Annotated in this window: 93 protein-coding genes, 2 tRNA genes and 1 pseudogene; 45 read left to right on the top strand and 51 right to left on the bottom strand. The window is 42.9% G+C overall.

The window, feature by feature from the left end; translation table 11 throughout:
• Positions 1-469 precede the first annotated feature (469 nt).
• Positions 470-3,709, top strand: a complete 3,240-nt coding sequence (locus H6F42_RS09470) for a PAS domain S-box protein (protein ID WP_190399104.1) — start codon at positions 470-472, stop codon at positions 3,707-3,709.
• A gap of 202 nt (positions 3,710-3,911) precedes the next feature.
• On the opposite strand, the gene H6F42_RS09465 is transcribed toward H6F42_RS09470, so the two are convergent.
• The 3 genes from H6F42_RS09465 to H6F42_RS09455 all read right to left on the bottom strand — a co-directional run bounded on the left by H6F42_RS09465 (position 3,912) and on the right by H6F42_RS09455 (position 6,763).
• Positions 3,912-4,778: a DUF350 domain-containing protein gene (locus H6F42_RS09465; RefSeq protein ID WP_190399103.1), complete on the bottom strand. Its 867-nt coding sequence runs from the start codon at positions 4,776-4,778 to the stop codon at positions 3,912-3,914.
• A 115-nt stretch (positions 4,779-4,893) separates the two neighbouring features.
• Positions 4,894-6,186, bottom strand: a complete 1,293-nt coding sequence (locus tag H6F42_RS09460) for a phycobilisome rod-core linker polypeptide (RefSeq protein WP_190399102.1) — start codon at positions 6,184-6,186, stop codon at positions 4,894-4,896.
• 106 nt (positions 6,187-6,292) lie between these two features.
• A complete protein-coding gene (locus tag H6F42_RS09455) occupies positions 6,293-6,763 on the bottom strand; it encodes a phycocyanin (RefSeq protein ID WP_190399101.1) in 471 nt (156 codons plus the stop codon).
• Positions 6,764-7,333: 570 nt separating this feature from the next.
• On the opposite strand from H6F42_RS09455, the gene H6F42_RS09450 reads away from it, so the two are divergent.
• Together H6F42_RS09450 and H6F42_RS09445 are read left to right on the top strand one after the other, a co-directional pair.
• Positions 7,334-8,338 carry an ATP-binding cassette domain-containing protein gene (locus H6F42_RS09450; protein ID WP_190399100.1) on the top strand — a complete coding sequence of 335 codons (1,005 nt, stop codon included), beginning with the start codon at positions 7,334-7,336 and terminating at the stop codon, positions 8,336-8,338.
• Between the two features lie 294 nt (positions 8,339-8,632).
• Positions 8,633-10,225: a mechanosensitive ion channel gene (locus tag H6F42_RS09445; protein WP_190399099.1), complete on the top strand. Its 1,593-nt coding sequence runs from the start codon at positions 8,633-8,635 to the stop codon at positions 10,223-10,225.
• Between the two features lie 279 nt (positions 10,226-10,504).
• On the opposite strand, the gene H6F42_RS09440 is transcribed toward H6F42_RS09445, so the two are convergent.
• From H6F42_RS09440 to H6F42_RS09410, 7 genes are all read right to left on the bottom strand, one after another.
• Complete coding sequence (locus H6F42_RS09440) at positions 10,505-10,750, bottom strand: type II toxin-antitoxin system HicA family toxin (protein ID WP_190399098.1); 246 nt, start codon at positions 10,748-10,750, stop codon at positions 10,505-10,507.
• On the bottom strand, positions 10,747-10,953 hold the full coding sequence (locus H6F42_RS09435) for a 2-oxoisovalerate dehydrogenase (protein ID WP_190399097.1): 207 nt from the start codon (positions 10,951-10,953) through the stop codon (positions 10,747-10,749). The genes H6F42_RS09440 and H6F42_RS09435 overlap by 4 nt, the downstream gene beginning before the upstream one ends.
• A gap of 59 nt (positions 10,954-11,012) precedes the next feature.
• Positions 11,013-12,089 (bottom strand): AAA family ATPase, encoded by a 1,077-nt coding sequence (locus H6F42_RS09430; RefSeq protein ID WP_347272298.1) that lies wholly within the window; start codon positions 12,087-12,089, stop codon positions 11,013-11,015.
• Between the two features lie 244 nt (positions 12,090-12,333).
• Positions 12,334-13,056 (bottom strand): hypothetical protein, encoded by a 723-nt coding sequence (locus tag H6F42_RS09425; protein WP_190399096.1) that lies wholly within the window; start codon positions 13,054-13,056, stop codon positions 12,334-12,336.
• Positions 13,053-14,234, bottom strand: coding sequence for an AAA family ATPase (locus H6F42_RS09420; protein WP_190399095.1), 1,182 nt, complete (start codon positions 14,232-14,234; stop codon positions 13,053-13,055). The genes H6F42_RS09425 and H6F42_RS09420 overlap by 4 nt, the downstream gene beginning before the upstream one ends.
• A gap of 258 nt (positions 14,235-14,492) precedes the next feature.
• Positions 14,493-15,194, bottom strand: coding sequence for a serine protease (locus H6F42_RS09415; protein WP_190399094.1), 702 nt, complete (start codon positions 15,192-15,194; stop codon positions 14,493-14,495).
• Between the two features lie 31 nt (positions 15,195-15,225).
• Positions 15,226-15,561, bottom strand: coding sequence for a CU044_2847 family protein (locus H6F42_RS09410; protein ID WP_190399093.1), 336 nt, complete (start codon positions 15,559-15,561; stop codon positions 15,226-15,228).
• 220 nt (positions 15,562-15,781) lie between these two features.
• Here H6F42_RS09410 and H6F42_RS09405 point away from each other — a divergent pair, with 220 nt between their 5' ends.
• On the top strand, positions 15,782-16,765 hold the full coding sequence (locus H6F42_RS09405) for a saccharopine dehydrogenase-like oxidoreductase (protein WP_190399092.1): 984 nt from the start codon (positions 15,782-15,784) through the stop codon (positions 16,763-16,765).
• Positions 16,766-16,922: 157 nt separating this feature from the next.
• Here the strand turns inward: H6F42_RS09405 and secA are convergent, their stop codons facing one another.
• From secA to gyrA, 11 genes are all read right to left on the bottom strand, one after another.
• Complete coding sequence (secA, locus tag H6F42_RS09400; RefSeq protein WP_190399091.1) at positions 16,923-19,733, bottom strand: preprotein translocase subunit SecA; 2,811 nt, start codon at positions 19,731-19,733, stop codon at positions 16,923-16,925.
• 403 nt (positions 19,734-20,136) lie between these two features.
• On the bottom strand, positions 20,137-20,574 hold the full coding sequence (locus H6F42_RS09395; RefSeq protein WP_190399090.1) for a PIN domain-containing protein: 438 nt from the start codon (positions 20,572-20,574) through the stop codon (positions 20,137-20,139).
• Positions 20,567-20,941: a hypothetical protein gene (locus H6F42_RS09390; RefSeq protein WP_190399089.1), complete on the bottom strand. Its 375-nt coding sequence runs from the start codon at positions 20,939-20,941 to the stop codon at positions 20,567-20,569. The genes H6F42_RS09395 and H6F42_RS09390 overlap by 8 nt, the downstream gene beginning before the upstream one ends.
• 9 nt (positions 20,942-20,950) lie before the next feature.
• Positions 20,951-21,337, bottom strand: a complete 387-nt coding sequence (locus H6F42_RS09385) for a type II toxin-antitoxin system VapC family toxin (RefSeq protein WP_190399088.1) — start codon at positions 21,335-21,337, stop codon at positions 20,951-20,953.
• Positions 21,334-21,579 (bottom strand): DUF2281 domain-containing protein, encoded by a 246-nt coding sequence (locus tag H6F42_RS09380; protein WP_190399087.1) that lies wholly within the window; start codon positions 21,577-21,579, stop codon positions 21,334-21,336. The genes H6F42_RS09385 and H6F42_RS09380 overlap by 4 nt, the downstream gene beginning before the upstream one ends.
• 28 nt (positions 21,580-21,607) lie before the next feature.
• The gene (locus tag H6F42_RS09375) at positions 21,608-21,940 is read right to left on the bottom strand and encodes a hypothetical protein (protein ID WP_190399086.1); all 333 of its coding nucleotides are present in this window, start codon (positions 21,938-21,940) and stop codon (positions 21,608-21,610) included.
• 90 nt (positions 21,941-22,030) lie between these two features.
• A complete protein-coding gene (locus H6F42_RS09370; protein ID WP_190399085.1) occupies positions 22,031-23,779 on the bottom strand; it encodes a DUF2326 domain-containing protein in 1,749 nt (582 codons plus the stop codon).
• Positions 23,779-24,003, bottom strand: coding sequence for an ABC-three component system middle component 6 (locus tag H6F42_RS22300; RefSeq protein ID WP_347272297.1), 225 nt, complete (start codon positions 24,001-24,003; stop codon positions 23,779-23,781). Before H6F42_RS22300 ends, H6F42_RS09370 begins: the two co-directional genes overlap by 1 nt.
• Positions 24,000-24,914, bottom strand: coding sequence for an ABC-three component system protein (locus H6F42_RS09365; protein WP_190399084.1), 915 nt, complete (start codon positions 24,912-24,914; stop codon positions 24,000-24,002). Before H6F42_RS09365 ends, H6F42_RS22300 begins: the two co-directional genes overlap by 4 nt.
• Before the next feature lie 158 nt (positions 24,915-25,072).
• The gene (locus H6F42_RS09360; protein WP_190399083.1) at positions 25,073-25,336 is read right to left on the bottom strand and encodes a hypothetical protein; all 264 of its coding nucleotides are present in this window, start codon (positions 25,334-25,336) and stop codon (positions 25,073-25,075) included.
• Positions 25,337-25,604: 268 nt separating this feature from the next.
• On the bottom strand, positions 25,605-28,283 hold the full coding sequence (gene gyrA / locus H6F42_RS09355; RefSeq protein ID WP_190399082.1) for a DNA gyrase subunit A: 2,679 nt from the start codon (positions 28,281-28,283) through the stop codon (positions 25,605-25,607).
• 308 nt (positions 28,284-28,591) lie between these two features.
• On the opposite strand from gyrA, the gene H6F42_RS09350 reads away from it, so the two are divergent.
• The gene (locus H6F42_RS09350) at positions 28,592-28,822 is read left to right on the top strand and encodes a hypothetical protein (RefSeq protein ID WP_190399081.1); all 231 of its coding nucleotides are present in this window, start codon (positions 28,592-28,594) and stop codon (positions 28,820-28,822) included.
• 95 nt (positions 28,823-28,917) lie between these two features.
• Here the strand turns inward: H6F42_RS09350 and H6F42_RS09345 are convergent, their stop codons facing one another.
• The 3 genes from H6F42_RS09345 to H6F42_RS09335 are packed head-to-tail and all read right to left on the bottom strand — an operon-like array spanning position 28,918 to position 30,174.
• Positions 28,918-29,607, bottom strand: a complete 690-nt coding sequence (locus H6F42_RS09345) for a phospholipase D-like domain-containing protein (protein WP_190399080.1) — start codon at positions 29,605-29,607, stop codon at positions 28,918-28,920.
• 4 nt (positions 29,608-29,611) lie between these two features.
• Positions 29,612-29,968, bottom strand: a complete 357-nt coding sequence (locus H6F42_RS09340) for a hypothetical protein (protein ID WP_190399079.1) — start codon at positions 29,966-29,968, stop codon at positions 29,612-29,614.
• Between the two features lie 56 nt (positions 29,969-30,024).
• Entirely contained in the window at positions 30,025-30,174 is a 150-nt protein-coding gene (locus tag H6F42_RS09335) for a hypothetical protein (protein ID WP_190399078.1), read from the bottom strand.
• Positions 30,175-30,340: 166 nt separating this feature from the next.
• On the opposite strand from H6F42_RS09335, the gene H6F42_RS09330 reads away from it, so the two are divergent.
• The 7 genes from H6F42_RS09330 to H6F42_RS09300 all read left to right on the top strand — a co-directional run bounded on the left by H6F42_RS09330 (position 30,341) and on the right by H6F42_RS09300 (position 36,743).
• Entirely contained in the window at positions 30,341-33,817 is a 3,477-nt protein-coding gene (locus tag H6F42_RS09330) for an NACHT domain-containing protein (protein WP_190399077.1), read from the top strand.
• A 12-nt stretch (positions 33,818-33,829) separates the two neighbouring features.
• A complete protein-coding gene (gene vapB / locus H6F42_RS09325; RefSeq protein WP_190399076.1) occupies positions 33,830-34,063 on the top strand; it encodes a type II toxin-antitoxin system VapB family antitoxin in 234 nt (77 codons plus the stop codon).
• Positions 34,060-34,464: a type II toxin-antitoxin system VapC family toxin gene (locus H6F42_RS09320; protein WP_190399075.1), complete on the top strand. Its 405-nt coding sequence runs from the start codon at positions 34,060-34,062 to the stop codon at positions 34,462-34,464. Before vapB ends, H6F42_RS09320 begins: the two co-directional genes overlap by 4 nt.
• 21 nt (positions 34,465-34,485) lie before the next feature.
• Positions 34,486-34,788 (top strand): hypothetical protein, encoded by a 303-nt coding sequence (locus H6F42_RS09315; protein WP_190399074.1) that lies wholly within the window; start codon positions 34,486-34,488, stop codon positions 34,786-34,788.
• Positions 34,778-35,215, top strand: coding sequence for an HNH endonuclease signature motif containing protein (locus H6F42_RS09310; protein ID WP_190399073.1), 438 nt, complete (start codon positions 34,778-34,780; stop codon positions 35,213-35,215). Before H6F42_RS09315 ends, H6F42_RS09310 begins: the two co-directional genes overlap by 11 nt.
• Positions 35,216-35,225: 10 nt before the next feature.
• Complete coding sequence (locus H6F42_RS09305) at positions 35,226-35,435, top strand: type II toxin-antitoxin system HicB family antitoxin (RefSeq protein ID WP_190399072.1); 210 nt, start codon at positions 35,226-35,228, stop codon at positions 35,433-35,435.
• Between the two features lie 105 nt (positions 35,436-35,540).
• The gene (locus H6F42_RS09300) at positions 35,541-36,743 is read left to right on the top strand and encodes a phosphoglycerate kinase (protein ID WP_190399071.1); all 1,203 of its coding nucleotides are present in this window, start codon (positions 35,541-35,543) and stop codon (positions 36,741-36,743) included.
• Positions 36,744-36,779: 36 nt separating this feature from the next.
• Here H6F42_RS09300 and H6F42_RS09295 read toward each other — a convergent pair whose 3' ends face one another.
• Together H6F42_RS09295 and H6F42_RS09290 are read right to left on the bottom strand one after the other, a co-directional pair.
• Positions 36,780-37,637, bottom strand: a complete 858-nt coding sequence (locus H6F42_RS09295; RefSeq protein WP_242018386.1) for a COP23 domain-containing protein — start codon at positions 37,635-37,637, stop codon at positions 36,780-36,782.
• Between the two features lie 149 nt (positions 37,638-37,786).
• Positions 37,787-38,629, bottom strand: a complete 843-nt coding sequence (locus H6F42_RS09290; RefSeq protein ID WP_190399070.1) for a fumarylacetoacetate hydrolase family protein — start codon at positions 38,627-38,629, stop codon at positions 37,787-37,789.
• A gap of 322 nt (positions 38,630-38,951) precedes the next feature.
• On the opposite strand from H6F42_RS09290, the gene H6F42_RS09285 reads away from it, so the two are divergent.
• Positions 38,952-40,184 carry a dicarboxylate/amino acid:cation symporter gene (locus tag H6F42_RS09285; protein WP_190399069.1) on the top strand — a complete coding sequence of 411 codons (1,233 nt, stop codon included), beginning with the start codon at positions 38,952-38,954 and terminating at the stop codon, positions 40,182-40,184.
• An 80-nt stretch (positions 40,185-40,264) separates the two neighbouring features.
• Here the strand turns inward: H6F42_RS09285 and H6F42_RS09280 are convergent, their stop codons facing one another.
• Together H6F42_RS09280 and H6F42_RS09275 are read right to left on the bottom strand one after the other, a co-directional pair.
• Complete coding sequence (locus H6F42_RS09280; RefSeq protein ID WP_190399068.1) at positions 40,265-41,599, bottom strand: PrsW family glutamic-type intramembrane protease; 1,335 nt, start codon at positions 41,597-41,599, stop codon at positions 40,265-40,267.
• An 18-nt stretch (positions 41,600-41,617) separates the two neighbouring features.
• The gene (locus H6F42_RS09275; RefSeq protein ID WP_190399067.1) at positions 41,618-43,315 is read right to left on the bottom strand and encodes a DUF4189 domain-containing protein; all 1,698 of its coding nucleotides are present in this window, start codon (positions 43,313-43,315) and stop codon (positions 41,618-41,620) included.
• Positions 43,316-43,483: 168 nt separating this feature from the next.
• On the opposite strand from H6F42_RS09275, the gene H6F42_RS09270 reads away from it, so the two are divergent.
• From H6F42_RS09270 to H6F42_RS09260, 3 genes are all read left to right on the top strand, one after another.
• Positions 43,484-44,122, top strand: a complete 639-nt coding sequence (locus H6F42_RS09270; RefSeq protein WP_190399066.1) for a flavin prenyltransferase UbiX — start codon at positions 43,484-43,486, stop codon at positions 44,120-44,122.
• Positions 44,106-44,729 carry a LapA family protein gene (locus H6F42_RS09265; protein WP_190399065.1) on the top strand — a complete coding sequence of 208 codons (624 nt, stop codon included), beginning with the start codon at positions 44,106-44,108 and terminating at the stop codon, positions 44,727-44,729. The genes H6F42_RS09270 and H6F42_RS09265 overlap by 17 nt, the downstream gene beginning before the upstream one ends.
• Before the next feature lie 265 nt (positions 44,730-44,994).
• Positions 44,995-45,068, top strand: a tRNA-Arg gene (locus H6F42_RS09260).
• Positions 45,069-45,121: 53 nt separating this feature from the next.
• On the opposite strand, the gene H6F42_RS09255 is transcribed toward H6F42_RS09260, so the two are convergent.
• A complete protein-coding gene (locus H6F42_RS09255; RefSeq protein ID WP_347272296.1) occupies positions 45,122-46,207 on the bottom strand; it encodes an LCP family protein in 1,086 nt (361 codons plus the stop codon).
• 60 nt (positions 46,208-46,267) lie between these two features.
• Between H6F42_RS09255 and H6F42_RS09250 the strand changes: the two genes are divergently transcribed.
• The 3 genes from H6F42_RS09250 (at position 46,268) to H6F42_RS09240 (ending at position 49,904) form a co-directional block, all read left to right on the top strand.
• On the top strand, positions 46,268-47,224 hold the full coding sequence (locus tag H6F42_RS09250) for an NDP-sugar synthase (RefSeq protein ID WP_190399063.1): 957 nt from the start codon (positions 46,268-46,270) through the stop codon (positions 47,222-47,224).
• Positions 47,225-47,557: 333 nt separating this feature from the next.
• Positions 47,558-48,070, top strand: a complete 513-nt coding sequence (locus H6F42_RS09245; protein WP_190399062.1) for a hypothetical protein — start codon at positions 47,558-47,560, stop codon at positions 48,068-48,070.
• A gap of 133 nt (positions 48,071-48,203) precedes the next feature.
• Complete coding sequence (locus H6F42_RS09240; RefSeq protein WP_190399061.1) at positions 48,204-49,904, top strand: NAD-binding protein; 1,701 nt, start codon at positions 48,204-48,206, stop codon at positions 49,902-49,904.
• A 7-nt stretch (positions 49,905-49,911) separates the two neighbouring features.
• Here the strand turns inward: H6F42_RS09240 and H6F42_RS09235 are convergent, their stop codons facing one another.
• Positions 49,912-50,805: an alpha/beta fold hydrolase gene (locus H6F42_RS09235; RefSeq protein ID WP_190399060.1), complete on the bottom strand. Its 894-nt coding sequence runs from the start codon at positions 50,803-50,805 to the stop codon at positions 49,912-49,914.
• Positions 50,806-51,289: 484 nt separating this feature from the next.
• Here H6F42_RS09235 and H6F42_RS09230 point away from each other — a divergent pair, with 484 nt between their 5' ends.
• The 8 genes from H6F42_RS09230 (at position 51,290) to H6F42_RS09195 (ending at position 58,834) form a co-directional block, all read left to right on the top strand.
• A complete protein-coding gene (locus tag H6F42_RS09230) occupies positions 51,290-52,042 on the top strand; it encodes a phycobilisome rod-core linker polypeptide (RefSeq protein ID WP_190399059.1) in 753 nt (250 codons plus the stop codon).
• Positions 52,043-52,264: 222 nt separating this feature from the next.
• Positions 52,265-52,792, top strand: a complete 528-nt coding sequence (locus H6F42_RS09225) for a phycobiliprotein lyase (RefSeq protein WP_190399058.1) — start codon at positions 52,265-52,267, stop codon at positions 52,790-52,792.
• 753 nt (positions 52,793-53,545) lie between these two features.
• Entirely contained in the window at positions 53,546-54,640 is a 1,095-nt protein-coding gene (locus H6F42_RS09220; RefSeq protein WP_190399057.1) for a hypothetical protein, read from the top strand.
• Between the two features lie 43 nt (positions 54,641-54,683).
• Complete coding sequence (locus H6F42_RS09215) at positions 54,684-55,577, top strand: ABC transporter permease (RefSeq protein WP_190399056.1); 894 nt, start codon at positions 54,684-54,686, stop codon at positions 55,575-55,577.
• Positions 55,570-56,370 carry an ABC transporter permease gene (locus tag H6F42_RS09210; protein WP_190399055.1) on the top strand — a complete coding sequence of 267 codons (801 nt, stop codon included), beginning with the start codon at positions 55,570-55,572 and terminating at the stop codon, positions 56,368-56,370. The genes H6F42_RS09215 and H6F42_RS09210 overlap by 8 nt, the downstream gene beginning before the upstream one ends.
• Before the next feature lie 213 nt (positions 56,371-56,583).
• The gene (locus tag H6F42_RS09205; RefSeq protein WP_190399054.1) at positions 56,584-57,027 is read left to right on the top strand and encodes an ATP-binding protein; all 444 of its coding nucleotides are present in this window, start codon (positions 56,584-56,586) and stop codon (positions 57,025-57,027) included.
• Complete coding sequence (locus tag H6F42_RS09200) at positions 57,024-57,374, top strand: STAS domain-containing protein (RefSeq protein WP_009626015.1); 351 nt, start codon at positions 57,024-57,026, stop codon at positions 57,372-57,374. Before H6F42_RS09205 ends, H6F42_RS09200 begins: the two co-directional genes overlap by 4 nt.
• A gap of 92 nt (positions 57,375-57,466) precedes the next feature.
• Complete coding sequence (locus tag H6F42_RS09195) at positions 57,467-58,834, top strand: OB-fold nucleic acid binding domain-containing protein (RefSeq protein ID WP_190399053.1); 1,368 nt, start codon at positions 57,467-57,469, stop codon at positions 58,832-58,834.
• 21 nt (positions 58,835-58,855) lie between these two features.
• Here the strand turns inward: H6F42_RS09195 and H6F42_RS09190 are convergent, their stop codons facing one another.
• Both H6F42_RS09190 and H6F42_RS09185 read right to left on the bottom strand, forming a co-directional pair.
• Positions 58,856-59,302: a tRNA (cytidine(34)-2'-O)-methyltransferase gene (locus H6F42_RS09190; protein ID WP_190399052.1), complete on the bottom strand. Its 447-nt coding sequence runs from the start codon at positions 59,300-59,302 to the stop codon at positions 58,856-58,858.
• 68 nt (positions 59,303-59,370) lie between these two features.
• Positions 59,371-59,766 carry a hypothetical protein gene (locus H6F42_RS09185; RefSeq protein WP_190399051.1) on the bottom strand — a complete coding sequence of 132 codons (396 nt, stop codon included), beginning with the start codon at positions 59,764-59,766 and terminating at the stop codon, positions 59,371-59,373.
• 166 nt (positions 59,767-59,932) lie between these two features.
• Here H6F42_RS09185 and H6F42_RS09180 point away from each other — a divergent pair.
• Positions 59,933-60,016: transfer RNA gene (locus tag H6F42_RS09180), tRNA-Leu, on the top strand.
• Positions 60,017-60,057: 41 nt separating this feature from the next.
• On the opposite strand, the gene H6F42_RS09175 is transcribed toward H6F42_RS09180, so the two are convergent.
• The 6 genes from H6F42_RS09175 to pyk all read right to left on the bottom strand — a co-directional run bounded on the left by H6F42_RS09175 (position 60,058) and on the right by pyk (position 66,339).
• The gene (locus tag H6F42_RS09175; protein ID WP_190399050.1) at positions 60,058-60,909 is read right to left on the bottom strand and encodes a Uma2 family endonuclease; all 852 of its coding nucleotides are present in this window, start codon (positions 60,907-60,909) and stop codon (positions 60,058-60,060) included.
• Between the two features lie 106 nt (positions 60,910-61,015).
• The gene (locus H6F42_RS09170; RefSeq protein WP_190399049.1) at positions 61,016-61,912 is read right to left on the bottom strand and encodes a CoB--CoM heterodisulfide reductase iron-sulfur subunit B family protein; all 897 of its coding nucleotides are present in this window, start codon (positions 61,910-61,912) and stop codon (positions 61,016-61,018) included.
• A gap of 85 nt (positions 61,913-61,997) precedes the next feature.
• Positions 61,998-62,660 carry a class I SAM-dependent methyltransferase gene (locus H6F42_RS09165; RefSeq protein ID WP_190399048.1) on the bottom strand — a complete coding sequence of 221 codons (663 nt, stop codon included), beginning with the start codon at positions 62,658-62,660 and terminating at the stop codon, positions 61,998-62,000.
• A 140-nt stretch (positions 62,661-62,800) separates the two neighbouring features.
• On the bottom strand, positions 62,801-63,265 hold the full coding sequence (locus H6F42_RS09160) for a low molecular weight protein-tyrosine-phosphatase (protein ID WP_190399047.1): 465 nt from the start codon (positions 63,263-63,265) through the stop codon (positions 62,801-62,803).
• Between the two features lie 91 nt (positions 63,266-63,356).
• The gene (locus H6F42_RS09155; protein WP_190399046.1) at positions 63,357-64,511 is read right to left on the bottom strand and encodes an iron-containing alcohol dehydrogenase; all 1,155 of its coding nucleotides are present in this window, start codon (positions 64,509-64,511) and stop codon (positions 63,357-63,359) included.
• 55 nt (positions 64,512-64,566) lie between these two features.
• On the bottom strand, positions 64,567-66,339 hold the full coding sequence (gene pyk / locus H6F42_RS09150; RefSeq protein WP_190399045.1) for a pyruvate kinase: 1,773 nt from the start codon (positions 66,337-66,339) through the stop codon (positions 64,567-64,569).
• A 322-nt stretch (positions 66,340-66,661) separates the two neighbouring features.
• On the opposite strand from pyk, the gene H6F42_RS09145 reads away from it, so the two are divergent.
• Positions 66,662-67,603, top strand: coding sequence for a bifunctional riboflavin kinase/FAD synthetase (locus tag H6F42_RS09145; protein WP_190399044.1), 942 nt, complete (start codon positions 66,662-66,664; stop codon positions 67,601-67,603).
• Positions 67,604-67,774: 171 nt separating this feature from the next.
• Here the strand turns inward: H6F42_RS09145 and H6F42_RS09140 are convergent, their stop codons facing one another.
• Complete coding sequence (locus H6F42_RS09140; protein WP_190399043.1) at positions 67,775-68,065, bottom strand: hypothetical protein; 291 nt, start codon at positions 68,063-68,065, stop codon at positions 67,775-67,777.
• 389 nt (positions 68,066-68,454) lie between these two features.
• Here H6F42_RS09140 and H6F42_RS09135 point away from each other — a divergent pair.
• Positions 68,455-68,658, top strand: a pseudogene (locus H6F42_RS09135) (Uma2 family endonuclease); the annotation flags it as partial.
• Positions 68,659-68,679: 21 nt separating this feature from the next.
• Here the strand turns inward: H6F42_RS09135 and H6F42_RS09130 are convergent.
• The 3 genes from H6F42_RS09130 to H6F42_RS09120 are packed head-to-tail and all read right to left on the bottom strand — an operon-like array spanning position 68,680 to position 70,622.
• Positions 68,680-69,282 (bottom strand): class I SAM-dependent methyltransferase, encoded by a 603-nt coding sequence (locus tag H6F42_RS09130; RefSeq protein ID WP_190399042.1) that lies wholly within the window; start codon positions 69,280-69,282, stop codon positions 68,680-68,682.
• Between the two features lie 27 nt (positions 69,283-69,309).
• A complete protein-coding gene (locus tag H6F42_RS09125; RefSeq protein ID WP_190399041.1) occupies positions 69,310-69,891 on the bottom strand; it encodes a GNAT family N-acetyltransferase in 582 nt (193 codons plus the stop codon).
• Positions 69,892-69,947: 56 nt separating this feature from the next.
• Positions 69,948-70,622, bottom strand: coding sequence for a M23 family metallopeptidase (locus H6F42_RS09120; protein WP_190399040.1), 675 nt, complete (start codon positions 70,620-70,622; stop codon positions 69,948-69,950).
• Between the two features lie 156 nt (positions 70,623-70,778).
• Here H6F42_RS09120 and petB point away from each other — a divergent pair, with 156 nt between their 5' ends.
• From petB to nadA, 3 genes are all read left to right on the top strand, one after another.
• Entirely contained in the window at positions 70,779-71,426 is a 648-nt protein-coding gene (gene petB, locus H6F42_RS09115) for a cytochrome b6 (RefSeq protein ID WP_190399039.1), read from the top strand.
• Between the two features lie 84 nt (positions 71,427-71,510).
• A complete protein-coding gene (petD, locus tag H6F42_RS09110) occupies positions 71,511-71,996 on the top strand; it encodes a cytochrome b6-f complex subunit IV (protein ID WP_190399038.1) in 486 nt (161 codons plus the stop codon).
• Positions 71,997-72,201: 205 nt separating this feature from the next.
• On the top strand, positions 72,202-73,188 hold the full coding sequence (nadA, locus tag H6F42_RS09105; RefSeq protein ID WP_190399037.1) for a quinolinate synthase NadA: 987 nt from the start codon (positions 72,202-72,204) through the stop codon (positions 73,186-73,188).
• A gap of 67 nt (positions 73,189-73,255) precedes the next feature.
• On the opposite strand, the gene H6F42_RS09100 is transcribed toward nadA, so the two are convergent.
• On the bottom strand, positions 73,256-73,450 hold the full coding sequence (locus H6F42_RS09100) for a hypothetical protein (RefSeq protein WP_190399036.1): 195 nt from the start codon (positions 73,448-73,450) through the stop codon (positions 73,256-73,258).
• Between the two features lie 503 nt (positions 73,451-73,953).
• Between H6F42_RS09100 and H6F42_RS09095 the strand changes: the two genes are divergently transcribed.
• Positions 73,954-74,211, top strand: coding sequence for a DUF3107 family protein (locus H6F42_RS09095; protein WP_190399107.1), 258 nt, complete (start codon positions 73,954-73,956; stop codon positions 74,209-74,211).
• 93 nt (positions 74,212-74,304) lie between these two features.
• A complete protein-coding gene (locus H6F42_RS09090; RefSeq protein WP_190399035.1) occupies positions 74,305-74,985 on the top strand; it encodes an ABC transporter ATP-binding protein in 681 nt (226 codons plus the stop codon).
• Between the two features lie 132 nt (positions 74,986-75,117).
• Here the strand turns inward: H6F42_RS09090 and H6F42_RS09085 are convergent, their stop codons facing one another.
• The 3 genes from H6F42_RS09085 to H6F42_RS09075 form a co-directional block, all read right to left on the bottom strand.
• Positions 75,118-75,543: an HNH endonuclease gene (locus tag H6F42_RS09085; RefSeq protein WP_190399034.1), complete on the bottom strand. Its 426-nt coding sequence runs from the start codon at positions 75,541-75,543 to the stop codon at positions 75,118-75,120.
• 6 nt (positions 75,544-75,549) lie between these two features.
• Positions 75,550-75,957 carry a hypothetical protein gene (locus H6F42_RS09080; protein WP_190399033.1) on the bottom strand — a complete coding sequence of 136 codons (408 nt, stop codon included), beginning with the start codon at positions 75,955-75,957 and terminating at the stop codon, positions 75,550-75,552.
• Positions 75,958-76,041: 84 nt separating this feature from the next.
• Entirely contained in the window at positions 76,042-77,025 is a 984-nt protein-coding gene (locus H6F42_RS09075; RefSeq protein ID WP_190399032.1) for a hypothetical protein, read from the bottom strand.
• A gap of 135 nt (positions 77,026-77,160) precedes the next feature.
• Here H6F42_RS09075 and H6F42_RS09070 point away from each other — a divergent pair, with 135 nt between their 5' ends.
• Both H6F42_RS09070 and H6F42_RS09065 read left to right on the top strand, forming a co-directional pair.
• A complete protein-coding gene (locus H6F42_RS09070; RefSeq protein ID WP_190399031.1) occupies positions 77,161-77,406 on the top strand; it encodes a hypothetical protein in 246 nt (81 codons plus the stop codon).
• 140 nt (positions 77,407-77,546) lie between these two features.
• Positions 77,547-77,942 (top strand): hypothetical protein, encoded by a 396-nt coding sequence (locus H6F42_RS09065; protein ID WP_190399030.1) that lies wholly within the window; start codon positions 77,547-77,549, stop codon positions 77,940-77,942.
• A 197-nt stretch (positions 77,943-78,139) separates the two neighbouring features.
• Here H6F42_RS09065 and H6F42_RS09060 read toward each other — a convergent pair whose 3' ends face one another.
• Both H6F42_RS09060 and H6F42_RS09055 read right to left on the bottom strand, forming a co-directional pair.
• Positions 78,140-78,496, bottom strand: a complete 357-nt coding sequence (locus tag H6F42_RS09060) for a type II toxin-antitoxin system PemK/MazF family toxin (protein ID WP_190399029.1) — start codon at positions 78,494-78,496, stop codon at positions 78,140-78,142.
• Positions 78,454-78,672, bottom strand: coding sequence for a hypothetical protein (locus tag H6F42_RS09055; protein ID WP_190399028.1), 219 nt, complete (start codon positions 78,670-78,672; stop codon positions 78,454-78,456). The genes H6F42_RS09060 and H6F42_RS09055 overlap by 43 nt, the downstream gene beginning before the upstream one ends.
• A gap of 538 nt (positions 78,673-79,210) precedes the next feature.
• On the opposite strand from H6F42_RS09055, the gene psbE reads away from it, so the two are divergent.
• The 4 genes from psbE to H6F42_RS09035 all read left to right on the top strand — a co-directional run bounded on the left by psbE (position 79,211) and on the right by H6F42_RS09035 (position 80,110).
• Positions 79,211-79,456, top strand: coding sequence for a cytochrome b559 subunit alpha (gene psbE, locus H6F42_RS09050; RefSeq protein ID WP_190399027.1), 246 nt, complete (start codon positions 79,211-79,213; stop codon positions 79,454-79,456).
• Positions 79,457-79,540: 84 nt separating this feature from the next.
• The gene (gene psbF, locus H6F42_RS09045) at positions 79,541-79,675 is read left to right on the top strand and encodes a cytochrome b559 subunit beta (protein ID WP_126387910.1); all 135 of its coding nucleotides are present in this window, start codon (positions 79,541-79,543) and stop codon (positions 79,673-79,675) included.
• Between the two features lie 75 nt (positions 79,676-79,750).
• The gene (locus H6F42_RS09040; RefSeq protein ID WP_071590099.1) at positions 79,751-79,867 is read left to right on the top strand and encodes a photosystem II reaction center protein L; all 117 of its coding nucleotides are present in this window, start codon (positions 79,751-79,753) and stop codon (positions 79,865-79,867) included.
• 123 nt (positions 79,868-79,990) lie between these two features.
• On the top strand, positions 79,991-80,110 hold the full coding sequence (locus H6F42_RS09035) for a photosystem II reaction center protein J (RefSeq protein WP_190399026.1): 120 nt from the start codon (positions 79,991-79,993) through the stop codon (positions 80,108-80,110).
• Between the two features lie 103 nt (positions 80,111-80,213).
• Here H6F42_RS09035 and cbiB read toward each other — a convergent pair whose 3' ends face one another.
• The gene (cbiB, locus tag H6F42_RS09030) at positions 80,214-81,194 is read right to left on the bottom strand and encodes an adenosylcobinamide-phosphate synthase CbiB (RefSeq protein ID WP_190399106.1); all 981 of its coding nucleotides are present in this window, start codon (positions 81,192-81,194) and stop codon (positions 80,214-80,216) included.
• A 110-nt stretch (positions 81,195-81,304) separates the two neighbouring features.
• Here cbiB and H6F42_RS09025 point away from each other — a divergent pair, with 110 nt between their 5' ends.
• The 3 genes from H6F42_RS09025 (at position 81,305) to H6F42_RS09015 (ending at position 86,190) form a co-directional block, all read left to right on the top strand.
• Positions 81,305-82,810: a cobyric acid synthase gene (locus tag H6F42_RS09025; protein ID WP_190399025.1), complete on the top strand. Its 1,506-nt coding sequence runs from the start codon at positions 81,305-81,307 to the stop codon at positions 82,808-82,810.
• A gap of 148 nt (positions 82,811-82,958) precedes the next feature.
• Entirely contained in the window at positions 82,959-84,746 is a 1,788-nt protein-coding gene (locus H6F42_RS09020) for an ABC transporter ATP-binding protein (protein WP_190399024.1), read from the top strand.
• A 64-nt stretch (positions 84,747-84,810) separates the two neighbouring features.
• A complete protein-coding gene (locus H6F42_RS09015; protein WP_242018384.1) occupies positions 84,811-86,190 on the top strand; it encodes an aminotransferase class V-fold PLP-dependent enzyme in 1,380 nt (459 codons plus the stop codon).
• Between the two features lie 33 nt (positions 86,191-86,223).
• Here the strand turns inward: H6F42_RS09015 and H6F42_RS09010 are convergent, their stop codons facing one another.
• Positions 86,224-86,622, bottom strand: coding sequence for a DUF4253 domain-containing protein (locus H6F42_RS09010; protein ID WP_190399023.1), 399 nt, complete (start codon positions 86,620-86,622; stop codon positions 86,224-86,226).
• A gap of 76 nt (positions 86,623-86,698) precedes the next feature.
• Positions 86,699-88,141 carry a cysteine--tRNA ligase gene (gene cysS, locus H6F42_RS09005; protein WP_190399022.1) on the bottom strand — a complete coding sequence of 481 codons (1,443 nt, stop codon included), beginning with the start codon at positions 88,139-88,141 and terminating at the stop codon, positions 86,699-86,701.
• A 287-nt stretch (positions 88,142-88,428) separates the two neighbouring features.
• Here cysS and H6F42_RS09000 point away from each other — a divergent pair, with 287 nt between their 5' ends.
• A complete protein-coding gene (locus H6F42_RS09000; RefSeq protein WP_190399021.1) occupies positions 88,429-90,477 on the top strand; it encodes a hypothetical protein in 2,049 nt (682 codons plus the stop codon).
• Positions 90,478-90,538: the final 61 nt, after the last annotated feature.

Raw genomic sequence — 90,538 nt, 5'->3', positions numbered from 1 at the left:
GGATCAAAACTAAACTCAATCACTTTGCTCTCAAGTCTAAACTCTACTTCAATGCTATTAGGGCTAGTTTCTCTCAACTCCAAAAACTGGCTATTCCTTCCACGTAACATCAGATAGTAAAAATAAATTTTGAAAAGCTTGCTTTGCAAGACTTTTCAAAATTTATTTGGGTTTTAAGAACGCGCAAAACACTGTAATTTAGATCTTAGAACTTCCCCATAAAATAAGGAATCAGATATTTGATGGCACAGTGAAGCCTCACCATCAAATATCTGGCTCTTGATTAAATGTCAGAATTTTTAGCTACTTTTTGTTTTGATTTTCTATTACATCAGGCTAGGATTAGCAATGGTATCTTGTCTTTCTTCGGGTTCACATATCCCATCTGCGTATTTAGATGTTTTTTCGACTTTCTTATAAAAACTTTTGCAAACAATTCGGGTTAAGCAATATTTCTCTGTATTGGGTAATGCTCATACCTTTTGTTGTACAAATTGTGGGAACAGTTGGACTAGTTAGCTATTTGTCCTATCGCAGTGGGGAGGCTGCTGTAGAGAGTTTAGCTAGTCAGATCATGCAAGAAGTGGGCGATCGCATAGACCAAAACCTCACTAGTTATTTACATTTACCCACGGTAATTAATCGGGATAATGCTACTGCCATCAAGCTAGGGATTTTGGACTGGCAAAACTTAGCGATCGTTGAGAAGTATTTTTGGCAAAAACTCCAAATCCTTACCAGTGTCTCCTCGATCTCGATCGCCACAGAGCAGAAAGAAATCCTCATTGTCGAAAGACTAGACGATGGTAAGCAAGCTCTGCGATTGAGAGATGCATCGACTAATTATGCTTGGGATAATTATTTGGCTGATCAAGATGGCAATCGAACCAAGTTACTTAGGAGATCGACTACCTACGATCCACACAACGATCCTCCCAATAATCCTTGGTATTTACAGACAAAGCAATTAGGGCGATCGCTGTGGCGGATCAATGTTTCGCTAGCTAATCCTCAAGCCCCTTCCCTAGTTGCAGTTAATTTTTTGCCACTTTTTGATCGCAATAATAACTTTCAAGGAGTTCTAGGTTCTTCGGTCTCTTTAACTCAATTAGGAAAATTTTTGCAGAGTCTCAAAATTGGGAAGGCAGGACAAGCCTTTATTTTTGAGCGAAATGGACAAATGATCGGTATGTCTACGGGCGAAATTCCCTTTCAGCAGGGGCTATTATCGCCCTTAACTCAGGATAAAGACAGCATAGCCAAAAATGTCGATCCTAAAAATCGCCGATTAAGTATTTTTAACAGCAACAATGAACTCACTCAAATAACGGCTCAATATCTTAAAGAACATTTTCAAGATCTAGAAAGTATTACAACCGCTCAACAACTACAGTTTCAAAAGAATGGGAAGGGATACTTTGTAAAGGTCTTGCCCCTGAAACACACTTTTGATTCTCAGGACTTAGACTGGTTAGCGGTAGTAGTCATTCCTGAATCAGATTTCATGGGTGATATCAACAATAATAATTATTGGACGATTTTGCTAGGCTTTTTGACTTTATTCGTATCAATGGGAATGGGTGTCTTAATTACTCAATGGATGACTAAGCCGATCATCCGCCTTAGTGAAGCAAGTGCTGATTTGACTAAAGGGAATTGGCAAAATTTACCCGAAGATGTGGCGATTTCGGAAATTAAAGTTCTTTCTCAAGCCTTTAACTCCATGTCAGCGCAACTTCGCCTCACCTTTGAACAGGTGCAAAACTCCCTCAAAGATTCTGAAGTAAAGTTTGCGGCAATTTTTCAATTAAGTCCTGATCCTGCTTGGATATGTACTTTCCCTGAAGGTAAATGCTTATATGTTAATCAAAGTTTTTGTCAATTCCTGCAAATTCCTGAGAGTGAGGTTCTTAATAAGACCTGTGTAGAGATTGGTTTATGGCATGATGCCCAAGACCTCTCTAGCTATCGGGAAACCTTACAAACCGATGGCAGCATTCAAAACTTTGAAGTGGTAATAAAAACCGCAACTAGAGTTGAAAAGACTGTTTTGATGTCTGCTAGCATAATTTGTATAGATGGAAGGGAGTGTGTAATTGGGGGGATGAAGGATATAAGTGATCGCAAGCAATTAGAACTTAATTTACAAGAGTCCCAATCTCGATTGAATTCTATTTTAGATAATACTCCCGCATTTATCGCAGGCGTATATCTGCGAGATGTTGGTATTTGGGAATGTCAATATTGCTCTCCCAATGCCGAAACAATTTACGGCTACACAAGTCAGGAAATCAAAGCGAATCCTACATTAATGCCTTCATTGATTTTACCAGAAGACTTCCAAACAATTGTGGAACCAGTTTTGAAGGATATGATGACTTCAGTTTGCTATACCACTATTGAATATCGAATCCGTCGGCAAGATGGAGAGATTCGCTGGCTCAGTAATACCTTGAATTCTAGCTGGGATAATACAGCGCAATGTGTTCATTTTACGGAAATTAATCTCGATGTAACCGATCGCAAACAGATTGAGATCGACCTGCGAGAGAGTCAGGATAATCTCGAAGCTGCATATATCGAGCAGAATACATTGTTTAGATCAATGACTGATGTTGTCTTAGTTCGGCATAAAGATGGTCATTGCCTTAAGGTTGCCCCGACCAACAGCATGAATCTAAAGGGAACTCGCGAAGAGGTGATCAGCCGCCCCATTCACGAAGAGTTACCGCTTTATGTAGCCAATTTGCTACTGCAAACTATTGAAAAATCTTTGCGGAACAAACAAATCGTTAGCTGTGACTATATTTTAGAAATAGAGGGTAAAGAAATATGGTTTTCTTCTAATGTTTCGCCTCTAACGGAAGATACAGTTATTCAAATATCCAGAGATATCACAGAGCGTAAGCTTTCAGAACTAGCTTTAGCCAAAGCGAAGGAAGCTGCCGAAAAGGCGACTAAGGCTAAAAGTGAGTTTCTCGCTAATATGAGCCATGAAATTCGTACCCCTATGAATGGAGTTTTAGTAATGGCGCAGTTGTTAGCCACTACGGATCTCAACGAAGAACAAGAAGAATTTGTGCAAACTATTCTCGATAGTGGGGATTTTCTCTTAACGATTATTAACGATATTCTGGACTTCTCTAAAATCGAATCAGGGATGCTAGAAATCGAGCATAGAGAATTTGAACTTGCTGATGTTTTAAGTTCGGCATATAATCTGCTGATCGGTCAAGCGAAGGACAAGCATTTGGAAATACAATGCACAAAGTCTCCAGAACTTCCTTTAAAAGTGATTGGAGATAGCTCTCGGTTACGCCAGATTCTCATCAACTTAGTGGGGAATGCAATTAAATTTACGCATCAGGGCAAGGTTTCCGTTGCAGTTGGTGGCACACCCTTAGATCATGAGCATTACGAATTACAATTTGCGGTTATTGATACGGGAATTGGTATTAAAAGCGATCGCTTGACTAATTTATTCCATGCTTTTACTCAAGCGGATACTTCCATCTCTCGAAAATATGGTGGTACGGGGCTAGGTTTGGCTATTTGCAAGAAATTGGTGGAATTAATGGAAGGAAATCTATGGGTTGAAAGCTTTGGTCATGTGGGTGGTAATCCTCCAGAAAATTGGCAATCTGACCTTGTGACAGAGGGATCTGCATTTTATTTTGTGATTAAAGTCGGCTATCAACAAGGGGCTTAAGCCCCTTGTTGATCCCAAACCCCAAAAGCTATATCGCCCGCATAGCGGGCGATATAGCTTTTGGGGTTTGGGTTTCAACTATAGCAAAGCAAGAGTTAGCCAGTACAAACCAAAACCCAAGAAGCGAGTGGCGGCGCTTCGCGCCGCCACTCGTTTCTTGGGTTTGGATTAGTCCTAATGCAAGTGACCACAGCTCTACTTATTAAATACTCCATGCTATTAACAAAGAACCTGCGATATACGCAAACGCTTCAATCAAACCTGCGCCAAGATTAGGAACCTCTTGACGGACAATTTCATCGGAAATTTTGACTCCCGGGACAAGAATAAGATCGGCAACCCAACGAATGGCTGCCAACATCAAAATACCAAAGGGAATCGCCAACACATACAAACCAAAACTAAGACCCCAATTCTCAAATTCAGGTAAAAATGCTACATGAACGATATTGCCGATCGCTACTAATAATCCTGCAAAGGCAACTCCAGCAGCAGGATTGTTATGTTCTTGGATAGCTTTAAACACGTCGTAACCCGCGATCGCCGAATAATTAAAACTAGCAATTACCAAAATGCTTAGCCCGATCGCATAGCTAGCTAAACCGACCAGCAATGTTCCCGAATTACCACCCATCGTCGAACTAATAATGATGCCATTCGCCACATGACAACCCGCCTCAAGGGACGCTGCGCCAAAATTACGTTCTTCGCGAATCTCTCTAGCACTATCACAGCGCCGCAAAATTAAGCGATCGCAGACCACTGCACCGACAAACATTAAGCCAATGCTTAATAGTCCATAGAGGGTTAAATTTAAAAGAATATTTTCCCAACCGATCAGATCTTTTCTGAGCGCACTTTTTAAGGCGATCGCAATGCCCAAATAATAGCCAACTAAAGCAACGGCAACTGCGGAATTATCCCTCACAAATAGCTCAAGATTGAGTTCGATCTCTCGCCGAAATAGCTTTTGGTAAACAAACTGCCCAACCCAAAACAGAATAAATCCGATTGCAATTTCCGCAATGATTAAAGGCGATCGCCCTATTTCCTGTAAGACTCGATCCATATCTTAGCCATCATTATATTAAATCCGATTTATATAGTTTAAAGTGGCGATGCTTTGCATCGCCACTTTAAACTATATAAATCGGCAAAAGGTTGCTTAGCAACCCTTCTTTATTTTATTTAGCCAAATTGCGAAGTAGCGATCGCTGATTTTCATTCATGCTTTGAAGAACCTGTCTTGCATCACTATTTTGCAACATTTGCAAAAGCTCTTCAATTTCCTCATTTAGCGATCGAGAAACTGGTTCTTTCCCTTTATTCCCTTTAGGCGCTTCATTTAAAATAACCTCACTAGTCTCATCATCCATGCCCAACTGCTGACGGTAGAGCGTTGGCACAACCTTGCCGTGCTGACCCAAGAGTTCATGTTGTACCAGCTCACTTTGTAAATAATTGCGAGGTGAGTCATGGAACTGCGTATGACGAGCATAAGGAACCGTATTACAGCCAAAAGCTTTTCTATATTCCTCAGAATCAAAAATTCTATGGAAGAAAGCCGCTACCCCATGCTTAGTTAATACATCTGTGTAAATACTAATTTCTTCTTGATCGTGGAGAGTTCTACCCAGCAAATGCTTGAAGCTAAATTCCATAAACTTCAAATTGGAACAATCATTGTAAAAGCTGTTGAGGTATAGCTTAGACATGACTAGCTCACCAAGGAAATGCCGCACATCCGCTTTACCCACGAGAAAATCTTGCTCTAGTTGGGCAATTTCTTTGCGTTCAAATTCGTAGGGCTGTCTCTCAAAAATTTGAGCATAGATTTGAGCCAAAGCATTTTTCCTTTCCGTTGCCGAATGCACAGAATGTTGGACTGCTTCCGCATCATGCATCATTTCTTCAGGAAGCACGCAGGAACCAAGCTCACAATCCAACCCAAGCTGCTGCCAATACATCGTGGGAATCACCCGACCCCTTTGTCCGACATGCTCATGCTGGAGCAAGTTAGTTTGCAAATAGTTACGAGGTGAATCATAGAACTTGACATCTCTCGCATAGGGAATGGTAAAGCAACCAAATGCTTTGCGGTATTCTTCAGAGCCAAGAATCTCATGAACAAAAGCCGAAACCCCCGCTTTCATCAACAAATTCATATATTGGGCGATTTCTGCCTTATCTCGTAAAGCCCTACCAAGGAGATGCTTAAAGCTCCATTCCACGAATTTGAGATTTGAGCAGTTATGGTAAAAGCTGCTGAGATATACAGATGTCATCACTAGTTCGCCAATAAAATGACGCACACCGAGCTTCCCTTTGAGAAAATCTTTCTCGATTTTCGCAACTACCTTGCGTTCATGCTCATAGGGCTGACGCTCTAGCACTTGCGTATAGATTTGCTGAAGAGCAATCTGACGTTCGGCTTCAGTAGATTTGCGATCGATGGTAACGGGGATATAGCTGCTCATAAAACTCTCCAAATATTCTCTTAAAGGATGCCAGTAAATTCATTTATTCCGTCTCGGGGATAAAATCTTAAGGACTGCGATGCTAAGGTCGAGCAGAATAGACAAACTAGGCATTAAGCAATACGGTGACTGCCATTTCTGAATAAGGCTTGACTAAAGTAGAACTTTCCGCAGGCAGTATCTCTTCAACTACATGTTGAAACAACCGATAGGCTGTAGAACATTCTTTGCCAACTTGGTAGGAATTAATAATATTCCCCAACCAATCCATTAATGTCTCGCGAAAGAATAGCTCATCATCACGCAATATAGATAAAGACGTGTAACGGATCATGTTAGACATGTCGTATTTGCAACGTTGTAATTGCTTCTGCACTAACTCTGGATATTGCTGAGCCAAGAGTTTTAAGGTTCGCAGCACCATCTCATCGGCGTGATCTCGCAAAAGGTTGTAAGTTTTCACTCTTACTGAAAAATTGCTGGCAAATCTTTCTAGACTGACTAAATCAGTATCCGTTAAATAGACACGATCAACGGTTCCGAGCTTTTCATCTAAAGTGCGATTAATTGTTAGCATAATCCTTTTCCATACCCCTAAATCTAAGTAAATGTACTTGTCTCGTATTTACCCGTTTCGCGCAAATTCCTAAAGCGATTTGAAGCAATATTAAAGCAACCTTTTAAAGTGGCTTTTTCCCCCTTGCCCTCAAAGCATAGAATTATATTTAGCAGTAATTTTAACAATGAAATTAAAGTTTACTTAATAATATATTTCGATACATTTATAGCAATACTAAATAGCTTGCAAGAGTGCAAGCTATTTTATTTCATTTGTGAGAAAGACAAGGGGCTTAAGCCCCTTGTTAGAAACTTGTATTGGGACAAGCCAAAAACCGAAGAAGCGCCGCCACTTGCTTCTTCGGTTTTTGTTCTTAACAAGATTTGCTACTCCCTTCCCGCCCAAGAATTAGTTGTGCGGCACGAAGCGCCGCACAACTAATTCTTGGGTAGGAACTTAGACATAGCTATAGAATTGCTATATCTAAGTTCTGAAGATAAAAAAGCGATCGCCTTGGGATAATTTATTGCGGTTTTAAGAAGCTCACCGCTAAAATAGGTTAACAGACCGTAATATTAGACACCCCCAATGCAATCGGCAGTAAGAATTGAAAATCTCAGGAAAACTTATGGCGAGACTATAGCCGTAGATGGAGTTTCGCTAAATGTTACACAGGGACAAATTTACGGGCTTCTAGGACCTAATGGGGCAGGCAAAACTACAACCATGCGTTGTATATGCACATTAACATCCCCAGATTCAGGAATAGTGGAAGTGGCTGGGGCAACAGAGCCACGAGCAATTCGCGATCGCATTGGTTATGTAGCCCAAGAAGTAGCTCTAGACAAAGTTTTAACAGGGCGCGAGTTATTACGCTTTCAAGCAGCTTTATATCACATTCCTAAAGCCCAAATCAGCGATCGCATTGATAGCGTATTAGATCTGCTGCAACTTGAAGCCTATGCCGATAAACTGTCAGGAACCTATTCGGGAGGGCTGAAAAAACGTCTTGACCTTGCCGCAGGTTTGCTCCATCAACCATCGGTGCTAATTCTGGACGAGCCAACGGTAGGGCTAGACATTCAAAGTCGGATTGGGATTTGGGAATTTTTAAGAAAACTCCGCGTCTCAGGGGTAACGGTTTTAATTAGCAGTCACTATCTCGAAGAAATTGATGCCCTTGCCGATCGCGTAGCCATTATTGATAAAGGCAAAATTATTGCTGAGGGTACAACCGACGAGCTAAAAACTAAAGTCGGTGGCGATCGTATTACCATTCGGATTCGTGAATTTGCGGAACGTTATGAGGCAGAACAAGCCCAAAAGATTTTGCAACAATTGCCAATTGTTCAAAGCATTACGATCAATGCCGCGCAGGGTAATGCCGTAAATCTATTTGTGACTCCTGATCCCAACGCCATTAGCGAAATTCAAAATATGTTGGCGGCGGTCGATATCAATGTTTTTAGCCTGTCTCAGTCCCGTCCCAGTCTGGATGATGTATTTTTAGCAGCCACAGGACAGACAATTCTGGATGCTGAAATTGCTCAGTCTGAAATTCTGACGATGGCTAAAGGTAAGAAAAAACGATAACCCCAGAATTAGGGGGAAGGAAGTATAGCTGTTGCCATTCTTGTTAGGACACAAAACCAGAAGACGAGTTGCGGCGCTTCGCGCCGCAACTCGTCTTCTGATGCTTTGATTTATCCTAATGCAAGTGACCACTGCTATAAGTAAAGCTTACAGGGCTATACTTGAAATTTTCGTATTAAGTTTTTTATCTATATTTAGGTAAAAGCTTAACTATTATTAGCTATTTATGGGATGGGACTACACTTACTATAACGGAGAGAGGAATACCCTTGATTATTCTGTTTATGGTGTGATATGCCCCAATTTACTTCTTTTCTATTGGCTCAAACATCGACCACCAAAAGTTTTGCAATTGAAGATTTGCTCAGACCTGACGGACTGGTCTTTCAAATCATTTTTGCGGTTTTAATTTTGGTTGGCGGTTGGATCATCGCCATATTTTTCGCGTCTATGACCGAAAATTTACTAAAGAAAACTAGCATAGATAATAAGCTTGCTGGTTGGTTAACTGGTTCAACTAACAATACCGACACATTCCCCATTGAGAAATGGGCTAGTGCTACGGTTTTTTGGATAATACTGCTTTTTACTTTAGTTGGCTTCTTTCAATACCTAAAACTCGATGCTGTTGCTACTCCATTAAATGGATTATTAGGACAAATTACATCATTTCTTCCTAAGCTTGGCGGCGCAGCGATTCTTGTGGGGATTGCATGGGTCTTAGCCACTATTAGCAAAATGATTGTTGGTCGCTTTTTGCGATCGGCGAATATTGATGCCAAAGTAAACGAAAGTGTCTCCGATTCTCCTACGGAATCTTTGCCTCTCAGTGAGACGCTCTCTTCCGCTTTGTATTGGTTTATTTTGCTGCTGTTTCTGCCCTTAGTCCTTGATACTCTCGGCTTAGTTCAAGCACTTCAACCTGTCCAAAATCTCGTTAATCAGATTTTGAGTGCTTTACCCAAAATCCTCAAGGCTGTCATGATTGGCGGTATTGGTTGGTTGATTGCTCAAGTAGTTAAACGGATTACCACTAATTTGTTGGCTACTAGCGGTGCTGATAGATTTCTTAATCGTTGGACTTCTAATCAAACTGAATATACTCTTTCTCAAGTAATTGGGAACTTTGTATATATTTTGATTCTCATTCCTACTGCTATCTCCACCTTAGAAGCATTGGAAATTGGCGCAATTTCGCGTCCAGCAACGACAATGCTCGATCAAGTACTCCGCTTCTTACCTCAGGTTTTTGTTGCTACGGTAATTGTGGTAGTTGCTTATTTTCTGGGTCAGTTTGTCAGAGATATTGTTTCTAGTATCTTGACTGGGCTTGGATTTAATAATATTTTGCAGTTGCTAGGATTTAACCAAATTGCGGTCACAACTCAGACTGACGCGCTTTACGAAAATCCTGATTCCAATGTAAACACTTCTCTCCCCCCGCAAACTCCTTCGCAAATTGTCGGTATCATCGTATTTCTAGCGATTATGCTGGTAGCGATCGCCACTGCTACGGATGTTTTACAAATTAATGCCTTAACCCGCATTGTCTTTGGCGTATTACAGGTTGCAGGTCAGGTATTAAGTGGCGTAGTGATCTTTGGCATTGGATTATATCTGGCTAATCTTGCCTTTAACTTAATTGCTAGTACTGGCGGTAGACAGGCAAGAATCCTCGGTCATGCAGCGCGTATTTCCATTGTGGCGCTAATTACGGCGATGGCTCTAAAACAGATGGGCATTGCTAGTAATATTGTCGATCTTGCCTTTGGTTTATTGACTGGAGCAATTGCGGTAGCGATCGCGGTTGCCTTTGGTCTAGGCGGCAAAGATATTGCGTCCCAACAATTGCGCGAATGGCTAGAATCATTCAAACGCAACGACTAACGCAAAACCGTGTTGGTTTTATAGCTGTCGTCATTTTGGTTAGGACATAACCCTCAAGTATTAGGAGTTGGCACATTGTGCCAACTCCTAATACTTGAGGGTTGATTTTTTCTACAGCATCTTGTGCTTAAACTAAATTACGAAATTTCTCACTTATAGCTGTGGTCACTTGCATACCCAAGAAGCCAGTTGCTGAGCGCTAAGCAAGATTTGTGAGAAATATAGCGATCGCCACTTTCTTATTTTGCCATCTAGCGATCGCTGTCAGAAGAGAATAGTTTATCGTTCAAATAATCTGCGTATAAGTTCATCTTTTGTTAAACCAAAATGATTGGCGATATCAGCTAAGATTGCTGACAACGTTCCTACTCGTAAAGGATTGTGATAGGGGATTGTAACGTTATGTTCGCCATTTTGTTGAGTAGTCAGGCGCATATGGCTACCAGTTTGACGGGTGTTTTCATAGCCAAATTTACTCAGTAGTTTTACTAAATCCGTGCCTGAAATATCGCGGGGTATTCTCATACAGCAATAACTTCTTCGCGAATAAAGTGCAAGCGAATTATCCTTGGTAAAACGGCTTCATCAAAATGACACCGAACCGCATCACGGATTAACTCATATAGTTCTTCTAAAGAATCGGCTTCTGTAAAAATAGATGAACCTAAAGCACGGGCAATATATCCACCTTCATCGGCATCTTCGATAATAAACATGATCTCGTTCATTGATTAGTCTAACTTTGTATTATCGCTACTTTCATATTTTGACACAGGCTAGCAAATATTCAATTTGACTTCTCTCTGACCCAGCGTTCGATTAAGGGAACTTCAAATTTGTACTGGTTATCGATTTTCTCGATGATGTGATAGCGGAGCATTCTTAGGAGGGATTTTTCGGCTGCTTCGTCAGTAGGGTGGGGGTGTTGTCCTTGGGCTAGGGCTAGGAGTTGTTGTTGACCTGCGGTGACTTCGGTGGGGGATGTGCCTGTGAACTGTTCCCAAACGTTGGTGAAGTAGCCGATGCCGTTGATGTAGGCTTCGGGGATAGCGGATTGGAGGAGGGTGGGTGTGACGATTTGGGTGTGGGTGGTGTTGGCTAGTTGCACGAGTACCCAGCCGAGGAGTTGGAGGAGGTAGGGATGGCAACGGGTGAGGGTAAGGATTTGGTCAACGATGCCTGTGTCATATTCGAGGGTGAATTCGGGATCGGGATTTAGGAGCAGTTCTTTGGCTTCGTTGGGATTAAGATAGGTCATCTCGATAGGCATGGCGCTAATGAAGTAGCTGCTCCAATTGGTTCCGAGTTCGTGTAGGGTTTGGACTCCAGAGAAAAGGAAACTGAGGCGATCCCAATGTTGGATTAGGCTGCGGAGTTCGTCAAAGAGATTGGTGCTAATGCGTCCCTGTTCCATTGCTGTTCCAATCGCTTCAAATTCATCGATATTCAGCAGGATACGTCTGTCTCCTAATTGGGTTAGGGCGGTGTCGAGCCAGTCTTCAAGCTGGGGGTAAGGGCTGAGGCGAAATTCTTCGCGTTTGGGTGGGGTGGGTAAGAGTACCTGTTGGCTACGAGCATCGCGGTGGATAGCGCGAACGATGGTGAACCAAAAGTCGGCTTCGCTTTGGCTAGCGGATTGGCTCTGGAGGTCGATGTATACTGGTAAAACGTCACTAGTTAAGAGGTGAGGTAAGTTGAGCAGAAAGGAACTTTTGCCACAGCGTCGGGGACCATGCAGGATGATTGTGGGACGGTTGCGATCAAGGATTTGGCGGACGATTTGATCGGCAAAGGCGGAACGTCCTTTAAATAGTTGCGCCCTGTCGCGGGTGAGAGGATTGCCATATTGAAAGGGGTTAAGGATTTCGCCTTGGGATTGGCGTTGGAGTTGTTCTAGTTCTTGCTGAATGATGGTTTGCCATTGTTTGATTACGGCTTGCCAAAGTGGGATGGCTTTTCTTTTGACTAGCCTTGATATGTAGCGCCAAATTCTCTAAAGAATTTGGCTGCTGAGAATGTGAATAAGGTGATGCAAGCGTTGAGGATTAATGTTGGAGATAAAAGGGGTGTTCCTTTTGTGATAGATAGAAAGGCTATACTCATCTGACTTAGGTTAAAAAACTGTCGATTTTAGAGATTAAATCACCTAATTTAGCCACTCTCAAGTTTAAATTAATATAAACGTTTTCATAATCTAAGCATTCAACCGTTCTCTCAATATGTGATTTCTTTTTGGTGTATGTTTTACTTACAAGTTGATAGATTTTTTTAAGGTCTTCATGAGGTTCATATCTTAAAGTCATGTCATCGACATAAGGATTGAACCCTAAAATTGATGACTTTGAATTTATTAGAGTTTGAGTTAAGTTAGGATCTATACAACTAAAATGATTGTATTCGGATAAAAACCATGCTTCAACTTCGTGTACAGCTACGATAATGGAAGCATTTGCTGGTAGTGGTTTTTGTCCTTTACGATTAGGGACACCATTTCTTAGCCCATTCTCTAATCCTGTAAGATCTGTCAAATGTAAAGGATATAAATCTCTAATTCCAATAACTTCAAGATAACCCTCGTTTATCAAATCTTGATAATCTTCTAGAATTCTCGTTTTTACCCCCTCATCACTACCACAGTTATAAATTAAAGCCGTATGAGATGGATTAACTGCCTGAGATAGGGATTTTGGATAAATCGTTGGAGGCTGATTTTTTCCATTAAACTTTTTTAAAAGTAGAATAATATTCCTAGCTCCAGAAATCTCAATCAAAAGTTTATTCAGGAAAAACAGTTCGGTCTGCCCTTCAACGTAAAAAGCAATCTTTTTCATTCCTCCTCTTCTCCCTCAAAACCAGTAATATAAAATCCTGTTTTCAAAAAATCGAAATTACTTAAACCAGAATGCCGATAATCATCAAAGATGTCTCTTGCATTTTGATAGTTATAAAACAAAGATTTGTTAGGAACTCTTTCTATAGCTTGCCAGTATTCCAAAGGGATTTTATTCATAACAACTCGATCATTAGTTGTCATAATGACTTGTACTGAAGAATTTTTAAACTTATCGAGAATGAGTTCAATTAAATACTGTGAGCGTTCAAAGTCTAATCCTTCACCAATATCATCGATGAGAATGCAACTTGGTTCTCTTGTCAGAATCGCATAGTTTAATTGAATGAGTAGAGATAATGCTCTAAACATTCCCTGAGACATTTCTTGTTGATCTGTCTGATGATTTAAATCCATCTCATAGGCTGCTAAACCATAAGCAGTTACTGGAAAATTTTTGAGCGGTATAACATCTACTGAATTTAGATGATAGGCTATGTAGTTCATATCCTTAATAATCGCTGCAACAAATGATTCGGGAAATTGCTTTTTCGCCTTAACAAAAATTCCCGTTACTTCATCCCCATCTTTTAAGTCAACCTTCTCATTGCTTAGAGTTACAGCATTGATGTCCTTTAATAAGGCGTTTTTCCCCAACTGCCCACCAAATCGATAAAAATTTAATCTATCTCCCCAAGAGTGAAGTTTTTCAAAGAATGGATGTTGTTTTTTATCCCGTTTTGAAATTGCTAAGACATCTCTATCGACTTCAAAATCTAAATAATCTCCCAATCCTTCATACCAAAGCTTACCTTTCGTGCGATTTAGTTTTTCTTCTCTATTTTCGATAAGTTGTTCTTGAATAATTTCACCATTTTCAAAGTTTAAAAAATATTCTATTAAATTATTCTCATCACTATTAAAAGTTAGTTGATATTCTGCTGTGCCGTATCCTAAAGCATGAAGTCTAGACAGATCAACATCACCAGAGAACAAATCAGCAATGTGGCGAATTGCAAAAATAGTCCTACTTTTTCCCGAAGCATTTCTTCCAGTAATTAGATTGACATTATTCAGTTCCAACCATTGACCGAATTGACCGTTGATTGGTCTTCCTTCAACACTCCACTCACTTGCACTTCCCTTAAATCGTGAAAATTTAATTTGTTTTAATTGCATAGTATTAATTACTTAGAGATGTATTGTCCTGAAAAATTTAACGCGAAATGAGATTGTCCGCCCAATATTTTAATAAAATAAACGAGATATAACATTGTGTAGGGTTGAAAATCTAGTAAATCCTCTAATACGACACAATACAGAATCTTGCTAGGATTGTAACAAAGAAATCCGTACGCACAGAGATCGCCAGACACAAATTATCCGCCACAATTCCTAAAGCCCCAATCAAACAAGCAAAAAATTGTTCCGCAACCACTAACTCTTACCGCTACGCCGCAACCCGACAATATTCACACATTGCGCCGATTTTGCCCCAATCCGATTTTTGACATCCGCGATCGCACTCCCCCGACCATAAAAGCGATCGGGCGACACAGGCGCACCATACTGAAAAGGATTCACATCACCCCGTTGCTGCTGGTGAAACTGACGATTTAGAGTCGCAAGATCGGGAAAATATTCAAAAACTGTCGCGATGGGAATCCCACCACCACCCAAGGGCAAACTGCGATCTTCCGTATATTTCACAACCCCGCAAACCTTACCCGTAGCAGGATTAAGCAATGGCGCACCACTTAAACCAGAGCGCACCCTGCCATCACTAAACTTAATCTTCGGCGGCACATCACCATTCAGCCCATCGCATCGCAACACCACACCTGCACCATTCGGATCAACATCAGGATAGCCATAGGCAAAAAGATCATCAAAAGCAGCGATCGCCCCATCCAACTCCACACAGGCTGAAGTTTCCAACGTCTCAAATTGCAACAAAGCCAGATCGACAGGATCGGGGAAAGCCTTCAAAACCGTCGCCACTGCAAAATCCTCTTGGTTTTGCCATCGCACCTTAATCGGGCGATCGCCAGCATTTTTAACCACATGATGACAGGTCAAAATCAGCCCCGCCGCCACAAAGAAACCTGTACCGTGAGTATTATCAATGCTTAACTTCACAGTACAAGTTTTGAGATTATCTGGACTGAGACTAGCCAATGGTTTTCACCGTCCCTGCTTCTTTTGTCCATTCCAGCGAAATTTCGAGATTTGCCTTACCACTGCCTTTGACCAGCACGGCTGTTAACTGACCCGCCTCAACCGCTAACTCCATGCCAAACTTCACCGTCGCCTTATTCGGTTTAGCACGATTTATCGGCTCAGCGATCGCTTGGACAATTCCTCCAAGGGCATCAGTTACCGCTTTAAACTTACTGGCTTCATTTGCCACATCTTCTCGCCCAGTTTGCGTTACCTCAACCAGAATGATTGTGCCATCTTCAAGTTTGACAGGGATATTCTGAGTGCGATCGCTATCATTTGACATAATTTACTGCTCTCGATTACTAAAGCGCTAGATTCTAAGAAGATTAGACCATATTTATCTAAATGTCGGCATGAAACTACACAAATCCTGAATATTCTGAGTATTGATTCTATTACTTCAAGACTATTAATCCCATGTGCTACTGAGTCCAAAAATATGGCAAATTAGAGGATCAGATTAGAACTGCAAATTACCATAGCGATAAACGAAGTTAAATTTAATGACATTAAAAGTTGGAATTTTAGGGTTTGGTGGATTAGGTCAGGCGGCGGCAAAGTTGCTGAGCGCTAAGCAAGAAATGCAGCTAGTCGTAGCTGCTGACAAAGAAGGCTTTGCCTATGACCCACAGGGGCTAGATGCTAACAAAGCGATCGCCACTTATCAAAACCAAGGCTCACTGGGCTATCTCGAAGGATCGGGGCTTCTTACACAGGAAAGCATTGCTGAGGCGATCGCCTCAGCAAAAGATGTCGATGGTTATTTCCTCGCATTGCCTAACTTGCCCAATACCTTCATGGCAAGCGTGGCTAAGCAATTCATCGCTTCAGGTTGGCAGGGTGTACTAGTTGACGCAATTAAGCGTACTAGCGCCGTTGAGCAAATGATTGCCCTTGCCCCAGACCTAGCCGCCGCAGGGATTACCTATATGTCGGGCTGTGGTGCAACCCCCGGATTATTGACAGCCGCCGCAGCGATCGCCGCTCAAAGCTTTGCGGAAGTTCACAAGGTTGAGATTACCTTCGGGGTCGGGATTGCCAACTGGAATGCTTACCGCGCTACGATTCGCGAAGATATCGCGCATATGTCGGGCTATACCGTCGATATGGCTCAAGCGATGACCGATGCGGAAGTAGAGGCTCTCCTCGAAAAGACCAATGGTTTAATCTCGCTGGAAAATATGGAACATGCCGATGACATCATGCTCGAACGGGTGGGAATTTGCGATCGCGATCGGGTTACCGTTGGCGGCGTAGTCGATACCCGCAATCCTAAGAAGCCTCTCAGCACGAATATGAAGCTGACAGGTCGCACCTTTGAGGGCAAGATCTCCACCCATACTTTCACCCTTGGTGATGAAACCAGCATGGCGGCTAATGTATGTGGACCTGCTTTTGGCTATCTCAAGGCTGGTAAGCAATTCCATCAGCGCGGTATTTATGGTCTGATGACTGCTGCTGAAGTAATGCCTGCCTTTGTTCGTTAATTTTCAATAAAAAAGGAGCGTTTCACGCTCCTTTTTTATTTTTTGTTGCATAATTCTCACACTTTCGTGAATTGTGAGAACACTTTTGTGAATTAAAAAGCAAACCCAGTAAGGGTTTTTAAAATAAGAAATGGCGTAGCCATTTCTTATTTTGGTATTAGACAAATTCAGCTTCTAGGGTTTCGGGTTGTTGTTTAGGACGGGGATCGAACTCGAAGAGAGAGTAGACAACATCACGACGGATTTGGGTCATCATGTCTAGGAAGATTTCGTAACCTTCGCTCTTATATTCAATCAAGGGATCTTTTTGTCCATAGCCACGCAAACCGACGGACTCACGCAGAGCTTCCATCGCTTGCAAGTGATCGCGCCAGAGGGTATCGATTCTTTGCAAGATAAAGAATCGCTCCGCTTGACGCATTAAGCCAACCTGTAGCGATTCCACTTGAGCTTCTTTAATTTCGTAAGCACGACGGACTTCTTCTCTTAGGAAAGCTTGCATTTCAGGCAAGAACATATCATCGAGTTGATCTGCTTCCAGATCTTGGAGAAGATTCACAAACTCTCTTACCTTCTTCACCATTGCTGTGAGGTTCCATTCTTCAGGAGGAAGCTCGGGATTGACGTAGGCATTGACAATATCGTCCATGGTGCGCTCAGCATACTCGATGACGCGATCGCGGAGGTTTTCTCCTTCTAGGACCCGACGACGCTCGGCGTAAATCGCTCGACGCTGATTGTTCATCACTTCATCGTATTCAAAGACCTGCTTCCGAATGTCGTAATAGTAGGTTTCGACTTTCTTCTGAGCGTTTTCCAGAGCGCTGGTGAGCATTCCTGAACTGATGGGCATATCTTCTTCCACACGGAAGGCATTCATCAAACCTGCCACGCGATCGCCCGCAAAAATCCGCATCAAGTTATCCTCAAGACTGAGGAAAAATCGGGTTGAGCCGGGGTCACCTTGACGACCGCAACGACCGCGCAATTGATTATCTACTCGACGGGATTCGTGGCGCTCTGTGCCGATGACATGCAAGCCGCCGAGCTTAGTTACTTCCTCATGTTCGGCATCGGTAACCGCTTCGTATTCTCGCTTAATCAAGGTAAAGGCATCGCGCAATTTTTGAATGACCTCCTCATCGGTAGGTGCTTTTTCGGAAGCGACAGCGAGCATCTCTTCGGCTTCTAGTTCCGTCTGGCTCATTCTGCCGAGCTTAGTAACTGCAAAATCAACAGCTTCCTTGAGCATTACTTGCGCGTCTTTAGACAGTTCACAAGGGAAAAGGCTATCGGATACTTTCCAATTCTTTTTCTTTTTGTCTTCTGCGCTTGTACCGAAGCCCTGACCCTTAGGGGCGCGATCGCTAAACATGCGTTGACCTTCATTGGTAAAGTCGTCGTCATCTTCAGGTCGCACAATCTGGGGCATAAAGTTCTCGCGTACCTTGAGGCGAGCCATATAGTCAGCATTACCACCAAGGATGATGTCTGTACCACGACCTGCCATATTAGTGGCGATCGTGACGGAGCCTTTACGTCCTGCTTGAGCGACGATTTCGGCTTCCCGCTCCACATTCTCAGGCTTCGCATTAAGCAGATTATGGGGAATGTTCTTCTCACTTAATAGACGCGCGAGAACTTCTGATTTCTCCACGCTGGTAGTTCCCACGAGGACGGGGCGACCTAATTCATGCATTTCTCGGCATTCTTCGGCAACGGCTCGCCATTTTGCCGCTTCGGTCTTATAAACTACATCCGACCAGTCTCCCCGTCCACTCTTCTGATTAGTGGGCATGGTAGTAACTTCCAAATTATAGATCTTGCCAAGTTCCGCTTCCTCAGTTTTCGCAGTACCTGTCATTCCCCCTAATTTGGGATAGAGCAAGAAGAAGTTTTGATAGGTGATTGTCGCAAGGGTTTGGGTTTCATTTTCAATGGGTACACCTTCCTTTGCCTCGATCGCTTGATGTAATCCATCACTCCAACGACGACCGGGCATGACCCGACCTGTAAATTCATCAACAATGGTTACTTCTTCATCACGGACGATGTAATTAACATCCTTTAAGAAAAGTTCTTTCGCCTTAAGTGCATTAAACACATAGTGCGCCCAAGGATCTTGCTGGTCAAATAAATCCTTAACCCCTAATAGATTTTCGGCTAATTCAAAGCCTTCATCGGTCATGACGACGTTACGTTGTTTTTCGTCAACTTCGTAGTGGGTTTCTTTTTGCAATTGATCAGCAATTTGGACTGCGCCTAAATATTTCTCGGTAGGGCGTTCGACCATGCCCGAAATAATCAAGGGGGTACGGGCTTCGTCAATCAAGATCGAGTCAACTTCATCGATCACACAGAAATTAAAGGGACGTTGTACGACTTCTTCGATGCTAGTCGCCATGTTGTCGCGTAGATAGTCAAAGCCTAATTCGCTATTGGTGGCGTAGGTAATATCGCAGTTATAGTTTTTGCGGCGCTCAACTGGCTCCATCGAGTTTTGGATCAAACCTACGGACATTCCTAAAAAGCGATGGACTTGCCCCATCCACTCTGCGTCACGCCGCGCTAGATAGTCGTTAACTGTAACGACATGAACGCCTTTGCCATTCAGTGCATTTAGGTAACTAGGTAAGGTTGCGACGAGGGTTTTGCCTTCCCCTGTTTTCATTTCGGCAATTTCGCCACGATGCAAAACCATACCACCAAACATTTGTACATCATAATGCCTTAACCCTAAAACGCGAGTTGCTGCCTCACGGACTACGGCAAAAGCTTCGGGCAGTAAGTCATCAAGGGTTTCGCCTTTTTCTAGCCTTTGTTTAAACTCTCCTGTTTTTGCTTGCAATTCGCGATCGCTCAGCGCCGCTAACTCTGGGGCGAGGGAGTTGATGAGAGCCACGTCGGGACGGAGTTTGTCGAGCTTGCGCTTATTAGGATCGCCAATCAGGTTTTTTAAGTTAAACATAGCTACCGAATGCAGTTAAACGGGGATTTAAAAACGGGAAATCGTGCCAAATGTGATATTTAATCTGAGTTTGGACTACCAGTATATATTACCCGACTGTTGAGAATACAAGCTTCGGATAACCGAAGCGATCGCTAAAGCAGTATTAAATTATGCCTAAAGCTAGACTACTGCCCCACTTGTCGGCTACCGCACAGATATCTTAATCATTAGAATTTTGCGATGACATAGAAAATTTTCAGTAAATTACCGTGAATCTTTGACCAACTAAAAGCCAGCAGAAGGGAGGGCAATTAAGCCTAGGTCTTTGCTAGCGATCGCCGATCGCTTTAAATATAAAGCAATTGATTAGCAATTTCATCTTTTGTTAAGGTGTCGAATGGTAGTTATAAACTTTATTTAGTCAAAGTTCTTGAGTAAGAATTGAGCGAATCTCTTGGATAAACTCGCTGGGTGTTTGAAGTTTTAGTCCGCTTTGCTTGGCTACATTTGGGGTAAAGTCTTTAGTATTGAGACTCAAAAGCCGATCGCTTTGAGCTAATAAGGCGGCGGCTAAAATAGGCGCATCTTTAGGCTCGATGATCGCTTCCCATTTAACGACATCTGCGATCGCGGGATTAGGCAGAATTTCAGGATTAATGATGCTTAGGATTTGTTTGAGGAGTGGTAAGGCTTTAGGTAGTTTTTTGGTGATGTTGCGATCGCATTCTTCGATGACTTGCTCGGAAATCAGAACTTTAAATAGTCCAATTTCTGCCATGACGATGACGGCATGACTAGCGCCACTACGCGAACCGCAAGCAGCGATGATAACGCTTGAGTCTAAAAATATTCTACGCACTGATTTTTTGTTGCTCTTGCCAAATTGCTTGACGTTCTTCTTGTAGTCCTTCTAAGAGTTCATCTACAGTGACATTATTTGTATTCATAATGGATACAAAGTTTTCTGTCAGGGTTGTGACTTGGGGGATTCTGGAGACAATTACAGCAAATTCACCGATTTGGAGCAGGGTGAGGGTTTGTCCTTCGTGGGTTTGCAGTGTATTTAGTACATCTTGAGGGATGTTAATTTGTCCTTCTTTTTGTACTTGTAGAGAGAACATTTTCATGGAAGTATTTGCTGATTCGGTTAAGTTCATCAGTCCTCCTGTTATATCTTTACAGTATAGTCTTTGCAATTCATAGCGAGTAGATTTTTTGTAACTCACTCAATTTGTTTATGTCCATAACCGTTGAATGGGATAGGCATCAAAGGCGACATCTCGACTAATTAAAGTGAGCGATCGGGTAATTGCTTGGGCGATCAACATTCGGTCAAATGGATCGCGGTGATGTAGTGGAAGATCGCGGATTTGGATCGTGTCGCTAAATGTGATGGGAAGCAATAGGATATCTGAGGCTTCAAGTTCTGTTTCAATAGCTTCATAGTCTTGTTGCAGTGACAATTTGCCGAGATTTAACTTGATGGCAATTTCCCACAGACTAACGATGCTGAGATATACGGTATCGGCTTCTTCGATGATATCTTTGAGTTTGCTGGGTAGCTCATCGCTATTTTCTGATAGCCAAATGAATGTATGGGTGTCTAGTAGAAATTGACTCATTCCATATATTCCTTAAAGTCTTCTAGTGGCTCGTCAAAGTCATCGGGCAATGGTAATACGAATGTCCCTTTTAAGATTCCTACCCGACGTTTTCTAGTTGTTGGTGCATCTTGGGTGATTTCTTTGGAGTGGTTATCGATAAGATATTTGGCATAGTGCAGAATTTCTCGTTTGAGTGGTTCTGGCATTTGGGCTATGGTTTGCAAGATTTCTGTATCTAGGGTTTGTGTAGTTGTTGTCATTGTCTAAGCTCCTGCATATAGCTATATTTTACTTTTTAGGTTTGGCTTCAAGTCCTGCTTTGAAGGCGGTAAGGAAGACTTCAACAAAGTCATTTTTGGCAATTTTTTTGATGGCTTCAAATGCACCTGCTTTAAATGCAGCAACTAGACGATCTTTAAGGGTTGGTTTGTTCTCTATCTCTTCCATTGCGGCGGCGGTGATGATTTCTTTGCCTGCTTCGCTGGTGGGATCGGAGATTTGGGGGACGATTCCTTGCAGGATTTCATCGAGTTCTTTGGCTAGTTCTTGGGTGTTGGGGTCGTCTGTGCCGTAGTAGTTGTTTTGTGTGCCGATGTTGTCTCCTCTTTTGTGAATATACACTCCTATTTTGTTACATTGTCGCTTGGCAACTTTTACTTTATTAGGTAGACGAATTAAAGGTAGTTTCGTATGACATTAGACATGATTAGGTTAAAAACGAATTCCAAATAGTCCTCCCTCTTCTCCTGTGTCAGATAACTCCAATATTTTATAAGGCTGAATATCAAAACTGTTATCAAATTCCTTTAATGGTATTGAATCAGAATTGAGACAACAAATATATTGAAAATTGAGCTTTTGGGACTCTCTGGCAGCTAACTGAAGTGCTTGAGCTATTTGACGCTCATCTACCCCATCAAAAATAGTACTGTCATGAATAAGCATATTGGGACTTTTATCTTTTGAAGCCCAAATTTGAGCAAGCATCAGGTCATAGCAAAATATTCCCATTTGGTTAACACCTTGGCTTTGAGACTTATCAATTTCTACATTAAATCTAAAACCGTGTTTATCAACATTCATTATCAGACTACCCGGAGCCTCATGAATAGCTTCAGAATTTGAGTTAAAAAGGGACAAAGCTTTTTGTCGAACAGAACTTCTCTCTTGATAATCAGAGTAAGCATCAAGAAGAAGTCTATCTTTTTCTATATTCAATGACATACTTCCTTGTTGAAATTTCTTAAGATTATCAATTCGCGTCTTTATCTCCTCAAGCTTTGTAACAGCCTGCATATTATGTTGCTGTAATTTGCTGTACTCATCTAAAGCCCCATGAGTCTGCAAAATAGACATCAAAGAAGAATACTCTTCTCTAAGCTCAGCAAGCTCTATATCTACTTTCTGTATTTCGTTTCTCAACCTCTCAATTTCCGACTTCAAAAAGTTTTTGCGATTTATTGTAACTTTTCGGTGAAAGTCCTGAACTTCACTGAGGTTTCTAGTGATTCGCTCAGGTAATATCACGCCAGCTTCTTTATACATTTTTGCAATTGCGTTTTCATCCGCAGGTTGCTCTTGTTGATAGATAGTTTCATAGTACTCAAGCATTTTACGAGCGCTAACATTTTCGTTTTGAAAACGACGAATTTTTTCATGCAATGTATTTACAGTTTCTTCTATTTGTCTATATTGCTCATGAATTCTAAAGTTGCTTAACTGCTCTTGTTCTTTAAAAACTTGCTCTTCCAGTTGAACTTTTGTGACTTCAAGTTCTCCAACACTTCCTATAAATCCACTAATAAGTCCAGAAGCAGCAGCTTTCTTATATTGTGATAAGCTTTCAATTTTTTCATTCAAATCATGTAACTTCTGGGCATGTTCCCAACATAAACCAAGCAAAAAAGTATGATCGACTTGCTTTTGCCATTCAGGTTGTCTAGGAAAATGTAAGAAAGGACTACTAAATGAGTCTCTTGTCCTCCTTACAAAATAAGAAATTAAATTGCGAAAGGTAGGTGAATGTTTTTGTCCGCTGACTTCTGGAGACAACCCAAACATTAACCAATTGAGAACCAAACACCACTGATTTATAGATATCTTTGGCTCCTTCGTTTTTTTATCTACTGTCGGTTTGATGACCCAATCTGACCAATCTCCATCTATTACTACATAGTTTGGCTCTCTAGTCTTACGGCTTACACTGAATCGTTTACCTCCAAGATCAAGATCAATCGCGAAAGTATAACCTTGAAGGGCTTCTGCCATGACACCCTTTTTCTTAATAGCTTTAGCACCAAGACAAAAATGAATAATTTCAATTAATGAGCTTTTTCCACTCCCATTACGAGATTGTTTATGAGTTGAATGTTCAGATCTCTCCGCAACAATCGCATTAAACCCACTGTGAAATGTAACAGTTTTAAATGTAAGAAGATCACAACGTACAGAATAAAGCATTATGTACACCTCCGCAGTAGATGCTCTTGAAACTCTATTACCCCAATGGTGTAGAGAAAGTCGAGAGCAAGAGAAAATCTTTCAAAAGTGCCTATTTCTGGATAACCTCTTAAATCTTCCCACAAAGATGTCACGGTTTGAGGCTTCATCAATCGCTGTAGAATTAAGCCGCCTAACCAAATGAGAGATCTTTTTGTGTCAATATGCTTTGTAGGAAGGATCATTTTTCAAATATATCGCATAATTCAAAATAATGTGAAACAATTCCAATAGAAGCCCAAAAGAACTTATCTTGGGTCATCTTCTCTAAAGAGACAAAATTAATTAAAGCAAAAAATATTGCATTGGAATCTCTTCTATTTTCTTTTAAAAGTGAACGATACTTATTAGTCAACACTTGAGCTATGATACCAGAATACTCGATATCTGGATGTCTTCTAGTATAGTCTTCTACTATCTTAACTATTGGCATTGCATTTTTTATCAAAGTTTGAACTCTCGGAGTTAAGTTGTTTTTGTCTAATTTATCTTGAAGATCAATGTGTCCTAAATCTGTTTGAATTGGCTCTAATTCTTGTCGAGTTAAATAAGATAAAAGACTTTCGACTTCTATTGCAGTTGTTTCTGGTGCGGCTGCTAGATTTAGCGAAAATTCTATAATTATTTCTAACTCATTTTTAGCAAGTTGGGATACTTTTCGCCATAGAGATTCTTGACTCCAGTTATCAATTATCAAGTCTTGATTGTCCGCCTCTATTGTCGTTAAAGTTTTAAGAACTTGTGGTGGAAGTTGACCATCAGCACTCCATACAAATATCCACTGACGCATCTCTTTAGCCCAATGGATTTTAGCTCCTTCAAAGTCATCCTTGACTTTTTTCGCCGCTTTTGACGCTGTTGAGCTTTTACCTAAGTCTTCTGGTGAATAGCATTGATAAACTGTACCCGTGTTTTTTGAAAATCCATCACACTTCCAATCACCTTCCTTTCCAGAAGGCTTGATTGCTATAAAACTTGGATCGATTTTGAACATAATTTTCTCAAAGAAAGACTGAAATTCGGAACCTTTTTTCTGTCGGCATCTCAATTCAAAAATCATTTCATAAATCACTAAGTTTTCATTGTCAGGAATCATTTTTGGACTTCCAAAAAGCAAATTAACACAACTTTACATATAGGGCTATATTATCTGATTTTTTTAGAGTTACAGTAATATTCTTGCAACTATTCTTAATTTATCTAAAATCAAAATAGTCAAAAGTCTGTTCCTCATCGGCAACATCGTCTTTTCCTTTAGCGATCGCCTTCTGATTCTCTTTCCTGCTCAGCCTTTGGCGGCTCCACCGTCTGCACCATTAAACCAAAATCAAAGAAAGTAGGCGCAATCTGTTCGCGTTCTACCCCTTGCGATTCCCGACCCGTCGCATCCGTCAGCGTATACAAACGCCACCACTGCTGATAAGAACTTACCAGCGATCGCAAATAACCATCAAAACAAATCTCTACACCCATGCCGTAAATCAACCCCGTAGGACATAGCGGCGACAATATCTTCACATCAGGAATTGCAACAATATTAGCTTAAATTTTCAAGTTAAAATATCCCGATTGAAATAGCGATCGCTGATGTTCCAGCTTACGCATTACGTTTTTAAAAACAAATGACTCTAAACTATTGCGGGGAGAAGCTTTTATGGATTACATACCCGATGCTAGCGATCGCCAATAACCATCAAAACAGATCTCAATACCCATGTCAGTAGATACTAACTAAAAAAAGGTCTGATGAACAAAGTCATCAAACCTTTTTACCTAGCCAACTATTCTATTCTTCAGTTTCTGGCTCGATCGCTTCAGCAACCACTTCGGTGATTACTTCAGGAGTAGCGATCGCTACATCACCACTTTGGATTTCCACCTCTTCTTGCTCCTCTTCCAACGCAGGTGGAACTAAAGTCGCCCCCACGATCGCATCAGAAGAATCAAGTTTCTGAAGTCTTACACCTCTAGCAGTCCGAGACTGACGCGCGATCGCATCCGTACTCTGACGCATGACGATACCGCGACTAGTCACGATCATCAGTTCGTTGTTCTCATCAACTAAACAGAGCGAGGCTAGTTGGTCTTGACCAGATTTAAACTTAGTCACCCGCAAGCCTTTACCTGCTCGTTTTTGAATACGGAATTGATTAACAGGAACGCGCTTACCATAGCCGCCTCTAGTTACCACTAAAACCCAAGGACCTTGAGCTTTTTCAGCTTCAGGTTCGACATTTTCAACTTCCAAATTCTCATCTTCATTGACGGTTACAGTCAAATCAATCTCTTCTTCGGAATCTTCCACTTCCTCAATTTCCGCAAGTCCTGCTGGCAGAATATCCATACTCACGATCTCATCATCGCCTGTCAGACGCATAGACCTTACGCCGCGAGTATCGCGTCCCATTGGGCGCAACTGCTCATGGTCAGTACGGAAGCGGATCGACATCCCTTGACGCGAACCGACAATGATAGTGTTATCGACTTTAGCACGACGCACCCAGCGCAGTAGATCGCCTTCTTCGAGAGCGATCGCAATCAATCCGTTAGAACGAATATTGGCAAAGGCGGGGAGCTTAGTCTTTTTGATGTAGCCGCCAGCCGTGAGCATGACTAGATACTCATCTTCGCTGAATTCGCTAATCGGTAATACGGTGGTGATCTTCTCATTGGCAGCGATCGGCAATAACTGCACTACCGCCGTACCACGCGCCGCCCGACCAGATTCGGGAACTTCATACGCCTTGACTCCATAGACCTTACCGCGATCAGTAAAGAAGAGAACTTTATCGTGGCTACGACAGGCGAAGAAATGGGCGATCGCATCGTCATCTTTAACATTGGCGCTTGCCTTACCCCTAGTCGCCCGATTTTGCGCTGTAAAGGTATCCACAGGCATCCGCTTGATGTAGCCCTGCTCGGTGACCATCACAATCGTTTCGCGATTGGCAATCAAATCCGCCGTATCGATATCACCTTCATTGGGCAGAATGCGAGAGCGGCGAGGAGTCGTAAATTCGAGTTTGATTGCTTCCAATTCTTCACGGGTAATTGTGAGAATGCGATCGCGATTGGCGAGAATATGTTGTAAATCAGCAATCTTCTCAACTAACTGATTATGCTCATCGTGAATCTTATCAGCATCTTGAGCCGTTAAGCGGCGTAACTGCATTGCCAAGATGGCATCGGCTTGTGCTTCTGAAAGTCCATAGCTTTCGATCAAGCCCAACTTCGCAGAACTACTATCATCGGCTCCACGAATCAGGGCAATGACTGCATCCAAATGATTGAGCGCAATTAATAGCCCTTGCAATAGATGATCGCGTTCTTCTGCTTTACGTAGTTCGTACTGAGTACGGCGCGTAATCACTTCATAACGGAAGTCCAGAAATACTTGGAGGGCATGGCGCAGCGTCAGCGTAATCGGTTCGCCATCGACTAGAGCGAGCATATTGCAACTAAAGTTCGATTGCAGAGGTGTGGATTTATAAAGATTGTTTAGAACTACTTTCGGATAAGCATCACGCTTCAGTTCGATGACTAAACGCATACCATCGCGATCGCTTTCATCACGAATATCAGAAATGCCATCAATTTTCTTCTCATTGACCATTTCCGCAATGCGTTCAATCAGCGCTGCCTTATTGGTTTGGTAAGGCATTTCAGTGATGATAATTGCCTCGCGATCCTGTCGTCCAGAAGCGGAAATTGTTTCAAAGCTAGCTACTGCTCGCATCGTTACGGAGCCACGCCCAGTTGTATAGGTTTCGCGAGCGCCATCGGTTCCCAAGATCAAAGCGCCTGTCGGGAAGTCTGGGCCTGGGATATATTGCATCAATTCCAAATCCGTCAGCATCGGATCGGCAATCAGCGCCACTAATCCATCTACCAACTCGCCCAAATTGTGCGGGGGAATATTGGTCGCCATCCCCACGGCGATCCCTGATGAACCATTGAGCAATAATTGGGGAATTCTGGCTGGTAATACTAGTGGCTCCTGTTGTGAGCCGTCATAGTTGTCGCCAAAGTTAACCGTATCGCGCTCGATATCCTGAATCAGCCCAAATTGCGAAATCCGAGTCAGCCGACATTCGGTATATCGCATCGCGGCGGCGGGATCATTATCGACTGAGCCGAAGTTACCGTGACCATCGACCATGCGATCGCGCATCGAAAAGTCTTGCGCCATCCGCACCAGTGCTTCATACACGGCGGTGTCACCGTGGGGGTGATATTTACCGATTACGTCACCGACCACACGGGCGCATTTCCGAAAAGGGCGATCGGCGGTCATGCCCAACTCGTGCATAGCGTAGAGAATGCGACGATGTACAGGCTTGAGTCCATCACGGGCATCGGGCAGGGCGCGACCAACGATCACGCTCATGGCATATTCCAGATACGATCGCGACATTTCGCCGCGTAGGTCTGTGGGAATAATCCGATCTTCTAAGGTATCAGTCATACGGCTACTAAATTTCTCCTTGCATGGCTTGGCAGTGCTTGCCCCGCTTGAGATAGGCAATTCTTACTAAGTGTCTTTCTATTATAAGGCTTTGCGGGTTTGCAAGGGACTTTTAGTATGCCAAATAAGAGGGCTTAATTATTTGGAGGATGTGTTAGGGCAATTGGGGGAAATCCACTTCCGCGTTATACCAAAAAACAAAATGGCGTATCTTATCTTTTTAAAATCCTTAGAAGCGGCGGCATACGTGAGTGCTGTTTTGGAAGAGGAAAAGCCTGAGTCTGAGTTGTTGCTTTTATGTTTAGGTCATGTTGCCTTGGCATTGGGTAATGAAGGCTCCCCAATGGGTAAAAGATTTTGGTGCTAGTAATAAAAGTCAAGCGGTGTATGAGTTGGCGGCGTGGTTGGATAGTTTGGGGCTAAAGCTAACTGTGGATGTGCATTATAGCGAGCAGTTTATGGCGGATTTTCGGGAGGCACAGCAAGATATTGAGAATGGTGATGTTGTGCCTCTATCAAGTATTCGTCGTGATGTTTGAAGTCGCAGATCCCCGACTTTTTCGATGACATCACAGAACAATTCCGCTAGTCACAAAAAAAGTCGGGGATCTTGAATGTTTGGTGATATCGAATTTCATGCTGTTAACCTCATGGTTGATAGCATATTGGAATTGGTGAGATCGATCGCTTGGTCGTAGCGATTAATCAGTTTTTGAATGATGTCTAGCTTTCGGTGAATCGTTCCTGTTTCATCGCCTTGTAAGTCAGGATAGGCGATTTTGAGATTGGGAATGGTGGAACTGAGGATGTTGTGACTGCCGACATAGGCGAATTGGCGATCGCAGACAAAGTATTTGCTATGTCCGCCTGTGAGTTTGAGGTGGAGGCGATCGCTGTAGCGTTTTTGGAGTTGGAAGAGTTTGGACATGGCGCTGTAGCGATATTGCGCTTCGGCGGCGAAGGTGAGATTGCCGTGACGATCTTGTTTGATGACAGTGCCGATGTCGTATTGGTAGCCCCATCCGAGATCGATTTGTACGCCTTGGTCGAGGGCATAGTTGAGACGTAGCATCAGGTCATTGTCGATCGCGCGATCGCTTGCCCAAGGACATTTGATCACGACTCGTTCTTTTGCCTCTTCGAGTGCTTTGAAGAGATGGAACCGTCCGCCAGTTTTCTCAAAGACGATTTCGGTTTCGGGTTGAGATTGCAGAAGTCCTAATTGTTCGAGAAATTTTTGCGGGGGAAGATTGTATTTGTCGATCATGGTTTGGGCTTGTTTGAGCAGTTGAGAGATGGCTCTGAGGTCTTTGGAGTTTTGCATGGGTTTATTTTCTGGCTTTGCGTTTGCTGTCGAAGTTCCAATAGGTGGTGAGGATTTGCAGGGTTTGCAGGTCTTGTAAACAGATGACTTGCAAGCCTCTAAGGGTGTCGGTGAATTTGGCGTAGGGACTGGTTTTGAGTTGGCGATCGCTTAATGTGTAAATGATCGCGCCATGCCGATCACTGCGTTGTTGTCCGTAGGCGATCGCCACGCGGATCATGTCGTTGCTGATAGCGCGTTGTTGTTGGCGGCGTTGGAGGTGGTTGAGGTCTTTGGGTTTGCGGATGGGGGTAAGGGAGATCGCTTGATCGAGGAGTTCGTCGGTTGCGGCGATTTGTTGGATTTGTTTGTGGGTGTTCATAATCTGTAACGATGTTGGCGGCTGAAGGGATGTTGGTTTGGTGTAGGGGCGTTTCCCTATGCTGTCCAAGGAATTTCTAGTTGTTGGCAGTTGATTGTTCTTGTAGATTTGGGGCGAGGTAGGCGATGGCGCGATCGCTTGGTTTTGCATTGTTCGATTGGGATTGGCTCGAAATTTGGTAGGTAGCTAATTTGAAATGTTTGCATGATCTTTTTTCGTAATCTCTATGCAGTTCATATTGCTGTATCCCCCCCTGTGTGTACATCACAGAAAAAGTATAGTTAACTAGAAAAATTTTTCCAGTTGGCGATTATTTGAATATGTAGTTAGACTAGGTATAGTTTGTGTCTACACCATTTCCTAGTCAAAGCAATGACTGCACCAGAATATTGGGATGAGTTTCTTGAGAATATAGCTACAAGGCTTAGGATAAATGGACAGCCCAAAAATATCTTTGTGACAAGATTTGCATGGAAAAATTGTAATATTTCAAACAAAAAATTTCTTGAATGGCTTGAATCTAATGAAATAAAAGTCTTACATCCCGATATTTATCGTCTCAGTCTTGAAAATTACAACAAATGTATTGGACAAGCCTATGATATTTTTGAGAATGACAAAGAGAATGGTTGTCTTGAACTTGTTAATCAGGGAAATAGAAAAAGAAATTTTTTGCTCGAATGGTTAAAGGATCAATATGGGCAATGGTTTGAAGAACAGAAATCGAAATTCGCTGATAGTTCTATACATCAACAGACTAACCGTAATTGGTATGAAGTTTGTTGTAACAAGTTAGACCATTGGAAAAAGCGGAATATCGATCTGGTTATAGGGGATAATCGTCTAGATTTTGACAATATTGATCGAACTTTTGTACCTTTGGGCTTTTTGGAAAAGGTACAAAAGGAAAATTCGCAATCTAAAAATGCTGATCAATCAGGTAAGGAGCAAGCTGAGGGGTATGAGATTACTCAAAAATATGAACGCCAACAGGATTTTCTTGATGTAATTATTCATGGTGACTTGTCAGAGAGCATCTCTAAGAAACAGGTGCAAAGATTAGCAGTTATTGGTGAAACAGGATCGGGAAAAACTACTCTTTTATTGCAAATTGGCTATGAATTGCTCAAACAGCCTAACAATCTTGTAATTTGGATTTCTTTAAAAGAAGTAAGAGACAAGCAAAAATCTATCTGGGATTATATTTTAGAAGAATGGCTTAAAGGTTCTGATATTGACAGAAATGAATGGAAACAGGAATTTGATAACAAGCTTAAAGATGGCTATGTTTGGCTGTTGTTAGATGGTCTTGAAGATATTTCTGATAGAGCGTATAGCGTTATCGGTCAGTTTGATGATTGGCTAAGCAAATCTAAAATAGCTTTAACTTGTCGTAAAAATCGATGGGATTCAGACAAGGCAGATTTTGCAAGTTTTGACTATGGTATTTATGAGTGTATTGGCTATAATTCTGAGCAGCCCAGTAATTTTATAGATGCTTGGTTTGGTGATGATTCAGAATCTGCAAACGGTCTCAAGTTAGAAATTCAACAAGCTACTAGACATCGCATTAACGATCTAATTAAATATCCACTTCATCTATCATTGCTTTGTTCAATTTATGAAAAATCCGAATCAAACTTTGCTTTGGCTGCAACTAAGGCAGAATTATTCGATCAATTTATTAAAAAACAGTACAAGCGGAAGATTACAAAAGATCGATTTGATGTGGATTTAGTTAAGTCTTTAGGGGAACTGGCAATAAAAGCAATAGATACTCAAAGTCCATTAACAGATTGTGAAGTGAGAGAAAAGTTGAGTGAAAGGCTTGAAAAGGCTCTCGAACTTGGATGGCTAAAACCAATAGATGAATATGAGCAAGTTTATGATTTCCTTCATGACTCATTTAAGGAATATTTTGCAGCTTTAGAAATACCTAATTGGAAATTTTTCTTGCCTGATTCATTAGATAACTTTAAAGGTAATGACTATCCAGTTTTTGATATAAGATGGCGTGAAGTAATCTTATTTTGGTTTGGGCGAAAAGGTTTTGAGAAAGATAAAGAGGATTTTATTGAGGCGTTGATTAATTTTGAAGATGGATGCTGTGACTCCTCTATAGTAAATGGCAAAAGCTTTTATGGATATCGAGCTTATTTTCTTGCTGCAAGTTGCTTGTCAGAATTTAAAAACTGTAGTAAGGATGAGTTAATTACTAAGCGAATTATTGAATGGGGATTTGGATGTTTGAATGAAGAGAACGAAATATCTATACCCTTACCATCAATTAATGAAAGTGCAATAAATATCCTGCCCTATACAAATCTATTTTTAGCTACGAAATATTTGTGCGAAATTTTAAGTAATCCTAAAGATGAAAAATCAAGACTCTATTTGGCAGCAAGAAACTTAGTAAAAATTTCCATTGATTCTGAGAGTAAAGATATTGCTGTAAATACACTCATTGATTTAATCAAAGATCCTAATGATAAAGATACTCGTAATAAAATTTTATTAAATTTAAATAAATTTATTGTTGATTCTAAGAGTAAGGAGATTGCTATAAAAGTATTATCTCAAATAATCAAAGATGCTAATGACGAGGATATTATCCTCTTCTCAGCATCCACTAGTTTAGGGATTATTGCTACTGATTTGGAATATAAAGAAATTGCTATCAATAAACTTATTGACTTAATGGAATCTACTACTGACGATAATTTAATCTGTATATCAGCATACAGCTTGTGTAACATTACGACAGATTGCCAAAACAAAGAAATTGCTGTAAATAAGCTTATTCAATTACTTGAAAACCATTCTACTAACAATGATACTATCTGTCGTGCAGTATATTTTTTAACAAAGATCGTTACTAACTTTAATTATAAGAACTTAGCTGTAAAATCATTAATTCGTATAATTGAAGATTCTTCTACAGATATCGATGCTTTGAGTCATGCAGTAAAATTATTAGAGGGAATCGATAATGACTTTGATGCTAGAAGTTTAATCATAAACAGACTTAATTGTTTAATTAATGATCCCAATACTGATGAAGAAACACGCAACAAATCACTAATTAGATTATTGGTAATTCCTAATAATATCAATGATGATAACGAAGAGAAAATGGGGGTGATTGATGTAATGATTTCTTCTAAGTCTCAAAATATGCGGATAGTTGCAGCAAGGAACTTACCCGAAATCCTTAAAGATGGTGAATTACAACCTTGGTTATCTTTAGTAGTTAATTTAAGAAATTACTTGTATAAGTCTTTGAGAAATCAAGAAAATCTTTTGGAGTCTTATGCCTACTATGAATCTATTTTTTATTGCGCCCAAAATATGAGTTATCCAGAGTTTTATGAAGCATGGCATTCTTCAAATAGATCAAACAATTCTAAATTTGTAAACACACATACAATTCAAACTTTAGAGAGTCAATTTATAGATTGTGATGCAATCCAAAAAGCACTCGGCAATACTGACCATCCCGAAATACGCTGTTTAGTCGTCGATGTCCGCTATCTCGAACAAGAAAGCGATCCTAACGTAATTGCAGAAGAAATAGCCATCAAAATCTTTGACTCGTTAGGGCGCGAGATTCCAGAAATTAATCGAGTCTCCAACCTGAAACGCGAACTAATTAACCTCAAGCGAGTTCTTGGTTTCGAGAAATTAGCGATCGCCCTTTATGCCAAAAATGCTAATGAGGCGATCGATCAACTCTGCCAAAGCCTAACAGAGTCTATCCAAATACGCCCATTCATAGGAGAAAAAAGCACCCAACAACTCACAAATGAAGTCAAAGCTTGGCTTAGAAGAATTAACTTAGAATACCACTAGGAGAACAAACCCATGAACACCGCCAAACTCAGAATGCAAGGCAACGAACAACTAGCCATACTACCAGACGGCTTTCAACTAGTCGGCGAAGAAGTCTATATCAAAAAAGTTGGTAATACGATTATTCTCATACCAAAAAACAATCCTTGGCAAACCCTCTGGAATAGCCTCGACCTCTTCTCAGATGACTTCATGGAAACCAGAGAACAACCTCCACTACAAGAAAGAGAGGATCTATTCTCATGAAATATATGCTCGACACCAATACTTGCATTTACATCATTAAACGCAAGCCCAAAGACGTTTTAGAAAAATTTCAAACCATCGCCCCCTTTGATATCGGCATCTCATCCATCACCGTAGCCGAACTAGAATATGGAGCCGCCAAAAGTCAATTTCCCGATCGAAATCGCGCCGCCCTTAACCAATTCCTAATCCCATTAGAAATTGTCCAGTTTGACGAACAAGCCGCAACTATTTATGGAGATATCCGCGCCACCCTAGAGCGATCGGGCAAAATTATCGGCGCAATGGACTTGCTCATAGCGGCTCATGCTCTGAGTTTAAACCTAACCCTAGTCACCAACAACACCAAAGAATTTAATCGAGTTCAAGATCTAGCACTTGAAAATTGGGTGACATCATAAATGTAAGACAGGAGAAATAAAATGAATACTTCCACAATTGCCCCAATTACCACATTACCCAAAAATCTCCCCCTTGATGGCGCGATCGCTATAACCCTACAAGACGGAGTAATGATCTTTCGCGCTTCGCAAAATATCCAAGAACGTATCGAGAATCTACTCGACAAACGCGAAGAAACCCCACTCACTGAAATAGAAGAACAAGAACTAGACGACTTTGCCGCGATCGATGACTATCTCAGTTTTGTAAATCGGATGATTCGCAATAACTTCCTACTCGAAAACATCGCCAAAACTCAGCCAGAAATCCAACATGGCGCGTAACTTCATCGAAACCACCAAAGCTCAAGTTCGCGATCGCGCAAACGGACTATGCGAATACTGCCATGCTGTGGAAAAATGGCAATTCGTTCAATTTACCATTGATCATGTCCTGCCTAAATCTCAAGGCGGCACAGATAATATCGATAACCTTGCCCTTGCTTGCTTCCATTGCAATCGCCAGAAGTACACAAAAAATACTGCGATCGATCCCGAAACAAAAATAGAAACTCCTCTATTTAATCCGCGTAGCGATCGCTGGCAAGATCATTTTGTCTGGTCTAACGATAAACTGCAATTATTAGGCACTACACCAACAGGACGCGCCACTGTGAATGCTTTAGACTGTAATCGCGATCGCCTAATTAGCATTCGGATTGCAGATATAGCCGTTAACCGACATCCGCCAATTGACGATCCGATTGAGTAGAAAAATAACCATGAAAGACTATCACATCAATATCTTCTACAGCGAAGAAGATGAAGCCTATATTGCCGATATCCCTGACTTAAAATATTGCTCAGCGATCGCCAACACACCACAGCAAGCACTCAATGAAGTAATTCTTGCTAAAACCGCATGGTTAGAAGCCGCAAAAGCAGAAAATAAGACAATTCCAAATCGCGCTGCAAGACTAAGTAATATTTAACAGTAAGTATTTTTACTCACTCTTGTTTGGATGGGGACATATTTTGTGTAAAATTATTAAGACTTTGTAAAAAAGCAACTTAATATACTAAAAACTTAAATTTTTATGGCAAAAAAGAATCTAGCAAGCTTGACATCGGCTGACTTAGCAGGCAAAAAGGTATTAGTCAGAGTCGATTTCAACGTTCCTCAAGACGAAACTGGCAAAATCACCGACGATACTCGTATTCGCGCAGCTCTGCCAACTATTAAATACCTAACTGAAGCTGGCGCTCGTGTAATTCTCACCAGCCACTTCGGCAGACCTAAAGGCGTTACCGAAAGCCTTCGCCTCAATCCTGTTGCCGTACGTTTGTCCGAGTTGCTTGGTCAGCCTGTAGTTAAGACCGATGATTGTATCGGCGATGCAGTGGCTGCTCAAGTCAATGCCCTTAACAATGGCGATGTCGCTTTGCTAGAAAACGTTCGTTTCTATCCTGAAGAAGAAAAGAACGATCCAGAATTTGCGAAAAAATTAGCATCCTTGGCTGATATCTATGTAAATGATGCTTTTGGTACTGCTCACCGCGCCCATGCTTCGACTGAAGGCGTAACCAAGTACATCAGCACCTCCGTTGCTGGTTTCTTGCTCGATAAGGAATTGCAATACCTCAGTGGCGCGATCGACAATCCTCAACGTCCTCTCGCCGCGATCGTTGGTGGTTCCAAAGTTTCCAGCAAGATCGGCGTTATCGAAACCTTGCTCGATAAGGTTGATGTGTTATTGCTTGGCGGCGGTATGATCTTCACCTTCTACAAGGCTCGTGGCTTGAGTGTTGGTAAGTCCCTCGTTGAAGAAGATAAGCTAGACCTAGCTCGCGCTCTCGAAAAGAAAGCCGCAGAACGTGGCGTAAAGTTCTTGCTTCCTACCGATGTGGTAGTTGCTGATAACTTTAAGCCTGACGCTAACTCGCAAACCGTCAGCATTAACGATATTCCCGATGGTTGGATGGGCTTAGATATTGGTCCTGACTCCATCAAGGTATTCCAAGATGCGCTTGCAGATTGCAAATCCGCCATTTGGAATGGTCCTATGGGTGTCTTTGAATTTGATAAGTTTGCAGTCGGTACTGAGGCGATCGCCCATACCCTCGCTGACTTGACTGGCAAAGGCGCAATCACGATCATCGGTGGAGGTGACTCCGTAGCCGCAGTTGAGAAGGTTGGCGTTGCTGAAAAGATGAGCCACATCTCCACTGGTGGTGGTGCAAGCTTAGAATTGCTCGAAGGCAAAATTCTCCCCGGTATCGCTGCTTTGAATGAAGCGTAAGAAATAAAAAAGGGTCGCTTAGCGACCCTTTTTTATTTAACGAAAATTATCAGGATTGAGTCTTCTGCCGCCCGTGAAATTACTAGTTCCCAAGCTGGCTCCAGTACCGCCATCGCTAGGATCGAGATAGGGCTTTAAGTACAGGTTGCCACCACGAATATTAGATGTAGGGGTAGGACGGTTAGTTGATAAGACTGAGCCGAGGACACCATTGATGCTGGAGAGATCAATACCACCTAAACCGAGGTTGCCAGTGATGCTGTTTAAAGTGCGATCGCGTCCGTTACCTTGATAAGTATTCACAGCCGTGGTTGTTTGACCACTATCCGCAGTGGTGAGATTTCCAAAGACCTTATCGCGAGTGGCGATCGGATCCTGACCATTGGGAACTGTTAGCACAATCCGACAAGCAGAATTTTTATCCGTAGTTGCACAGATAACGTTATAGCCATTTTCAGTACTGGTTCGCATTTCTACTAAACCATCGGGACGATATAGCTCTAGACGACGGCTGATTTCATTGCAACGACGCTCAGGCGACCAGCCATCACCCATCGTACTGGGAGCCGCCCAAGGGAAATATTTTTGAGGTTGGCTCTTGGGTTGATAGACGACGATATATTGACCTTCGCGCACTTGGCAGCTAAATCTAGCATTTTTGTTGTCCGTCGGATTCGCGGCTTTGTCGTTGGGATTATCTGAAGGAATTCTTTGAGGGTTGGTCGAACTAGGACTAGTTTCGACAGGGATAATTTGCGCGAAGCTAGGGCTTGCCAAAAGGCTCAGCGATAAAGGCAGGCTGATCGCGATCGCCATTTTGCGCTGAAGTTTAATTGAGGAGGGAGTGGAGTAATTCATAGGACGAATATCTGGTGTGTGAGGATATTGGGGCATATTCAAGCATCGCCAAGCAAAAGAAAACACTTAGCTTTGCAAATCCCCCCACCTATTTTGAGATTTGGCTTAAGAGTTGACTTCTACAGTGCTGTAGACCTAGTCAGTAGCCTGATTAATAGTCTAGCCAGTAATTAATGACAATGTTTTTAATGAATAAGTTCCTGATCGCTATCTTCAATATCCGCCGCATCAAGCTCCTCGATCGCTGGTAAAGCCGCCCTCAGAATAACCGTATTTTGCAATTTGCCTATGCCCTCAATGCCAACACATACGCGATCGCCTTCCTGCATTGGACCCACACCTTCAGGCGTACCCGTGAGAATAATATCCCCCGGTAATAACGTCATGATCTGGCTGATGTAGGAAACAAGATAATCGGGTGAAAAAACCATTTCATCGATCGCGGCTGATTGTAATGGTTTCTTCACATCATTCATAAAGGTTTGAAGCATCGCAGAGGGGCTAATCTCGCGCACAATCCAAGGGCCCAAAGGACAGAAAGTATCAAAACCCTTGCCACGAGTCCATTGACTATCACTCCGTTGAATATCCCTAGCCGTAACATCGTTGGCGATCGTGTAGCCCCAAATTGCGGCGATCGCTTTCTTGGGGGTGAGGTTAAAACATTTTGTCCCAATTACTAAAGCTAATTCACCTTCATATTCCACCCGTTTTGATTGAGGAGGTAGGGCAATCTCTGCTTCAGGCGCAATAATTGTGGTGGTCGGCTTTAAAAATAAGATCGGTTCTTTGGGAACCTCTCCTCCCATTTCGACAGCATGAGCCGAATAGTTTTTACCTACAGCAACGATTTTGCTTGGCTCACAGGGTGCTAAAAGCTGATAGGTATCGGGTGCAAGTAGCTCACCATTTGGTTCCCCTCCCAGCCAAGGCGCTCCACTAAGCAACTTTACAGATTGATTCAACTCCAAAAGCCCATAAGAAACTTTGTCTTGGGAGTCTTTTACGCGAACATAACGATCCGCCATAGCATCTTTTTTTCGTATCTAAAATTAGGATTATTGAGGGGAAAATCTAGCAGACTAGATTATATAGCAATCGCCATCATAAACCTATAAACCCAATAGATGAAGGTTGACGCGAAGCGTCAACCTTCATCTATTGGGTTGCCACTCCCTTTCCACTCAAGGATTCAGGACTTCTATAAGGGTTTTCATTTTGCCTACGGCAAAATGAAAACCCTTATAGGCTATGAGGTTCATCTTGGACTTTCTTTGGTTACCTACTAAGCTAGCTTCAATTAGGGTGGCAGTGAGTTTTTATGGCATTTTTACCTTAACAAATTGGAATATGAATCTATCCACGTTTATCCTACTTTCCCTTGGCGCTGGCGTTGTCTTTGGAACCCTCCTAAATACAACTTTCCCCGAAAACATCGACTTAATTAATCAAAATCTGTTAGTTCCCATAGGAGATTCCTTTTTAAGATTAATTCAATTTGTGGTAGTTCCCATTGTATTTTCTTCGTTGATTATGGGACTAACCAGAATTCAAGGTGCAGGGCAGGTCGGGCGATTTACCGTCAAGTTAATGACCAGTTATGTAGTTACTAGCTCGATCGCCCTTGGTGTGGGTATGGGAACGGCCTACTTTTTACAACCGGGGAATGGAGTAACAGGCTTTACGATCGCGGAATCCATTAATATTACCGAAGCACCTTCTCTCATATCTTGGTTGGTAAGTTTAATTCCCACTAATCCCTTAGAGGCTCTCAGTACAGGCAACTTATTACAGATTATCTTCTCAGCCGTGTTATTAGGGATTGGCACTCAACTTGCTGCGGATAAAGCTAAGCCCTTTGTGGAATTTGTCGAGAGTGTCTATCACATTGGCGAGAAAACGCTTTCTGTAATTCTCTATGCTGCGCCTTTAGGGGTGTTCGCCCTCATGAGTTCCACGATCGCGACGCAAGGATTGGAACTAGTTGCCAAATTATTTCTCTATGTTTTGGGATTGGTGATTGCTTCTTCAATTATGTTGATGATTGACGTAGTGATTCTATTTCTTCTCAAAGCTAATCCTGCAAAGTTGCTGAAAGATTTGTCCGAGGCGATCGCCTTAGCCTTTGGGACAGCAAGCTCTAATGCAGCCTTGCCTGTGGTCTTGCAAAATATCCAAGAGAACTATGGATTACGTGAAGAGATTGCTAGTTTTGCGATTCCTTTGGGAACTGCTCTAAAGCGGGATGGAGCCGCCATTCTCCAAGGATTTAATGCTCTATTTGTCGTGCAAATTTATCAAGTGCCTGTGACTCCTTCGCTATTATTGGCGATCGCCCTAAGTAGTTTGCTAGTTTCCTTTAGTACCCCCGGAGTCCCCGGAGCCGCCTTAATTACGATGGCAACGGTGCTTTCAGCTTCGGGATTGCCGCTAGAGGCGATCGCCTTAGTTGCAGGTATTGATCGGATCACCGATGGCTTAAAAACAGTGGTAAATATTATTGGTAATAGCACCAATGCAATTATTCTCGATCGCTGGGAAGCAGAAAAGATCCCTGAAGTAGAACAGGTAATTGTCAGCTAAGATATACAGCGATTTGGGCTAAAAAAGCCAAGATATTTTTGAAAGTGTTGCGAAGCAACACTTTCAAAAATATCTTGGCTTTATTGTCTTAATGAGAAACTACGGGCTTTGAGAATGGCGGCTACTAGGAAGACGTAGGAAAGTCCACCCACTAAGGCTAGTAAGCCATAGCTGACTAAGGCACTGGTATTCCAGAGGGCATGGAGCAAAGCAGAACTCAGGTAACCAATGACCAAAATTTGCCAACGGAGGGAAGGCTTGAGAATACTTAGCCCGATGAAATAGCCAAAGTAGCCACTATAAGCCATGTGTCCTGCAACGGAGCCGAGGACGCGAGGAATTAATAATTGCAATCCTGTGAGTTCCGCAATTTCAGGGCTTCCTGCTTGACTGGCTACACTTTGGACAATGCTTGGTACATATAATCCCAAAGTTTCTGTCAAAGTAAACCCGATCGCAGAGGCAGCCCCAATTAAGATGCCATCTAGAGGTTCACTAATGCCCACATGCGATCGCCATTTCTTTCCCAAGCGCAAACCGATGAACCAGAGCGTAAATACGGGCAGAGCCTTGAGCAATTCTTCCATTAAGCCCGCCCCAAAAAACATGGCGATCAAAACGCTGATAAAGTTTACCTGTCCCGTGGGGGCTGTTCCCGGTAAGACCTTGTAAAAGAACCAGAGAAAAATATTTAAAATGGGACTGCGAAGGATGGCGACAGTGAACAGCGCTGCCCCTAAAATAATCCACCAAGGTTTAGTTTTGCCGCAAAGCTGATAGACAAAGTAATAGGCGGCAAGGCTGATATAGAGAGAGATAGTCAAATTGAAGAGTTGCGGCTGTCCTAAAAAAGCGAACATCATCACCACAAAACCCACGGTGGCGACTCCGGGGAGAAGATAGGCTTGTTTCCATATCTCACTCCCTGTGGAGAAAATGGGTAATAACTTGGTGAAGGTGATGCTGGTGATTTGCGATCGCGGTCGGAGATTGTAATCAGTTTCTAGGTTATTTTCTAGATTGGTTTTAGGACTGGCGGCTAGCTCAAAGACAAAAAGTGGTCCATTGGGACTAAGGCGAATGCGATCGCCATGCTTCAGGGGATGGCAACCAGAGAGCATTTGACCATTGAGCAAAGTGCCATTAGCGCTGTCGAGATCACAAATTTCCCACCCTTTCAAGGTTTGCTTGATCAATTTATGTCCTTTCGTATTTGCAAAGATCGGACGAATTTCGGCATGGCGGCGGGATACAGCACCATAGCTATTAATGTTGATCGCTACTTCACAACTAGGATCGCGCCCTAAAGTAATCGAGCGATCACCCAAGGTTGCCACGATTTCGGCTTCGTAATTGTTTGGAGAATCGGGAAAAATTTGTTTAAGAAAAGCTGTCTGGATAAGGCGATCGTACATAGGGCATATTTTGAAGGATTATTGACGGAAAGGTAAGCAAATTGTGCGACTAATTTCACAGTCAATTCCTTGATATTGACGACAGACCTGTTTTGCCATGTTTTCAGCCGCCGCCATATCGGTTGACCAGCCTGAACCTGCGGCTCCATTGGAACCTTCGGCAATAGACATACAAGCATTATTTGCCCAGATGAGAACTTGGCAATCTTCGGCATTGCCAGAGTTTTCGCATTCACTTAAGGCTCTTGTTTCTGCGGCTTTGCGAGTTGAATAATTCCATGAATAGCCTTTAGATTGAGTGGAGGGAGAACGAGCGATCGCCCCAAAGCTAGGATTGCCGCTGACGGGGGGAGTTGTGGGAATTGCTGTAGGCGTAGGAATAGCGGTGGGTGTAGGTGAAGCAGTGGGAGGTAAGGTGGCGATCTCCTTAGAAGGTTCAGGACTGGGGGGATCTTGAGGGGTTGGACTTTCAGCAATAGGAGTTGGTTCAGGAGTGTCGCTATTTGAGGATTCTGGTTTGGCAGTATTAGAGATATTACTCGAACTTTTATCTTGTCGATTATTTAAGAAGTTAGGTAAAATCATCGCTGTGGCGATCGCTGCCGTAATGGAAGTAAAGCCAATTAAAGCAATCCATAATACGGGACGCAGGTTCGGTGCAGCAGGTGGGGCGGAAATTGTGGGATGAGGAATAGTGGCGGGAGTTTGGGGTGTCGTATTTGCGGGGCTAGTATTCGCAGGGGTAGGTGTGATAGGGGTATTATTTTGAGAATTGGTGATGACGGTAGGAGCGATTCCTGCGCTTAGGTCGCCGCCTAGAGATGGATAGCTAATCGCTTCCGTAGGAGCAATATTTACTGTAGGAATAGTGCCTAGATTAACATTAGTAGTAGCGAGAGATTGCAGCGCATGGAAAGCTTCGTTTGCTGATTTATAGCGCTGATTGAAGTGGTAAAACACCATATTTTGTAAGATATCGGCAAAGGCGGCACTCACCTGTGCGCGATCGCGCCAGATAATTTCCCCCGTAGTTGCATCCTCTTGCAAGCTATCAGGAGCGATGCCCGTCAGGGCTTGGATACCAATCATTCCCACTGCATAGACATCACTGCTTAAGCGTGGTTTTCCCCTTGCTTGCTCGCTCGGCATATAACCAGGAGAACCAATGCTGACCGTGACGTTAGTATTGCCTTGGGGATCGGTTCCTAGGGTACTGATATCTTTGACGGCTCCGAAGTCGATGAGAACAATCTTGCCATCATGGCGGCGGCGCATCAAATTGCCTAATTTGATATCACGATGAATGACGTTATTTTGGTGAACAAAGGCGAGAACTTCGAGGATTTCTAATAAAAGATTGATGGTGGCGTTTTCAGAAAGGCAGTGACCGATAGGAATTTCTTCAGCTAAGCTATGCCCGTCCACAAATTCTTCTACTAAATAGAATTCGCCACTTTCTTCAAAGTGCGCGAATAATTTGGGAATCTGAGGGTGGGCGCTTCCTAATTTGTAGAGATATTCAGCTTCGCGTTCAAATAGGCTTTTGGCGATCGGCAAAACATTCGGACTCTTATCTTTCGGTTTAAGTTGCTTGACCACACAGGGAGGATGGCTAGGTAAATCTGTATCTTGAGCCAAGTAGGTATCTCCAAATCCCCCACTTCCTAGAACTTGGATGATTTTGTAGCGATTCCTTAATGTTCTGCCTACTAACATAATTTACCTCCCAAGAGTAATAATTATAGCGGTTTTCATTTTACCTACAGCAAAATTAACCATAAAAAATTTTTGGGGTTTAGGTTTGGGCGCAGAGCGCTCTAATTGCGTCCCGCTACTTATATGATGGAATCTGTGATGATTAAATGCTTAATTTATAAAGATTGAATGCAAAAACAACGAGCTATCGTATTGGGAGTATCTGGAGCATCAGGCATGATTTATGCTGTGCGATCGCTTAAATTTTTGCTCAACAATAACTACAATGTCGATTTGGTGGCTTCTAAGGCGGCGATGATGGTATGGCAATCGGAAAACAATATTGCTATGCCGAGTAACCTGCGATCGCAGGAACAGTTTTGGCGCGACCAGTCCGAAAGCCAAACGGGAAAGCTGATATGCCATCAATGGGCGGACGTGGGCGCAACGATCGCCAGTGGTTCCTTTCGGACTTTGGGAATGTTGGTGATTCCTTGCAGCATGGCAACGGTTGCCAAAATTGCTCATGGCCTGAGTTCCGATCTACTAGAACGGGCTGCCGATGTGCATCTTAAGGAAGGTCAGCGCTTGGTGATTGTGCCGCGTGAAACTCCCTTAAGCTTGATTCATCTTCGCAATCTCACCACTTTAGCGGAAGCGGGAGCGCGAATTGTCCCCGCAATTCCCGCTTGGTATCACCATCCTCAGACTATTGAAGATTTGGTGGATTTTGTGATTGCGAGAGCGCTTGACCAATTAGATATTGATTCCGAACTGATCCAACGTTGGCAGGGAAGAAGAACAACAAATCTTGCTGATGGAGAATAGACCGATGACGCGATCGCCTTTTGAAAATAAATCCCAATCTACCAATTCCGCCAATAAAAAACCTTCTAGCTCCCTTCCCCTTTGGCAATTAATCATTCTCGCAATGGTAATTACCTTGCTAGCAGCGATCTTTGTCCAAAATCTTCAGCCTACGGTGCAAATTATCTTTTTTGGTCAAAAGATTTTGCCAATTCCTTTAAGCGTGGCGATGTTGGTTGCCTTGGTTGGTGGAGGATTATTGGCTTTAATATTTAACGCGATCGCTAATTGGCGACAAAATACGGCGATCCGTCGAGCCTTGGCAGTGAGTGGCTATTCCAAAAATGACCCCAAGGAACAGGTTAAGGCAAGCAATCCTTCAATTAATTCTCCCCAAAAAGAAAAGGTGCAGGATTTTGTGGAAGATGATTATGAGGACGAAGAGTATGAAGACGAGGATGAGTTTTACGAAGATGAGGAGACGGATGACGAGGAAGAAGAAGACAATGATCCTGATACTGTTCCCTATGGCGATCGCAAAAATCTTAAGTCCGCTAAACCCAATCGCGACAAACGCGATCGCCCTCCCCTAGAGGCAAAATTTATTAACGGGAGTTGGATGAACTAAAAGCTAATACCCAATGAAGAAATGGCTACGCCATTTCTTCATTGGGTATAAAACCCAAAAAGCGAGTTGCGGCGCTTCGCGCCGCAACTCGCTTTTTGGGTTTTGATTTGTACTGGCTAACTCTTGATTTGCTATAAATTTTGAAAAAGCTTGCAAAGCAAGCTTTTTCAAAATTTATCTGGGTTTTAAGAAATCGTTGATAGAAAAAATTATTTTTTCGCTTGTCAATATTGCAAACTATGTTATTATTAGATTCGCGAGTTAAGGGCTTGTAGCTCAGTGGACTAGAGCACGTGGCTACGGACCACGGTGTCGGGGGTTCGAATCCCTCCTGGCCCGTCCAAATAAAAAAGAAAAAATAGAGTAATGCTTTGCATTACTCTATTTTTTGTCTACTGCGGATTAGGACTCAGCTTAGTTTTAAATATTCCTGTAATTGAGCGATCCACATCGTCGGGACTAGCGATCCAATAGCTAAAGCGAAATTCATTTGGTTCGCTCGGTCTACCCTTCAAGCTAGTGGATTGGATCTGCTCAGGCTTCAACGAAAGGCTAAAGGTGACGATCGCCATAATTTCGTCAAAACTCAGATTAGAGTCCACATGTTTTTGCATGACGTTAATGAGATCAGGCAAATGCAAAATACTTGAAGGATGAGCAAGTTTAGCTTTGAGAGCTTTTAAAACCACCTGCTGCCGCTTAATCCGCCCAATGTCTCCTTCTTCATCGTAGCGAAATCTGGCAAAGCCCTCAGCCTGTTCACCATTGAGGGTTTGTAGACCGGGATAAAGATTAATATTGAGCTTTTGGGTTTTGTCTACATATTTCATGCGCTTAGGCACATTCACCTCAACACCCCCTACTGCATCAACCAAGGCTGATAATCCCGATGTATCTAGACGCACATAGCGATCGATTTCCACACCATTGAGCTTTTCGGAAACGGTAGTTTTTGCTAGCTCAGCGCCACCATAAACGTTAGCCGCATTAATCTTCGTTACACCATAGTTAGGTATTGGCACTTGGGTATCGCGCGGAATAGACAAAATATTCACCGAGCGATCGCTGGGATCAAAGCGAACTAATAACATACTGTCACTGCGCCCATTGAAAGCTTCTGGCGATCCAACAGGTGCATCGAGGACGCGATCCACACCCATCACCAAAATTTGGTAAGGTTTTTCTAACTTTCGCCCTAAGCCTTCCATTAAGACTTCTTCGGGCTTACGACCAGTTAAGAGTCCGCTCCAGTCTAAGGCATTAATTGGGACAATTCGCCCCAAAAATACACCAGCGCCAACTGAAGCTATTAAAGATAACGTAAACCCAATTTTGGCAAAGGGAAGCCGCTTGATTTTGGAGATAGTCTGTGCCACTTCGACTTGCATTTGTTCTGCTGGGAAATTGGGAGGCAAATCAGCATGATTAGGAGAATCGGCTGACCGAACTTTGGATGCGGTAATCGGTCTATTGGTCACACACCACTCCATACTTCTATAATGCTCAACAAACAACATATACCGCAAGTCAACAACTCTATGCAAGCTGTAATTATTGCTGGTGGCAAAGGAACACGTCTCAGACCCTTGACCTATGGCTGTCCTAAGCCCATGCTACCTCTAGTCGATCGCCCATTTTTGGAATGGATGATTAATCGTTGTCGGGAAGCTGATGTGTGCGACATTTTGCTAAACGTGCAGTATCAATCGCGACAAGTCATCGACTATTTTGGAGATGGCGATCGCTTTGGGGTGAAAATTCGCTATGTCGAAGAGTCCACACCCTTAGATACCGCAGGAGCAATTAAGCTTGCCGAGCCATATTTCACAGGAGAATCATTGATTGTATTCAATGCTGATATTCTCACTAATTTAGACTTGAAAGCATTAATAAAGTTTCATAAAGACACTCAAGCCGACGCAACCCTTACTTTAACGCGAGTCGAAGATATTACGCCATTTGGCTTGGTAGAAATTAATTCCCAAAATCAAGTCCAAGCCTTCCGCGAAAAACCTAATGCCCAACAGGCTGTAGAGTTCCTAACTCAAGGCATTAATACGATTAATGCGGGAACCTATGTTTTAGAACCCAAGATTTTTGATATCTATCCTACGGGAGAGCCTTTAAGCTTTGAACGCAAGGTGTTCCCAAATGTGTTGGAACGTGGCTTAAAGATGATGGGCTTTGTGTGGGATGGTTATTGGATGGATATGGGAACTCCTGAAAAATATTTCCAAGCACAGGTTGATGTGTTGGCGGGGGAAGTTCCCTTTGATTTTGGCGATCGCGCAGAAGAGAAGCAAGCAGGAGTTTGGGTGGCGAAGAGTGCAAGTATCGCTGAGGAAGCAGTTTTAGAATCTCCTTGTTATATTGGTGAGTATACTGCCCTCGGCAAAGATGCTCATATTCCATCTCAAACTTTAATTGGAGCGAATTCTCTAATTAACAAACAAGTAGCTTCGGGAATGTATGCAACAGGTACATTGCTTTTATAGCTGATGTTACTCCCTTTCCACTTAATAACTGATGTTACGTGGAAGCTCACAAGACCCTCACCCCTAGCCCCTCTCCCAAAAGGGGAGAGGGGAACAAGAAATTAGTCTTGCTCCCCCTCTCCCTTAATGGGAGAGGGGGCTGGGGGGTGAGGGCGATATTCATTCCACGTAACATCAGTTAATAATTAGGCGTGCGCGGCTTTGACGCGCACGCCTAATTTATTCTTTGGGATAAATCCATGAAATGAGAATTCATTGCGATATTTCAGGTAGAGATTGATTTGTTTATGAACTCATGTAGGATTGCTGTAGACCAAAATATAGTTAACGAGCGTGCAATCTTCTCATCCTATTTCCCCTGAATCCGATCATCTATCTCTAGCCGATCGCCTTGAATCTTTTAAAGCAGGTTTTCTTGGCGCGATCGCCAGTGTGCTTTCATTTTTCGCGATCGCCATTTTGCATAATCTTTTGCAAAACTATTTAACGAGCGTGCAATTAATCGGCAGCTTTGAGCTTGGCAAGCCTTTGACTTTATTCATTAAGTTGGGAATGATTGGTTTCTCTGGCTTTCTCTTTGCGGTTACCTATCGCTACATTGTGCGGCGCGATCGCAACTCCCATCTCAAATCAGGCGCGATTTTAGCATTTGCCTGTATCCGTAGTTTTGCGACTCTTGATCGCGACTTATCAGCGCTGACCGATTTCACCACTGCCTCTCTAATCGCGATCGCCTTGCCGAGTGCGCTGCTGTTAATCGAAAATATTGCTTGGTTGGCGATCGTTCAAAGCATCCTTGAAACTGCCATTCAGAACAAATGGATTGCCGCCTTTGGCTCCGATTAAACAACCATGCGGCGCGTTGCGCCGCATGGTTGTTTAATCGGATTCGTGTTATCAGCTACAGATGCTATCTCGTACATAGCTCACAATAGTTACGATAGTCCTATGGGTAGCGATCGCTGTCGCGCAATAAGCAATGAAACCCCGCATTATCGTCTGTGGTCTAGATCGAACGGGTTACAAAATATTGAGCCTGCTCAAACAGCAGGGCTGCTTTGTGATTGGTATCCATGACAAGCCCATTCACCAAGCTGACGCGGAAATTGTGATTGGGGACTTGGCGGCGGCGGAAACTTTGCTAGCGGCAGGCATTCGGGATGCTCAGACCTTGATTTTGGCGGGAGCAGATGAAACTCGCAATCTCACAATTTTGATGCAGGCGCGAGTGCTGAATCCCAATGTCAGGATTATTAATCGCTTGTTTAACTCCAGCTTAGGCGTGCGTCTTGACTTGACCTTACCAAATCACTTGACCATGAGTGTAGCGGCTCTCGCTGCGCCAGTATTCGCCTTTAGTGCGATGGGAAGTCAAGCGATCGGGCAGCTACGCCTATTTAATCAAACTTGGCCGATCCACGAAGAATATATTGACGATCGCCATCCTTGGTTAAATAAGCCCCTAGCCGAATTTTGGGAAGATCGCACGCGAATGCTGATCTACTACTTGCCCTACGACGATAGCAAGGTGGATTTAGTTAGTGCCGTCCTTGATGGACGGACTTTGCAACTTGGCGATCGGCTCTTACTAGGCACACAGCCCAATGTCAGGACAGCCTCCCGACCAATCTTGCAGAAAATCTCCAAGCTATTTATGGGCTTTCTGCACTTTCACGAACATGGGAGAGCCGTTTTATTTACGGCGATCGCCCTATTACTGACAATATTGTCGGCAACGGTGGTATATACCAGTTTTCAATTGAAGATTTCTTTGGTGGATGCGCTTTACTTTTCAGTGGGGATGATTACGGGCGCAGGCGGTAACGAGATGGTTGTGGAAAATTCTGCCGACAGTATCAAAATTTTTACAATCATCATGATGTTAATTGGAACTGCGGTAATTGGCATTTTCTATGCAATTTTAAATGACTTCATTCTCGGTTCACGTCTAAGAAATTTTTGGGATGCAGCGCGAGTTCCCCAACGCAATCATATTGTGATCTGTGGTTTAGGTAGTGTCGGCGTGCAGACAGCCTTACAACTGGTCAGCTATGGCTATGAGGTATTAGTCATTGAGCGTGATCTAAATAATCGCTTTTTAGATACGGTGCGATCGCAAAATATCCCTGTAATTCATGGGGATGCCAGTTTGCCCACAACCCTCAAAGCCGCCAATCTCGAAAAAGCCGAAAGCCTACTTGCGGTGACCAGCAATGACACCGCAAATTTAGAAATTGCCCTCAATGCTAAGGGAATTGCCCCCCGTTGTCGCGTCGTCGTCCGCTATGACGATCCCTACTATGCAAGCATGGCGCAGGAAGTCTTTGATTTTGAAGCGGTTCTCAGTCCGCCTGAAATCGCCGCCCCAGCTTTTGCTTCTTCGGCTCTAGGTGGGCGTATTCTCGGTAATGGAATTGTTGCGGATAGCCTTTGGGTGGCGATCGCTACCATGATCACTCCAAATCATCCTTTCTGTGGCAAACCTGTCCGCGAAGCATCCATGACCGCCGATTTTGTACCCCTCTATATCGAAACTGCTTGCCAAACAATTCATGGCTGGAATTTGCTAGAAGCTTCCCTCAGTGCAGGAGATATTCTTTATTTAACGATGCCCGCCGCCAAGCTAGAGCAGCTATGGCGAGTTGCTCCCTTTCAAGTAGCCGTAGGCAATCCTAGCTAAAGTTGGCTTAAGCGAACTTTAGTAAAAGCTCGTTAACTTGTTCTGGTACTTCATCCTGTGGACAATGTCCCGCATTGGCGATCGCCACAAATTCCTTAACACAGGCAAATCTGGTAAAGGACTCCCGCCCCATCGCGATCGGCTCCCAAGGATCGCGATCGCCCCACAACACAATCGCCTCACAGGGCAGAATTGCCAACAAATCTTCAGGTCTTGGTCCCTGCGAATAGCGCACAAAAGCCATAAATACATCTACTGCGTGATCATTTTGAGCAGGCTTAACTAATATTTCAATTAGCTCATCGGTAATCGCTTCTTTGCGAATGTAGGCTTGCGATAAAATCTGGCGCACCGATCGCGGTTGACGGACGCGATCAAAAAATAATTTGGCGATCAACCGCACCCCCAAAATATCTTGGACAGTCTTTACCCCAACCCGCTTAATCCAAGGGCTTGCCAGTTGATTTTGTTCTTGCAATAGCCGTAACGAACAGTTAATTAAGATCGTCTTCGTAATTAATTCTGGTGCATAGATCGCCGCTTGCATGGCAACTACTGCGCCAATCGAGTTACCAATCAGGATGGCGCGATCGCCTACCACCTCCCGCACAAAATCCGCCACCTGCTGTCCCCAAGTCTCAAAGGTATAGGGCAGTTCTGTCGGCAAAGGCTGAGCCGAAGATCCAAACCCAATTAAATCGATCGCATAGACCCGAAAACTTTGTGCCAAAACAGGTACATTCTTGCGCCAATGCCCCACAGAAGCCCCAAATCCATGAATTAAGACCAGAGCAGGCTTATTTAATAATTCTTGATTTTCTAACCCTTCAGCGCAATAACCAATCTCATAGCCACGCCAAGACCAAAAGCGATCGGCAAACTTACGATATGTAAAATTCATTGAGACAACTTAGTAATTACGAAATATAACAGATTTTTATTCCGATAATCAGCTTTTCTCGATACAGCAATCCTAAATCAGTCCTACTCCTTTCCCATCCAAGGATTAGCGGTGCGACGCTTCGCACCGCTAATCCTTGGGTTTTAACGTCTATGTTTTAGTCTGGGAGAGGAGTAAGCCCCCAAAGCTTACAACAAAGGGCTTAAGCCTCTTGCCTTTCTCACAAATGATTCAGGATTGCTACAGGGAAGATCATGAATAAAGGTAAACTTATATGAAGCAAGTAGAACTAGCTAATTTCGCCTATCCTATCATTGACTAGAGGTTAGCCTCTTGTAATTTTATTTAGCTTATTTAGCCCTAAACTCATTGTGTTACGGTGTCCTCATTGACATAAACGATGATTAAACCCGTGATCCAACTTAAAAATTGGGTTTTTAAGTATTTTTAAAACTTTTCGATAATATTATTTGGAGATTTAAACGTGGCGATTCCTTTGTTGAATTACGCTCCATCATCGCAAAATTCTCGCGTTGCTGGGTTTACCGTCAGTGGTGACAGCACCCCTCGCATTTACACTACTGCCAACTTGCTCTCTGGAAGCGATCTAGACGAATTGATCGAAGCAGCCTATCGTCAAATTTTCTTCCATGCATTTGCTGCCGATCGCGAAATTACCTTAGAATCGCAACTGCGTTCTGGCAATATCTCGGTTAGACAGTTTGTTCGTGGACTAGTTTTATCAAATACCTATAGAAGCAGCTTCTACGACAAAAACAGCAACTATCGCTTCGTAGAACAAACCGTACAACGTGTCCTCGGTCGCGATGTTTATAGCGAAAAAGAAAAAATTGCTTGGTCAATCGTTGTGGCGACCAAGGGGATCGAAGGCTTTATTGACGCACTAATTAATAGTGATGAATACCTCGAAGCTTTTGGTGATGACGTTCTTCCTTACCAACGTCGTCGCGTATTGCCTAGCCAAAGAATTGGTGAAATGCCTTTCAACCTCAAGTCCCCTCGCTACGATGCTTACCATCGTGCACAGTTGGGCTTCCCTCAACTCATTTGGCAAAATTCTGTACGCAGCTATGTGGTTACCGACAGAAAGCCCAAGTCTGGCGATCCATCCTTGTTCTTGAATATGGCTCGTAGCATTAATGCTTCTGTGCCAGCAAATTCAAAGCCAGTGTCTGCTCAAAACCTTGACTACGAACGTCTAGTTCCTCGTCGCTAAAAATTTAAAGACTAGAGTTCGGCTCTAAATAATCTTTAAAAACTAGCAAGCAAAGGGGACGCAATGCGTCCCCTTTGCTTTGACTACTTACGCCCAGAAAATTAGAGGTGCGGCGCTTCGCGCCGCACCTCTAATTTTCTGGGCTGGAAAGGGACTAGAATTTGTTATAAGATTTGCTTCAAAACATTTTTATTATTCATTTAATTTTTAATTTTGCCTTTAATGGATATTCATCAATTTCTTGAACTTTTTGTCGGTCGTTGGCGATCGCAACGCAGCGATCATCAATTTAGTAAGGGAAATGGTAGTGATACTCGTTCTTTAATTGAGATTACGCCCTTAAGCCTTGATGACCCAAACTTAATTGCCATCTGCCAAAAACATAATTTAGATCCACTCAAGGCAATTCAGCCAATGCAGATGTCATGGGAGGAAGAATCTTTAAGTAGTAAAAAGCCTAGTGGCGTGAGCTTTATTGTCCCAATTCCCCATGAAGCTACAGAACTTAAAAAAGGGCTAATTTTAACGAGTCAGAGTAAAGGCGAATATGAGCTTGCGGAGGATGAGTCTCTCACTATTCGTACTGTTGTCGATCAGGGATCGCTGGAAGAGCGCATTTGGTATGGAAATCCCAATTTGCGATTTCGGGTGGCAACGTTAATCCACAAAGATCAGTCCAGCGATCGCCATGTGCAGTCCTCTAAGTTTTATTCCGAAATTCGGATTTCCCCCGCTAAGCCATCTGCCTAAGCTTTGAGAAAGTGGGAAACTAAATTCCAAACTTCTAATCCAATAAAGCCCGATAACAAGATAAAAATCGCAATATTTAAAACCGATTGAATTTTTTCCACGTAGTTATACCTTCTATATGTAGTGTAGCTAGATGTAGACATGAGGATGAACAGCTTGATCTCTAGTCATCTCCATGTTTTTAAGATTATATAGCTGTCGCTGCATGGGTTAAGTCAAGAAATACAGCGCTTTGCGCTCAAAACCCCAATAAAAGAAAAGTAGTGCGAAGCACTGCCTTTCTTTTATTGGGGTTTATTTTGTAAATTTTGCTTAATACCAATTCACAAAAATGTGCCTCCACTTTTGTGAATTGAAAACCACATCCAGTAAGGTTTTTTAAAACTATAGCAAAGCAAGAGTTAGCCGCCAGTACAAACCAAAACCCAAAAAGCAAGTTGCGGCGCTTCGCGCCGCAACTTGCTTTTTGGGTTTTATGTCCTACGCAAAACTTACATTGCTATAAAAATGGCAACGCCACTTTTAGTTTTGGTATAAAGCGAAAAGATGAAGCTTAACGCAAGTTTTTAATTTGCCCTCAAAGTGTGTAAATCAAATTCTTGAGTTTTTAATATATTTAGTAATTTAAGTGCTTAAATAAACCAGTTAAATAACGCAAATAAATTTGACTAGAAAAAACATTACTTTATCTAGTTTTTATCTAGTTGAGTTAGACTTGTCCATTATTACATTCAAGTGTGGGGATGTACTGCTGTGAATTGGCTCAAAAGACTTAGTATTGTTGGGACGACTGCCATTGCATCGTTGGCGATCGCCCAGTCCGCTTCCGCCCGTTTCGTGATTTTTGTTGCTGGTAATGATGCCGCCACCTTGCAAAGAGTGCGGGTCATCTCTCCAACCGCTTTTACCACTAAGATCAACGATCAACCTGTAATTCAAGCAGGTACTTTTAACTCCGAGACTAGCGCTGATAGCCTAGCGATCTCCTTACAGCAATCAGGCTTATCTGCCCAAAAGTACTTTAGGTCTACAGGTGGCAAAGAAAATAATGTTCCAGTCCCCTTCCCCGAAGCTATCACTACTACCACCACTTCAACAGTAAGCCCTGCTAATCCTCAGTCTGTTGTCATTCAACCAACGGCAACACAGCAGACAGTGACTGTAAATGATTCGCAGCCCCAAGTATTTAACTCAACGTTTAGCTCTTTGCCTCAACAGAGCTTTACGACCACGAGTCAATGCGCTCAAGCAATGCCTGTGAATGTGCAGTCTAGCTGCGCGGCTCAACCTCAATTTCAACAAATTACAACTAATACAGTTGTCCCTCAAGTCCAGACCCAACAAGTACTAGTACCACGCTGGCAACAAGTACTAGTCCCTGAGACTAGACAGATCGTCACTCAGACCGTGGTTCCCCAAACCCAGATTGTCCAAACGGGTTACACCCAACAAACGGGTTACACCCAACAAACGGGTTATATTCAGCAAACTGGCTATGTACAGCCTCAAACGGGATTTATCCAATCTTCACAGACCACAGTTGCCGATAATTCAGTGGGTACAGCCAGCTTTGCTAGTACGGCTCAGACTACAAATAACAGTAGCGAGCCGCTACTGCCCCAAGCCACTCAAAATCCTAACTTTCGATACATTGCGGCCGTGCCAGCCAGTGCGAATAACCAGTTTTTGCTCTCAAGGGTAAGACAGTTTGTGCCAAATGCCTTTTTTGCTAACTCTGGTCGTGGTAACTATATCCATGCTGGAGCTTATCAAAATCGTGATTCCGCCGAATCGGTTGCGCGATATTTGCGATCGCAGGGCATGGACTCCCGTGTACTCTATTTTTAATCACCAATTCGATAGACGAAGTAACTAGCAATGACTGGGACATATGACTGTAAATAGTACCTCTGACCCTAGCCAGCGATCAGTTCGTCGGCTCAAATGGCTTGAGCCTCTTGCTTTGCTTTTCCCCAGTGGATTTTGGCTAATAGCCTTTCTGATCGTCCCCACAGTTTTTATCCTGATTCAAAGCCTCGTTCCCTTTGGCAAAACCGAGTTTGGTTTAGACAACTATCTTCGAGTCTTTGAATATGCTGGCGGTAACTTCATCTACCTCACCGTGGTATGGCGATCGCTACTTTATGCCACCATTACCACTGGCTTTTGTTTGCTTCTAGGTTTCCCCGTCGCCTATTGGCTAGCGGTCATTGCCCCTAAGCGTTGGCGCAATATCTTGCTTTTGCTATTTGTCCTCCCCCTATGGACATCTTCGTTATTACGCTCCTATGCATGGATTACCATTTTGCGCCCTACAGGGGTTTTAAATAGCTTTCTGAACTTTATTGGGCTATCGGGAATCAATGTTTTAAACAAAGCCGAGGGGGTGATCATTGGCATGATTTACACCTATTTGCCCTATATGGTTTTAGTCCTTTTCACCTCTTTAGAAAGACTTGACCTCCGCCTCCTAGAAGCCGCTGCCGATCTAGGGGCTAATGCTAGACAAACTTTTTGGCAAGTCACTGTGCCACAGGTCTCGTCGGGGATCATTGCAGGTACAGCCCTTGTCTCCATAACCAGTTTTAGTGATTACATCAACCCTCAGTTATTAGGAGGGCCAGGGAGCCGCACGATCGCTTCAATTATCGAGTTACAATTTTTGGGAGCAAGTAGCAATCGAGGGTTTGGCTCCGCAATTAGTATGGTCTTAATTTTTGCGGTAACGATTGTAATTGCGCTGCTAATTAAATATGGCGATCGCCGAGTGGTAAGTGATGGCTAGTGAAATTAAAGTTCCTCCAATCAAGCGTTGGCAGACTTGGTATACGGTCTTAGCATTTTTCTATATGTATTTGCCGATCGCCGTTTTGACCATTTTTAGTTTTAATAAATCACCCTCCCCTTCCCAATGGTCAGGATTTACCTTGGAGTGGTACACCAAGTTTTTACAAAATCCGACACTACTCGCCGCTTTAAAAAATAGTCTAAGTGTAGCTATAGCCGCCGTTTCCGTCTCTGCCGTATTAGGAACACTCACCGCAGTTGGGCTAGCCCGATATTATTTTCCGGGCAAGAGCCTCTATCGAGGGGTTACCTATTTACCTTTGATTGTGCCTGACATTGCGATCGCGGTAGCTACTCTCGTATTTTTTGCCGCCATTAAGCTGCCCCTTAGCCTCGGCACAATCGTCATTGCCCATATAGTCTTTTGTCTTGCCTATGTAGCCGTGGTCGTGTCCAGTCGCTTAGCGAGCATTGATCCCAAGCTAGAGGAGGCAGCGCTTGACCTTGGCGCAACCCCAGTACAAGCTTTTTTACGGGTATTACTGCCACAACTCCTCCCCGGCATTTTGTCAGGATGCTTATTAGCATTTATTCTGAGCATGGATGACTTTGTGATTGCTTACTTCACCGCAGGCGTGGGGTCAACCACCTTGCCGATCGCCATCTTTTCATCTTTACGAAGCGGTGGCGTTACGCCTGAGTTAAATGCTTTGAGCGTATTACTAATTCTTGCCTCCGCATCAATGGCGGCGATCGCCGAAGCCGTAAGAAGCTGGGGAAATCATGAGTAATGTAATAAACACCATAAATGAAGGTGATGCAAAGCCTTACCTTTATTTATTATTTCAAAAAAAATATTTAGTGATCGTTAAATGTGAAGCACTGTAATAATTTGGCTCTAATTATAGACATAAGCAAAAATTTCTTCGTTTTCTAAACATCAATTAATAACCTGTGGTATATTACATTTGGCAAAGCTAATCAAAGCTGAAGAATGACTCCCCATGAGTGAGAAGCCTTTAAAGCTGCGAATCTCAATTCCACCCGTTGAGGGAATCGAGGACATTCCCATCGCAGCAGTCGAAGTACTCGCTACAAAAATGGGGTATAGTCCTGATGCTGTGCAAGACATCGTCCAAGCTCTTACGGAAGCTTTAGTAAACGCAGTTCTTTACAGTACATCTGACCTTGACGTAGAAGTTGTAGTTTTCGCAGCACATAACAGCCTAATTGTAGAAGTCCATGATCGTGGATCAGGCTTTGATGTTGACAGTGTACCACCACCTGATTTTGATTTGATAGCCGAGATGGGTGTCAAGAATGGCGGTTTTGGTATACATATGATCAAAGCACTGGTTGACAAGGTCGAGATCGAATCTACCGATCAAGGTACAACCGTCCGTATGAGCAAGTTTCTGTCTATCCCCAAACCCATTCTCCAATCATGACTCATTCCTCATTTTTACAAGATGAACTCAAGATCGTCGAACAAATTGATGGCGATCAAGTTATTCTCAAACTAAATGGCGCTTTGAGTGTAACAACGGTTCCATATTTTAGACAAGCCGTTCAGCCTTTTATTGATCGTAAATTAGTGGCGATTGTCTTAGACTTTGAAGGAGTGACCAAGATCGTTAGTAGAGGTGTAGGTGCGGCGATCGACATGGCTGTGCAAGCTAAAAAGCAAGGTGGTAAGCTCCGCTTAGAGAATGTCGGTAAATATGGTCGTTCTCTTTACATTCAAGGTGTACATTTAGTTGCTGAAGTGCCTGAACTAGAAGGCTTTGAACCATAGATTTTATTAAAATAAGCGCTTAGGCAATGGTTATAGCCATTGCCTAAGCGCTTATTTTTGTTATTGATTTTTTGGCAATCTGGGGTAAGTAAATGAAAATCGTTAGTCGCAAATCTTTAGATGTGCAACCTGTTTTCGATATTGGGTTAGAACGCGACCACAATTTTTTACTTGATCATGGCTATATTGCCTCCAATTGCTTTAATAAATCTCACAGTGTCGCCTACGGATATGTCACCTATCAGACTGCATATCTAAAGGCAAACTATCCCGTTGAATATATGGCGGCGCTTTTGTCTTCGGTCAGTGGCGATCAAGACAAGGTACAGCGCTATATTGCCAACTGTCGTAGTATGGGGATTCAGGTTGTACCACCTGATGTAAATAGCTCTGGCGAAGACTTTACGCCCCGTGAGCAGAAGATTTTGTTTGGATTGGCAGCGATTAAAAATTTGGGGGCAGGACCGATCGCAGCAATTTTACAAGCTCGCCAAGATGCGGGTAATTTTACCTCTTTAGCTGATTTGTGCAGTCGTCTTGATTCGCGATCGCTAAATAAAAAAGCCTTAGAAGCTCTAATTCAGACTGGGGCGTTAGACTTGCTAGAGGCAAATCGTCATCAGTTGATGAATGATCTCGATATCACGATGGAATGGGCTTCGCGCCGTGCTAAAGAGCAAGCCTCAGGGCAAGGAAATATCTTTGATTTCTTTGGCGAAAGTAGCAATACCAAAACCTTTGATACTGCCCCAAAAACTACTCGCGTTCAAGATTACTCGTCTCAAGAAAAGTTGCGGATGGAAAAGGAATTATTAGGTTTTTATATTTCCGATCATCCCCTGAGCGTAGTTAGTCGTTCCGCAAGGGTGATGGCTCCGATTAATCTTTGCGATATTCCCGATTCTTCGGAAACAAAAATCGTTACCGCGATCGCCTTGATTTTGGATATTAAATCCGTAATTACTAAAAAAGGCGACGCGATGGCAATTTTGCAACTTGAAGATCTGACGGGCAGTACGGAAGCAGTTGTCTTTCCAAAAACCTTTGATAAAGTCAAGCATCTTCTGGAAAAGGATAAACGTCTGATGGTATGGGGCAAAATTGATCGCCGCGATGAGCAAACCCAATTAATCATTGATGATATGCAGCCCATTGAGTCAGTGCGGATGGTGCGGGTTGAGCTAACTCGCGAACAGGCAAGCGATCGCCAAGTGTTACAACAACTCAAAACCGCCTTAAACCCTAATCCTAGCTATAGTAATTCTAACCAAGGCAATTCGAGCTATGGCAGAAATGAACCTGAAGCTTCCAACAAAATTCCTGTAATTGCGGCGATCGAATATATGCCCAAGTTAGTTCGCCTAGGCAATCAATTCTGGGTACAGGATGAAGAAACTGCGGTTAAAGCTTTGCAAAAAGCAGGCTTTAAGGCAACTTATGACTCACTAGTTACTAAATAAAGCCAATAGAGATGACTCTTCTTAGAGTCCTAACTGTCGTCTCGCTTCAAATAAGCCTAGAGCCGCACTCACTGAAAGATTGAGACTGCGGACGTTAGGGTTTTCCATAGGAATATAGACAGCAGGATTCTTGGCAAGGACTTCTGGAGGTAAACCACTGGATTCACTGCCAAATAGGAGCCAGTCGCCATCTTGGAATTGAAATTCACGGAAGTTTTTTGCTCCTCGCGCACTAAAGCAAATCCATCTTCCACCTTGAGATGCTTCCCGTAAGGATTCGATATGGGGATGCACAGTTACGTTTACATAATTCCAATAGTCTATGCCTGCTCGCTTTAATTGGCGATCGCTAATTTCAAAGCCCAATGGCTCAACCAGGTGCAAATGGGTATTTGTGGCGGCACAGGTGCGAGCGATATTGCCTGTATTGGGCGGGATTTCGGGATAGATGAGAGCGACTTGTAGCATTGACGATTTAGGAAATTTAAAGACTGTGGTTATAGCACAGTCTTTAAATATAACGCAGAAAGTATGGGCTAACGCTTTGTCCGTTCTTCGATATCTTCTAAAGTTTGTAAAACTAGGCGCTTGGCTTGCAGCTGCCAGCCCCATTTTTGCAGGGCGATCGCTGCCCCAGTTCCGATTACCGTAGCGATAAAATCTAGGGGCTGTTCCATCGATATTCCTAGTAGTAGTCCTAGTCCTGCGATACCCCAAAATGGTAGAGAAATAGTTTGACGATTTTTTTCGACTATTTGACTAATATCATCGGTTGGCATCGCTGCAAGTAGTTCGGCTTTAGCTTGTTTCTGCTCAGCAACATTTAGGGTTAATCCGAATTTTTGGCGCAGTTTTTCGATTTTCCGAGCATTGGTGCTGTACTGCACTAATTCATCTTCCGCCAGCACAATTAGGCGTTCTAATTTTGACATAGGTTAACTGAAAATTATTTTTTGAAATCTAAATTGTATAGTAATCGCCATTGCATATAATTTATAACCACCATAGAGTAGAGGTCTGAACTAGATTTATATATTTCTTTAAAGAAATATTTGACAAAGAACATGATTGTTAGTTAGGATATAAATCCTGAAGTAAGGGCGAGTGGCGGAATTGGTAGACGCATCAGACTCAAAATCTGACGACAGCAATGTCATGAGAGTTCGATTCTCTCTTTGCCCATAGATTAAAAAAGACCGCTCACATAGTGAGCGGTCTTTTTTTTAGATTATCTCGTCTGGATTGATACCTAACGCAATGAGGCGATCTCGTAATTTTTGAGACTCTAATTCAGCCGCATTAGCCCTTGCACTTTCCTGCTCAGCACGTAAGCGCTCTTGTTCGGCACGTTCGCTTTCCTGCTCAGCACGTAAACGTTCTTGTTCCGCACGTTCGCTTTCTTGGATGGTAAGTTGCTTTTGATTTTGTAGGGCAAAAATTAGCTCAAGGGGCATTAGCAATTTCTCGCCCGTGTCTAATTCATAAAAGTCGATCAAATGTTCTTTGACTTCTAGGCGTAAGCCTAAGACATGACTCTGGCTATCTGTAATTGGGTAATAGATGTAGTCGTCATCACGTTCGCGATAGTCGAGACGATAACCACGCAATTTTTCAGCTATCCATTCGCCTTTGGGATCGAAGAGCCAATACTCTTGCACTCCGATGTCTTCATAGAGATTTCTTTTAAATTCTTTGTCTTTTGCCTGAGTCTTGGGCGATGTGATTTCAAAAATAATGCTAGGGACTTTGCCTGTGTCCCAGATTTTGTAATTGTCATAGGGGACTTGGGGGATTTCAAAAATTACCATAATGTCAGGTGATACCCGTAATTTAGGAAATCCTTGAGCATAGTAAAGGAATTGGTCAGCAAGAACGACAGGCGATCGCTCAGAGAATTTGGTTGCTAAATAGTTGCGTAATATGCCGACTGTAACAATGATTGCATCAGCATGAATTGAGGTTTCTGCCAAGGGTTCTCCATCCTCGGAAGGGTAAAAGATTTCGGGGGGATTAACGAGATGAGTCTCGGGATTACTTTCGGACTTAGCAATGTTGGTAACAATGGCTGGAGTCATGGCACAAGCAGTGCTGTCTGCACAAGCGACAATATATTAACAATTATATCGCTGTCGCCAAGTGTATTGAGAGAGGCGGCGCGAAGCACCGCCTCTCTTCGTCTAGCTATAAAGTGAGTTTTTGTAAAACTGAACTTGTAGAGACGATGTGGCGATCTAAGCCGAGAACTTTAGGATCGATACCGATCGCTAGTCCAATTAGTTGCGGTAAATGCAAAATCGGAATCCCCAATTTTTGACCAATGACTTTCTCAACTTCAGGTTGGCGAGAATCCAGATTTAGGTGACACAGAGGACATGGAGTGACAATGCAATCGGCTCCTGCGGCGATCGCGGCAGTGAGATGTCGTCCTGCCATTGAGAAAGATTCTTTGGGGGCATAGCTAGAAATCGGCCAGCCGCAGCACTGTACGCGACCATCGTAATAAATGGGTGTTGCGCCGACGGCACGGAAAATATTTTCTAGAGATTCTGGTTTAAAGGGATCGTCAAAGCGCGTAACTGTTTGCGATCGCAATAAATAACAGCCATAAAAGGCAGCACATTTCAGATTGGCAAGCGATCGAGTGACTTTAGCGGCAATATTTTCTAAACCATAGTCACGGATGAGAATCCAGAGTAAATGTAAAACCTCAGTTGAGCCTTCAAAATTATGACCTTGAGTATTGAGTAAAGCATTAACTTCATCCTTGCGACTGGTATCAGAGCTTTTGAGCTTATCGTTCACCCGACCGAGTACGCCTTGGCAAGTACTGCATTGGGTCATCACATTGAGGTTTAATTCTTCTGCGAGAGAAATATTCCGCGCATTAACTACGTCTTCTATTAATTCATCGGTTTCTTTGAAAGTGCCTGAACCGCAGCAGGTCGCCTTATGCAATTCTACTAATTCAATGCCTAGAGCTTGGGCGAGCGCGGTTGTTGATGCGTGGAGTTCTTTGCAAGCGCCTTTAGCTACACATCCCGAATAGTAGGCATATTTCAAGGCGTTTGTTTGGGGCATTTATCTATACCGAAGCTGTGTTTGAAATTATATCGCGATCGCCAACATCACTATAAAAAAGAGAGTTGCTCTGCAACTCTCTTTTTTATTTTTGAATTACCCATTTATTGCCTTGGACTTGAAGGTTGAGTTGCCTCTCTTTGACAAAGCGATTGACAGCACAAATGACGCTATAACCTAAAGCCCCAGCATCCCAATCATCGCCAAACATCACGCCACCCGATCGCAATATTTTCCAATAGTTGCTCAAATCCGCGTAGACATCCTCTTCTTCGTGGCTGGCATCAATGTAGATCACATCCGCTTGTATCTGTCGCTTTAACAAAAATCTTGCGGCGATCGCACTGGTATTAGGAAATGGCACAATATGCTCCTGATGCCCTGCATATATGACATTGGCGAGAAATTGATAATAAAGTGTGGGATAGCCATACTTGCGCGTGTCGTCAATACTAAACGCGATCGAGTCATCAATATGTTCGATTCCCCCTAACCAAGTGTCAATGCAAATGATCGCAAAATCAGTGCCTTTCGATTTCATTAATTCCGCCATATAGATAGCGGAGGCTCCTTTCCATGTGCCAACTTCTAAAATAATTGATGGGGCGATGGTTTCTAGAATCTGAGCAAATATAGGATCATGACTACCCCATCCCTGAATATCCTCTGGATAGTCGTGGTAGGGAAAGTTGAAGTAGGGATCAGATTTCAGAATAATTGATGCAAGCGATCGGGCGATTTGTCCCATTAGTTATTTTGCTACAGCTTGTTGAGGTTTAGAGTCGTCTAGAGTTGAGAAAGCTCTCTCAAATCTGGGTTTTCAGTAAGCGCAAAGCGCTAGTTCGTCTTAAATAAGAGCAACCCAATAGCGAGGCTATTGGGTTGCTCTTATTTAAGAGATTTGAGAAGTCCACCACAGGCATCGAATAATAAATCTATTACATAATTAAATCCATCGGCTCCGCCATAGTAAGGATCGGGAACTTCCTTATCCGTATGGTTTTGGCAATAGTCACACATCATCTTTACCTTGTCCCTATACTTACCTTGAGGATCGAGGGCAAGAATATTGCGATAGTTGTCTTTGTCCATCGCCAAGATCAGGTCAAATTCTCGTAAGTCCATTGCTTCAAACTGTCTTGCGGAACCTACAAAATTTAAGCCTCGCTCTTTGGCGGCGGCTCTCATGCGGCGATCGGGGGGTGCGCCCACATGCCATCCTCCTGTCCCTGCTGAGTCACAGGTAATGCGGTCGCTTAGTTCTTCCTGCTCTAGCAAATGATTCATAATATTTTCGGCGGCAGGCGATCGGCAAATATTACCTAAGCAAACAAATAAAAGTTTTTTAGTCATATCCTTACTAGAAGCAATTTTTGATTCCCAAAAGTGTGCCAACACTTTTGGGAATTGGTATAAAAGTACTGCAAAGCAGCACTTTTAGGAATTAAGCGCAGAGCGCTAAAATTTGCTCGACAACCTTGGGCGTAACATCTTGATGTTCACCTAAAGCCACAAAACCACGCTTCTCGAAGCGATCAGTGATTAAGGGAATTACATCTAAGCCCACACCATAGTCGGAGAGCTTGGTACGAACGCCAACAGATTCAAAAAAGTCGCGAGTTTTCTGAATGGCTTGATCAATTCTCGCCTCCTCATCACCATCCACCAGATCCCAAACGCGCTCAGCATATTGCAATAGTTTTTCACGCTTGCGATCGCGTCTCACAGTAAGTGTATTTGGCAAAACCACCGCCAGAGTTTGAGCATGATCCAATCCATGTAAAGCCGTCAACTCATGTCCGATCATGTGGGTAGTCCAATCTTGAGGCACACCCGTACCGATCATTCCATTGAGAGCCAAAGTTGCTGACCAAACTACATTAGCCCGTGATGCATAGTCATGGGGATTAGCTAAGGTCTTAGGACCCTCTTCGATCAAGGTTTGGAGAATGGACTCCGCCCAACGGTCTTGTAATGGCGCATTTGCGGGATAGGTTAAATACTGCTCGACCACATGGGTAAAGGCATCAACAATGCCATTGCCAATCTGACGAGGAGGCAGAGAGTAAGTGGTTTCAGGATCGAGTACCGAAAATTTAGGAAATACTAAGGGACTGGCGAAAAACAATTTTTCCTGTGTTTCCCACTTGGTCACCACCGAATTAGTATTCATCTCCGAACCAGTGGCGGGTAAGGTCAACACTGTGCCGAAGGGCAGAGCCGATTTTACGGGTGCTTGTTTTGCCAAAATATCCCAAGGATCGCCTTCAAAATTAACCGCCGCCGCAATAAATTTTGTGCCATCCAGTACCGAACCGCCACCTACAGCCAGCAAAAAATTAATTCCTTCGGTACGAATTAGTTCCACTGCTTTGAGAAGAGTCTCTAGATGGGGGTTGGGTTCAATTCCGCCGAATTCGAGAAAGTCATGCCCTGCTAGAGCCGCTTTTACTTGCTCATAAACTCCGTTAGTTTTGATGCTTCCACCACCATAGGTGACAAGGATCTTTGCTTCTGTCGGAATTTCCGCCGCAATATTCGCAATTTGACCTTTGCCAAAGAGAATCTTGACTGGATTGTAAAAAGCAAAATTTTCCATGATTTACCCAAAGACAATGTATAGATGAAGCTAAGCTCCAATTCTACAAATATAACTAAAATGCTAAATCGTCTGAACGGGAACCAGAATAGATCATCCCTTTGTTGAAGTTAACACTGAGTGGCTCACCATCGCGAATGAAACCAGTCGCATTGTGTACGCCAATTAGGATGGGGATACCTAACCTCCTACCAATGACAACTGCATGGGAGTCCAAGTTGGCATCTTCGGTAATCACAGCCGATGCTTTGCGAATTACTTCAATGTAGTCAGCATCAGTGCGATCGATAACTAAGATTTCGCCATCATGGAAATCGCGGACATCGAGATGGTGGAAGGCTACTCGCGCCCGACCATGCACAATTCCCGAACCAATGCTCAAGCCTTTGCCCACTACGGAGGAAACAAACTCCACCTTAATCAAATCGGTGGAACCTGCAACATCTTGTAATGTACCTGCGGACATGACCACGAGATCGCCTGCGGAGAGGAGTTTCATTTCTTGGGCAAGATTGAGCGCCGCCTCAAAGTTTTGTCTAGCCGAAGGTAAGGAAATCAGAACTAAAGGCTGGACACCCCAAACCATTTGTAAGCGTCTTGCCACTTGGACGTTGGGTGTAACTGCCAAAATGGGGATGGGCGGACGGAATTTACTGACGTTGCGGGCAGTTGAGCCTGTCTTGGTGAGGGTGACGATCGCGGCGGCATTTAACTGCATCGCGATATTACCCACGGCTTGACTGATCGCATTAGGTACAGCGCGACCCATGCTTTCAAGGGGTTGCATTTTGAGATCTTGCTCTTTTTCAATACGCACGGCAATTCTCGCCATTGTCTCTACCGCCAAGATCGGATATTTACCGACGGCTGTTTCATTAGAAAGCATGACGGCATCTGTACCATCGATAATCGCGTTGGCTACGTCCGAGATTTCGGCACGAGTCGCACGGGGATTATTCACCATGCTGTCCAGCATTTGGGTTGCCGTAATTACGGGAATACCCATACGATTGGCAGTTTTAATTAATTGCTTTTGGGCGATCGGGACATCTTCGGCAGGGATTTCTACACCCAAATCACCACGGGCTACCATTACGCCATCGCATACCGAGAGAATCGCTTCCATATTGGCGATCGCTTCGTGTTTTTCGATTTTGGCGATGACGCTAGCATTGCGACCTGATGCGGCAATGAGATCTTTAACTTCGAGGACATCTTCGGGGGTACAGACAAAACTGAGCGCAACCCAATCCACTCCTTCAGATAGTCCAAAGCGTAAGTCTTCGCGATCCTTATCGGTCATCGCACTGACCGACAAGTGAACATTGGGAAAGTTAACACCTTTATTATTAGAAAGCGTGCCACCAATGACCACGCGACAGTAAAGATCTCCTAATTCGGCATTGACATCTTCGACGACCATTTCGACTTTGCCGTCATCAAGCATAATTACCGCCCCGATCGGCACTTCCTCCGCAAGGGTTTCATAGGTAATACAGCTAATTTCCGATGTACCCGCAACTTGACGACTGGTAAGCGTAAATTTATCGCCTTTGTTTAAGGTAATAGGTCCATCTTTAAATACGCCGAGGCGAATTTTGGGACCTTGCAAGTCTTGTAAAACGCCAACAGCTTGATTTAGCTCACTTGAGACTTGGCGAATATTACAGATGCTGCGATGGTGATCGGCATGAGTGCCGTGGGAAAAGTTAAGGCGGAAGGTAGTTGCACCTGCTTCGATAAGTTGGCGAATCATATCGGGACTACTGGTTGCAGGTCCAATAGTCGCGACAATTTTGGTGCGGCGAAATGTTTCTCTAACGGTCATGGATAGTCAGCTAACGGCGGATCTCAAACATACCAGAATGTCATGACAAAAACTTATTTTGAATGCTACAGCAATGTAAGCTTTGCTTTGGACATAAACCCCAAAATAAAAGTGGCGGCGCGAAGCATCACTTTTATTTTGGGGTTTGTTACAGCATTCAAAAACTTTATCCCAATTCACGAAAGTGTGACCACACTTTCGTGAATTAAAGTCAAACCCAGTAAGGTTTTGCAAGACTAAAAATGGCACAGCCATTTTTAGTCTCGGTATTACTTGAGGGGTGCTTAAGATCGCACACAGGAATTGTGTCAAAATATTAAGCGTGAGAGTAATATTTGACCCAACCCAGATTTCTCGTCCTACTGCGATCGCCCTCGGTAACTTTGATGGCGTGCATGTAGGACATCGCCATGTGATTGCGCCGATTTTGCCCGACGCTTTGGGCAGTAATCATCAACATTTAACGAGTACCGTTGTTTCATTTTCGCCCCATCCTCAAGAATTTTTTAGCAACCAACCGCGATCGCTACTTACCCCCTTTGATGAAAAGGTTGCCCTATTAGCATCCCTCGGTGTAGAGCAATTAGTTCTCCTCCCCTTTGATGCCGATCTTGCCAAGCTCACGGCTGCGGAATTCATGCAGCAAATTTTAATTGACTCTCTCCAAGTGGAATTAATCAGTGTCGGTTGTGATTTTCACTTTGGGCAGAAACGTCAAGGTAATGTTCAGGATCTAGCCAATATTTGGGGCGATCGCCTGACGGTAATTACTGAACAAACCATGCTCCTCAAAGAGCCAACCCCTATCAGGATCAGTAGCTCAAATATCCGTGCAGCTCTAGCTAAGGGTGAAGTCGATCTTGCTAATGCCCTGCTCGGTCGTCCTTATAATCTGGTGGGCAAAGTCGTCCGAGGCAAGCAGTTAGGACGCACCATCGGCTTCCCGACGGCAAATCTCGATCTACCTGCTCAAAAGTGTTTGCCCCGCGATGGTGTTTATGCTGTACAGGTAAATATTAGCTCTAGCTCTAAGCCCCTATTTGGCGTGATGAATATTGGCTTAAGACCAACAGTTAATGGCGATCGGCGATCGGTGGAAGTACATTTATTTGATTGGCAAGGTGATCTATATGATCAAGAACTAAATGTAGATCTCGTCAAATTTATTCGCCCCGAACAAAAATTTGCATCACTGGATGCCCTCAAGGAACAGATTAAATCTGACTGCCAGACTGCCTTAAATCATTTTGCAGTTTTGACCTAACCTATTAATAACAAGCATCAGACAAATCAAAAAGGTTCATTTCATTAACGCACCCTACAAGATCAGCGATCGCACTAGAAAAAACCCTGAACGGATTACTTTCGTTAAAATAAAAGTAGGGTGCGTTATTGAAATGTAACGCACCCTACAATACCAGAAATCATGCTATTCTCAAATAGCTGAAATTTCTGGTGTAGCTTGCAATTTCTCGTATAGAAGCTTACAGATTCTCTCGACATCTTCTGGGGGTAGTTGAGACTCCAATTCGTCTAATCTCTGGTTGAGTTTTTCTGGGGTCATGTCTGCCCAACTCATTCCATATTCATCAACCAAAACGTCTTTTGCGACATCCTCAAGAATTGTGAGGAAATATCCAATAGCCTCACCTCCTACCCGATACAGGCGCAAATATTTTTGCTTAATACGCTCCTTGTATGAATCCTTTGCAAATGTCTCTACCATAGTACCTACAACAGGAATTTTCCGCCAAAATTTTCCCCAACTCATACATATACTCCTTCAAAGTTACTACCTTAAACAAACAGAAAACCTTTCTCGAAACAGAATCGTCTAACTTACAATTCATACGCAACTGCGGTATAAACATCAAGCCAACTTGAAAATACTGCAAAACCATATTTTTGTCGAGTAAATTTTGAAATGGGAAATTTCAAAATTTTTCTTCATAATTTTATCTCTTTCCATTGACTAACTTTTCGAGGCGCTTACTGCTTTTACTAAAAATCCAAAAAGCGATCTCGCCTATTTCTTTCCAGCATCAATCCTATCTAATGCTGCAATAGTCAGGTTTGCTATAATCATGAGCACTCAACACCACGCTTGAATAAGCTATGGTCAACCTCACCTACAGCAAGAACCGCATTCTTCCAACTGCTGAAGAATTGCCATCCTCAGACGATACACCAGTGGATAACCAGTTACAGAATGATATTCCCAATCTCCTACTGAGTTTGTTAGCTGATATTTGGGCAGATCGCGATGATTGGTACTTCGGTGTGAATATGGCGGTTTATTACAATCCAGACGAACCAGCGATCGCACTTCCGCTATAGTGATCAATCATGTTTTTGAGCAATGATGTAAACATGGTTCTCAGGATATTGATCATATTCAAGGTGAAGGCACGTACAATTATGCTCATTCAGAATCTTTAGGAAAGCATTTACACCCAGCGTGCTGTACTCAAAGTTCTCACCTTGAAATGTTCCAGAAACTTCACTATGCTTATATCCACCCCCACAGGTGAACATTAGCACGCCATCACCTTCAAGAGCATCGCATAGTTTTTTTACGACCTGTTCCTGCCTATCTAACGGTAGATGAAACGTGCTGTCCCAAGCAACAATCAAGCTATAAGATTTGGGCGGCTTCCAAGCAGAAATGTCTTCCCTATAGAAGGTTACATTTGGATGCAGTTTTTTAGCTAAGTTAATCATTTCCGCAGAAATATCAAGTCCTTCTGCCTGAAATCCATGTTCGCTTAGAACTTTAAAAAAACGCCCACTGCTTCCACACCCTATATCAATAGCCAAATGATTCTTAGGAGTATATTTGATCGCTCGCTTCAATTGGGCAACACCATAAAGCGAATCTTGATGCTGAGTTTGCCACCATTGGGCAATACGATCATATCGAGCGGCTGTATCTTCTGGATGCATATTTGACTTCACTAATCAAAATTAAATTTATGTGCGGCGGCGCGATCGCGGACGGTTACGTTCGGCTTTATCTCGTTCGTAATTAATCAGTCTGCCGTAATATTCATGTTTGGCGAGATTGAGGGATAGGAAAACATGCTCTCTGGCATTGCCGAAGCCTTTGCGATTAAAGAAATTAATGGCAGGTGTATTCGCAGGATCGGTATCAACTAGCATTAAGCGCACATTATCTTCAATCATCCGTTCGATGATCTTATCGACTAGGCGATCAGCTACTCCTCGCCGCTGACAATTGGGATTTACGCCAAGCCAAGTAATATAGCCATATTTCCATGAAGCCTTATTGATGATTGTGCCGAGAATAAAGCCCGCAAGCTGATCATCGATTTCGGCAACTAGGCAATATTCAGAATCAGTGTTATACATCCCGATTACCTCCCACTCATCCCATGTGCGATAGAGGTAGGGATATAAGTCACTGGTAAATAATTGTTCACCTAAGTGAAAAATTGGCGCGATATCATCAATATTCATTTCGCGAATATCGACGCTATTAGTATCTGGGCGATCGCTTTCCTTTTCAAGGGATTTATCAGTTAAATCATTCATATATTTAAGCTTTATTAGGTTAGATAGAGAGTTGCGGCGCTAAGCGCCGCAACTCTCTAGGGGGTATTGTCCCATTGTAAATAATTGACTGGATTGTAAACATATTGAAAAGATTGCGCTGGCGCACAGGGATTAATCTTAATGGCAACCCCTAACTCAAAATGTAAATGTCTGGTATCACTGCGTCCTGAATTTCCCATTTTGCCTAGCTCTTGACCACGAGTGATTTTTTGTCCAACTTTCACTTGGATACTATCAGGATAGAGATGAGCATAGCGGGTGAAAAGTCCATTGGGATGCCGAATCACAATATGGTTTCCCCAATCCCCGCCACAGTCACGCCCCAAACTATTTGGCTCAAAAGAATTTGATTGCGGGCAATCACGACGAATATATACAACTGTGCCATCGGAAGCCGATCGCACAGAAACTTGATTGACTAAATGGTTGCTGTGAATAAAATCAATGCCTTCATGCTCTGCTAGTTGATAGTCTTTGCCTACAAATGGATCGATTGAGGTAAATTCGGCGGGTAAAGCCCAAGCTAAGCTCAAGTTGCGATCGCTACGAACAGAAGCAACCCGCTGTGTTGGTGAATATTCTTCGTGATGATTTTCTAAGTTTGGATGAGAATATTCTTTGGCGCAAACTTGAGCAAATAGGGGATCTACATAAATATAGGAAAGAGAACCTAAAAAAACTGCTAATCTAAAACGCAAAAGTATTTTCATGCAAAGTAGTAAGGTTCAAAAAAACTTACTGTAAATTTAGTGAAATTTGTTAAAAACCGTCTTTAGGTTTGCCTACACTCGATCATAAGTATTAAAATAAGTTACAGCTATCAAAAAATTGTTAACTAGTTCAGCAATCTTGGGTTTTTCAATTACATGAGTAAAGTTTACGATTGGTTTAACGATCGCCTTGAAGTCGGGGCGATCGCTGAGGACGTTACTAGTAAGTACGTTCCCCCCCATGTCAATATTTTTTATTGTTTAGGTGGCATCACCCTCACCTGCTTCCTAATTCAGTTCGCGACAGGTTTCGCGATGACTTTTTATTACAAGCCCTCGGTTACTGAAGCCTTTGACTCAGTCCGCTACATCATGACCGACGTTAACTTCGGTTGGTTGATTCGTTCAGTCCACCGTTGGTCGGCAAGCATGATGGTCTTGATGATGATCTTGCACGTTTTCCGTGTTTATTTGACTGGTGGGTTCAAAAAACCTCGCGAATTAACTTGGGTTACTGGCGTAATTCTTGCCGTAATCACCGTTACCTTCGGCGTAACTGGCTACTCCTTACCTTGGGATCAAGTCGGCTACTGGGCAGTTAAAATTGTATCGGGCGTACCTGAAGCAATTCCTGTCGTTGGCGGAACCTTAGTTGAACTACTGCGTGGCGGTCAAAGTGTTGGTCAAGCAACCCTTACCCGTTTCTACAGCTTGCATACCTTTGTATTGCCTTGGTTGATTGCGGTATTCATGCTTGCTCACTTCTTGATGATTCGTAAGCAAGGTATCTCTGGTCCTTTGTAAGGTTTCTTATCTGGGTTACCAGTTTAAGATTTTGGTATTAGATAATTTTAGAAAAATATATTGCAATAAAAGAAGAGCAATAACATGGCAAAGACTGAAAAGCTCCCCGATTTAAATGATCCAATCTTGCGTGCCAAGTTGGAAAAGAACATGGGTCACAACTACTACGGCGAACCAGCTTGGCCGAATGACTTGTTGTACATGTTCCCTGTGGTAATTACTGGCACGATCGCTTTGATTACTGGTTTAGCGGTTCTTGACCCCACCATGATCGGCGAACCTGCTAATCCTTTCGCAACTCCTTTGGAAATTTTGCCAGAGTGGTTCTTGTATCCTGCTTTCCAAATTTTGCGGATTGTTCCTAACAAGCTCTTGGGAGTACTGCTGCAAAGCTTGATTCCCGTTGGCTTGATCCTCATTCCCTTTATTGAGAATGTCAACAAGTTCCAAAATCCTTTCCGTCGCCCTGTAGCAATGGCTGTTTTCTTGTTTGGTACTGCCTTTACCCTTTACTTAGGTATTGGTTCCACCTTACCCATTGACAAGTCTTTGACTCTTGGCTTGTTCTAAGTAGTTACTAAATCAAAAAATAAGGGTGGTGCTAAGCACCACCCTTATTTTTTGGATATATATTTTTGGTAATTTCTACTATAATTAAATATAGTAAATAAAAAATTTTTACTATAAACCCGTTGCTTTTTTCTGAGTCTAAAAGCAGACCAAGCTATTCAGTTCTTGCACAAATAAATTTAATTATTACTTAGTGAGGCAAACTGTGTTTCTCACCGCTCCTACAGCCAATCAAATCAGCGATCGCCAAATCTCTCAAGATTCCATTCCTCTAGATCTTTTTGCGGCGATCGCTGACCTCAAAAAAGAACTAAATGCCGTGATTTTGGCGCATTACTACCAAGATCCTGATCTGCAAGATATTGCGGACTATATCGGCGACTCTCTCGGTTTATCACAAGCTGCGGCGGACTGCCAAGCAGATACCATCGTGTTTCTGGGCGTGCATTTTATGGCTGAGACTGCCAAAATTCTTAATCCGAATAAGTTGGTACTACTTCCCGATCTGGATGCGGGTTGCTCGTTAGCTGATAGTTGTCCCGCCGATCGCTTTGCCGAATTTAAGGCAGCCCATCCCGATCATTTGGTAATTTCTTACATAAACTGCTCGGCAGACATCAAGGCTCTCAGCGATATTATTTGCACTAGCTCGAATGCGGTGGCGATCGTTAATCAGATACCTAAGGATCAACCGATTATTTTTGCCCCCGATCGCAATTTAGGGCGCTATGTCAGCGAACAAACGGGACGCGATTTATTGCTTTGGGATGGTGCTTGCATTGTGCATGAAATTTTTTCTGAGCGAAAGTTAGTCGAACTAAAGATTAGCCATCCTCAAGCGGATATCATTGCCCATCCTGAATGTGAAGCGAATGTGCTACGCCATGCTGATTATATTGGTTCCACGACTGGTTTATTAAAGTACGTGCAGAGCAGCGATCGCCAAGAATTTATTGTGGTTACTGAATCTGGTGTGATTCACCAAATGCAAAAGGCTACTCCCTTAAAAAAATTCATTCCTGCACCACCGACTAGTAACTGTGCCTGTAACGAATGTCCTTATATGCGTCTCAACACTCTCGAAAAAGTATATCTAGCGATGAAAAGGCGATCGCCAGAAATAATTATGGATGAGTCGATTCGTCAAGCCGCTCTTAAACCGATGTTAAAAATGTTGGAAATGTCTAAATAAGAAAAGGTGTGGCACAAAGTGCCACACCTTTTCTTATTTAGAGTAATGACGGCGCAAATTGTCGCCATTATTCTTGTATTAACTCGGAATAGTTATAGAGAGTAGTGTTTTCTTTAGCAGCAAATTCTTTATATTGCTGATGATTTTCCATTAGCTCATCTAGCAGCTTTTGAACTAATTGCCAATCAGCAAAACCGTGTTTGGTCTCCGCGATAATTTGCTGACGCAAAACTCGGACTTTCTGGAGATGTGGTTGCGTCATGATGATGTAGATGTTACCCAACACTCATAACCTTATCTCTTTACCTATCTATTCTTCAGTATCATAGAACGCAAAACTCAAACTATTTTGAGTTTTACTATTATTCTAAATAACGAAAGAAATTATAAGTAGCTCCTCCCTTCTTACCCAAGAATTAGCTAGCTAATTCTTGGGTATTAAAAAAAAGAACTCAAAGCGAAGGCGCACCCTATGCGTGCGCCTTCGCTTTCGAGGTTTTATATAGGATAAATCAAAACCCAAGAAGCGAGTTGCGGCGCTTCGCGCCGCAACTCGTCTTCTGGTTTTGTGTCTTAACAAGAATGGCAAAAGCTATATTATTGAATTTCGCTAGATTTTGGGTAGCCGAGAAAAACTGAAGGAAAATCCAGAAATATGACTCTTTTATGGGGAGATTAAAAGTTGATCGCTATATGTAAACATTTGAAAACAGCTATACTCGATCTACTTCTCAATCTCTAGGTAGGACATCCTAATTAATGCTGATGTATACAGTCGAAATTACTCTCAAGAATAACCCGATCGCTTTGTCTGTACAGCGCAAGGAGCAAGAAACTGCGGAAACGCTTTATCGCGAGATTGCCACGGCGATCGCCGATGGTAATACCAAAGTTTTGGAGCTAACCTGCGAAAAACTAGAAGGTAAGAAGGTTTCAGTACTGGTTAGCGAAATTTCTGCTGTGCAGGTTTCTGAAAAGTCGGGGACTTCCGCAAATCTTGGTGCGGGCTTTGTGCGCGGATAACCTTATTCAAAAAATTCAGGAAAGATTTCGTAGAAATCTTTCCTGAATTTTTTGGTTTCTATACATTTAGTAATTAATCAATGCAATTAACCAATGCCGATTGACCAATCCGTTACTACTGCCATCAGTGTTCACGATCTCTCTTTTGCGTGGGCTTCAGGCGAAACTGTCTTAGATCGCTGCACTTTGTCAGTGCCGAAAGGGGAATTTTGGATGCTGCTAGGCACTAACGGTAGTGGTAAATCTACTTTGTTGCGACTATTGGCAGGACTATTACAACCAAAGTCTGGCGATATTGAAATTAGCGATCGCGTGGGCTTTGTCTTTCAAAATCCCGATCATCAATTGGTCATGCCTACGGTGGGCGCAGATATTGCCTTCGGACTGGTATCCGAAAATTTGTCCTATATCGAAACTCTCCATCGGGTTAAAGAATCCCTAGCGGCTGTCAATCTACCGCAAATGCTACGCCGCCCCATCTATGCCCTCAGTGGTGGTCAAAAGCAACGGGTGGCGATCGGGGGGGCGATCGCGCGTCATGCAGAGGTTCTATTACTAGATGAACCAACTGCCCTATTAGATGGCGAAAACCAAATCGATCTGGTTGCGGCTGTGCGCGATCTAGTCAAACAAAAAAATCTCACGGCTCTCTGGGTAACCCATCGCTTGAATGAGCTTGATTATGCTGATGGAGCTTTTCTATTAGAGCGAGGTCAAGTTATCGATAAAGGCGATCCGATGCGCTTAAAACAACTATTAATAGAACGCAGTTAATTTATCCAAAGCTAGTTTTGCTAGTACGTCTTGAGAACGTTCAAATGAAGTATTCCATTGAACTTCATCTTCAAGTTCCTCTAAAATTATCAGGGCGATCCCATCTTGCTGCTCGACAGAAATAATAAGTTTTCAATTTTCTGGGGGATGCCAGCCAATTGAAAACCATCGTTTACGAGTAGCCACAATTACGGGATTATTCATTCGCAAGGCGATCGCGGTTGCCCGTCCAATTGCTGTTAATCCTTCGATGTGAGAAGCATCGTTACTCCATTGAAAATGTTCTTGCCAGTTGTGTTGACGAGGATTGAATAATAGAATTAGTTGATTTGTTAGAGGATCGATCGCTTCGGTAGTATCAGATTTGTATTCATTACAAGTGCGACAAGCAAGGCATAAATTCTCAATCGTATTTAGTCCTCCCTTAGAAGTTGGTTGAATATGATCAATTGTCATAGGCATACCGCTATTGGTTTCAGTTGTGAGGCAATAGCAGCAACGTTTACGGTCAATTGATTCTATTTGCGATCGCAGATTTTGGGAAATATAAGCTGACACAGATATTTACCCTGCTAGTCTCGCAACGTTATGTCCGCGCCATTTGAGGATTGCGGCGGCTTGGGATTTGCGTAACATGAAGTGATCGCTATCTGTACGAAGTTGCTCTAGTTCTAGTTTTTCAGAATCAGTAAGTTCTATCTCCTGTTTTTTGGTCAATAGAAAATCATAACGTTCCATTTCTAGAGGCGTTTTTTTACTATTAGCGATTTGCCAAAGTGAGTTGTCGTCAAGTCGATCTAAGCTAGCAAGATCGGTTTGAAATTCTTCGGGTACGTCTTTCCATGTTGGCGGACTACCAATTTGCAGGGCTTGTAAAATCACGTCTTCTAGCGATCGCTGTGTTGCCCCTGCCGCGATCGCTAAGCGTTGGTACAATGCTTCTGGTATTTGCAAAACAACTGTTTCAGCCATATTTTTAATGCGTTTGGGATTCCATCAATACAAAATTGAGTTCACAGAGTGTTACTCTTCATAAGAAATAAACATCTTTCACCGCTAGACTGGCTTTACCCAACCCTTGATAGCAGCTTTCACAACTTTAAGATACTTGTTCTCTAATATAAACTCGTCAATTGCTGTTTCTCCAATTGACTGTAATGCACTACTTGCACGACGTTTGAAGCTAGGCTTGGTTTCGTCATTAATATAAGCAATGGTTTCAGCTTCGGTGGCGGTTGGATTCGTTTTTTCTAAAAGTTGGATGAGTTGTTGGATTTCGTTGGCAGCTTCTGCAAGAGTCCTTTTTTCCTCAGATAAATGGATATGTTGATTTGCCTGTTGCCGTGCGTTATCTTTGACTGTGTTAGCAAAGTTAGCGATAGGTGCGCCTTGAAAAGTATTAGTGTAGTTTTCTGTCATTTGATTTTCGTGTAGGATACATTTGAAGTAAATATTATTGACGATTTGATCGGGAATTAGTTTTTCATGTGGCAAAGCATCTCCAGCATTAGGATTTTCAGCCTCAATCTCAATTACAAAGTCTAAAATTCTAGTTTTTATAGCATCAAGAACTATTACTATTGCAGAAATAGGGATGAGAGTCCATGCACGCAAGCAGTTCATGTTTTCATAAATACTTAATTGGCAAACAGTATCTGCTTCCCAATATATTTGAACAGAGTCTCTTGAAAGTTGGTTTGTTTTAATAACACTATACTCATAGTGACTAACACTACGCGAAAGATATCTCTTTTCTAGTATTTTTCTATTCTCTTTAGCTATAGCTATCAAAGGAATCTGAAGATTTTCCCATAGTTGACCATAAATACTAATGAAATCGCCAAAATGCTGTAAGTTTTCCAAAACTCTATAACTTGGTATCTTTTCTTGGTCTTTGTAGCCATTCAACTCTTGTTCGATCCATTCTTTGAAAGCTTTATTTCCTAAACGTGCAGCAAGAATTTTACACATTCGTAGAATATCTGCCAACTGATACTTAGGGTCAACTGTAGCATCTTGGATTTGCCGTAATAAACTCATTCAGACTGTAGGAATATATGTACTCTATAAATCTTTTATAACGCAAAAAACTTAAGGTGTGTATAAAAACGATTTAAGCTAATTTTGCGTTTTGCTAAACTAAAACTAACTTGAGCGTGATTCGAGAAAAGTTGTATGAACACAATTAAAAGCGAGATAGTACAACGCTTGGCAAATAAGCTGCGAGAAGTTCTTAGCTTTTTGAACTATCTAGTGTGGCAAACTGAAAATTCACGCACTCAAGAAGATACAGACTGGCTGGAGAGCGACTTATCAAGTTTAGATAACTATGAACCCTATGAATGGCAAGAAGGAGAACGGCAAGAAGGGCTACCCGTTAAATTTATCGCCGAAACAGGAAAAATTGAGATCGGCGTATGATAGGGCATATTTTACAAAAGCACTCCAACAAATAATGGAACCCAATTAAAAGTCTCATCGCCATTTGTAGAGATTATTTATGCGATCTCGATTTGACTATTTGATGATCTGATAGAATACTTGCACAGCGCAATAATGTTATGAATATGAAAACTACAAATTCATCACTAGCAAAACTTAACCCCTATTCGGCTGAAGGTAAAGCGATTCAACGGCTTCCCCTAGAAACTGACGATACTCAGTGGGTAACAACTATGGAAAGAGGTGAAGAAATAGATCTAGATACGTTGCAGCAACAAATAAGTATTTTTAAAGCTAGTGGGCAAAAACAAAAAACGCAAAGCGAAGTCTCTATACGAAATTCAGGAAAATCAACTGGTTATTCAGCAGGATATACAAAAGCTGCCAGTGGAACTACAAAACTTGTATCCCAGTCTCAAACAACTTCTATCGACAAATCCACTACAAACAAACCGATATTTCCCAAATCACGCATTAAAAGGGGATTTGGCAAACTATCGAGCGCTAGAGATTGATTGGGGTGACTGTGCATATCGACTAATCTATCGAGTAGTGGAATCTCCGTTTCCTAAAACCGTTAGAATCATTAGCTTTGACGAACACGATCCTGCCTATGATTCTGCAAAACAACGCCTAAGATCTTCAAAATCTAAATAGCGATCGCCTTTTGTAGAGATTATTTATGCGATCGCATTTTAGATATCGTTCCAATTTAAAGTTCTAAATACCTAGCTGAAATCTGTTGTATTTTTTCCAATTGATTCAGTTCTACTTGCCCAAGACATTGAATCAATCTACGTTTATCAAAAGTCATCGGATCGACACAGACAACAAAACTATTATTGCTAAGTCCATTTGTAACAGAAGGAACCAAAGGCACAATTACTGGAAGTAGGCGATCGCTAGGATTAGCAGAAGTAATCGGTAACACAGTTACCTTACTGCGCTGATTAAAAGCAGTTCCAGAGATAATTACCGCAGGACGAGTTTTGCGAATTTCTGTACCAATCGAAGGATCGAAACTTACTAACCAGATACTTCCCAATCGATAATTGCTGCTTGCTGCCATGCTGTCTCCTCATCCTTTGTCCATTCATCCAACAACAAACAAGCCTCAACCATCGCCTGTTTTTCCTGCTGCTTCCGCCATGCTTGCAGTAACCCCTCAATGAGCCGACTACGATTTTCTACGCGATCGTCAACGTAATGGACTAACTCATCTGGAAGAGAAATAGATACTTTCATAACTATTTTATACTACTTGCAATACTACTGATAGTAGCATAAATCGAATAGCGATCGCCTTTGGAAATGATTTTCGTAAAAATCCTTAGCTTTAGTCTTCGATGTGGATATCACCAAAGCGATCACGATATTTTTGCAGCAAGGCTTTCCCTTTACTCAGTCCAAGCTAGGCATAATTAAAAAAACATCCTCAAAAACTGTGGCACATGCTCCGTTTGCGCCACAGTTTTTGAGCTTTTATATTGCTTTTATATTTTAAATGCACTCAGATACTTATACCAAATCACGAAAGTGTGGCAACACTTTTGTGATTTAAAAACCAAACCCAGTAAGGTTTTTGAAAAGAAGAAAGGGCTACGCCCTTTCTTCTTTTGGTATTACTTGGATTGTTATAAGGGTAAGCCTCCCTTGAGTCCACTCTTATAAAATATTTAGGATTGATGAGGGTATTGTTTTAGCGCTATGTTCGCAACTTGGTACAATAGTAAATTATTATTTAAAATAAAGATTTTTGATATTACACATTTAGAGGACTGTTATGGCAGGTACTACTGGAGAGCGTCCATTTTCCGACATTATCACTAGCGTTCGTTACTGGCTGATCCATAGCCTCACCATTCCTGCTCTATTTTTGGCAGGTTGGTTGTTTGTAAGCACAGGTTTGGCTTATGACGTATTTGGCACACCACGCCCCAACGAATACTACTCTCAAGAACGCCAAACTGCTCCTATTTTGAACGATCGCTACAATGCTGATGCCGAAATTTCTGCAACTGGGAAATAACTAAGAGTTATTTCTTCACCAGCATTGGCTCCCATCATTCTGTTCAACTAAAAATTACAGCGCAGCAAAACTTACTTATTAACTATGGCAAGCAACAATCCTAACCAACCCGTTCAATATCCCGTATTTACTTTCCGTTGGCTAGCAGTTCACGGACTTGGCGTTCCTACCGTATTTTTCATCGGTGCGATCGCTGCTATGCAATTTATCAGCCGCTAATCTAGAAAATGCTATTTTTGCTCTCTTGAGCAAAAAATCCTACCTTTTTACTTTTTTCTTTTTACTTACCTACCTATGGCTCCTAAAAATCCAAATAGCCAACCTGTAGAGTTGAACCGTACTTCTCTATTCTTGGGGCTACTGCTAATTTTCGTTACTGTTCTTCTTTTCTCCAGCTATTTCTTCAACTAAGCGCAAATTTATCTCAAATTTGTCTCGAATTTGTCTTATGTAAAGCTGGTTCTGAAAAATGATCTAAGCCACACATATTTGTCATTTATTTCATAAAATCATTTTTCTTTGGAGGTTTAATTCATGCTTAAAGATGGACGCATTCCACTCTGGCTAGTTGCAACTGTCGCTGGTACGGGTGTACTAGTGGTTGTTGGTTTGTTCTTTTATGGTTCCTATGTTGGTCTTGGCTCTGCTAGCTAACTATCCATAAAAAAAGAGGGGGCGCAACGCGCCCCCTCTTTTTTTATGACTTGAAAGTGTTACTACAGCTATAAATGAAGAAATGGCTTAGCCATTTCTTCATTTATAGCAAACCTGCGATCGCGATGCCAAGGCTAAGCCATAGTAAAAAACAGATTCTGGTTAAAGCTAAAGCTTGTTTAATTTTGGGGCTAGAAATGGGGGCGATCGCTTCTCCTAAGAGAGGTTTGTATTTGACAATTCCGCGATAGCGATTTGCGCCGCCTAGCTGCACTTGGAGAATTGCGGCATAAACACATTCGCTCCAGCCTGAGTTAGGACTAGGATCTTGATGGGCATCCCGTTGGCAAATTTTCCAAACTTCGAGAGGTCTACCTGATAGCAAGGCAAGGGTAATTACGGTAAGGCGACAGGGTAGCCAAGTTAGCACATCGTCGGTTTTGGCGCTAAACCAGCCAAGATCACTATAGGGGGCTTCGCAATAGCCCACCATAGAATCAAGGGTGCTAGATGCTTTGTAGGCGATCGCCAAAACTACACCGCCATAGGGTAGAAATAATGAACCCATCAAGGCATAGAACAGGGGTGAAGTAACGGCATCGATCGCATTTTCGGTGACAGTTTCTAATACGGCGCGTAAAATTTCTAACTCAGTTAAATCTTCCGTATCACGTCCCACGTAGCGGCTTAACTCCTTGCGAGCATTGGCAATATTACCTAGCGCTAACACCGCTAACACCGATTCAGCAGCATCGCGTAGACTACGTCCTGCAAAACAAGCTGCTAGCAAAATACTCGAAAGGGCGATCGCCAAAATCGGATGAATTTTTGATGCGATGCTGACCATTAACCAAATTATTAAGCCACTTCCTAAAATCAAGCTAATCCCCAAAATGATGCCCAAGACCTTCATGGCTAAGGGTGCGAATTTAGGAATTGAGCGATCGGCTTCTTTTTGGAAAACTAAATTCGTAAATTGAGCGATCAGCCAACCCATGACCTGCACTGGATGTAGCCAATTGACAGGATCGCCTATTAAGAAATCGAGAATTGCCGCCAAAATCAAAATCAAGCAATTAGTAATGAGAAAATTAGCGCTTAGGATATTTTGAGAAGCTTGGAGAAATTGTTCTAGCACGGAAATGATAAGTTAATAGGAGCGTCGCCTCTACTAACTTATCATCCTTATCATCTATGAAAGCCATCTCTATTTTAGGAACTTCATCTAATGCTGGTAAAAGCTGGATGGTGACTGCCTTGGGGGCATGGCTGAGACGAAATGGGGTCAAGGTCGCTCCCTTTAAGGCGCAAAATATGTCTAATAATTCCTATGTGACGCTGGAGGGTGGCGAAATTGGTCGGGCGCAAGCCGTGCAAGCGATCGCCTGTGGGATGCGTCCGATCGCAGAGATGAATCCGATTCTCTTAAAGCCATCGGGAAAGGGAACTTCGCAATTAGTCGTATTAGGCGAAGCGAGACAACATATTGCGGCGGCGGACTATTATCAACATATCGAGATCCTCTGGGAAACGGTACGGGATACCCTTGAGTTTTGGCGCGATCGCTGTGATGTGTTACTGCTCGAAGGCGCAGGCAGTCCCGTAGAGCTAAATTTGATGCATCGCGATCTAGTGAATTTGCGCCCGATTATCCATTTGAAAGGGAAATGGATTTTGGTGGGTGATATCGAAAAGGGAGGCGTATTTGCTCAGATTATTGGTACATATCAGCTAATGCCAGAAGCCGCTAAGGATTTAGGTTTGGGATTTATTGTGAATAAATTTCGGGGTGATTTAAGTCTATTTAGCGAAGCCGAAAAATATTTTCGTGACTATATGCCTAAGCTTCCCTATGTGGGTGTTCTGCCCTATGAAGCGGAGCTACAGCCTGAAAGCGAAGATAGTCTATGCAGTGAAGCCGAGGCAAAAGGGAAAGGCGCAAAGATTGCTTGGATTAGGTTTCCTCATCTCTCAAATTCTCAAGATAGTCAGCCTTGGCAATTGGATCAAGGTGTTGAAACGGTTTGGGTACATACGGTTGCAGAACTTAAGGGAGCGAGGATTATCATTCTCGGAGGGAGCAAAAATACCCTCAGTGATTTGCAATGGTTGCGAACTACGGGATTAGATCGGGCGATTCTGGAAGCCCATTGCCAAGGGATACCGATAGTCGGCATTTGTGGAGGCTATCAGATGTTAGGGAAATATCTAGGCGATCGCCAAGGGGTGGCTGGTACTTCGGGAGAAGTGGAAGGATTGGGGCTATTGCCGATCGCCACGGAATTTCGAGAAACTAAACAGGTGCGACAGGTGCAAGCTATTTGGCAAAGCGGCGAAGCGAGTAATCAAGAAATAGAACAATGGATGACCTACGAAATTCACATGGGAGTGACGAATATAATTGCTAGCCATGAATCTATGCAAATTTCGCCACTGCTAAAAATTGAAGGTTATGAGCAAGGCGATCGCCAGATGCGTGATGAAGGTTTACAAAGCGATCGGGTGTGGGGAACCTATTTGCATGGTTTATTTGAGTCGGCACTTGTGCGGCAAGATTTGACCCGATTAGCGAATATTTCTGAGCATCAACCCTCGCAAATCTCTTGGCAAGCCCATCAACAAAAGCTCTATGCCAGTATGGCGGATTTGCTAGAAGCAAATTTAGATCTATCAGAGATTCGGAAATATTTAGGAATATAAAACATTGCGTCGCAATGTTTTATATTCCTAAATCGCTATGCGATTTTGGGCTTTGGTATTATCAGGGGCTTGAAGCGTGATATTTTAGCTGGAGAGGCTTGCTCATATCTAGCTCATACTTAGCCATTTACCCAGCTATTAAAAAACCATGCTGCTTGAAGTTGACAATTTGACGATTCGGTACGGCGATGCAGAGCCTGCGGTCGATCGCGTTACTTTTCATTTACAAGCAGGAGAAGCATTAGGCTTAATCGGTGAAAGCGGCTGCGGCAAATCAACCATCGGACGATCGCTGATAAATCTTTTACCCAAATATGCCCAAATTGGCGGCACAATCTTTGTGGATGGCGAAGCGATCGCCGAGAAGAAAGATGGAACTTGGCGTGGCGAAAAGGTAGGCTTAATTTTTCAAGATCCTATGACAAGGCTCGATCCCTTGATGAGCATCGAGGATCATGGCTTAGAAGTATTAGCATCCCATTATCCAAAACTCTCTTCCAAAACCGCCAAGCAAAGAATCGCGGATGCCCTCAAATCAGTTCGCATCGATCCCACCAGAGCCAAGCAATATCCCCACGAATTTAGCGGCGGGATGCGCCAAAGAGTGGCGATCTCCTTATCTTTACTGCTCAATCCTGTCTTGCTCATTGCCGATGAGCCAACGACGAGCCTTGATGTCACCGTTGCTACGGAAATCCTCAAGGAGCTAACGGCGCTCCGCCAAAGTCGTTCAATGGGATTATTGTTAGTCACCCATGATTTAGGCATGGTTGCCGAATATTGCGATCGCATTGCGGTTATGTATAACGGTGTCATCGTCGAAACTGGCTATGTGGAAGACATTTTTCGTTCACCCCAACATCCCTACACCCAGAGTTTATTAGCATCGGTTCTACATTTTAATCCTGAGGCGATCGTATTACCTAGCCTCAAAGAAGTTCCCAATGACGCTAAGGAAGAGAATTTAGAAATTGCAGCTAATCAAGAAATCAATCAAGAAATCAATCTGGAAACCAGTCTAAAAGATGAGAACGAGTCATCTATTTCTGAAATTAATCCTGAAACTTCAGACTTACCAATAGAAGAAAATAATATCAGTCGGGCTACTGCAAAAACTACGCCTAGAGTGATTCTTTATGTAAATCAACTCAAAAAGCACTATGTCACAGGCGGCAATTTTTTGGAAAGATTTATCGATCCTTCCATTGGTTTAGTAAAAGCAGTCGATGGAATTGATTTGGAAATTTTTTCGGGAGAAACCTTTGGGATTATTGGCGAAAGTGGTTCTGGTAAAAGCACCACAGGTCGGGCAATTTTGCAATTAATTAAACCTGATCGCGGTTCTGTTCGTTTTAATAGTGTGGAACTCACAAGGCTCAAGGGTGAACAAATGCGACAAGTGCGATCGCAAATGCAGATGATTTTCCAAGATCCTCGCGCTTGCTTTAATCCTTACATGACAGTGTTTAATAGCGTTGCCGATCCTCTGCTGATTCACAAAGTTGTTCCCAATCTCGAAGCCACTAGAGAAAAAGTCTATGCAATTCTGGAAAAAGTAGGCTTAAATTCTGAACTTGCCGATCGCTATCCTTCTGACCTATCGGGTGGACAATTGCAACGGGTGGCGATCGCTCGTGCTTTAATTACCAATCCGAAATTAGTTATTTGTGATGAGCCTGTGAGTATGCTTGATGCCTCGATTCAGAGTCAAGTTTTGCGATTAATGCAGGATCTCAAAGAAGAATTTAAACTGACCTATGTCTTCATTACCCATGATTTAGCCGTAGCCCAATTTTTCTGCGATCGCATAGCCGTAATGCGTAAGGGTAAAATTGTAGAGCAGGGCAGTACCGAAGAAGTGTTGACGAAACCTCAGCATGAATATACCAAGGCTTTGATTGCTTCAATTCCCCGTATCCCTCATATCAATAAATAAAGTCAAGCAAAGCACAAAATTCTGGCGAAGTCATAATTTTGTGCTTTGCTTGGCAATTACTCATTTGCCAACTGCGACAATGCCCGATTACCCTCACAATCCGAATCAATTTCTTGACAGTCATTTCCTCAATCCCGATCGCTCGAATCTGGAAGATATCCGCAAGCTAGGATATGCCTTTGTGGATTTGATCGTTGACTCGGTGTTGGATAGTCAAAATCAGCCCTTTGTCCAAGATGATTCGCCATTTGCGATTAATATTCCCGAGCATGGTGAGGCTCTGCCAGACCTATTAGCGGAAGTGAGATCGCAAATTTTGCCGCGCACTGTCAACTTCCAAAATCCTCGCTACATGGGACATATGGATAGTGTCCCCTCCGCGATTACGATCTGGGCTGATGCCCTAGTGTCGGCGATTAATAACAATATGCTGAGCTATGAACTTGCTCCCATTTTCACAGAAATGGAAGCTCAGTTAATGCAGTGGTTTGGTAAGCTTTTGGGCATGGGGGATGATTGTTTCGGAACCCTCACCGCAGGTGGTAGTCTTGCCAATATTTCAGGATTGCTATTGGCGAGAAACTGGAAACAGCCACAGAGTAAAACATTGGGTAATACCCATAACTTAGTTGCCTTTGTTTCCGATGCGGCGCATACTTCCTTTGAGAAGGCAATGAATGTCATCGGTGCGGGTAAAGAGAACTTAGTTCGAGTTCCCACTAATGATCGAGGCGAAATTCTCATTGAAGAATTAGAATCAGCAATCCAAAAATCCATTAAAGAAGGAAAGCAACCCTTTTTTGTGGCAGCGATCGCAGGAACAACGGTAACAGGTGCGATCGATGATATTCAAGCGGTGGGCGCAATTGCCAAGTGTTACGATTGTTGGTTTCATATTGATGCCGCCTATGGTGGTGCAGGAATTTTTGCGCCGAAGCTACAACATCTATTTCAAGGTAGCGAACTTGCTGATTCAATGACCTTCAATCCCCAAAAATGGCTCTGGGTGGCGCGTACCTGTGCCATGCTGATTGTGAAGGATAAGCAACATTTAGTGGATGGCTTTGATAGCGAACTTCCCTATATGGACGATCGCACGCTCAATTTTGGCAATCTCAATTTACAGGGAACGCGCCGCACCGATAGCCTCAAACTTTGGATGGCGCTGAAATCAATGGGAATCTCAGGCTGTCGCTATCTCGTCGAGCGATCGCTAGATTTATCCGACAATCTGCGGCAATGGGTGGATGCAAATCCTGACTTAGAGCTAGTATGTGAGCCAACTCTCAATATAATTTGTCTCAAGTCTGCTAACCCCCAATTAAGCAGTGAGACCCTACGCCAGCAATGGATTGAAGAAGGGAAGTTATGGCTCTCCTTACCTCTCTGGAAAGGCGATCGCATTCTCAAAGCAGTAGTGCTTCATCCCTATGCAGGATTTTAAAATAGAATTGCGGCACAAAGCGCCGCAATTCTGTTAGTCCCACCATAGGGTAACTGCATTATTGAGAGCAAGCGATCGCTTAAGTAGCTCAAATCCATAATCATCATCGGTCAGATCCACATCTTGAATGAGCGCCTTCACATTGTCCGCCAGATCCTGCTCGAATCCATCCATAATCGCGATCGACTCGGCGAAACAGCCAAAATGTTGATCGATCGTATCTGGACAAAACTCATAAATTTCTACAGCTAAATCCGTTAAATCATCAGGCAAATTTCTAAAAATTACAGTCACCGTGTCAAACTCTACATCGCTGAGTTCGATACCATATTCAGCATCCCATTTTTGTAACTGATGAATGACATCTTCTGTCCCAATGTCATAGTTATCGCCATTTGTGCCAACTTCTCTTAATTGTTGATACTTATCCATAAATTTCCTCTGTGTATTTAACTATTGCAATCAAAAATAGCACAATCAAAAAGCCTTGTTTCGCAAGGCTTTTTGATTATGATCTAATCCAGCGAGTAGTTCCATCCTTTTGATCAACGAGCGTAATTCCCAAAGCCTTTAACTCTTCTCGAATGCGATCGCCTTCTGGATAATTTTTCGCCTTCTTCGCCGCAATCCTTTGCTGAATCAAAACTTCAATTTGGGCTTCACTAATACTTTCGGCAACTGCTTCGCGATCGCTTATATCCGCGATAAATCCTAAAATATTAGTCATGTAACTCAAAGCTTGCCAATCTTGCCAAAGCACCTCAGAACCCGCCGCAGTCTTCCCTGAATGGGATAGAGAATTACGCTCGGCACGTAATTTCTTCGCTAATTCAAATACATGAGCGATCGCCACCGAAGTATTAAAATCATCATCCATCGCTTCTTCAAAACAAGCAACTGACTCCGCAATCAGATCTCGCGCTGGAATTTCTACATTTGACCAGCCCAACTGCTCACTAAAATCCGCCGCAAAGAGCATCGCCTCCCGAATCGTCTCCCAGCCTTTAGTTGCCGCATTAATCGCCTCTTCCGTAAAATCAATCGGCTGACGATATTGCGCTTGCAATATGAATAAACGGATTGCCATCGGATCGAAATATTCAAACAAATCGCGAATAGTTTTGAAATTATTCAACGATTTGGACATTTTCTCACCGTCAATATTGACGAAGCCATTGTGCATCCAGTACTTAGCCAGATTTTTGCCATAGCCTGCCTCAGACTGAGCAATTTCATTCTCATGGTGCGGAAATTGCAAATCTGTACCACCTGCATGAATATCAATAGTTTCGCCTAAATGCGATCGCACCATTGCCGAGCATTCAATATGCCATCCTGGACGACCTTTCCCCCAAGGCGATTCCCAAAAAGGCTCATTGGGCTTAGCCGCTTTCCAGAGAGCAAAGTCAAAGGGATAGCGCTTTTGTTCTTCTTGGTCATCCACCCGACCACTCGCTCCCGCTTGCATATCCTCTAGCTTCCGTCCCGACAATTTGCCATAGCTAGGAAACTTCTGCACCGCATAATAAACATCCCCACCCGCAGCATAGGCATAGTCGCAATCAATTAACTTCTGAATCAATTCCATAATTTCAGGAATCGACTCCGTAGCACGAGGGTAATCATCAGCCTTAAGGATATTCAACCTCGCCATATCTTCGTCATAGGTGGCGATATATTGATTGGCGATCGCCTGCATCGTCGTACCCCGTTCTTGTGCTCTTTTCAGAATCTTGTCATCAATATCCGTAATATTCTGCACAAACTTAATTTGATACTTAGTCGCCAAATAGCGCCGCACCATATCCCAAACCACATAGGCTCTAGCGTGACCTAAATGGCAATAGTCATAGACCGTTACGCCACAAACATACATTTTTACAACTCCCGCTTCGAGGGGAATAAATTCTTCTTTGCGTCTTGTAAGTGTGTTGTAAATGCGAAGGGTCATGGATTTGAGTGTTTTGTAATGATCTAGGCGCGAGGCAATTATACAGCAAAGCCATAGCGTAAGGGCAATTCATGAATTACCCTTACGCTATGGCTTTGCTATGGAGCGTTTTTCAGTGTTGTAGGGCTACAATTTATTGGCGATCGTTCAAATTAACCAGCGCAATTAGAACTTCCTCCTAGCGAATTTCGCAAAGTAATTGATTGGCTGTTGGATTTAGATTGTCAACTCTATTGCACTTCATGACTAGACGTTAGAATAGCAATAGATGTGGAGGATACCGATCTATGACAAGGATCTTTTTGGCGAGGACTGAGGAACAGAAAAGATTTCGCGAAGTGTTGCGATCGCTGCAACCAAATGTTGGATGGTTGGCGAAGAGCTTTCCCACAATAGCAAAATTTTCATCTGCGAAGAAAGAAACGGTTAGCACATCACCACATATTTTCTTGCTCTATGGCGAAGGGGGAATGGGGAAGACAAGTCTGGGGCGGCGGTTTTGTGAATTGGCTGGAGAAGAGTTTCCTAATTGCTTTCAGGTGTTGCGATTGGATTGGGAAGAGGCAAAAAATGAGTATCCATCGCTCAATGTGGGACATGAATCAATTCGTCCTGAATCGGTGTTAGAGACAATTTATTTGGCGGTGAGTAAGGGGCGCGAGGGGATTTTTGAGAAATATCGGCAGGTGGAGAAAACGCTGAAGCAGATTGAGGATAAGGTGGATAAGGAACTGCAAGCACGGCAGGGTGAGGGAGCGGAATATGCGCCAATTTTGAAAAAGGGTTTGAGTTGGTCATTGGGAGCCTTGAGGAAATTGCCACAGGTGGAGGTATTGCTAGGGGCGGGAGATGGCAAGGTGGATGAAGCGATCGCGGATGGGGCGGTGAGTGCTTTGGTGGGCTTGATGAAAAAGCGGTTGTCCTTGGAGGAACGCAGAATTTTTGCGACTCCCCATCGACAATTGGCTGAGGCTTTGGGGCATGGTTTACAAGCTATTTCTGCTCAGAAACCCTTGGTGCTTTTGTTGGATACCTATGAGATTGTCGATCGCCTTGAGTGCGATCGCGTGTTGCGGATGGTGATTAAGGCGGCGGGGCGACGAGTGGTATGGGCGATCGCGGGTCGGGCAAATCTGGCGGATAGCTATCGGTTATCGCAGGATTATTTTCGTGGCTATCGAGATGAGTTTTCGGAAAATCTCTATGTGTACCCGATGAGTGAGTTTAGTCGAGAGCAGGTGAGTGAATATTTCGCGCATCCTCAAATCAATGTGCCTCTGAGTGATGAGGCGGCGGAGTCAGTCAAGCAGTTTAGTTTGGGGATTCCCTTTGTGGTGCAGCAAATTGCGGCGATGCGCCAACAGGGGATCAAGATGGCAACGATTCTCAGTGCTCCATCGGCGGATCGTGATGATGAGTCGCCCCGTGAGGCGGTGGTCAGGGCAACGAGCGATCGCTTTTTGCGGTATTGCTTGGATGAGCATGACAAAAAGGCGGTGTATGCGATGGCGATGATGCGTCGTCCTGATAACGAGTTATTAAAGGCGATGCTTGGGGTGGCTGATCTTGAGCCAGAAATGCGATCGCTGAAGGCAAGGCATTCGTTTGTGTTGTTGGAGGGGAAGGGCATTAGGTTGCATGACAAGCTAGAGAGCTTTTTGCAAGATTATCTGCGTTGTGGGTTGGCGGGACAGTCGCCAATGGTGCGTGAGTTGAGCGATCGGGCTGTGGCTTATTTGGAACCACGTTTGAGTGAGTGGCAAAAGGAGTTTACGGATACGGCGGATTATTTCGAGTCGGATCGGATTGCGAATGGTTTGTTGGATTTGGTGCAGTTTAAGTTTTGGCAAGATGTGGAGGTTGGCTGGCGCTATGCTGTGCCGCTTTTTGTGGAGAGTTGGCATTATAACCGCGATTGGCAAAAGCAGCTTTTGGGTGTTGTTGAGGCTTTTCAGATGCGGTTTGATGGGGATAGTAAAAAGCGTTTGCAAATCTTTGCTAAAGATTTGGGTTACTACTCATTCGATACTGATAGTCGGAAGTTTTTACTGGATGAGTTGGACAAATTGGCAAAACGGGGTTGGCTTGATGGCGATCTTAAAACTGAACTTATGGCGATTCTCTTATTCCAGCTTGGGCAGTTGTTTTATCAACTAGAGCATTATCTAGAAGCCTATCGTAAATGCTTAGAAGTAGAGAATCTCTTGCCAATCAGTTCTCTAAGATTTAGGAAAGAACTTGCAAACGAATACAGAGAAATTGGATGGAAATTATCACTAGCAAAGGCTTTGTTGCATGAAACAAAAGAAGGCAAAAGAAAGAGGATATTAGGATAGATAATTAACGAGTAACAGGATAGGAAAGAGGTTTAGCGAGTTGAATCATGCGATTGAGCGC

It is taken from the genome of Pseudanabaena sp. FACHB-1998 (assembly GCF_014696355.1).
Classification (GTDB): domain Bacteria; phylum Cyanobacteriota; class Cyanobacteriia; order Pseudanabaenales; family Pseudanabaenaceae; genus Pseudanabaena.
Note: the sequence above shows the minus strand (reverse complement) of the source record. Positions and strands in the feature narration are given on the sequence as shown.

Bases quoted from the DNA above. Each gene is read 5' to 3' on its own strand.
- petD (WP_190399038.1), top strand. From the start codon at position 71,511: ATGGCAAAGACTGAAAAGCTCCCCGATTTAAATGATCCAATCTTGCGT.
- H6F42_RS09410 (WP_190399093.1), bottom strand. From the start codon at position 15,561: ATGTCAAATGATAGCGATCGCACTCAGAATATCCCTGTCAAACTTGAA.
- psbE (WP_190399027.1), top strand. From the start codon at position 79,211: ATGGCAGGTACTACTGGAGAGCGTCCATTTTCCGACATTATCACTAGC.
- H6F42_RS09280 (WP_190399068.1), bottom strand. From the start codon at position 41,599: ATGTACGATCGCCTTATCCAGACAGCTTTTCTTAAACAAATTTTTCCC.
- vapB (WP_190399076.1), top strand. From the start codon at position 33,830: ATGAACACCGCCAAACTCAGAATGCAAGGCAACGAACAACTAGCCATA.
- H6F42_RS09275 (WP_190399067.1), bottom strand. From the start codon at position 43,315: ATGTTAGTAGGCAGAACATTAAGGAATCGCTACAAAATCATCCAAGTT.
- H6F42_RS09460 (WP_190399102.1), bottom strand. From the start codon at position 6,186: ATGAGCAGCTATATCCCCGTTACCATCGATCGCAAATCTACTGAAGCC.
- H6F42_RS09035 (WP_190399026.1), top strand. From the start codon at position 79,991: ATGCTTAAAGATGGACGCATTCCACTCTGGCTAGTTGCAACTGTCGCT.
- H6F42_RS09190 (WP_190399052.1), bottom strand. From the start codon at position 59,302: ATGCTACAAGTCGCTCTCATCTATCCCGAAATCCCGCCCAATACAGGC.
- petB (WP_190399039.1), top strand. From the start codon at position 70,779: ATGAGTAAAGTTTACGATTGGTTTAACGATCGCCTTGAAGTCGGGGCG.
- H6F42_RS09320 (WP_190399075.1), top strand. From the start codon at position 34,060: ATGAAATATATGCTCGACACCAATACTTGCATTTACATCATTAAACGC.
- H6F42_RS09060 (WP_190399029.1), bottom strand. From the start codon at position 78,496: ATGGCAGCAAGCAGCAATTATCGATTGGGAAGTATCTGGTTAGTAAGT.
- H6F42_RS09200 (WP_009626015.1), top strand. From the start codon at position 57,024: ATGACTCATTCCTCATTTTTACAAGATGAACTCAAGATCGTCGAACAA.
- H6F42_RS09440 (WP_190399098.1), bottom strand. From the start codon at position 10,750: ATGAGAATACCCCGCGATATTTCAGGCACGGATTTAGTAAAACTACTG.
- H6F42_RS09250 (WP_190399063.1), top strand. From the start codon at position 46,268: ATGCAAGCTGTAATTATTGCTGGTGGCAAAGGAACACGTCTCAGACCC.
- H6F42_RS09315 (WP_190399074.1), top strand. From the start codon at position 34,486: ATGAATACTTCCACAATTGCCCCAATTACCACATTACCCAAAAATCTC.
- H6F42_RS09210 (WP_190399055.1), top strand. From the start codon at position 55,570: ATGGCTAGTGAAATTAAAGTTCCTCCAATCAAGCGTTGGCAGACTTGG.
- H6F42_RS09365 (WP_190399084.1), bottom strand. From the start codon at position 24,914: ATGATTCCTGACAATGAAAACTTAGTGATTTATGAAATGATTTTTGAA.
- secA (WP_190399091.1), bottom strand. From the start codon at position 19,733: ATGTTTAACTTAAAAAACCTGATTGGCGATCCTAATAAGCGCAAGCTC.
- H6F42_RS09075 (WP_190399032.1), bottom strand. From the start codon at position 77,025: ATGAGTTTATTACGGCAAATCCAAGATGCTACAGTTGACCCTAAGTAT.
- H6F42_RS09155 (WP_190399046.1), bottom strand. From the start codon at position 64,511: ATGGAAAATTTTGCTTTTTACAATCCAGTCAAGATTCTCTTTGGCAAA.
- H6F42_RS09130 (WP_190399042.1), bottom strand. From the start codon at position 69,282: ATGCATCCAGAAGATACAGCCGCTCGATATGATCGTATTGCCCAATGG.
- H6F42_RS09435 (WP_190399097.1), bottom strand. From the start codon at position 10,953: ATGAACGAGATCATGTTTATTATCGAAGATGCCGATGAAGGTGGATAT.
- H6F42_RS09370 (WP_190399085.1), bottom strand. From the start codon at position 23,779: ATGCTTTATTCTGTACGTTGTGATCTTCTTACATTTAAAACTGTTACA.
- H6F42_RS09345 (WP_190399080.1), bottom strand. From the start codon at position 29,607: ATGCAAAACTCCAAAGACCTCAGAGCCATCTCTCAACTGCTCAAACAA.
- H6F42_RS09010 (WP_190399023.1), bottom strand. From the start codon at position 86,622: ATGGATAAGTATCAACAATTAAGAGAAGTTGGCACAAATGGCGATAAC.
- H6F42_RS09040 (WP_071590099.1), top strand. From the start codon at position 79,751: ATGGCTCCTAAAAATCCAAATAGCCAACCTGTAGAGTTGAACCGTACT.
- H6F42_RS09380 (WP_190399087.1), bottom strand. From the start codon at position 21,579: ATGACAACAACTACACAAACCCTAGATACAGAAATCTTGCAAACCATA.
- H6F42_RS09470 (WP_190399104.1), top strand. From the start codon at position 470: ATGCTCATACCTTTTGTTGTACAAATTGTGGGAACAGTTGGACTAGTT.
- H6F42_RS09285 (WP_190399069.1), top strand. From the start codon at position 38,952: ATGAATCTATCCACGTTTATCCTACTTTCCCTTGGCGCTGGCGTTGTC.
- H6F42_RS09240 (WP_190399061.1), top strand. From the start codon at position 48,204: ATGAAACCCCGCATTATCGTCTGTGGTCTAGATCGAACGGGTTACAAA.
- H6F42_RS09335 (WP_190399078.1), bottom strand. From the start codon at position 30,174: ATGCAAACATTTCAAATTAGCTACCTACCAAATTTCGAGCCAATCCCA.
- H6F42_RS09025 (WP_190399025.1), top strand. From the start codon at position 81,305: ATGAAAGCCATCTCTATTTTAGGAACTTCATCTAATGCTGGTAAAAGC.
- pyk (WP_190399045.1), bottom strand. From the start codon at position 66,339: ATGACCGTTAGAGAAACATTTCGCCGCACCAAAATTGTCGCGACTATT.
- H6F42_RS09405 (WP_190399092.1), top strand. From the start codon at position 15,782: ATGACATTAAAAGTTGGAATTTTAGGGTTTGGTGGATTAGGTCAGGCG.
- H6F42_RS09450 (WP_190399100.1), top strand. From the start codon at position 7,334: ATGCAATCGGCAGTAAGAATTGAAAATCTCAGGAAAACTTATGGCGAG.
- H6F42_RS09295 (WP_242018386.1), bottom strand. From the start codon at position 37,637: ATGCCCCAATATCCTCACACACCAGATATTCGTCCTATGAATTACTCC.
- gyrA (WP_190399082.1), bottom strand. From the start codon at position 28,283: ATGACTGATACCTTAGAAGATCGGATTATTCCCACAGACCTACGCGGC.
- cysS (WP_190399022.1), bottom strand. From the start codon at position 88,141: ATGACCCTTCGCATTTACAACACACTTACAAGACGCAAAGAAGAATTT.
- H6F42_RS09020 (WP_190399024.1), top strand. From the start codon at position 82,959: ATGCTGCTTGAAGTTGACAATTTGACGATTCGGTACGGCGATGCAGAG.
- H6F42_RS09080 (WP_190399033.1), bottom strand. From the start codon at position 75,957: ATGGCTGAAACAGTTGTTTTGCAAATACCAGAAGCATTGTACCAACGC.
- H6F42_RS09165 (WP_190399048.1), bottom strand. From the start codon at position 62,660: ATGGGACAAATCGCCCGATCGCTTGCATCAATTATTCTGAAATCTGAT.
- psbF (WP_126387910.1), top strand. From the start codon at position 79,541: ATGGCAAGCAACAATCCTAACCAACCCGTTCAATATCCCGTATTTACT.
- H6F42_RS09095 (WP_190399107.1), top strand. From the start codon at position 73,954: ATGTATACAGTCGAAATTACTCTCAAGAATAACCCGATCGCTTTGTCT.
- H6F42_RS09300 (WP_190399071.1), top strand. From the start codon at position 35,541: ATGGCAAAAAAGAATCTAGCAAGCTTGACATCGGCTGACTTAGCAGGC.
- H6F42_RS22300 (WP_347272297.1), bottom strand. From the start codon at position 24,003: ATGATCCTTCCTACAAAGCATATTGACACAAAAAGATCTCTCATTTGG.
- H6F42_RS09100 (WP_190399036.1), bottom strand. From the start codon at position 73,450: ATGACGCAACCACATCTCCAGAAAGTCCGAGTTTTGCGTCAGCAAATT.
- H6F42_RS09090 (WP_190399035.1), top strand. From the start codon at position 74,305: ATGCCGATTGACCAATCCGTTACTACTGCCATCAGTGTTCACGATCTC.
- H6F42_RS09330 (WP_190399077.1), top strand. From the start codon at position 30,341: ATGACTGCACCAGAATATTGGGATGAGTTTCTTGAGAATATAGCTACA.
- H6F42_RS09455 (WP_190399101.1), bottom strand. From the start codon at position 6,763: ATGCTAACAATTAATCGCACTTTAGATGAAAAGCTCGGAACCGTTGAT.
- H6F42_RS09125 (WP_190399041.1), bottom strand. From the start codon at position 69,891: ATGAATGATTTAACTGATAAATCCCTTGAAAAGGAAAGCGATCGCCCA.
- H6F42_RS09290 (WP_190399070.1), bottom strand. From the start codon at position 38,629: ATGGCGGATCGTTATGTTCGCGTAAAAGACTCCCAAGACAAAGTTTCT.
- H6F42_RS09350 (WP_190399081.1), top strand. From the start codon at position 28,592: ATGTTGCCTTGGCATTGGGTAATGAAGGCTCCCCAATGGGTAAAAGAT.
- H6F42_RS09215 (WP_190399056.1), top strand. From the start codon at position 54,684: ATGACTGTAAATAGTACCTCTGACCCTAGCCAGCGATCAGTTCGTCGG.
- H6F42_RS09225 (WP_190399058.1), top strand. From the start codon at position 52,265: ATGGATATTCATCAATTTCTTGAACTTTTTGTCGGTCGTTGGCGATCG.
- H6F42_RS09195 (WP_190399053.1), top strand. From the start codon at position 57,467: ATGAAAATCGTTAGTCGCAAATCTTTAGATGTGCAACCTGTTTTCGAT.
- H6F42_RS09310 (WP_190399073.1), top strand. From the start codon at position 34,778: ATGGCGCGTAACTTCATCGAAACCACCAAAGCTCAAGTTCGCGATCGC.
- H6F42_RS09070 (WP_190399031.1), top strand. From the start codon at position 77,161: ATGAACACAATTAAAAGCGAGATAGTACAACGCTTGGCAAATAAGCTG.
- H6F42_RS09340 (WP_190399079.1), bottom strand. From the start codon at position 29,968: ATGAACACCCACAAACAAATCCAACAAATCGCCGCAACCGACGAACTC.
- H6F42_RS09385 (WP_190399088.1), bottom strand. From the start codon at position 21,337: ATGAGTCAATTTCTACTAGACACCCATACATTCATTTGGCTATCAGAA.
- H6F42_RS09140 (WP_190399043.1), bottom strand. From the start codon at position 68,065: ATGGTAGAGACATTTGCAAAGGATTCATACAAGGAGCGTATTAAGCAA.
- H6F42_RS09185 (WP_190399051.1), bottom strand. From the start codon at position 59,766: ATGTCAAAATTAGAACGCCTAATTGTGCTGGCGGAAGATGAATTAGTG.
- H6F42_RS09160 (WP_190399047.1), bottom strand. From the start codon at position 63,265: ATGACTAAAAAACTTTTATTTGTTTGCTTAGGTAATATTTGCCGATCG.
- H6F42_RS09270 (WP_190399066.1), top strand. From the start codon at position 43,484: ATGCAAAAACAACGAGCTATCGTATTGGGAGTATCTGGAGCATCAGGC.
- H6F42_RS09120 (WP_190399040.1), bottom strand. From the start codon at position 70,622: ATGAAAATACTTTTGCGTTTTAGATTAGCAGTTTTTTTAGGTTCTCTT.
- H6F42_RS09170 (WP_190399049.1), bottom strand. From the start codon at position 61,912: ATGCCCCAAACAAACGCCTTGAAATATGCCTACTATTCGGGATGTGTA.
- H6F42_RS09420 (WP_190399095.1), bottom strand. From the start codon at position 14,234: ATGCAATTAAAACAAATTAAATTTTCACGATTTAAGGGAAGTGCAAGT.
- H6F42_RS09000 (WP_190399021.1), top strand. From the start codon at position 88,429: ATGACAAGGATCTTTTTGGCGAGGACTGAGGAACAGAAAAGATTTCGC.
- H6F42_RS09175 (WP_190399050.1), bottom strand. From the start codon at position 60,909: ATGACTCCAGCCATTGTTACCAACATTGCTAAGTCCGAAAGTAATCCC.
- H6F42_RS09465 (WP_190399103.1), bottom strand. From the start codon at position 4,778: ATGGATCGAGTCTTACAGGAAATAGGGCGATCGCCTTTAATCATTGCG.
- H6F42_RS09305 (WP_190399072.1), top strand. From the start codon at position 35,226: ATGAAAGACTATCACATCAATATCTTCTACAGCGAAGAAGATGAAGCC.
- H6F42_RS09065 (WP_190399030.1), top strand. From the start codon at position 77,547: ATGAATATGAAAACTACAAATTCATCACTAGCAAAACTTAACCCCTAT.
- H6F42_RS09445 (WP_190399099.1), top strand. From the start codon at position 8,633: ATGCCCCAATTTACTTCTTTTCTATTGGCTCAAACATCGACCACCAAA.
- H6F42_RS09055 (WP_190399028.1), bottom strand. From the start codon at position 78,672: ATGAAAGTATCTATTTCTCTTCCAGATGAGTTAGTCCATTACGTTGAC.
- H6F42_RS09425 (WP_190399096.1), bottom strand. From the start codon at position 13,056: ATGAAAAAGATTGCTTTTTACGTTGAAGGGCAGACCGAACTGTTTTTC.
- H6F42_RS09205 (WP_190399054.1), top strand. From the start codon at position 56,584: ATGAGTGAGAAGCCTTTAAAGCTGCGAATCTCAATTCCACCCGTTGAG.
- H6F42_RS09235 (WP_190399060.1), bottom strand. From the start codon at position 50,805: ATGAATTTTACATATCGTAAGTTTGCCGATCGCTTTTGGTCTTGGCGT.